A 90,486-nucleotide genomic window follows, 5' to 3' on the forward strand; every position below is an offset into this window, starting at 1 on the left:
AGATGATGGAACTCGCCCGGCAGATGCTGCGGCTCGACGTGGTGCTCGTCGACGTTGCGGTCATCGGGCTGATCGGCTTCGCGCTCGACCGTTCGATCGCACTCGTGCAGCGCTACGCGTTGCGCTGGCAAACGCCCGCGCGCTGACCCCGACCGGAATCGCTTCGGAATGACCTTCGTGACTCGTACTTTCCCGTTCGCCCCGCTGCGCCGCCGCGCGCGCGGCCTCGTCGTGCCGGCGCTGCTGCTGGCCGCGTGGCAAGCCGCGTCGTCCGGCGACGCGGCCCATCAATATGCGTTCGTGCCGCTGCAGCAGGTCGGCGCCGCGTTGCTCGAACTCGCGCGCAGCGGCGAACTCGCGACCGATCTCGGCGCGAGCCTGCGCCGCACGACGCTCGGGCTCGGGTTCGGCGTCGTATCCGGGCTCGTATTCGGCGCGGCGATGGCGCGCTCGCCGCTCGCGCGCAAGCTCGGCGAGCCGGCGTTCCAGGCGCTGCGCTACGTGCCGCTGCTCGGGCTGATTCCGCTGCTGAGCCTGTGGGCCGGCACCGGCGAATTCGCGAAGGTGTTCATCATCGCGCTCGCCGCGTTCTATCCGATGACCACCGCCAGCTTCGACGGGCTGCGCCGCGTCGATCCGCGCTATGTGGAGCTCGCGCAGTCGTATCGCCTGACCCGCATCGGCCTGTGGCGCGACGTGCTGATCCCCGGCGCGTTGCCCGACCTGTTCGCGGGCGTGCTGCAGGCCGTGCCGTTCGCGTGGATCACCGCGACCAGCAGCGAGTTGCTGTTCAACACGGGCGCCGGCGTCGGTAGTCTGATGCAGAACGCGCAGGCCGGCGCGCGCGCCGACGTGCTGCTGGTGTGCGTGCTGGGCGTGACGGCGCTGGCCGTCGGCATGAGCGCGTCATGCGAGCGGATCGCGCGGCGCGCGCTGCGCTGGCGCGATCACGCCTGACGGCGCAGCCGCGCGTCGGCGGCGTCGCCGTCGCCTGCGTCGCGCGGCTTCAGGATGCCGAGCTGCGCGAGCCGGGCACGCACGATGTTGCGCGACTGGTCGAGCAGGCGCGACATCCGCAACTGGTTGTGCTCGCTGTAATCGAACACGCTGCGGTACACGGTGTCCTCGATGTGCTGCCACAACGCCGGCGTGCCGAGATCCAGCAACTCGATCACCGCACGGCGCAGCGCGTCGGTCGCCTCGGCCACGTCGCGCGCGCGGCGCGGCGGCGCGGCGGCCGGGCCCGGTGCGTCTGCCGGGTCGGGGGCGAGCGACAGCGCGGAGAACTGCAGGTCGCCGACGTCGATCGCGCCGCCTGCACAGATCAGCACCGCGTGATGAATCACGTTCTCCAGTTCGCGGATGTTGCCGGGCCACGCGTGCGCATGCAGCCTGCTGCGCGCGGCGTCGGTCAGCGTCGGCGCGGCGACGCGCAGCCGCTTCGCATAGGTATCGATGAAGTGTTCGATCAGCGGCGCGATGTCGCCGGGCCGCTCGCGCAGCGGCAGCAGGCTCAGCTTCACGACGTTGAGCCGGTAGTACAGATCCTCGCGGAAATTGCCCGCGCGCACCGCGGCTTCGAGATTCACGTTGGTCGCCGCGACGAGCCGCACGTCGATCTTCACGGTCTTGCGCGACCCGACCGGCGTCACCTCGCGCTCCTGCAGCACGCGCAGCAGCTTGACCTGCGCGGACAGCGGCAGGTCGCCCACTTCGTCGAGAAACAGCGTGCCGCGATTCGCGGATTCGAACCAGCCGGGCTGGCTGTTGATTGCGCCGGTGAACGCGCCGCGCTCGTGGCCGAACAGTTCGCTTTCGATCAGCGTTTCCGAAAACGCGCCGCAATTCACCGCGACGAACGGCCCGTCGTGACGCTCGCTCAGCGAATGCACGAGGCGCGCGATCAGCTCCTTGCCGGTGCCGCTCTCGCCGGTGACGAGCACCGTCGCGTCGCTCGGCGCGACCAGCTGGATGCGTTCGAGCAGCACCCGCGATTTGGGATCGTCGAACGTCAGTGCCTTCGCACGGATCGTGATCGCGTGCGAAGTCGGGTCCGGCAAGCTGAAGATGGCCATGGCACGACCGGCGTGTTGAACGGGGAAGGTTCGACGATAGCAAGGCGCACGCCGGCCACGAACCAATTCATCGAGCTATCGGTATGACGGCGGCCGGATTGCGCCGGCCGCCGCGCGGCGTCATGCGAGGCCGGTCATCTTCCATTGCTGTTCGAGCGCGCCCGGCCCGAATTCGAGCGAGCCGCCGAGCGGTTCCGCGAGCGCCTGGAAATACGCGGCTTCCTCGAGGATCAGGATGTACTTCGACACGTCGAGGATCGACTTGCCCCAGAACGTCGCGCCGCCGTTCGCCTCGATGATCGCCGGCACGTCGGGATCGCGCCGGATCGTGTCGACGATGAAGCGCGGCTCGCCGGGGCGGCGATCGACATAGACGGGAATTTCACGCGCCCGCGTGTAGCGCGCGGCGGGCGCATAACGGATCGGCAGCGGACGATGCGCGCTCGCCCACGCGCCGAGATACGGGCCGTGTACGTGAATCACCACGTCGACTTCCGGCGCCTCGCGAAATACGCCTGCGTAGCGCGGGCCGTTGCCGCCGGCGCGTGCGTCACCGTGCAGCACGTCGCCGTCGAGCGTCACGACGACCGGCTGGATCTCCTGCGACGCGGCCCACGGGCTGGGCGCGGATAGCGCGACGACGAGCTCCGTGCCCGGCACGCGCTGGAATGCCTGGAACGTGTTGGTGGCGCTGAGCGTGCGCGTTTCCTTCAGCACGCGCGCGGCTTGCGCGAATTCGCGCGTGGCGCGCTCGACGAAGGCCACGAGTTCGCCGCTGTCGATGGCTTGGGTGACGGACATGAGGGCGTTTCCTTGATCGGTTGAACGGTTGAACGGAAGGGCTCGCGTCGCCACGCCGCGACGCACGGTCGACGGATCAGCAGCAATCGTGCCAGCGCTGCGATTTGCGTATCGAGGGCCGGCTGGCGTGGCGCAGGCACGCGATGCCAGCGTTGCGCCGTGCAGCCCGCGCGTGCGCGTTTTGTTGCGGAAGCAACACCGTGCCGGCCGGGATTGCTGCGCGACACGCAGCCCGGTGCATGCGTGCGATACGCGCGGCATCGACCGATCGTCCGTCGTGCCGCGCGTTGCGTACGCAACGACCCTTCTGGTTCGAAACTTGCATCGCACTCGGCCCGCGCCCGCATTGCCCGGCGCATCCGATCTCATCGACCTCCATCCGACCATGACGCTTCTTTCCCTGCGCGGCGTCGCCGCGCGCACGCTGCTCGTATCGGCGCTCGCCGCTTCTTCCGTCGTTTCGCTCGCGGCTTCGCCCGGCCGCGTCCCGGCTCCCGACCCGTTGCAGGGCGACGGCCGTGTATCCGCGTTCTACACGTGGGACCGCGACATTCCGGCCAGGCCCGGTGTGCTGCTGCGCACCGAGCCGCTGCCCGCGACGGTCGGGCTCGCGAGCGCCGCGCGACAATTGCGCATCCTGTACGCGTCGACCGACGGCGTCGGCGGCCATGCGCCGATCGCCGTGTCGGGCGCGCTGTTCGTGCCGCGCGGCACGCCGCCGGCCGGCGGCTGGCCGATCGTCGCGTGGGCGCACGGCACGTTCGGGATGGCTGACATCTGCGCGCCGTCGTGGTTCGGCCGCTCGTATCGCGACGTGCGCTACCTGAACGCCTGGCTTCAGCAAGGGTTCGCGGTGGTCGCCACCGACTATCAGGGGCTCGGCACACCGGGCCCGAATCCGCAGCTCAACAACCGTTCGAACAGCTACACACTGCTCGACAGCGTGCGCGCGGTGCTCGGCGGCGTGCCGGGCCTCGCGAACGAGGTCGTGCTGGTCGGCCAGTCGCAAGGCGGCTCGGCCGTGATCGCGGCAGCCGGCTACGCGCCGGCCTATGCGCCCGAACTGGCGATCCGCGCGACCGTCGCGACCGGCACGATCTACAACGCGTCGCACGCCACGCTCTCGGCGCTGCCGAAGTTCGAAACGGCGTACCGGCGCGATCCCGACCGCGTCGATCCGACGCTCGCGTACCAGTTCTACTCGGTGCTGTCCGCGCAGCAGATCGATCCGTCGCTGCGGGCCGACGAGGTACTGACCGACACCGCGCTGCCGATTCTCGACCAGGCGCGCATCGGTTGCCTCGCATCGCTCGAGGACGATGCGGCGCTCGCGCATCTCACGCACGCGACCACCGTGAAGCCGGGCGGCGATGCGCGGCTGAAGGCGTGGTGGGACGACTACCTGAAATACCCGACGCTGAAGATCGCGACGCCCGTCTTCATCGGCGCGGGCGCGGACGACGGTCTGGCGCCGCTCGAACTCGCGCTCGCCAGGGACGCGTGCGCGGCGGGCACGACGGTCGAGGCGCACCTGTATGCGGGCCGCGAGCACAACGGCACCGTGAACGCGTCGCTCGCCGATTCGATTCCGTTCGTGAAACGCGTGCTGGCCGGCGAGACGATCCGCCCGGTCTGCTCGCCTGCCGCGCAGCCGGCCGTGTCGCAATAGCCGGCTCGCGGCGCTTTGCACGACGGCGCGAATGCTTGTGCAAATCCGTTATTGGATCGCGTCGCCGCCCGTTTTTATACTCGTCAGCACTCTCTGCCAAAGAGTGCCAGCCAACTTCGACAGAACCGTACAGGACGAAAAAATGAGCCTACGCCCCTTGCACGATCGCGTGATCGTGAAGCGACTCGATCAGGAAACCACCACCGCGTCGGGCATCGTGATCCCCGACAGCGCCGCCGAAAAACCCGACCAGGGCGAAGTGATCGCCGTGGGCCCCGGCCGCAAGGACACGGACGGCCAGCGCATCGTGCCCGACCTGCAGGTCGGCGAGCGCGTGCTGTTCGGCAAGTACGCGGGGCAAGCCGTCAAGGTGGACGGCAACGAGTTTCTCGTGCTGCGCGAAGAAGACATCGTCGCGGTCGTCAATCAATAACGGAGCGCAATCATGGCAGCCAAGGAAATCATTTTCAGCGACATCGCACGGTCGAAGCTGACCGAAGGCGTGAACATCCTCGCGAACGCGGTGAAGGTCACGCTCGGGCCGAAAGGCCGCAACGTCGTGCTCGAACGCAGCTTCGGCGCACCCGTCGTCACGAAGGACGGCGTGTCGGTCGCGAAGGAAATCGAGCTCGCGGACAAGCTGCAGAACATCGGCGCGCAGCTCGTGAAGGAAGTCGCGTCGCGCACCAGCGACGCGGCCGGCGACGGCACGACGACGGCCACCGTGCTCGCGCAGGCGATCGTCCGCGAAGGCCAGAAATACGTGGCGGCCGGGCTCAATCCGCTCGACCTGAAGCGCGGCATCGACAAGGCCGTTGCGTCGGCCGTCGACGAATTGAAGAAGATCAGCAAGCCGACCACCACGAGCAAGGAAATCGCGCAGGTCGCGACGATCTCCGCGAACGGCGAGGAATCGATCGGCCAGCGCATCGCGGAAGCAATCGACCGGGTCGGCAAGGAAGGCGTGATCACCGTCGAGGACGGCAAGTCGCTCGCGGACGAGCTCGACGTCGTCGAAGGGCTGCAGTTCGATCGCGGCTACCTGTCGCCGTATTTCATCAACAATCCGGACAAGCAGATCGCCGAGATCGAAAGCCCGTACATCCTGCTGCACGACAAGAAGATCTCGAACATCCGCGACCTGCTGCCGGTGCTCGAACAGGTCGCCAAGTCGGGCCGGCCGCTGCTGATCATCGCGGAAGACGTCGAAGGCGAAGCGCTCGCGACGCTGGTCGTCAACAACATCCGCGGCATCCTGAAGACGGTCGCGGTCAAGGCGCCGGGCTTCGGCGATCGCCGCAAGGCGCTGCTCGAGGACATCGCGATCCTCACCGGCGGCCAGGTGATCGCCGAGGAAACGGGCCTGACGCTCGAGAAGGCCACGCTCGCCGAACTGGGGCAGGCGAAGCGCATCGAGGTCGGCAAGGAAAACACCACGGTGATCGACGGCGCGGGCGATGCGAAGAACATCGAGGCGCGCGTGAAGCAGATCCGCGTGCAGATCGACGAAGCGACGTCCGACTACGACCGCGAGAAGCTGCAGGAACGCGTCGCGAAGCTCGCGGGCGGCGTGGCGGTGATCAAGGTCGGCGGTGCGACCGAAATCGAGGTGAAGGAGAAGAAGGATCGCGTCGACGACGCGCTGCACGCCACGCGCGCGGCCGTCGAGGAAGGCATCGTGCCGGGCGGCGGCGTCGCGCTGATCCGCGTGCGGCAGGCGATCCGCGAACTGAAAGGCGCGAACGCCGACCAGGACGCGGGCATCAAGATCGTGCTGCGCGCGCTGGAGGAACCGCTGCGCCAGATCGTCACGAATGCGGGCGAGGAAGCGAGCGTCGTCGTCGCGAAGGTCGCGGAAGGCACCGGCAACTTCGGGTACAACGCGCAGACGGGCGAGTACGGCGACCTCGTCGAATCGGGCGTGCTCGATCCGACCAAGGTCACGCGCACCGCGCTGCAGAACGCGGCGTCGGTGGCCGGGCTGCTGCTGACGACCGATGCGACCGTGTTCGAAGCGCCGAAGGATGCGGCGCCCGCTGCCGCGCCGGGCGGCCCGGGCGCGGGCGGGCCGGGGTTCGATTTCTGACGACGCAGCGTGCGCGCCGGTTCGCCGGCGTGCGCGCGGCCGGGCAGGACCCTGCAACGCGTGGCGACGAAAGTCGTCACGCGTTGTGCGCTTTGGCGCGACGCAATACGATTGCCGGCGGGCCGATTGCCGCGCTCGGGTAAGATGAAGACCCGTCCCGTCACGCCACTGCCACGCCATGTCGCCCATCGCCAACATCCTGCTGCCGCTCGCCGGCGTCCTGCTGCTGAGCGTCGCCAGTCCCGGCCCGAATTTCGTGATCGTCACGTCCACCGCCGTCGTGTCGCGCCGCGCGGGCATGATGACGGGGCTCGGCCTCGCCGCCGCGTCGGGTACTTGGGCCGCGATCGCGATCGCCGGCCTGAGCCTGCTCGTGACCCACGTCGCCTGGGTACACACCGCGCTGCGGCTGGCGGGCGCCGCCTACCTGATCTGGCTCGGCCTGAAAATGATCGTGACCGCGCGCAAGCCGTTGCCCGTTTCCGCACCGGCCGCGACGTCCGACTGGCGCGCGGCGAGAAAAGGCTACGTCGTCAGCATGACGAACCCGAAGTCCGTCGCGTTCTACGGCAGTATCTTCGCGCTGATGGTGCCGGCCCATGCGCCGGCGTGGCTCGATCTGTCGGTCGTCGTGCTGTCGGTCGCGATCTCGGCTGCGTGGTATTGCACGATGGCGCTGCTCGCGTCGCATCCGTCGGTGCGCCGGCTGCTGATCCGGCGCAAGGCCGTGCTCGATACGGCCGCCGGGCTGTTGCTGATGGGCGTGGGTGGGCGGATGCTGGCCGGACGTTGATCCGCGGCGCCCCGATCGCTTCCGTCGCTCATCATCATGCCGACCGCACACACCCTTCTGGACGACTACGAACGCCTCGGCTGGACCGGTAACGATCCGATGTCGCAGATGCTGGCACTGCGGCGCGACGAACCAGCGGCACTCGTCGATCTCGTGATCGCGTCGTTCGATCGCACGTTCGCGCATGCGACGTTCATCGACGCCGCGATCGACCTGATGGACGACATCGCGTTCGCGAACGTTGCAGCCGAAGCGTGGCGACGGGTCGTCGAAGGCGCATGGAACGCGCGACTCGCGAACGTGCTGTCCAGCGTCGCGCTACGATCGCCGCAGGTGTTTTCCGATCACTGGGACGTACTGCTCGACGTGGTCGTCCCCCGGCATTCGCCGCGCATGCATTGTGCGGAATACGCGTGGCGGGCACTCGATGCGGCCACGATCGACGCGTGGCGCCGGCGGCTTGCGCAAGCACCCGCCGTTGACGACGCGGCGCGCGCACGCGCTGTCGCACTGCTCCATTCACGACAACCTGCAGCCGTACTCGATGCGGTGGCCCGGCTGTTTCCGGACGATCCAGAGCAAACCGCGAACTGGCTCATGTCAGCGGGCTACACGCTGGAGCACGGCACGTTGCGCGCATTGCACGGCGATTCTCCGCTGCACATCGACTTCGGACGCGCGCTGCGTGCGCCGGCACTTCGCGACATGCCGAAGTGGAAACGCGAGATTCAGGCGAATCATCCGACCTGGCAAGCGGGCGAATCCCGTCGGTCGAACGCGCACTTCGGCGGCGTGTCGCCGCATCGATGCGGCCTGTGCCATCAGCCGTTGCATCGGCTGCTGACGCTGCCGCAACCGATCGAAGCGGGTATCGACAGCACGACGCCCGTGTCGTTCGCCACCTGCCTGGCGTGCCTCGGTTGGGAAAGCGACGGCCCGCTGTTCTACCGGCACGACGAGTCGGGTCATGCGGTCGCCCATCCCTCGCAGCGGCACGATGCCGCGATCGAGCCCGACTATCCGGCCAGCCCCTTCGTCGAATCCGACGTCGACGTTTTCGCCGCGCCCGCGCGCTGGGCCTGGCAGGAATGGGGCGAGTCGAACGGCAGGCAGAACCTCAGCCGCGTCGGCGGTCCGCCGTCGTGGGTGCAGTCCGCGTGGTATCCCGATTGCCCCGATTGCGGCCGCAAGATGCGCTTCGCCATGCAGCTCGACTCCGAGCTTCCGCAAGTCGACGGCGGCGAATGGCTGTGGGGCAGCGGCGGCGCGAACTATACGTTCTGGTGCGCGCCATGCCGGACCAGCGCGCATCTGTGGCAGTGCACGTAACGCGCGATTCACGCACCTTTACGACCTTTTTACTTGCGCCCGCGCATCCGTTCACTAGAATGGATTCGCCATCCACCACCGAGCACGCGCCATGCGCATCCGAAGTCCTCGTCCTCCGAGTTGCTTCCCCGCCTGACAGGCCGGACGCCTGCGTCTCCTTCCCGAGCCACCGTCCCGCCGACACGCGGACGATGCGCGCCGTAGTCCTTCCCGTGCATGCTTGAACACGACGTCGATGCGGTCGTCCCGCATCGCACATCGCAATGCGTGCGACACGTTCCGCGTAACGGCACGTCATCGATCCGCCGATCCAATCCATTTATTTTGCATCACTGATTTTATTCACGGGGATTCCCGCTTCCGAAGCCGCGCATGCCCCGTCTCGATCGTCTTTCATACAGGAGCAATGGAATGATGCTGGGCTTGACGTTCTGGAAACACGTGATAGGCGCGCGAACCCCTGCTCTTTGCGAGGACCGGACGACGGCGCACGGCCGACACCGCCGGGTATCGAGAACGCTCGTGCTGGCGAGCGCCATCGTGGCGTTCGCGGCAATCGCATTCGGCGCGCCGGTCGTCGGCATTTCAGTGTTTCTGCTGACGACGCTGCCGTTCGTGCTGTCGGGTACCTGACGTTGTCCGTATCGCGCGCGGCGGCATCGGCGCTCGATACGAGATTTTAATGCCCGGCCCCCGCGTATCTGACACCGTCTTTACGCGGGTTTGTCTAGGATTTCCCTGTCATCCCGACACGGAGAGATCCGCATGCAAACGCATCAGGCCGCCGTCGGCGGCCAATCCGGCCGCCCTCAGCAACGCGGTGGCACACCGTTCGCGACCGCGCTCGCCGACGCCTGTCCGCCGGACAATATCCTGCTCGACGTACCGGTGGAAAGCGCGATCCAGTTGTTCGATCTCGTCGCTCACCATGTCGCACGCGACAGCGGCGTATCCGCGGAACGGATCCGGGCCGAACTGATCAAACGCGAACAACTCGGCTCGACCGGCCTCGGCCAGGGCGTCGCGATTCCGCATGCGCGCGTCGACGGGATCGGCTCGGCCGTCGCGCTGTTCGTCCGCGCGCGATACCCGTTCACGTTCAACGCGCCCGACCGCAAGCCCGTGCGCGAATTCGTCGTGCTGGTTCTGCCGCACGCGGACGACCGTGCACACCTCGAACTGCTCGCCGACGCCGCGCGATGGTTCAGCGAACGCGCGGTCCGGCAAGCGTCACGCGACGCACAAACGCCCGACGAGATCCGCCGACTCATGCAACGCACTGTTTGATCGAGCGTCGCGCAACGACAGGTATCCCCTTCATCCTCTCGAACGCCCATGTTCCCAGACCCTGACACTCCCACTCGACGCGTGGCCGGCTTGGCCCGCTCACTGCCGTTCATGCAGGCGCTGCACGGACAGACCGTCGTCATCGTCGACGGTGGTGCCGCCAGCGACGCCCACACGCGCTCGGCCTTCGCGCAGGATGTCGCGCTGCTCGCGCTCACCGGCATCCATCCGATCGTGATCCAAAGCATTCCGACTGCGTCCGGCGCGCAATCGGTCCACGCGACACACGCCGCCATGGCCGGCGTCAACCATGAACTCGTGCGCCTGATCGGCAGCCACGGCGCGCGGGCAATCGGCGTCGACGGTCACGACGGCGGCCTGCTCGTCGCCCGCGCCGAATCCGGCCACGCGAACACGAGCGAGGTCGCGCGGTTCGACGTCACCGCATTGAATGCGTTTCTCGACAATGGACTGGTGCCCGTCGTGATGCCCATCGCACCAGACGACGCGGGCCGCGACTGCCTGCTGCGCCCTGAACGGCTCGGCAGCGTGCTCGCGCAACACACGTGCGCCGTCTCGTTGGTGATGATGGTCGACAAAGGGTTGCTGCGCGAACTCGGCGATCTGGCCGGGCTGTACGGCATCACGGAGCTCGAGCAATGGCTCGCCGAGCATCCGGCCGCCCATGCGGCGCCGTGCGTGCGGGACGCGCTCGATGCGCTCGCGCACGGCGTGCAGAACGTCCATCTCGCCGATATCGGGCAACCCGAATCATTGATCGACGAACTGTTGACGGACGAAGGATCGGGCGTGGTGTTCTGCCGGCGCGGCAACACCGATCTGCTGTCGGAAATCCGTCGTTACTTCGCCGATTCGGCGTGCGTGCTGCGTGACGGGTTCAGTGTCGAGCAGAAGCCGGTTGTACGGTTTTGAGCCGAAGGCAAGAAGCGATCGTGGCGACCCACAACAGCCGCCACTGGTATGCAACCGAATATCAACATCGGCGAAGCTTCTTACCGCGGGCCCCGAAGTCAAAAATAGCAGCTTGCCACCGGCGAAATTGAATCATGACATGCCCCGGACATTTCCCTATTAAACTGTTGCAACAACTAATAGGAAATCTCCCGAGGGGACCATGGCCGTCCAAAGACCATTATTCAACAAAAGCATTACCGAACTGGAAGCGTTGTTCACTTCAGCCACGGCTGACGAATCACTTCGCAAACGCCTACGTGACGAACTCCATTTTCGCAATACGACGCGCGCTGCATTATTGTTGAAGCGCATCGAAGAGTCGCTGCACACACCTCGTACATCAAAGATCGGTGGCGAATTCCAAGACCAAAGCAAACCGGCTGCGTCCGCAACGCAGTCTCACCGCCAGGTCCCACCGGAGGCATACCACCCCGGCACGGGAAACAAACCTGCTGCAGTGGAAGAGTCCACACTGCGCCCCGACCGCTCAAACGACCCGTCGGCGATCCTCGAGAGCTGGATCGCAACGGAAGCACTCTCTCCTCAAACCTATCGTCAGCCTGCCGATCTCGCCAATGGAGATCCTCGCTGTGTCGCGTGGATCAATCGCGACGAGTTGCCGTGGGTAAAAGGCGAACGCTCGCGCCCGAAGTATCAACTGTTCTATCAGATCGCCTTGGGTAGTATCGCAATGGATCGTGCGACACGGAGGCTCGTTGAGACCTTCGGCGACACCGAGGAGCGCAGTAGCCGTGAGCGGGAAAAGGCAGCCATTGCTGCCGTCCTAGTCGACAGAAATGGTTGTCTTGTCGACGACAAAGGCGTGGCAATCTCCAGTTTTTCGTGGGCGTTGCCTGTCGCGTTGAACGGTAATCTTTCGCGCTTGGGAGAATGGGCCAATATCGAAACGGCTCTCGTCGAAAAGCTGACTGCAAAGCTACAGCGATTTGACCCGGAAGGGCAACCACGGCCTCTTACAAGATCGATCCTGTTGGAAGCATATCAATGGCTGGTCGAACTGCTTCAGTTACCCGCAGATCTGATCGAAATGCCAACTTTCGCCATCAGGGTCTATCACTACTTCAAGGCCGGCTCTGCACCGGAAGTTGCATTACTGAACTCCTTCTTTCTTGCCGACCTTGGCCGTGCATCAAATCTGGTTTCGACCGGGGAGGCAGGCGAAGCGCTTTCACGATTTCTTGGTGTGAAGAAGGTTACCTCGAGCCGCGATCTACTTAAAGATCACGGCGCGCTAGAGGCATTGCTCGCACCGAAACTCTTCCCGGCTGCAAGGTGGCCATCTCCCGGTGGGCACTCACTCGTCACTCTGCAGCAGGCGGCAGTAAATGGCATCAGGGATGCTCTGACGGGCGAAGCGGGAGGGATTGTTGCCGTTAACGGGCCACCAGGCACAGGTAAAACTACGTTGCTCCGGGATATCGTTGCGGGTTGCGTACTGGATCGCGCAGTGGCAATGACAGCGTTCGATGATCCGCGTACCGCGTTCGAAGCATCGGGGCAGAGAGTAGCCGCCGGCGATCGCGCATTCTTTCACCTCTATCGGCTCCCCGAATCTTTACGCGGACATGAAATTCTGGTTGCATCGAGCAACAACAAGGCCGTTGAAAATGTCAGCAAAGAGCTTCCATCGAAGAAATCGATAGGTCGGGACGTACAGTACCTGAAAACGGTGGCCGACCGTCTTCAGGCGCGACGATCCGAATCGGGCGAATGGATCGACGGCGAACCGGCATGGGGGCTGATTGCAGCTGTACTCGGGAACGCGAAGAATCGAGGCGAATTTCAACAGGCCGTATGGTGGGACGACGACAGGAGTTTGCGTCTCTATTTGAAGGCGGCCAAAGGTGACTCGGTGACCCGGGATATTCGCGATGAAGACGGCCGTATCGTTGATCGAGAAATACCCACTGTCGTAACAGCGGAAAACCCACCGACACCGGAGCTTGCCATCAGACAATGGCACAGCGCACGTCGTTCGTTTTCGGCCTTACATTCGTCTGTTATTGCCGAATTGATGGCAATCGAGCAGGTCCGTGAAACCTGTCTAGAACTTATCGGCGCGCGCGACGCGGCCACGGCCGCACAAGCAAGCCGCGACACGATAGCCGATCAGGAAAATCTGTGTCGCCAGGATGTCGATCGAAAAGAGTCTGCGGTACGTGCGGCTGAATTCGACCTCGAAAATGCCGAACGGGCTCGTGCGGTACTCTTCCGCCAGCGTCCGAATTTCCTCGCACGCCTGTTCAAGACACGACGGTACAACGACTGGCAGCTAGACTACACCCCGCTAGACGGCGCAGTGACGATCGCACGGCAAGCGTTCGCCGCCTCCGTGCGCGATCACCGGACCGCAGCCGAATCGCTGAAATCTGCGCGGGAGGCACTTTCTACAGCGGACGATCGACTCTCCAAAGCAGCAGCAACAGTCGCGTTTCTCGAAGAAAAGGTCGCTCTCTTCCAACGAGAGTTCAACGTCGCGATTGTGGATCATGCGTTCTTCGAACAGGGACACGAGAAATGGAATCTCGCGGCGCCTTGGATACCCCAGTCGCTTCATCGAAAGCGGGAAGATCTATTCGTCGCTGCGATGAATGTTCACCAAGCATTCGTCAATGTCGCGGCACAAAAGATATCGCATAATCTCGGTGCCCTAATGGGGGCCATGCAAGCTGGCGTCTTCAAGGAAAACGAAAAGAAAGCGCTCCTGCCGGATTTGTGGGCGACACTCTTTCTGGTCGTTCCGGTTGTATCGACCACATTTGCCTCGATAGACAGAATGCTCGGCGATGTCCCGGCCGCAAGCCTTGGATACTTACTGATCGATGAGGCCGGACAGGCAACACCCCAGTCGGCCGTTGGTGCACTGATGCGGGTCAGAAAAGCCATTGTCGTCGGCGATCCTCTTCAGATTCCGCCGGTTATCGCGCTACCCGAACGATTGGTGGTCGGGATAAGCGACTACTATAGAACCTCTCACATGGAATGGGCCGCACCAAACGCGTCCGTACAGACCATCGCGGACTCCGCGTCACCGTTTCAGGCGCAGTTTCGTGGAGATGTCGCCTGTCGGCAAGTCGGATTCCCATTGCTGGTCCATCGGCGCTGCCAGCAACCCATGTTCGAGATTTCAAATCGCATCGCATACGACAACCAAATGGTCTACGCAGCGGGCACGGCAAACGAAGGGCCAATCGCAAAGATCCTCGGTCGCTCGGCATGGTTCGACGTAAATGGAACTGCGTCGACGAAGTGGTGCCCTTCAGAAGGTGATCTCGTCATACGGCTCCTTGAGAAGTTGGCTAACGCTGGCCTTAAACAACCCGACGTCTACATCATCACGCCGTTCAGAATCGTCGCATACGAACTTAGTCGCGCACTCTCCGAGCGCAACGATCTCTTTCAACAGTTTGGCGTCGACGGAGAAAAGTGGATCAAGGAACGGGTTGGAACAATCCACACATTTCAGGGCAAGGAAGCGGACACGGTCATTGCCGTCATGGGTGCTCCCGCAACAACTCATGCTGGCGCACGCAACTGGGCTGGAGCGACACCGAACATTCTCAACGTGATGGTTTCGCGCGCGAAAAACCGTATGTATGTCGTCGGTGCAAGGGCGGCATGGGAGCGGGTCGGACATTGCCAAGAGGTTGCGTCGTTGCTACCCCCGCAACGCACTACTATATAAGCGCCAACGTACCAGCCGTCGCTCCGCCGCTGGTATCGTCCATTACAAACGGACCGGGACACCCCCGATATCTCGTCGAATTTTTGTATCCAGTCAAAATTGTGGGAGCTGGCACGAGCAGTCAACAACGCTCGTGTCAGCTCCCTGTTCCAACGCGAATCAACGCCGCGCCGCCAGTCTCCTGACGACACTCACCAGCGCATCGACTTCATCGCACGTGTTGTAGAACGCGAGCGACGGCCGCACCGTGGCTTCGAGCCCGAAGCGCCGCAGGATCGGTTGCGCGCAGTGGTGCCCCGAGCGCACCGCGATGCCCTCTTCGTTCAGCGCCTGCCCGACTTCCTCGGTTTCATAGCCCTTCAGCACGAACGACAGCACGCTCGCTTTGTCGCGCGCGGTACCGACGAGTCGCACGCCCGGCACCGGCGCGAGCACGCTGGTCGCATACGCGAGCAGATCGTGCTCGTAGCGCGCGATGTTCTCGATGCCGACGCGGTTCACGTAGTCGAGCGCCGCGCCGAGCCCCACCGCATCCGCGATGTTGCCGGTGCCGGCTTCGAAGCGGTTCGGCGGCGGCTGAAACACCGTGCGCTCGAACGTCACGTCCGCGATCATGTTGCCGCCCCCCTGCCACGGCGGCATGTCGTCGAGGATCGCGCGTTTGCCGTACACGACGCCGATCCCGGTCGGCCCGTAGATCTTGTGCCCGGAGAACACGAAGAAATCCGCATCGAGCGCCTGCACGTCCACGCGCATGTGCGAGATCGACTGCGCACCGTCGACCAGCGCCTTCGCGCCCGCGCGATGCGCGAGCTCGACGATCTCCTTCACCGGCACGACCGTGCCGAGCGCGTTCGACACCTGCGTGACCGACACGATCTTCGTGCGATCGTTGAGCAGCTTCCGGTATTCGTCGAGCAGCACCTGCCCCGAATCGTCGACCGGAATCACGCGCAGCTTCGCACCCTTGAGCGCGGCAAGCTGCTGCCACGGCACGATGTTCGCGTGATGCTCGAGATGCGACACGACGATCTCGTCGCCTTCGCCGACGTTCTGCACGCCCCACGTCTTCGCGATCAGGTTGATCGCCTCGGTCGTGCCGCGCACGAACACGATCTCGTCGGGCGACGATGCGCCGATGAAGCGCTGCACCGTCTCCCGCGCATGCTCGTACGCATCCGTCGCGCGTCCCGCCAGTGCATGCGCCGCGCGGTGGATGTTCGAGTTCTCGTGAGCGTAGAAGTACGCGAGTCGGTCGATCACGGCTTGCGGCTTGTGCGTCGTCGCCGCGTTGTCGAACCAGACGAGCTGCTTGCCGTTCACGCGTTCCTGCAGGATCGGGAAGTCGCGGCGGATCGCGTTCACGTCGAACGGCGGATGGGCGCCGCGATGCAGCTGACCGTGCGGCTCGGCTGCCTGCGCATCGTCGATGAAGTAGCGCGGCACGTCGGCGCCCGACGCGCGCGACGCCGGCACGTCGCGATGCACGGCCAGCAGCGCGCGCAGCGCGTCGTCGCCCGGCAACCCGAACGCTTCCGGCGACGCGAGGCCGTTCGACGGCACGACGATGTCCTGCGGCGTCGCCTGCCAGCCCTGCAGCGAACCGTCGGTGAAGTAGTACGGCGACGCCTTCGCCGCGCCCTCCGGTGCGGCCGCGTTCACCTGCGGCACACCGAGCGCCGCGCCGCCGACGCGCGGCTCCAGCGCGGGCGCGATCGATACGACGTTGTCGGGCAGCCCGTTCTGCGCGGCCGCATGCGGCGCGAGCGCGGGTGCGCGGTTGCCGAGCGACAGCACGTGCGTCGGCGCGGACGGCGCGAGGTTCGCGCCCGGTACCTTGCCTTGCGGCAGCGCGAGCCCCGGCACGCCGGTGCCCGCCCCGCCCGGGCCCGCGAGCGGCGAGCCACCCGGCACCGGGTTGCTCACCGACGCGAGAATCGGCGCCGCCGCAGGCAAGGCCGACGGCACGCCGCCGACCGCGCCGCTGCCCGCCGACAGCCCGGGCGCGGTGGCCTGCCCGGGCGGCGTCGCGAAGAACTCGGACGCGAGCCGCGCGAGCGTCGCCGGGTCGGGCAACCCGGCCGGCAGCGGCGCGTGCGGCAACGCGTGCGCGTCGCCGCCGGCCAGGCCGGGATTAACGGTAGGTGTCGGGATAGTCATGGAACTTGGCGATTTCGACGTCATCGAGGACAGCCAGCGCATCCGGCGAATGGACCGCGAGCGAGCAATACAGCGAGATCAGGTACGACGCGATCGCCTGGTTGTTGATCCCCATGAAGCGCACCGACAGGCCCGGCCCCTGCTCGCCGGCGACGCCCGGCTGATACAGGCCGACGACGCCCTGGCGCTTGTCGCCGACGCGCAGCAGCAGGATCTTGGTCTTGCCGTCCGCGACCGGCACCTTGTCCGACGGAATCAGCGGAATGCCGCGCCACGTGAGGAACTGCGAGCCGAACAGGCTGACCGTCGGCGGCGGCACGCCGCGCCGCGTGCATTCGCGGCCAAACGCGGCGATCGCGAGCGGGTGCGTGAGGAAGAATGCCGGCTCCTTCCACACCTTCGTCAGCAGCTCGTCGAGATCGTCCGGCGTCGGCGCGCCCGTCAGCGGGAAGATCCGCTGTTCGTCGGTCACGTTCGCGAGCAGCCCGTAGTCGGGGTTGTTGATCAGCTGGCTTTCCTGCAGCTCCTTGATCGTCTCGATCGTCAGGCGCAGCTGCTCCTTGATCTGGTCATGAGGACTGCTGTAAAGATCGGAGATCCGCGTATGCACGTCGAGCACCGTGCTCACCGCGTTCAGGAAGTATTCGCGCGGCTGTTCCTCGTACGGCACGAAGGTCTGCGGCAGCACGCTTTCGTCCTCGAGCTGCGTGCATGCGGCGCGCACGGCTTCCGGGTTCTTCACCTGGTTCAGGCGGTAGATGCCGGCCTCGACCGGCACCCATTGCAGCAGATGGGTCAGCCAGCGCGGCGTGATCGTGGAAAGCTGGGGGACGGTCTTGGTAGCGTTCGCTAGTTGGCGGGCGGCGTGATCGCTCAGCGCGGCCGTGCCGCTTGCAACGGTCGACATGTGTGGCTCCGGGTTCTTAAGATGAAAAACGGGATTGCTTATGACGCTGGGTGATTATCGGAAGCACGCCCCTGCCGGCTCAACATGCTATAGCCGTCAGGTCGTGCAACCGAAGGGGAAACGGGGCGAAGCGACCTCAGGTGACGTACGCACCCGGCAGCAGCGTCGAGATCGACACGTCGAACGCGCGCGCGATCTTGTCGGCCGTGACGATCGACGCGATCGCCTCGCCGCGCTCGATCTCGCCGACGTACGAGCGGTTCAGCCCCGCATGCTCGGCCAGCTGCTCCTGCGACCACGTGCGCGCTTCGCGCAGCTTGCGCACGGTGGCGCCGAAGTGATGGATGAGGTCGCTCATCGCGCCTCCTAGGCGACGCGCGCCGCCGTGCGCGGCGCGGCGTTTGCTTCGCTGCGCAGCACGGCCTGCGTGACGTTTTCGCCGGCCGGCACGTCCTGCGTGAGCCACACGTTGCCGCCGATCACCGCGCCGCGTCCGATCGTCACGCGGCCGAGGATCGTTGCGCCCGCATAGATCACCACGTCGTCCTCGACGATCGGATGGCGCGCGAGCCCTTTCTCCAGATGGCCGGCCGCATCGCGCGGAAAGCGCTTCGCGCCGAGCGTGACGGCCTGGTACACGCGCACGCGCTCGCCGATGATCGCGGTTTCGCCGATCACGACGCCCGTGCCGTGGTCGATGAAGAAGCCCGCGCCGATGCGCGCGCCCGGATGAATGTCGATGCCGGTTTCCGCATGTGCCTGCTCGGCGATGATCCGCGCGAGCAGCGGCAGGCCGAGCCCGTACAGCTCGTGCGCGAGCCGATGGTGGATCATCGCGAGGATGCCGGGATAGCACAGCAGCACCTCGTCGACGCTGCCGGCCGCCGGATCGCCGTGGAACGCCGCCAGCACGTCGCTGTCGAGCAGCCGGCGAATCTCCGGCAAGCGCGCGGCGAATGCCTGCACGGCCTTCGACGCGACTTCGTCGAGGTTGTCTGCCGGCCCGTCGGCATGGCGGTGACGCGCCGCATAGCGCAATTCGAGCGTCACCTGCGCGAGCAGCGCATTCAGCGCCGCGTCGAGCGCGTGGGCCACGTGGAAGTTCTCGCTCTCCTGCCGCAGGTCGGGCGGCCCGAGCCGCATCGGGAACAGCACGCCCTTCAGCGCGCCGACGATCTGCGCGAGCGCCTCGCGCGCCGGCAAATCGCGCCCGCCCGGTTCGAGCGAGCGCCGCTGCTTTTCGCGCCATGCACGGCGCACCGTCTGCAGCGATTGAACGATGTCGTCGATCTCGAATGCGGCCATGCTGCTTTCTCCCCGTAACGGCCGTGAATCAATCCTGCGCCCAAGGCAGGCCGCGGAAGCGCCAGCCGTTTTGGCCGCCGCGATGCTGCCGCTCGTCGAGGTCGCCCTCGAAGCCTTCGAGCACATTGAAAACCTGCGTGAAGCCCGCCTTCGCCGCGGCCTCGGCCGCCTGCGCCGAGCGGTTGCCGCTGCGGCACAACAACAGCACGACCGCGTCCTTGCCGGTCTTCGCTTCCAGTTCGCGCACGAAGCGCGGGTTGCGCGTCAGGCTCGTGCCGGTCGCCCACGGCACGTGCAGCGATTCAGGCACGTAACCGACGAATTTCCGTTCCTCGGCCGTGCGCACGTCCACCAGCAACGCATCGCCCGCCGAGAACAGCGCCCACGCGGCTTCCGGCGCGACGCCGCCCGCATAGGGCGTGCCGGCCGCCACGGCTGCCGCGCGCGCGTCTTCGAGCGCCTGCTGCGCGGCGGTTCGTTCTTCCAGTTCAACCGTCATGACACTTCCTTGTTTTCGCAGATTCGTATGAACAAAAACACCGGGAATGCGGCTGTTGCAGCTTGCGTGCTGTCTATAGCCGTCAGCGTCACTATGCGAGTGCGGTCGGGGAAGCAGAACCAATAAAAATTCATTTCCTAATCAGCGCCGCGGGGAATGCAATAACGGACGCGCGCTATCGATGCGCGGTTGATGGCGGGCGGGAAATGAAAGGCGACGACCGTTCGATGTCGTGCATCGAAGGAGTTTGAAAGGAAGGGGAAGAACAAGCAGCGCGGCATTCCGCACGTCGTCATGGAATCCGAAATGCGCCGGCGAAGCCCCCGAGCCTCGCCGACGCATGGGTTCTTCAGGATGTCATACCACTGGATCGACCGGCACAATCGGCACCCCACGCGCCTCGATATCGCGTCCCGCAAGCAGACACAGATCCTCGCGATGATGCGTGGCCACCACCTGCACGCCCACCGGCACGCCGTTCACGATCGATGTCGTAACGGCCAGCCCCGGCAGCCCCATCGCGGGCAGCGCGCGCAACGTGAGCTGCGCTTCCCACACGCGTTCGAAGCCGTCCGGCCCTTGCCGGTCGAGATCGTCGGGGAACGGCAGTTCCGCCGAAACGGGCAACAGCAGCACCGCATAGTCGTCGAGAAACAGCCGCCACGCTCGCGTCAGCGTGGTACGCCGGACCAGCGCGCGGCTGATCACGTCGGCCGGCAGGTCGCGCACCTTGCCGCGCACGGCGGCGATCACCGCGGCCGCGCCCGGATCGCCGTCTTGCGCCACGGCGTTCGCCAGCGCGTCGAATCCGTCGCCGAGCCACAGCTGTTCCTGCAGCAGCGCGGCCTCGCGCATCGGCGGCGTATCGTCGATCTCGTCGACGGTCCAGCCGGCATCGACCAGCCGGCGCGCGGCATCGCGCAACGCGGCCTCGACTTCGGGCACGACCTCCAGGCCGCGCGGACGCACGCACAGCGCCGCGCGCTTCGGCACATCGCGCCCGTCGAACGGCACCGCGACGTGCCACGGATCGCGCGGGTCCGGCGCGGAGAAGGCGCGTAGCGCGAGCGAGAGATCGTCGATCGTGCGCGCGATCGGCCCGGCCGTCGACATCAGTTGCGCGCCGATCGCCCGCTCGGGCGACGATGCATTGAATGCCGGCACGCGGCCGAGCGACGGCCGGATCCCGTGTACGCCGCATGCATAGGCCGGGTAGCGCACCGAGCCGCCGATGTCGGTGCCGACCGCGAGCGGGCCGATCCCGGCAGCCACGGCCGCCGCCGCGCCGCCGCTCGATCCGCCCGGCGTCAGCGACGCATTGCGCGGATTGCGCGTGTGGCCGTGCACGAGATTCGCCGTGAACCAGCGCAATGCGAACGTCGGGGAATTGGTGCGGCCGAGCAGCACCCCGCCGGCCTTCCGGATGTTCGCGACCACCGGGCTGTCGGCGGGCGCGACCAGATTGCGCTGCAAACGCGTGCCGTTGGTCGTCGCAAAGCCGGCCTGATCGACGTTGATCTTCACGGTGACGGGGACGCCCGCGAGCGGCCCCGGATCGTCGCCGCGCGCGATCGCGCGATCGACTTCGTCGGCCTGCTGCCGCACGTCGTCGGGACGGTGTTCGACCACCGCGTTGATCGCCGGATTCACGGCATCGAGACGATCGAGCACCGCGTCCGCCACTTCGCGCGCGGATACGTCGCGCTGCTGCACGCGTTTCGCGAGTTCGGTCGCGGACAGTTGCCAGAGTTCGGTCATGACTTCTCCTGGTGAAAAGACATCACGATCACGCGCGGAACCGCGCCCCTCACGAAAGCGCGGCGCCGCACGCGCTCACTGCGTATCCTGCTTCGCGCGCTCGGCCGCGGCGATGATCGCGTCGGCCACGGCCTTCGGCTGGCTCAGCATCGCGACATGGCTCGCGTTCACGCGCGTGACCGTCGCGCCGATCCGCTTCGCCATCGCTTCCTGCAGCATCGGATCGATCATCCGGTCCTGCGTCGCGACGACGAACGTCGACGGCTTCGCATGCCACGCGGCCTGCGTGACCTTCTCCGAGATGCACCCGCCATACCACGGCCCCTGGGTCGCCGCGACGAGGCGCTGCTGCGCGGGCGGCAGATCCGGCGCGAAGTCCTGCGCGATCGCCTTGTCCGACAGCCGTGCGAAACCGCCCGCGTCCTTGCGCAACTCGCCGGCCCATGCCGGCGCCGGCAGCCCCTGCGTGACGTCCGCGATCGACTGGCCGTTGTCGGGGGCGAACGCCGCGACGTACACGAGCGACTTCACCTTGTCGTCGTTGCCCGCGTCGCTGATCACGACGCCCGCCCACGAATGGCCGACCAGCACGACCGGCCCCTTCTGTTCGTCGATCGTACGCTTCGCCGCGGCCGCATCGTCGGCGAGCGAGCTCAGCGGATTCTGCACCGACACCACGTGCAGCCCGCGCGCCTCCAGCAGCGGAATCACGCGGTTCCAGCTCGATCCGTCGGCGAACGCGCCGTGCACGAGCACGACGTTGGTGCCCTTCAGGTCTTCCTTCGGCGCGGCCTGCGCCGCGACCGCACCGAACAGTCCGCCGATCATCGCGGCGGATACCAGAACGCGTTTCGTCAAACCGGCCATCGTCATGCTCCTTTGCTTGTCGTGTTGTTCAAATGAAGGACTGCAGTGAAGGCCGCGCCTGCATGCGGCAGGCGCGGCGCGGAATCACGAATGCGCGTACAGGTCGTCGGCGGCGGTGCGTGCGGCACGCGACTGCGCTGCGTCGCGATGGCCGGCCGGCGCCGACGCATCGGCCACGTTGTCGTCTTGCGACTTCGACGGGCCGTTCTGGTCGGAACGCGCGACCTGCTCGGCAGCCGCGACGGCATGCTCTGCGGCGGCGATGTCGTCCGGGTAATGCGCTTCGCTGCCGGCCGGGTTGTAGCCGGCCTTCTCGAGACGGACGAGGTCGGCGCGCACTTCGGCACGCGTGAGGCCGTGGCCGGTATCGGCGAACGACAGTGCGGGTGCGACGGCGAGAATGGCAACGGCGAGGATTCGAGCGGCTTTCATGAGATTTCTCCTTGAACGAAGTTGGGTGGTCGATCATTTGGCATCCGGTGCGAACGCCTGGCACCGAACGTTTGCTGCATGTCGACAGTAGAACCCGCGCACGTATCCGGCATGTTTCCGAAACCGGGGCTTTCTGCATGCCAGTTTTTCAGGAGCGACCGCAGATACAGTGCGATACAAACCGGCTTGCCGACGCGCTGCGCCGTTCCCCGCGCACCACGAAAAAAGGCGTGCCTCGCAGGGCACGCCTTTCCGTCACCTTCACCTCGCCGTGTCACGTCACGGCGCGAGCCGCGTGAACACGTAATCGTGGTTTTTCACCCGCGCCTGATGGCATGCAAAGCATGTCTGATGCTGGCCGAGGTCGGCTGGCACGCCGTTGATGAAGCGCCCGAATCCCCAGCCGCCCGTCGCCGCATAGCGGCGCGAATCCTTCACCATCACCTGCACGGTCGTCGCCTGGCCCGGCACCGTCGCGGGCGCGAACTCGTCGGACTGCTTGCGCTTGTATGCGAGCTTCACGAGGATCGTGCCGTCCGGAAACGGCAGCGTCGCCTGTTCGAGCGCGCGGATCGCGACCGGGTTGCCGAGCACCACCCGCAGTTCGTCGAGCGGTGCGGCCTCTTCGGCCGGCGCGACCATCTCCCACTTCCGGTAGCCGGGCGGAATCGTCACGCCGTAGATCGGCGACGCGGCCGCGGCCGGTTTCGGCTGCTCCGCGAACGCGGCCGGACCGCTCGCCGACCACGCACCGGCCAGCAGCACGCCCGCGACGAGCACATGGCGCGCGCCGCGCCGCCCCATTCCCACGCGGGCCCGCATCACAGATGCTCCACTTGCAGGATCGCATCGGCGAATGCCTGCGGCGCTTCCTGCGGCAGGTTGTGGCCGATGCCGCCGGTGATGGTCCGGTGCTGGTACTTGCCGGTGAACTTCTTCGCGTACGCGGCCGGCTCCGGATGCGGCGCGCCGTTCGCGTCGCCTTCCATCGTGATCGTCGGCACGGTGATCGCGGGCCCGGCCGCGAGACGCCGCTCGATGTCGTCGTATTGCGCTTCGCCCTTCGCGAGCCCGAGCCGCCAGCGATAGTTGTGGATCACGACGGCCACGTGATCGGGATTCCGGAACGACGCGGCCGAGCGCGCATACGTCTCGTCGGAGAACTGCCACTTCGGCGACGCGAGTTGCCAGATCAGCTTGTTGAACGCATCGCGGTTCTGCGCGTAGCCGAGTTCGCCGCGCTCGGTCGTGAAGTAGAACTGATACCACCACTGTAATTCGGCCTGCGGCGGCAGCGGCTTGGCGTTCGCCGCCTGGCTGCCGATCAGGTAGCCGCTCACCGACACCAGCGCCTTCACGCGCTGCGGCCACAGCGCCGCGATGATGTCGGCCGTGCGCGCACCCCAGTCGTAGCCGCCGAACACCGCGCGGTCGATCTTCAGCGCATCCATCAGCGCGACGATGTCGACGGCCGTCACCGCCTGCTGGCCGTTGCGCACCGTGTCGGCCGAGCGGAACGTCGTCGAGCCGTAGCCGCGCAGGTACGGCACGATCACGCGATAGCCGGCCGCGACGAGCAGCGGCGCGACGTCCGCGTAGCTGTAGATGTCGTACGGCCAGCCGTGCAGCAGGAACACGACCGGGCCCTGCTTCGGTCCGAGATCCGCATAACCGACGTTGAGCACGCCCGCGTCGATCTGGTGGATCGGGCCCAGCGACGCAGCGCCGGCCGGGCGCTTCGCCGCCGATGCATCGGGCGCCGACTGCGCATGCGCGAGCGCGCTGAAGCCGAGGTCGGCCAGGCTCAGGCTCGCCAGCGTCGAGCCCAGGATCAGGCGGCGGCGGGTGTTCACGGTATCAGGCATGACTCGTTCTCCATTGTCGATCGCTCAGGAAAGGGCCCGCGGCACGTGCGGGCAATCGGGTGTCGCCGTTCGCAGCGGCGGCGCATGGCACCGCGCCGCCGTGCGAATCGCTTCACCGGTTTTATATCCGAACCATCCGGACGCTTTGTATCCCAACGTATCCGTGTGCGAACACGACACACAGCGATTCAAAAATCGCGAGAAAACGACGCTTCGGCGCGGCCGCGCGGCACTCGCGGCCCGGTACGCCGGCGTGTCAGAACAGCCTGGCGATCGCGGGCACGCTGAGCACCGCGACGTAATAGCCCATGAACTGCACGCCGGTGTTGAACGCGAACAGGCGCGACAGCATCCCGCCGAAGAGGCCGATCGTCACGATCACGGCAAGCCCGAGCAGTTGCCCTTCCCACACGCCGATCACGACGATCAGCCCCGCGAAGGTCGCGATGATCGCTTCGTGGCTCAGCTTGCGCGCGACGAACGCCGCCGCGCGGTGCGCGTGGTGCATCGCGAGCGGATACGCGATCAGCGCGGCCAGCACGATCGCCAGCAGCCCGTAGCCGAGGAACGCGGGCCAGCTCATCAGCGTATGCAGGTTGTGGATCTGCCCGCTCGCCGCGTCGACCGTGAAGCGCGGCGGCGCATTGAACAGCGGCGCGGCCGGGCCGGCCGCCACCGGGCTCAGCGGCAGCCCGAACGCGATCAGCGGAATCAGCGCTTCGGCGATATAGGTGGCCTCGGTCACGCCGTTGCGCGCGGCGATCACGGTCGTCAGGCGCTGGTACGCATGACGCACGCGCGCGCCGACGATCTCGCCCATCAGCACCGTCATCGCGACCGGGCTGAACACGAACGTCGCGCTCGACACGGCGGCCGTGCCGACCGTCCACGCGACCTGCTCGCGGTCGAGCACCTTCAGCGGATTCGGGAAATAGCCGCGCCAGCTTTTCACGTCGGGCGCGAGCACGAACGTCGACGGCCCGTCGCGGCGCATGCGCCGCCGCTCGGCCGGCGACAGGATCGAGAACAGGTCGGCCACCAGCGGGCCGATCGCGATCCCGAGGAAGTAGCTGACGCTCAGCTTCACGCCGTAATGACCGGTGAGCGCCTGCAGCCCGACCACCAGCATCACGAACGGCACCAGCAGCAGCACCGATGCCCAGCGCCCCGCCGAGCAGTACGCGATGCCGACGGCCGCCGCGAGGAACACCCACGGCGCGGCCTTCGCGATCGCCGCGCCGAACGGCGCGAGCAGCGACGCGAACAGCACCGCGAGCGGCAGCGCGACGAACGCGGCGACGATCGCGCCAGAGATCATCTTGCGCAGCGCGATGTGCGGCACGCCGAGCGCGCGCAGCAGCGTCGCCTGTTGCAGCAGCGGCGCGGCCATCGTGTCGCCGGGAATGCCGAGCAGCGCGGTCGGGATCGCATGCGTGATGTGCTTGGCCACCGCGCCCGCGAGGAAGAACGTGAACACGCCGGCCGGCGGCACGCCGAGCAGCGCGACGAGCAACGTGAGCGGCGCGATCGTCGTCGTTTCGTCGGTGCCGGAGATCAGCCCGATGCCGGAGAACACGATCGCGCCGAGCAGCCCCATCGCGAACGCGGCCGGCAACGCCTGCAGCAGTGCGTCCATCAGCGGCCTCCCGCGCGTGCGCGCCCGGTCGACGCGTCGTACGACGCGAACAGGTCGAGCAGCCCGAGTTCCTCCATCTCGGCGCGCGCGCTGGCCGACAGGTCGCTCGTCGCGCCCAGTCCGCCCGATGCTTCGGCGAGTTGCCGCAAGGCGTCGTCGCGCTCGGCGCTGCCCGCCGCATGCTCGATCACCGTGCGCTTCGGCTTGAACAGCACCGCGCAGATCGTGCCGGCCAGCAGGCAGCCGCCGAGGCCGATCAGCATCGCATAAGCGCGTGCGATCGCCGCATCGTGCACGAACGATGCGAGCGCGATGCGGCCGATCTCGAACGCGCCGAGGCTGATCGCGATGCCGAGCAGCACCGACCACGCGAGATGCTTCGTCGCCACCGTGTCGCCCCACACCTCGACGAGCGTCGCGGCCGCCGCATCGGCGCCGGCCAACGGCCGGGTGCGATGCGGCGCGGGTGCGACGGCGCTTGAACCGGTCTGTTCCATGTGTCTCCTCCTGGTTTGATATGTCGCCGGCCATGCCGGCGCGGCGCGGACTGCACACCGCGTCGATCACGCGGCGCGCAGCCGCGCGTCAGCCGTCGCTGCGGCCCGCGAGCAGCTCGACGGCGAAATCGGTACGCACGTCCTTCGCCGCGACCATCCGCTGCGCGATCCGGTCGATGTCGGCGCCCGTCGCGCCGGCCGCGACGGCGATGTTGCGCGCATGCAGCGCCATGTGGCCGCGCTGGATTCCTTCGGTCGCGAGCGCACGCAGCGCCCCGAGATTCTGCGCAAGCCCGACCGCGACCGCAATTTCGCCGAGTTCCTGCGCGGACGTCACGTTCATGATCTTCAATGCGAGGCGCGCGAGCGGATGCGTCTTCGTCGCGCCGCCGACGAGCCCGACCGGCATCGGCATCTCGATCGTGCCGACGAGGTCGCCGTTCGCGGCCTTCTCCCACGTCGTCAGCGACGTATAGCGGCCGCTGCGGCTCGCGTACGCATGCGCGCCGGCTTCGACCGCGCGCCAGTCGTTGCCGGTCGCGACCACCACCGGATCGATGCCGTTCATGATGCCCTTGTTGTGGGTCGCCGCGCGGTACGGATCGGTCGCCGCGAACACGTATGCGTCGATCACGCGATCGATCACCGCTTCGCCGGCGTAATCGTCGGTCGCGAGCGTCGCGGCCGAGTACCGTACCTCCGCGCGCGCCAACCGCAGGTCGGCGAGGTTGGACAGTATCCGCAACCGTACCTGGCCGCCGGTAATCGCCTCGATGCGCGTCGCGACGGTCTCGGCCATCGTGTTGACCGTGTTCGCGCCCATCGCGTCGCGCACGTCGACGATCAGGTGCGCGACGATCATCGCGCCGCGCGGCGTGTCGGGAAACACGTGAACCTCGATGTCGCGGCAGCCGCCGCCGAGCCCGACCAGCACCTTGTCGCGGCTGTTCGCGAGCGCGATCAGTTCGGCCGCATGACGCAGGATCGCGAGCCGCGCGCCGTACGGATCGTCGACGCCGACCACCTGGACCTGCGCACGCATCAGCGGGCCGCTGCTCGACGTGTGGAAGCCGCCCGCCGCGCGCGACAGCTTCGCCATGTACGATGCGGCCGCCACGATCGACGGCTCCTCGACGGCCATCGGCACGATCACGTCCCGGTCGTTGATCCGGAAGTAGCCGGCCACCGCCATCGGCAGCTCGAACGTGCCGATCACGTTCTCGATCATTCCGTTCGCGGTATCGAGCGGCAGCGCGCCCGGTCGGGCGAGCAGCGCGTGCTCGGCATCGTCGAGCCCGACGACGCGGGCCAGGTGGGACAGGCGTTGCTCGGGCGTCAGCGAGCGGAAGTTCGGCAAGGCGGAATCGATCGGCATGATGGGTTGACTGTTGCGGGGTGGCGGTATTGCCCGTCGGTGCTTGCGGCGGGCAGTGGATAGCCGAATAATAGTCACGCTGTACCCATTGAAAAGGTACAGACGGCGCAGACAGTCCCTCAACCGCACCCATGACAGTGAGCCGGCCCGACGGAAGATTCCGATGAAACAGCGTGCAAAAGCCAGCCTGTCTGGCGCGATGGCGGACAATCTCGCCAGACAGATCGAGGAAGGCGTGTTGCCGGCCGGCGCGAAACTGCCGTCGATCAGGGAATACGCTGAGGCGTCCGGCTGCTCGAAGAACACCGTGATCAGCGCGTTCGAGATGCTCGCGGCCGACGGCCTGATCGAGCCGCGCCGCGGCTCCGGCTTCTTCGTCACGCGACGCGCGGCGGCCACGCCCGACCTCGACGAGCCGAGCTCGCTCGACCGCGCGATGGACATCGTGTGGCTGATGCGCGAGCAACTGCACGTGAAGCCCGACGTGCTCAATCTCGGCGAAGGCTTCCCGCCGATCGAGTGGCTCGAGGAAACGCGGCTGAACCAGTACCAGCAGCGCATCATGCGCACGAGCGCCGCATCGCTGTTCCGCTACGGCAGCCGCTTCGGCTACCTGCCGCTGCGCCAGTCGCTGCAACAGAAGCTCGCCGGTTACGAGATCGAGGCGCCGCCCGCGCAGATCGTGCTCACGCACGGCGCGAACCAGGCGATGGACCTCGTGCTGCGCTATTTCGTGCGCCCCGGCGACACCGTGCTCGTCGACGATCCCGGCTACTACCCGTTGTTCGGCAAGCTGAAGCTGAGCGGCGCGAACATCGTCGGCGTGCCGCGCGAGATCGACGGCCCCGACGTCGCGAAGCTGGCCGAGCATATCGCCGCGTACCGGCCGAAGCTGTTCTTCACGCAATCGGTCGGCCACAACCCGACCGCGACCGATACGAGCGCGGCCAAGGCGCACCGCATCCTGCAGCTCGCCGACGCGCACGACCTGATCATCGTCGAGGACGATGCGCTGGCCGACCTGCGGCCGCGCTCGCTCACGCGCATCGCGACGCTCGACCAGTTGCGCCGCACGATCTATATCGGCAGTTTTTCGAAATCGGTGTCGGCCGCGCTGCGTGTCGGGTTTCTCGCGTGCAATGCGGCGCTTGCCAGCGATCTCGCCGACGTGAAGATGCTGACGCACGTCAGCAGCTCGGAATACTGCGAACGCACGCTCGATGCGATCGTCAGCGATGGCCACTTTCTCAGGCATACGAATCATCTGCAGGAGAAACTGCGGCGCGCGACCGGCACCGCACTCGATGCGCTCGGCCGTCTCGGCGCGGAGGTCTATCGGCCGTGCGAGCAGAACCTGTATCTGTGGGCCGCGCTGCCCGGCTGGCCGGATTCGATGTCGCTCGCACAGGCGCTGCTGGAGCGCGGCGTGATCCTCGCGCCGGGGGCGGTGTTCTCGCCGCAGGCCGATCGTCCGTCGAAGTATTGCCGGTTCAACGTTGCGTATCTGGCGGACAAGCGGTTTGCGCAGGCGTTGCAGGCGATTGCGTAGGCGCGGCATGTCGTTGGAAAAGGGAAGCAACCGTAGCCGCGCGCCGATTCGCCATCGACGTTGCGCGGTATTCATCCATTCAATTCGAGGTGATCGATTTGGCCGATATCGATGAACAAGGCATGCATTCGTTGAAACGAGCCGCGAGTGGACCGCCGTTCTGGCTCGCGATGATCTGGATCGTGCTCGGGCTTCCGGCTCTCGCGTTTGCGGGCTTCTTCGGCTATTCCACGGCCTCCTGCAGTTCCTTCGGCGACGCGCTGAACTGGGCGCTGTTTCTCTCGGCCTTCGCCGTGATGGCCGGCGTCATCCATCATGCGCCCAGCATGTTGATCGGACTCGTTGTCTGCGCCGCAGCTGCGTCGATTGTCCGACGTTTTCAACGAATCGAGGTGACATGGATAGGGTTCCTGGTCACGCTAACCGGCATCTACTTTGCCGCGGCGATTGTCGGGAAGCTGATGGATTCACACTGGTCGTGCAGCCTCTTTTGACAGGCACCCCATCGCCACTCTAATGCTCACGCGAGGATTCAATCCGTATCGAAACCCGGTGTTTGAAAAACGCGGGCCGCGCAACAGGCCGGCCCGCATTCATCGCACCGACCCCGCCTACACGCGCCGCAACGGCCGGAACCCGGCACGCACTTCACGCGCGAACAATTCCGGTTCCTCCCATGCCGCGAAGTGCCCGCCCTTGTCGACTTGGTTGAAGTAGATCAGGTTGTGATAACTGCGCTCGGCCCAACTGCGCGGCGCCTGATAGATCTCGCCCGGAAACACCGTGATCGCCGCCGGCAACGAGATATCCACTGCGTTGAAGTTGTTCGAGTGATCCTCCCAGTAGATCTGCGCGGCCGACGTCGCGGTGTTCGTCAGCCAGTACAGCGAGATGTCGTCGAGAATCTCGTCGCGCGGAATCGAGCGTTCGGGCACGCCGCCGCTGTACGTCCACTGCGAGATCTTGTCGTACATCCACGCGGCCTGCCCGGACGGCGAATCCGCCAGCGCATAACCGACCGTCTGCGGCCGCGTGACCATCATCGCCGAGTAGCCGCAGTTGTCGCGATAGAACGTCGCGAGCTTCTCGTACGCGGCCTTCTCCTTCGGCGACAGCGACGCCGGCGCGGGCGCATCGGTCGCGAGCAGCGTGGCGATGTCCGGCGGTACCGTCGCCGGCATGTTCACGTGAATCCCGGCCAGGCCCTGCACGCGCTGCATCGCCATCCGGTGCGAGATCACCGAGCCGCAGTCGCCGCCCTGCGACACGAAGCGCGTATAGCCGAGCCGCGCCATCAGCTCGCCCCACGCGCGCGCGATGTGATCCGAACCCCAGCCGGTCTTCGTCGGCCGGCCCGAGAAACCGAAACCCGGCAGCGACGGCACGACGACATGGAACGCATCGTCCGCGCTCGCGCCGTGCGCGGTCGGGTCGGTCAGCGGGCCGATCGCCTTCAGCAACTCGAAGATCGAGCCGGGCCAGCCGTGCGTCATGATCATCGGCATCGCGTTCTCGTGCCGCGAGCGGACGTGAATGAAATGAATGTCGAGCCCGTCGATTTCCGTGATGAACATCGGGAAACCGTTCAGGCGCGCCTCGCCCTTGCGCCAGTCGTAGTCGGTGCCCCAGTAGCGCAGCAGCGCCTGCATGCGCGCGAGCCGCACGCCCTGCGATTCGTCGGCGACGGTCTCGCGGCCCGGCCAGCGCGTCGCGGCGATGCGACGGCGCAGGTCGGCCACGGCTTCATCGGGAATGTGTGCGGTGAACGGGCGTATGCCGCTCGCGCCGGTGGCCGCATGCAGCGCGGTGGGCAGCATCGCCGACACCCCGGCGGCCACGGAAGTGGCCAGCAGGTGGCGACGCATCGGGGAAAACGGTGTGGAAGACATCGTTCGGCATCTCCTTTCGTGAAGTGGAAAGTGAACATGCCGCGCGCGAGATCGCACCCAGGCTTTCAATCAGGCGCGCCCTCGTCACGCGGCGTCGCCTATTCGAAAGGTCTGATGTATCCCGGATTTGTCTGATTTGTACGCGTTTGTAGCTGTTGCGCGGCGAGCGGCCACGCCTGTATGGCTGCTCGCCAATGCGGCGCTCAGAGCGCCTTGACGATCGCGCCGTCGACGCGAATGTTCTGCCCGGTGATGTAGCCCGCGCCGTCCGACAGCAGGAACGCGACCGTCTTCGCGATCTCGCCGGTCTTGCCGAAGCGGCCGGCCGGAATGCGCGCGACGATCTCCGGCGTTTCCGGCCAGCTGTCGATGAAGCCCGGCAGCACCGCGTTCATCCGGATGTTCTCGGCCGCATAGCGTTCCGCGTAGAGGCGCGTCCATGCGCTCAGCGCAGCGCGCAGCGCCGACGACACGGGCATCGGCTGCTCGGGCGCGTCCGCCGCGAAGCTCGAGATGTTGACCACCGCGCCGCCGCCCTGCTTCTGGAAGATCGGCGTCACGCGGCGCATCACGCGCACCACGTTTAGCAGGATCAAGTCGAGGCCCGCATGCCAGTTGTCGTCGGTGATCGACAGCAGTTCGCCCTTCGGCGGATGGCCGGTGTTGTTCACGACCGCGTCGATCCGCCCGTAGCGCGCGACCGTTTCCTGCACGAGCCGGTCGATATCGGCTTCCTCCGTCACCGAGCCCTGGATGCCGAAGCCGCCCAGTTCCTCGCCGAGCGCCACCGCGCTGCCCGACGGCGACATCAGCGCGACGCGGTAGCCGGTCGCCGCCAGTTCGCGCGCGATCGCCGCGCCCATGCCCTTGCCCGCCGCCGTGATCAGCGCCACTTTTTCTACAGTCACGATCCGCTCCTCGTTTCGATTCTGCCGCCGCGCAGCCGCCATTCGGCGCGCCATGATGGTAATGTAGGCCCATCGATTCCGGCTGTCGAACCAGTATTTCTGCCGCCAGCCGATAGTTTTTCTACAGCCTGACGATGCCGCCACGCCCTTCCCGCCTGCCGCCGCTGAATGCGCTCCGCGCGTTCGAAGTGTCCGCGCGGCACCTCAATTTCCGCGCCGCCGCCGACGAGATCGGCGTCACGCAGGGCGCCGTCGCGCAGCAGGTGCGCCACCTCGAGGACGTGCTCGGCCTGAAGCTGTTCGAGCGCCTGCCGCGCGGCCTCGCGCTCACGCACGACGGCGCCGCGTACTTCTCCGACGTGCAGCGCGCGCTGCATGCGATCGCCGACGCGACCGACAAGCTCGTCAAGCGCCGCGCCGCGCTGACGATCAGCACGACGCCGTCGTTCGCGTCGAAGTGGCTGATCCCGCGGCTCGCGCAGTTCACCGACGCGCATCCCGACTACGACGTGCGCGTGATCGCCGATCCGCAGATCGCGACGTTCCGCCACGACGGCGTCGACCTCGCGATCCGCTACGGCAAGCCGCCGTTCGGCAAGCATCTCGCCACCCATGCGCTGTTCCCGCTCGACGTGTACGCGGTGTGCAGCCCGTCGGTGCTGATCGCGCCGGCTTCGCCGCGCGCGCTCGCTGGTCAGGTGCTGCTGCACGACGCGCACGATCTGTGGCCCGAATTCCTCGCGGCGATGCCCGAACCGGTCGACGTCGATCCGCACAAGGGGCTGCGCTTCAACCAGACGTCGCTCGCGATCGACGCGGCCGTCGCCGGCCAGGGCATCGCGCTCGCGACCGAGCCGCTCGTCGAGCGCGACATCGCCGCCGGACGGCTGTGCAAGCCGTTCGACTTCGCGTTTCCGCTGTCGATGGGGTTCTATCTCGTGTATCCGGCCGAGCGCCGCGACGACGACGCGATCGCGGTAATGCGCGCGTGGATGATCCAGGCCGCGTCGGACGGGCGGCCTTGAGCCGCGTGAGCTCGCCTGGCTGGCGTCAGGGGGCGATCCAGCGGGCTTCGTCGCCGCTGTCGTTCAGGTCGAATACCGCTCGACGATGGCCGGCGCGCGCGAGTTCGAGCCAGTCGATGCGCGTGACCGTCACGTGGATCAGGCAGAAGTTTTCGTAGCCGTCGCCGGTCGGCGCGGTACTGTCGGGATGCGCGGCTTCCGGCGACGCGATCGGCGTACCGGGCGGCAACGGTGCGCGATACAGCAGCAGCGTATGCGGACGGCTCGATTGCCAGATCGCGCGCCGCTGCACTTCGTCGTCGCAGATCGACGCAACGCCTTCCGCGCGAATCTGCACAAGTGCATCGAGGTCATTGGCGACGATCGAGATGCGCGGATCGCGACGCAACTCCGCGACCTTCTCCGAACGTGCATCGGTATGAAACGACAGCACGCGCTCCGTGCGATTCACCTGACGCAACACGATCGTCCGAACCTTCGGCGCACCGTCGAGGCCGAGCGTCGCCGCCTGCAACATCGTGAACGGCGAGCGCTGCACGCTGACGCCGGACTCGAGGCAGGACCAGAGGCGATCGTAGGTTTGCGCGAGCGATGCGGAGGTCGAGTCGGACATGGAGCGGCGGCGATCGTCGGTGTTTCGATCGCGCAAGCTTAACCTTTTGTTGCGGCGACGGCGCGCCGGCGATGCGCCGCGGTCCGTGCGCCCGTCAGTTGTAGCCGAGCACGACCGGCGCCGCATCGGCAGCGTCGACCGCCGGCTCCGCGCCGAAACGGCCGAGCACGTCGGCCACATACTGCGGCCCGGCGCTGATCTGCGACGACCGATGCTTCGCCGGCCGCTTGTCGCCGGCGCCCGATGCAGCGCCCGCCGATACCGTTTCGTCGACGGTGATGGTCATCTCGATGTCTCCTTACGCGGCCAGCGCCGCACCATACGCGCGCACGAGGCGCGCGACGCCTTCCCGGATCGCATCGACGTCCGGCGCGGCGAACGACAGGCGCAGCGATGCCGCGTCGACGTTGTCCGCGAAGAACGCCTTGCCGGGCACGAACACGATCTTGTTGGCGATCGCCTGTTGCAGCAGCACGTCCGACGGCACCGCGCCAAGCCGCGCCCACACGAACATCCCGCCTTCGGGACGATGGAATTCGATCGCATCGCCGAACCCGTCGCGCAGCGCGTCGCACATCGCGTCGCACTTGCGCCGGTACGCGGCCGTGATGCGCGGCAGATGGCGTTCGAGCGCACCGTCGGCCAGATATTCGGCGGCAGTAGCCTGCGTCCACGGCGTGCTGCACAGATCGACCGTCTGCTTCGCGATCACGCAGCGCCGCGTGATCTCGGCCGGCGCGATCGTCCAGCCCACCCGCAGCCCCGGCGCGACGATCTTCGACAGGCTCGCGAAATGCACGAGCCAGTCGCGCGCGCCGTCCACTTCACCGGCCAGCGCGAGCATCGACGGCACGGCTTCGCCCGCGAAACGCAGGTCGCCATACGGATCGTCCTCGACGATCAGGAAACGGTATTGCACCGCGAGACGCAGCAGCTTCAGCCTGCGTTCGCGCGTGAGCGTCGCGCCCGTCGGGTTCGCGAAGGTCGGGACCGTGTAGAGCAGCTTCGGCTGCGCGATCGCGCCGGACGCGAGCTGTTCGCCGAGGCGATCGACGTCGAGGCCTTCGCCGTCGACGGGAATCGTCACGATGCGCGCCTGTTGCAAACGCATGGCCTGCAGCGTGGCCGGGTATGCCGGCTGTTCGGTCAGCACGACGTCGCCGGGCGACACCATCACGCGCAGCAGCAGGTCGAGGCCCTGCTGCGAACCGGTCGTGACGAGCAGTTCGGCCGGCATGCACGCGACGCCGCGACGCGCCATCAGCGCGATCAGTTGCTGCTTCAACTCGGCGAGGCCGTCGGTCGGGCCGTATTGCAGGCAGCGGACGGGCTGTGCGTACGCGCGTTCGGCGGCCGCGTTCAGGCCGTCGACGTCGAACAGGTCGCTGGCCGGATAGCCGCCCGCGAAGGAAATCATGCCCGGTTCGGACAGGTACTTGAACAACTCGCGGATCGGCGAGCCGGCAGGGTCTTGGAATGAGGGCGTGAACGCGTACATGTCGTCGTGAGCTGGTGGGCGCGGACGGCCGGGATAGCCGTCGAGCGCCGGCCGCCAAGGCGCTTCTGGCGCCGCGGCGGTGAATTCGAGCCACGATTGTCGATAGTCATTAAGGGCTCGGCAAACGATATCTATGCACTAGGTCTTGCGGTTTGGTCATTAATGGTCATTTTCACTTTCTGACCGGTCCCGACAAACGAAGGGCGGCCTCGGCCGCCCCTCACAAAACCAATCAATCAGCCCGCCACACCCCGATTAGCCTCGATCACCGTCAGCGCGGCCATATTCACGATCCGCCGCACGGTAGCGCTCGAAGTCAGGATGTTCACCGGCGCATTCACACCCAACAAGAACGGCCCCACCGCCACATTACTCCCCGCCTCGGTCTTGAGCAGGTTGTACGCGATATTCCCCGCATCCACGTTCGGACAAACCAGCAAATTCGCGGCCCCCTTCAACGGCGACATCGGCAGCAACTTCGCCCGCAGCCCTTCATCGAGCGCACAGTCGCCATGCATCTCGCCATCCGCCTCGATATCCGGCGCCTGCTCCCGCACGATCTCCAGCGCCCGGCGCATCTTCACACCCGAAGCCGCGCTCCCCGACCCGAAATTCGACCGCGACAGCAGCGCGACCTTCGGTGTCAGGTTCAGCCATTCCATCTGGCGCGCCGCCGCGATCGTGAATTCCGCGATCTGCTCCGCATCGGGGTTGTCGTTCACGTGCGTATCCACCAGCGCGACCGTGCGCTGATCGAGCAACAGGATGTTCATCGCCGCATAGGTCGACGCACCCGGCTTCTTGCCGATCACTTCGTCCACGAACCGCAAGTGATTGTGATACTCGCCCACCGTCCCGCAGATCATCCCGTCCGCATCGCCGAGCTGCACCATCATCGCGCCGATCAGCGTCAGGCGGCGGCGCATTTCCACGCGCGCCATTTCCTTCGAAATACCGTCGCGGCAGCGCAGTTCCCAATACTTCGTCCAGTACTGCGGGAAACGCTCGTCGTATTCCGGATTGGTCACTTCGACGTCCTGACCGAGTCGCAGACGCAGGCCGAATCGCTCGATGCGCGCGAGCAGCACCTCCGGACGCCCGACCAGAATCGGCCGCGCAAGCTTCTCGTCGACGATCACCTGCACCGCGCGCAGCACCCGCTCGTCTTCGCCTTCGGTGAACACGATCCGCGCCTTGCCGCCGTCACGCACGAGCTGACGCGCGGTCGCGAACAGCGGCTTCATGAATGCGCCCGAGTGGTAGACGAATTGCTGCAACTGCTCGACGTACGCATCGAGATTGGCGAGCGGACGCGTCGCCACGCCGCCTTCCATCGCCGCCTTCGCCACCGCCGGCGCGATCCGCACGATCAGGCGCGGGTCGAACGGCTTCGGAATCAGGTATTGCGGGCCAAACGACACGTCGTAGGCACCGTAGGCCGCCGCGACGACTTCGTTCTGCTCTTCCTCGGCCAGCCCCGCGATCGCGTGCACCGCGGCGATTTCCATCTCGCGCGTGATCGTCGTCGCGCCCACATCGAGCGCGCCGCGGAAAATGTACGGGAAGCACAGCACGTTGTTGACCTGGTTCGGGTAGTCCGAGCGGCCCGTCGCGATGACGACGTCATCGCGCGTCTCGTGCGCCAGTTCCGGGAAGATTTCCGGCGTCGGATTGGCCAGCGCAAGAATCAGCGGGCGCGCCGCCATTTCCTTCAGCATGTCCGCCGTGAGGATGCCGCCGACCGACAGGCCGAGGAACACGTCCGCGCCGCCGATCACTTCGGCGAGCTTGCGCGCGTCGGTTTCCTGCGCGAAGCGCGACTTGGCCGGGTCCATCAGCGTGGTGCGGCCGCGATAGACGACGCCCTCGATGTCGGTCACCCAGACGTTTTCCACCGGCAGCCCGAGGTCGACCAGCAGGTCCAGGCACGCCAGCGCGGCCGCGCCGGCGCCCGACGTCACGACCTTCACTTCCTTGATCGACTTACCGACGACCTTCAGCCCGTTGATGAACGCGGCGGAAACGGTGATGGCCGTGCCGTGCTGATCGTCGTGGAAAACGGGAATCTTCATGCGCTCGCGCAACTTCTGCTCGACGGTGAAGCATTCCGGCGCCTTGATGTCCTCGAGGTTGATGCCGCCGAACGTGGGTTCGAGGCCGGCGATGATGTCGACCAGCTTGTCCGGATCGGTCTCGTTGATCTCGATGTCGAACACGTCGATCCCGGCGAACTTCTTGAACAGGACGGCCTTGCCTTCCATCACCGGCTTCGACGCGAGCGGGCCGATGTTGCCGAGGCCGAGCACCGCGGTGCCGTTCGTGATCACGCCGACCAGGTTGCCGCGGCTCGTGAAGCGGTGCGCCTGCAGCGGATCGGCGGCGATCGACTCGCACACGCTCGCCACGCCGGGCGTATAGGCCAGCGCCAGATCGCGCTGGGTCACCAGCGGCTTGCTCGCGACGACCGAGATCTTCCCGGGGGTCGGAAACTCGTGGTAGTCGAACGCGGCCTGCTGCTGTGTCTCTGTCTGTTTCATGTTGTGGGTCCCGGCGTGGGCGCCAGGCCAATCCCGGCGCGATCCATGAAGGGGATTCTAGGGATCCGCCATAACGTGATGATTCTGTTTTAATATCGGCCCATCACTTTTTCCTGATGAATACATGACCAGTCAATGAATTTTGACTCAAACGACGTGGTCAGGCGGCTCGGCGCGCGTCTGAAGATCCGGCATCTGGTGCTGTTGCTGCAGATCCAGCAGCACGGATCGCTGACGCGGGTCGCCGAACACATGGCCAGCAGCCAGCCGGCCGTGACGAACGCGCTGTCCGAACTGGAAAGCATGTTCGGCACGCCGCTGTTCGAGCGCTCGTCGCGCGGCATGCGGCCCACCGCGCTCGGCGCGGTCGTGCTCGAGCGCGCGAAGGCGATGATCAAGGATCTCGACCACCTCGCCCGCGAGATGGAGGCCGTCGCCGCCGGGCATGCGGCCCATCTGCACATCGGCGTGATTCCGTTCATCTCCGGCCAGATGCTGTCGGCCGCGCTGAAGCGGCTGCAAGCGCGCATGGAGCGGCGCCTGACCGTGACGATTCACGAAGGCACCAGCGATCAGCTGCTGCTGCAACTCAAGGATCACAGTGTCGACATCGTGATCGGGCGCGCGTCGTCGGCGATCGATCTCGGGCAGGTTTCGTTCGAAGTGCTGTACCAGCAGCAGCCGCGCATGATCGCGAGCCGGCGCCTGGCGGCCAAGCTCGCTCGCACGCCGCTGGACTGGCACAAGCTGCACGCGCTCGACTGGATTCTCGGCGCGCCGCACACGCCAATGCGCGAACAGGTGACCGACCTGTTCCTGTCGGCCGGCATCGCGCCGCCCGTGCCGATCGTCGAAAGCTATTCGTCGAAGCTGATCGGCGAAATGATCGCGTCGAGCGACGAAGCCGTGTCGATCGTGCCGGCCGATATCGCGGAAGAGCTGGTGCGGATCGCCGGCGTGGCGATCGTGCCGTATTCGCTGGTGTGGACGCTGCCGCCCATCGCGCTGTTCACGCGCTCCGCCGATTCGCGGTCGCCCGCGCGCGATCTGCTCGTCGACGCGCTACGCGCGGTGTGCAAGGAGACTTACGGGGACGCACAGCGGTAACACGCTATTGGGCGGCGGCGAGGCGCCGCAGGATTTCCGGACGCTCGGCACTCAGCACGCGATCCGCGCCTTCGGCTCTGTCATAGCGTTTGCTCGTCCGGTAGGAAAAGCGCTTCGCGTATCGATTCGCGGCGGGATCGAACGTCCATGCGTCGACGTCGAAGACGTGCTTGCCGAAATGATCCTCGCCCTTGCCCCACACGTAGTCGGCCCGAACGAACAGCGGATACGGCGACACCTGCGGCACGCTCCACATCGCACGATCGGCCATCTCGGTTTCGGTGACGATCGGCATCAGGTTCTCGATCTTGCCATTCGCGCCGACACGCAGGACAGCCACGCGCTCCAGCATTCCGCTGCCGCCACCCGAGAACATTCCCGAGAAAAACACCCACGAGCCGCCCGACGCAATCGGCAGCCGTTCGGAGCGTGGATTCAGACCGAACTGGTACAGCTCCTTGGCGGAACCGGGGACAAGCTTCGGCGGCATCTCGAAGCACGGCGCACGGTCGGGCAGCACGCAGAGCTTCACGCCCGACAGCGGAAGCCCGTCGGCATCGAGCTTGCCTTCGGATTGCGTGAAACGCGGGAATGCCGTTTCGCCGGGGGCTGCTTGAACGTGGGCGATGCCGACGATCGCCACGCTCGAGATCACCGCGAGCGTTTTACCGATCCGGCGCATCACCCCTCCGCCCGATGACACACCACCTCGATATTGTGTCCATCCGGACCGGTGACGAACGCCGCGTAATAGTTCGCGTGATAATGCGGTCGCAGCCCGGGCGCGCCATTGTCTTTCGCACCGGCCTCCAGCGCCGCGCGGTAAAACGCATCGACTTGCCGCCGCGTGTCGGCCACGAATGCGATGTGGAGATGCACCGGCTTCTCGTCGGTCTGGAACAAACACAGCGAAGGCTTGCCGGGCGCACTGATCTCTATCCCGTACGACGGCTCGCCCTCCCCGACGATCACGGCGCCCAGCGGTTCAAGCGCCTTGAGGAAAAACGCCTTGCTGGCGGCGTAGTCGCTGACGCCGAATTTGACGTGGTCGAACATGGGGCTCCCCCGGATGAATGAGCTTGGGATGGTCAGTGATACGGTCCTGGCGAACCGGACAGATGATACGGGAATAGCGGTGACCGAAGCCGCTCTCCGATCGTGCAGTGCACGGGCTTCCCCATGCGCCCTCACACACGTCGACGCGCATCCGCGGCGGCTCAGGTCAAGGCAGCGAACACCGGCTGGCTCCTGACGCTCTCGCGCTGAAACATGCGCGCGTACCATGCGCGAAGCGCTTCGCACTCCTCAGGCACCGGCAGCTTCACGAGCATCGCAAAGATCAGACCGCCGATGACGGTGATGTCGGCCATCGAGAACGTCGCACCCGCGACATACGGCCGGCTTTGCAGAACGGCATCGAAGTAGCGCATGCCCCTCAGCGCCTTGTCGCGCTGGCGGAACCCCCACTCCGGGTTTTGATACGTCTCGACGTCGGGGCCGAGCCCCGGCGTGCCGTGATGGAAATAGACGCTGACGGCGTCGAGCAGCTCCAGCTCGGCGCGTTTGCTCATCATGTGAATGATGCCCTTTTCGCGAGGCGTGCTGCCGGTGAGCGTGGGCGCGCCATCGAGTGCGTCGAGGTATTCGGTAATGGCCGTGCACTCGGCGATACAGGTTCCGTCGTCGAGCTCCAGCACCGGCAACGTACCCGAATAATTCTTGCCGGCGATGAACTCGGGCTTTTTATGCTCGCCCTTGTAAAGATCGACCATCACGAACTCGACGCGCGATTGCAGCCCCTTTTCGGCCAGCGCGATGCGCACGCGGGTCGGATAGGGCCCGGTCGGGAAATCGTAGACCTTCATCACGGGCAGTCGGGCTACGTCGAAATTGGCGGTACGGGAAGTCATTGCAGGCGCGCTCCATGGTCGTTTGCACTGGATCGGACGACATGAACACACGTCGCCCGCGAATCTACCTAACGTTTGTTAGGTTAACCATATAAGGTACAATCCGGAGTGTCAACACCATTTCCCGTGCGCGGAGACTGACGCAGTGACGAACGACGCGAGCTCGAACTCGAGAGAAAGAATTCTGGCAGCCGCCACGCGGCTCGCGCAGACGCACGGTTACGGCGGCTTGAACTATCGGGATCTCGCCAACGAGGTGGGGATCAAGGCCGCGAGCATCTACCACCATTTTGAAAGCAAGGCCGATCTCGGCGCGGCGGTAGCGAGGCGTTATCGGGAAGATTCAGCGGCGGCGCTGGACGACATGCTGGCCCGATCGCGCGATCCGCTGGATTGCCTGCGTCGCTATCCGGGTACCTTTCGCAAGGCGCTCGAGACCGGCAACCGCCTGTGCCTGTGCAGCTTCATGGCCGCCGAAACCGACGACCTGCCGGAAGTCGTGATGAAGGAAGTGCTGGCCTTCGCCGACGTGAACGTGGCGTGGTTGAGCAAGGTGCTGTCCGCGGCGGCAGTGGTCGGCGCTCGGGAGAGCAAACAGCGGGCGCGGGGCATCTTCGCCGCCATCGCCGGCGCTCAGCTCATCGCGCGCAGCCGTGCCGATCTCTCGCTCTACGACGCGCTGATCGACAGTTATCGTAAGGCAGGCCTTTTGCCCGCGTAGCCGTGCAGCGGCGACGCGGCTTCGGGCGACGTCGAACGTTCGCGAACGGGCGATGATCAATCGGGCGCTCCACGCCGTCAGAAGCCCGCACTCTACGGATGAAAAGTCTCGCCCCGCTTCAGCATGTCGATGAATTCCGCGATTTTGCGCGCCCGCGTTTCCGGCTTCTTGGCGTTCTGTATCCGGAACAGGATCGCATAGCGATTACGGCTGTTCAGCGTTGCAAAAAACTTCGCGGCTTTCGGATTGGCGTCCAGCGCCGCCTGCAAGTCGTCCGGCACAATCGAGTTGCTGGCCGACGTATAGGCCGCCTCCCAGCGGCCGTCCTTCCTGGCCTTCTCGATTTCGCGCATACCTGCCGCGCACATTCTGCCGGCGGCGATCAGCGCTTCAGCCCTGTCCTTGTTGAGTTTGGACCAGATGCTGTTCGCCGAGCGCGGGGTGAAGCGTTGTAACCAGTATTGCTCGCTCTCGGCCTTCTTTTGACCATCGATCCAGCCATGACAAAGGGCACTTTCCAACGCCTGTTCGTAGGTAACGGTTTGCTGCCCGGTACCTTTTTTCGCGAGCCGCAGCCATACTCCGGTCGACGTGCTGCCGTTTTGCCCCAACCAGTTTTCCCATTCGAGCTGACTGTTTAAGGTTAGAGCGCATTCGGCCATGTCACCATCCTGAAGGATTGAGTACAACATTACACTGCAAGGCGCGTCGATGAATGCACGTCAAAACCCGGTTCGGCTGCTTCTCGCCGGCTGCTGCCTGCTCGCGGCGTGCAGCCATACATCCACAGCCGATGAGCAAACCCGCACGTTCGTCTTTGTCCAAATCCCTGAATCGATCATGCCGATCGAACGTGGGCACAAATACGAGGATCCACTGGACGACGCGTTGAAGCAAGCACGTCTCGGCGAAGTAACGGGCGGTGGCACTAATCTATCGAAAGATCACGCTATCGAGTGGGTCGGCATCGACGTCCAGTTGACGGACCTCGATAAAGGGTTGCCGTTTCTTAAACAAAAGCTTCTCGAGCTCGGCGCGCCAGAGAGCAGCATGCTGGAATATCGCGTGCGTAATCGAAGCTACGCCATGCCGATTCGAAACCGTTAGGCCGAAGGAACACGTCGCCATATACGGGACAAAGGCCACCGCGCGACAAACGAGCAGCGGCCACACAACCCGAATGACGCACACACCGTCTCGAAAACGATCGGGTGCGCACTCACGCCGAAAACCGCGTCAAACAATCCGGTTCAACGCATCGGCAAACCGCTTCACCGCCCCATCGATGTCATGCAGCTTGTCGAGACCGAACAACCCGAGCCGGAACGTCTTGAAGTCCGCCGGCTCGTCGCATTGCAACGGCACGCCCGCCGCGATCTGCAAACCGACATCGGCGAATTTCTGCCCGGTGCGAATACCGTCGTCGTCCGTGTAGCTGACCACGACACCCGGCGCCTCGAACCCCTTCGCGGCCACGCTTCTGAATCCCTTCTCGGTCAGCACGGCACGAACGCGCTCGCCGAGTTCGAGCTGTTCCGCCTTCACCTTGTCGAAGCCATATGCCTCGGTTTCCTTCATCACGTCGCGCAGCGTCGTGAGGCTGTCCGTGGGCATCGTCGCGTGGTACGCGAACCCGCCGCCCTCGTACGCTTCCATGATCTGCAGCCACTTGCGCAGATCGCACGCGAAGCTGGTGCTCGTCGTCGAATCGATGCGTTCCCGCGCGAGCGGGCTCAACATGACCATCGCGCAACACGGCGACGCGCTCCAGCCCTTTTGCGGCGCGCTGATCAGGATATCGACGCCGCTCGCCTGCATGTCGACCCACACGGTGCCCGACGCGATGCAATCCAGCACGAACATGCCGCCGACCGCATGCACGGCATCGGCCACCGTGCGCAGGTACGCATCGGGCAGCATCATGCCGGACGCGGTTTCGACGTGCGGCGCGAACACGAGATCGGGCTTGTGCTCGTTGATCGCGGCGATCACTTCGTCGATCGGCGCCGGCGCATAGGCGGCCTGCCTGCCCGCTTCGACCGGACGCGCCTTCAGCACCGTCGTCTCGGACGGAATGCCGCCCATGTCGAAAATCTGCGACCAGCGGAAGCTGAACCAGCCGTTGCGGATGACGAGGCACTTCCTGTTCGTCGCGAACTGCCGCGCCACGGCTTCCATGCCGAACGTCCCGCTGCCCGGGACGATCGCGACCGACTTCGCGTTGTAGACGTTCTTCAGCGTGGCGGAGATGTCGCGCATGACGCCCTGGAAGCGCTGCGACATATGGTTGACGGAGCGATCGGTGTACACCACCGAATATTCGAGGAGCCCCTCGCGGTCAACATCGGGAAGTAAACCTGGCATGCTCGCCTCCGGTGAAAGATGAACGATGGAATCAGGACAAGCAGCGTCTTCGATTCGATACTGCTCTGCACCCATGCAAATGCGTCATTTCCTCGACGAAAGCAGATTCTAACGAACGGCGCCGGTCGATTGGGGCATATTTTGTCTGCTGCGGGGCCCGGTATTCGTCGACGCCGGCCCCTGCCGCGCACATCGCCCCGTTCCATGTAAGGGTTAACGACGCGTGCGGCGCGCGTCCCATAACATGTCGACCAGGCCCTTCACGACGGAATTTTCGATGACCTCCTCTCCCGCATCGTCACTGCAGTCGTCAACCGATCGCGCGCTCGCCGGGCGCATCGACGCGGTCCTGTCCCGCCAGCTCGACACGCAGCGCCTCGTCGGCGCGGTCGTCCTCGTCGCCCGCGACGGCGAACTCGTCTATCGCCGCGCGGCCGGCTTCGCGGACCGCGAATCGCGTACGCCGATGCGCGAGGACACGCTGTTCCGGCTCGCGTCGGTGACGAAGCCGATCGTCTCGGCGGCCGCGATGGCGCTCGTCGCGCAACGCAAGCTGTCGCTCGACGACGACGTCACGCGCTGGCTGCCCGAATTCCGTCCGGCGCTGCCCGACGGCCGCGTGCCGACGATCACGGTGCGCCAGCTGCTCGTGCATACCGCCGGCCTCGACTATCGCTTCAACGAAACCGATGCGAACGGCCCGTATGCGCGTGCGGGTGTCTCCGACGGGCTCGATCGCGCATCGATCACGCTCGCCGACAACCTGCGCCGGATCGCGAGCGTGCCGCTGCTGTTCGCGCCCGGCACCAGCTGGAACTACTCGCTGTCGATCGACGTCGTCGGCGCGCTGATCGAGGCCGTCTGCGGCGTGCCGCTCCCCGATGCGATCGATGCGCTCGTGCTGCGCCCGCTCGGCGTGCACGACACGGCGTTCGTCGCACGCGATCCCGCGCGGCTCGCGACGCCGTACGTCAACGACACGCCGCAGCCGCACCGGCTCGCCGAGAACGAGACGGTACCCATCGTCGAAGGGTTCGTCGGCGTCACGTACTCGCCGTCGCGTGCGCTGGATGCACACGCGTTCCCGTCGGGCGGCGCCGGGATGGTCGGCACCGCCGGCGACGTGCTGACGGTGCTGGACACGTTGCGCGCGGGCGGCGGCGCGATCCTGCCCGCCGAGCTGGTCGACGAGATGGGCCGCGTACAGACCGGCGATCTGGAATTGCCGGACCTGCCCGGCGCGGGCTTCGGAATCGGCTTCTCGGTGCTGCACGACCCGCAGGCGGCCGCGTCGCCGGAATCCGTCGGCACGTGGCGCTGGGGCGGCGTCTACGGTCATTCGTGGTTCGTCGACCGCGCACGCGGGCTCACCGCCGTGTCGCTGTCGAACACGCTCTACGAAGGGATGAACGGGCAGTACACGCTCGATCTGCGCGATGCGATTTATGGCGTGCGGTAGCGCGGAATGGAAAAGGCCCGGCAAAGCCGGGCCAGTCTCGTTCCATGCGGCTCGGCCACTTCCTCGCGCCCGGCATGGCGAATAACGTGCGGCGAGCGCCCTGAATCGACGCAACGCCAATTCCGGCTGACCGCATCGTTATCGCACGCCGTCACGGACGTTTCCCCTACCTGGCAAGGATCACGTACAAGCCCAAGCCGGTATAAGCGATGAACAAGACCGCAGCGACGATACAGGCAATACGCCCGATCCCGCGCAGACGCGTCATACCGAAATACATCAACCCGGCACCGACAAGCAGCCACAACGGCCAATAGCTGATGCCCAAAATCAGCATCATGACCGGCCACGGTATATCGATGGCGATGTCGCTCATTCCAGCGGGCCCCCGTTGCTCAAGTAGACAGTCAGTGTGTAAAAACCTCCGCGATGTTGCCACATTCCGACATCGACGACATCGGGTACGGATCAGCCTGCCGACGACAAAAAAAGGCCCGACGAAAGTCGGGCCAACGGGTTTGAGACACTAGGAGAATCCCGCCCACCCCATACCGGGCGGTCACGCCGCGCTACACGACGTTCTTTTCGACGATCGGCCGGTTTTCGAGCACGCGCGCCCAGCCGAGCGACGACAGGTCGAGCGTGTCGTAACGCCCGCCCAGAATGAGTTCGCTGACGCCGCGCCCCGTCGCGGGCCCCTGCTGCAGCCCGTGGCCGCTGTAGCCGTTCGCGAACACGACGTTGTCGAGTTCCGGGTGGTAGCCGATGATCGCGTTGTGATCGAACACGTTGTACTCGTAGTAACCGGACCAGCAATTCTCGACGCGCAGCGCCTCGAATTCCGGTACGCGATGCGCGAGCGTCGGCCAGATCACGTCGTCGAACAGGTCGTGGTCGACTTCGTCGAGCGGCAGGTCGTCCGGGTCGCGATCGGGGCTCGGCGACGTGCCGCAGATGTACGTGCGCCCTTCCGGCCGGAAATACACGCCGGTCGGATCGATCAGCAGCGGGCAATCGGCAAGCTTCGCCGGCGACGATACGTTGAAGATGCTGCGACGCCGTGCAAACACCGGAATGTCGATGCCCATCATCGACGACAGCGTGCGCGTCCATGCGCCGGCCGCGTTGACGAGCGTGTCGCACGCGTAGCGCTCGCCGTCGTCCGTCACGACATGCGTAATCTTGCGGCCGTCGCGCACCACGTCCTTCACGTCGGCCGGCACGTAGCGCGCGCCGAGCGCCTGCGCCTTCTTGCGCAGCGCCTGCACGAGCCCGTAGCCGTCGAACCAGCCTTCGCCGCTCACGCCGTACGCACCCGACACGAGATCGTCGACGTTCAGCCACGGAAACTTCGCGCGCAGCGCGTCGCCGTCCATCAGCCGGATATCGGCGCCGAGGCTGGTCTGCAGCGCATGGTTCTCGCGCAGCGTCGCGTCGCCGGCCGGCGTCGCGAGGAACAGGTAGCCGCCTTCGTGCAGATCGATCGACGGCCGGTTGCCGTCCACTTCGAGCCGCTCGCCGATCGTGCGCAGGAACTCGATGCCGAACAGCGACATCTCGATCGACAGCGGCGTGGAAAACTGCTGGCGAATCGACGCGGCCGACAACGCCGACGACGATCTTGCATAGGTAGGATCGCGTTCGATGACGGTCACGGCGACCGTGGGATCGGTGGCGCGCAGGAAATACGCGATCGAGCTGCCGATCACACCACCGCCGACGATGACGACTTGAGAACTCACGACTGACTCCGGTTACACGTAAAAGGCGCAGCCAGCCGGCCGCGCCCGTTGGGTGGTTCGTGCCGCGACTCGCGCGGCGTCGCGCGGGCAGCCTTCGTGGGCGATCGCTCCGGCTATTTCAGCACGTCCGGCATCGCCGCGAAAGCCCGCTCACGCGGGTTGCATTCAGTCCGCCGACTTGGTCGTGACGGGCTGCCACGCGGCGTTCTTCACTTCATACAGCGTCGAGCTCGGGTTCTTCAGGTCGCCCGTGTTCGTGAACGCGATCGTGCCCGTGATGCCGTCGTAGCGCGTGCCCTTCAGCGCACCGTTGAAATCGGCCGGCTTGGTCGAGTTCGCCTTCTGCATCGCGTTGATCGCGATCCACGTCGCGTCGTACGCGAACGGCGCATACGCGAGCATGTCGACGCCGTACTTCTGCTTGAATTTCGTTTCGAACAGCTTGCCCTTCGCAAGACGCGACAGCGGCTGCCCGTATTCCCACACCGACGCGCCCTCGGCCGCATTGCCGGCCAGCCGGATGAAGTTCGCGTTCATCACGCCGCCGCCCGCGAGGAACTGCGCGCGGATGCCGAGCTGGCGCATGCGCTTCACGAGCATCGCGGCCTGTGCGTCGAGGCCGCCGAAGAACACGAGATCGGCATTGGTGCTCTTGATCTTCGTGAGCTGCGCGCTGAAGTCGACGGCCTTGTCGTTCGTGAATTCGCGCGCGACGATCGTGCCGCCGTTCGCCTTCACCGACTTCTCGAATTCGTCGGCTTCGCCCTGGCCGAACGCGGTGCGATCGTCGATGATCGCGATGCGCTTCGCCTTCGTCACGCTCGCCGCATACGCACCGGCGTTGCCGGCGTTCTGCGTGTCGGTTGCGATCACGCGATACACGGTGTCGAGCCCGGCGCGCGTGATGTCGGGATTGGTCGCCGACGGCGTGATCATCGGAATGCCGGCCTTCGCGTAGATCTTCGACGCGGGCAGCGTCGTGCCCGAATTGAAGTGGCCGATCACGACGGCGACCTGTGCGTCGGCGAGCTGCTGCGCGGCCTGTACGCCGGTGCGCGGATCGCTCTGGTCGTCCTGCGACGCGATCACGAATTTCACCGGCTTGCCGCCGACCGTCATGCGCGCGGCATTCGCTTCGTCGACCGCCATGCGCACGCCGTTCTCGATGTCCTTGCCGTAGGCGGCGCCGCCGCCCGTCAGCGGGCCGGCCACGCCGACCTTGACGATCGTCTCCTGCGCATGGGCCGCGCCCGTCTGGAACGCGAGAAGCGCGGCGGTCAGTGCAGCGCCGGAAAGCGAACGAATGCGGAACGTCATGGCAGTCCTTCTTCTGAGGGTCGGGATGCAACGCGCGAATGACGCGCGTCGGCAACCTCCTGCGCGCCGGTGACTGCTTGCACTGCCCGGGGCGCATTGCATGCGTCCGACCGGCCGGCCGATCACCGCGGTTCCGTCTCCGAAGAACCTTTCATCGCGAAAGAGGTGAATGGATTGTGGGTAGCCAATACCCGTGCAGCAAACGAAATATCGGAACTACGTTGTGAGGATTTGTCATCAAGTTCCGGGTTCATGGCCGATCCGCGGCCCGTACGATGGGGGCCGTGGATGGAGTGCTCGTGCAGGAAATGGCGGCCGCGCCCGTGGAGAAAGGCTGGCCGTGGTCATGCCGGCCACGCATCATCGCTGCGACGCCGGCCCGGCCGGCCTTCGCGACGCCCGTGGCGGGCGCCGCGTCATCGTTCAGTGGCGATCGGTGCCCGTATGCTTGCGCACCGCATCGGCCGCCTCGCCGGCCTTCTCCTGAAGCTTGCCGGCCTGCTGTTCGGCCAGGCCTTCCGCTTCGGTCTCGCGGTCGCCCGTCACCTTGCCGAGTGCTTCCTTGACCGAACCCTTGACCTGTTTGAGCTTGCCTTCGATGCGATTCCTGTCCATGGTCATCTCCTGCGATGGTTTGGGGGAGAGCCGGCGACGCCGCGCCCCTGCGCCGCACCGCCGAGTGGACAGGATCGCAAGCGGACGCCGCGGGCGGCAGATGCGGATGCACCAATCGGCATGGTGCATTCGTACCGCCGCGGTCAGTCCTTGCCCTTCGCGCCGCCCTTGTCCCCGCGCGCGCCGTTCGGTTCGGCCGTGCCGACGATCCCGCGCTCGCGCGCCCACACGATCGCCTCGCCGCGGCTGTGCACGTCGAGCTTCGCGTAGATCGTCGCGACGTGATTGCGCACGGTGTTCGGCGCGAGCCCGAGGCGGCCCGCGATCTCCTTGTCGGCCAGGCCGTGGCACAGCAGGTCGAACACGTCGCGCTCGCGCGTGGTCAGGTCGGACAGCTGCGCGCCCGCATCCGGCGCATTCGCGCGCCGCACGTTCGCGAGCTTCTCGATCAGCGTACGGCTGAACCACGACGCATCCTGCATCGCGGTCTCGATCGCATAGACGAGCTCCATCTCCGTGCGCTTGCGGTCGCTGATGTCGAGCAGCGCGACGAGCAGGCAGTCGCGTCCGTGAATCGCGACGGGGTCGGCCGACACGACGCAATCGCGCACGTCGCCGTCGCGCGTGCGGATCTGCACGTCCACGTTGCGCACGTGGCCGTCGCCGGCGAGCCGGCCTTCGATGCGCGACCACGCACCGCGTTCGGCCCATAGCCCGATCTCGTCCGCGGATTTACCAAGGAGGTCGGCCTGCGCATGGCCCGTCATCGCGGCAAACCCATCGTTCACGTCGAGCAGCTCGAAACGGTCGGCCGTGACGATCGCCATCGCGACCGGCGCCATCCGGAAGGCCGTCGCGAAGCGTTCCTCGCTTTGCATCAGCGCGCGCTCGGCCTGCTTGCGCGGCTCGAGATCCATGAACGTGAACAGCATGCACGCCTCGCCGTTCATGTCGATCGGCTGTCCGGCGACGACCACCGCCTTGGTGCTGCCGTCGGCAAGCTTGAGCACGGCCTCCATCTGCGGAATCGTCGCGCCTTCGCCGAGCCGCTCGATCGCGAGCTCGCGCCGTTCGGCCTGTTCGAGCACATCGATCTCGTACACCGAGCGGCCGAGCACGTCGTCGCGCGCGTGACCCGTCATGTCGAGAAAGCCCTGGTTGACCTTCACGTAGCGCAAGTCGTCGAGCCGGCAGATCACGGCCGGCGCCGGGTTCGCGTTGAAGGTGCGCTCGAAGCGCTCCTCGGCGCTCGCCCATTCGGTCGCGTCGTGCAGCACGAGCGCGAGGCAGTCGGGTTCGCCGGCCGCGTTCGTCAGCACCAGGCTGCGGATGCGGTGCACCCAGCTCACCGACGCGTCGGCGGCCGATTCGACTTCGACCGTCACGTCGCTGAATTCCTCGCCCGCGATCACGCGATCCATCGGATAGTGGCCGTCGCGCACCGGATGGTTGTTGCGGTAGCGCAGCCGGAATCGCTCGCGGTATTCGGTGACGTCCGCGCCGAGCGCCTTCAGCTCGGTCACGCCATGCATCGCGAGCGCGGCCTCGTTCGCCCAGACGATCCGCTGGTCCGGCTCGATCAGGATCACGCCCTCGGTGAGTCCCGCGATGATCTGGTGCAGCTGACGCCGGTCGGTATGCGACTTGAGCGCCTGTTCGTCTACTTGTTCGTTCATCGAATCGTTGTCCCTGTCGTCAACATGAGCGGTCAACCCGAGCGCCGGCCGGGCGCCCGTTGCAACGGCATGCCCCGGCCCGCGCGTGCGGCGATGATCGCGTGCCGCGCCACCGCGCGACAGGCGCGAATGCACTATCTCGAATAGTACATTCGCATGCCTCCCGTGATCGTGCGGTGCCCCGCCGAATGGTGCGGTGCGGCCCGCTCGCCTGTCGCGCCGCGTTGCCCGGGTCGTGGTGCATGTCCCCGCCCCACCGTCTGTTCCGTCCCCCAGTGCAAACGCACTAACCGATCCGGTGAATTTGCGCGATGTCCGCTCGCGTTCGCGTCGGTACGCTGGTACTGCATCGGCGCTCATGCGCTGCCCTTTCATACCGCAGAGGGAGGACACCCGGATGAAATTGCATCAGACACCCGATCCGACGCGGCCCGAACCGGCCCCGGACAATCCGCCCGAGCCGGCGCCCGGCACCGACCCGCCGGTACCGCTGCCGCCCGACGTGCCGCGCCCGGACATGCCGCCGCGCGAGCCCGGTTACGACACGCCGATCGCCCGCTGAGGCACACGAACGCACGGGAACGCGCCGTGCTCACCGACTGATTGATTAAACCCGCCAATCGAAGGAGAACATCAATGAACAAGACCTCGCACCTTTCGACCCTGCTCGCCGTCAGCGCGGCCTTCCTGCTATCCGCCGCCCCGCTCACGAACGCGCACGCCCAGGCCTCGTCGACCGACAGCGGCATGGCGAGCGAATCGAATCAGCCGGTCACCGACACGTGGATCACGACCAAGGTGAAAGGTGAGCTCGCAACCACCGACGGCGTGAAGAGCACCGACATCAGCGTAAAGACGGTCGACGGCGTCGTCACGCTCACGGGCGTGCTGCCGACGAAGGTCGCCGTGAAGAAGGCCATCGCCGTGACGCGCGCGATCAAGGGCGTGAAGCACGTCGATGCATCCGGCCTGAAGGCGAAGGCCTGAGCTACCATGCGGCCGCGTGCCGCACTTTTCTCCCCTTACGAAAGGAGCACACCATGAACGAAGACAAGATCAAGGGCCAGTGGAAGCAGCTCACCGGCAAGCTGAAGGCCAAGTGGGGCAAGCTGACCGACGACGACCTCCAGGTCGCGGAAGGCAATCGCGATTATCTGGCCGGCAAGATCCAGGAGCGTTACGGGATCGCCCGCGACGAAGCCGAGAAGCAGTTGAAGGAATTCGACCGCGAGCTGTAACGCGCCAGTCGTCTCACCCCGCCGCGACGCGCACCGCGTCGCGGCCACGCGGAGGACAACGACATGGGCAAATATCTGATCGCATGGCTGCTCGGCGTACCGATCGGGCTGCTGGTGCTGTTTTTTCTGGTCACGCACCTCTTCTGACGCACGCGACGCCCCGTCAATGAAAACGGGCCGACGGCTGAAACCAGCCGCCGGCCCTTCTGCTTGTGCACGCGATACGTGACGCGCCGTGCTTACTTCGCCGCGTTCGCCGTCATCTTGAAGATGCCCTGCGCATTGCCCGCGTCGAAGCGCAGGTCGGTCACCCAGCGGCGCGCCGCCTGGTCGAACGTGCGCTTGCGCGTGATGAATTCGTAGAACGACCCCGGCACGTTGCGCTTGACCGTGCCGCCGTCGCGGGTGCGGAATTCGCGCTCGACGGTATCCGCGCGATAGGCCGTCTGGAACACGCGGCCCGAGCGCGAGCGCTCGACCTCCGGCTTCATCGGCCGGCCCTTCGCCTTCTCGTCGTCGGACAGCTTGAACACGTCGGCGACGCGGTCGGTCGCATGGTTGAACGCATTGCCTTCGGTCGCGATCCACGCCATCTCCGCCGATTCCATCAGCAGCGTTTCGTAGTCGAGCTCGTTCGGCACATCGTGCTGGCGCGCGAACGCGCCGACGATTTCCGGCAGCAGCGCGTGCGCGGCTTCGAGCGACAGCCAGCCTTCGCGCTCGACTTCCCACAGCAGCGCGACGGCCGCCGGCGACAGCGGGTCGCGCGACGAACTGACGACGTTCGTCACCGCCTGCTGGAATTCCCTCGAGAAGCGCTCCGGATGCAGTTCGCTGACGAAAAACTGCGCGATTTCGTCCGGCGCGTCTTCATGCGCATACGCGCGGCCCGTCATGCCGAGCTTGTCGAGCGGATAACGGCCGTTCAGGCGGAAGCCGAGCGGACGCAGGATGCGCGTGAACGCCGCTTCGCCCGGCGGCAGCGCGCCCGTGTGCGGCCAGCGCACCGTGCGCAGCGCGCCGTGGTCGAAATAGACCGAGCCGCCATTTTCGATCGCCTCGGCCGTGTACGCGCGGCCGTTCGCCGAACGCTCGAGCAGCCCTTCGAACAGCGCCATGTTCATCGCCTGCGCGATTTCCGCGCGCGTCACGACGCCGTCTTCCCATTCTTCGAGGATGGCCGGCATGTTCAGGGTCGAGAACAGGGCGTCGGTCTTCGCCTGTCCCAGCAGCTTCGTCAGCAAGCTGTCGATATTCGGATTGCGCATCAGGATTCTCGTCTCGGGGGACCCGCCGGCAAACGTGCCGGCAACTCGTCGGCCGGCCGCCCGGCGGGCGCCTGACCTTGCACGGGAAGCATTATTCAAAGGGTTGCAGCGGGGCGTAAAGCGAGATTAAATTGATATGTGATGAGTTTTTGGAATTATCGGCGGCCCTTCGCTCCCCTTCACCCCCGTGCGGCGCGGCCCTTTTTGTCGGATAAATAGAGCATCATGCGCAAATTCAAGATCCCCAACATGGGCGCGCTCGTGGCTTTCGAAGCCGCCGCCCGCCACGAGAGCTTCACGCACGCGGCCAAGGAGCTGTTCCTGACCGAAAGCGCGGTGTCGCGGCAGATCGCGACGCTGGAGGCGAGCCTCGGCGTGCGGCTGTTCGCGCGCGTGAAGCAGCGCGTCGTGCTGACGCGCGCCGGCAAGCTGTACGGCACGCAGGTGCGGCGCGCGCTGGAAGCGCTCGACCGCGACACGCTGTCGATCATCGCGCACGGCAGCGGCGGCGGCTACCTGGAACTCGCGGTGCTGCCGACCTTCGCGTCGCACTGGCTGATCCCGCGCATCAAGAGCTTCTACGACCGCACGCCCGACGTGCGCGTGAACATGGGCAGCCGCACCGACCTGTTCTCGTTCGAGGACACGCACTTCGAAGCCGCGATCCACTACGGCAAGCCGACCTGGCCCGGCACGTCGTCCGACTATCTGTTCGGCGAGGAAGTCGTGCCGATCTGCTCGCCCGCGCTGCTGAACGGGCCGGTCGAGCGCGTCGAGGATCTGCTCGCGTACCCGCTGCTGCACTCGACGACGCGCCCCGGCGCGTGGGCCCAGTGGTTCGAGACGCACGGCGTCGAGGACATCCGCACGATGCAGGGCGTGCGCTACGAGCTGCATACGATGCTGATCAACGCGGCCGCGGCCGGGCTCGGCGTCGCGCTCGTGCCGAAGTTTTTCGTCGAGGAACAGTTGCAGCAACTCGGGCTCGTCGTGCCGTGCGATGCGGCAACCGTCGGCGATTCGGCGTACTACCTCGTGTATCCGACGGAGTTCAGCCACAGCAAGCCGCTGGAATCGTTCCGCGGCTGGCTGCTCGAACAGGCGAGCGCGTATGCGGCGCCGGAACGCGACGCGCGAGACGCCGATGAAGAAGATGACGAAGACGTCGAGTAACGGCGCTGCCGCGCCGGCGTCACCGCGCGGTGGCGCTGCATGCGTGCCGCGCCGGCGCGTCGGCTGACACGACCTTCACCAGCCGCGCACGATCGGGCGTTTCCAGCCCCGGGCACGCGGTCTCCAGATCGCGGATCACGAGCGTCGCGCGCCCGTCGAACCGGCACACGCCGCGCGGCTGCGCGGCGGGCAGCCGCAGCCGGCGCCGCGCGTCGGGCTGGTTCGTGAAAACGATCACGCCTGCGCGCTGCGAGCGATCAGGCAAGTGCCGCGCCGACGCGTCGTCCTCTTCGAACCCCACGTCCGGCCCGATCGATTCGTCGCCGTAGTCGAGCGCGTAACGCCCCGACAGCGTGATCGTCCGGTCGACATGCACGGCATGGCAACCCGGCTCGGCATCCGCGGGAATCGTCTGCGCACCGGCCGCGACCGGGCCGCACGCCAGCAACGATAAAAGCAGCGCGCGGGCGCGGGCGGTCATGCTGGACGCATCAAGCGCGTGGCGGCTCATGGGCAGTCGGGTGCGGGTCGTCGTGACGAAGACCCGCATTGTCGCGCACCGCGTGCGTTACATGTGCCACTTCACCGTGGCGGTCAGCGTACGCGGATCGCCCGGCATGTTGTACAGGTCCGCGTTGCCGTGCGCGGCGATGAAGTAGCGTCGATCGAACAGGTTGTCGAGCGTGAGCGTCACGTCGACCTTCTTGCTGCGATAGCCGGCGCCCAGGTTGAACACCGTGAACGACGGCAGCGTGACGAGATCGCTCGCCGACGTATAGCGCGCGGACTGGAACTGCATGCCGGCCGCCGCATAGAAGCCGTACGGCAGCTCGCGCTTGAGCCACAGGTTCGCGCTGTGGCGCGGCATCAGCCCCGGCGTGTTGCTCGACACCGCGAGGCCGGCCGCCGTCGATTGCGCGGACCCGTCCACCGTGCCGTTCAGGTACGCGTAACCCGCATACACCGACCACTTCGGCGCGATCTCGCCGGTGAAGCCGAGTTCCATCCCGCGCACGTGCTGCGTGCCGATCGGCAGCGCATAGCCGGGATTCGCCGGGTCGCCGATCTGCTGGTTGGTCTGGCGCATGTCGAACAGCGCGACGCTGGCCGTCGCCTTGCCGCCGAGGTCGAAGCGCGAGCCCACTTCATACGCGGTGGTCTTCTGCGGCGCGAGCGCGGCGCCGTTCGAGAACGCGCCGGAACTGATCAGCGTGTCGGCCAGCGGCGAGAACGACTGGCTGAACGACCCGTACAGCGTGAGCCAGTCGAGCGGTTCGTAGATCAGGCCGACGCGCGGGCTCCATGCATGATCGGTACGGTCGAGGTTGACGTTCGACGACGTGTAGTCGTGGCGGATCTGGTTCAGGTAATCGAAGCGCAGGCCGGCGAGCACCTTCCAGTGTTCGGTCAGCGAGATCAGGTCCTGCGCATAGACGCCCGCGAGCCCGACGACGGTCGACGCGTTCGTCTTCGCACGCGTGCCGCCCGGCACGCCGGGCAGGACGACCGGCTGCGGATTGAACAGATCGTAGGTCGCGACCTTCGTCACGCTGTAGATCGTGTCGAACTTCTGCTGCTGCGACAGCTCCAGCCCGTACAGCAGCTCGTGACGCATGCCGAACAGCGAGGTCTTCTGCGTGAGTTCGAACAGCCCGTCGATGCCGTGATCGGTGCGCTGGCGCGTCGACTGATCGAGCGTGACGACCGGGCGCGCGGCGGTCTTGATCGGCTCGTACGTCACGTAGTTCTTCCGCTCGAGCGAGAAGTCGTACGCGCGGATCGCGCCGTGGAACGACAGCGAATCGTTGAAGCGGTGATCGAGCGACACCGTCGCGCTTTTCGCGGAGATGTCGTTGTACGAACTGTTCCCGCCGTCGGCCGACCCGTAGTACGTGTTGATCGGCACGTCGACCGGCCGGCCGCGATACGCGGGCAACCCCTGATCGGACGTGCGACGGTCGTGCAGGTAGTCGAATTCGACGTTCAGCACCGTGTCGCAGTCGAGCTTGAACTGCGCGGACGGCGCGATGGCCTGCCGGTTGAGCTGGAACCGGTCGCGGAAGCTGTTCGAATTCTCGGCCGCGCCGGTCATGCGAAAGCGCGCCGCGTCGTTCGGGTTCCAGCCGAGATCGAATTCGCCGCGCCGCTCGCCGCGCGTGCCGAGCGTCACGCCCACGTCGTTCACCGGGTTCGCCTGCGGCCGCTTCAGCACGCGATTCACGATGCCGCCCGCCGAGCCGCGCCCGTACAGCACGGCCGCCGGCCCCTTCAGCACCTCGACGCGATCGACGTTCGACAGGTCGCGGTAGTACAGCGCGTCGTCGCGAATGCCGTCGACGTACTGGTCCGTGATGCTGTTGAAGCCGCGGATCGTGATCTGGTCGCGCTGGCCGTCGCCGACCGAGAAGCCGACGCCCGGCACGTTGCGCAGCGCGTCCTGCAGCGACGTCGCGTTCTGATCCTCGATCACCGCGTGCGGCACGACGTTCACGGTCTGCGGCACGTCCATCAGCGACATGTCCGTCTTGGTCGCCGCGCGCGAATGGCCGCCGTCGTACGACGCATGCTCGGCGGCCGCGTTGACGGAAATCGCGGGCAGGGTCGCCGCGGCATCGCTCGCCTGCGCAAACGAAGTGCGGGCGCCGGCCAGCGACGTGGCGATCAGAAGCGCATGGCACGCGCTCGTGTGGAGTTTCATCGTAAACGTAGAGGTGGTGAAGAAAACGGCGAACGGCCAGCGCAAGCGGCACGAAAAAAGCCGTGACATCCCGTCACGGCTCGTAATGCGGCGAAATAATAAACGAGAATGATTCGTGTTTTTAATTAATTTTCAACGTGTCGCCTGGCCACAACGTGAATGCGCGATGCGCTCTGCATTCCTGACGAATGCCTTTCTGTTTCAAGCGATTGGGCGGCTCGAATCGTAATAAAAACGAAAGCATTGGATCGATCGCGTCATGCGGCGACGATCGGTAAAAGGCGGGATTCGGGATACGACGGCGGAGAGCTGAAGAGGATCACGAAGGATCGGCCAAGCTGGCGGGACTGGCGGGACTGGCGGGACTGGCGGGACGGATTCAACGGTCCGGTGCGCGCCGGACCGGGCAACCCCGACCCGGCGCTCCGGGCAGCCGACCTCGTATCGGCAGCGCGGCGGACCGACTTCTATTCTTCACTACGTCTGCTCTCAGGTTCACTGCATTTTTTTCCTCACCGCGCTGCGCCATTATCCGCTCAATTCGGCCGAAGTAAAACGTTTGCGGTTGCACCCAGGCCGTTATACCGGCGATTCGGAAACAGTCTTTCGAAATACTTACGATGCCGCTGCCGCGATTCGGTCATTGTTGCATTCGTGACGGCGTTCCTTTTTAATGGAACTGGTTCCATTCGCTGAATCGGCCACATTCCCGCGTGACGCGCCGTCGCGTGCAGGTCATGATGCCGATTCAGGATCGAGGATCATTCAGCTCAGGATTCGCATCGCCCGTCCTTCCCGGACACCCCCGTCAAACGAGACCGTCATGCCCGATTCCGCCTCCCTGCAGCACCTCTTTCCCGCCTTACAGGACATCCCCGCCGAATTCCGGCTGGCTTCGCCGATTCACCAGCGCGTGTCGCTCGTCGACGGCGAATTGCGACCGTGGGACGGCGCGACCAAGACCGTGCTGTCGCCCGTGTGCGTGCGGCAGCCGGACGGCGGCGTCGAGCAGGTCGAGATCGGCAGCTATCCGGTGATGGGCGAAACGGAAAGCGACGCGGCGCTCGACGCCGCGGTACGCGCGTACGACGCCGGCCGCGGCGAATGGCCGACGATGAAGGTCGAGCAGCGCATCGCGTGCATGCAGGATTTCATCAAGCGGATGGTCGCGCAGCGCGAACGCGTCGTGAACCTGATCATGTGGGAGATCGGCAAGAGCCTTGCCGATTCGCAGAAGGAATTCGACCGCACCGTCACGTACATGACGCAGACGATCGACGCGCTGAAGGAGCTGGACAACGCGAACTCGCGCTTCGTGATCGCGGAAGGCACGATCGGCCAGATCCGTCGCACGCCGCTCGGCGTCGTGCTGTGCATGGGCCCGTACAACTATCCGCTGAACGAAACGTTCGCGACGCTGATCCCCGCGCTGCTGATGGGCAACACCGTGGTGTTCAAGCCGCCGCAGTACGGCACGCTGCTGTTCGAGCCCCTGCTGGAAGCGTTCCGCGACGCGTTCCCGAAGGGCGTGATCAACACGATCTATGCGCCGGGCGCGGTGGTCGTGCCGCACATGCTCGCGTCGGGCAAGATCAACGTGCTTGCGCTGATCGGCTCGAGCAAGGTCGCCGATCACCTGAAGAAGCAGCACCCGAAGTCGCACCGGCTGCGCGCGATCCTCGGTCTCGATGCGAAGAACGCGGCGATCGTGCTGCCCGACGCCGATCTCGACCTCACCGTGAAGGAGTGCCTGCTCGGCGCGCTGTCGTTCAACGGCCAGCGCTGTACCGCGCTGAAGATGCTGCTCGTGCATCGCTCGATCGTCGACGAATTCCTGAAGCGCTTCACCGCCGCGCTCGAACAGCTGAAGATTGGCATGCCGTGGGAAAAAGGCGTCAGCATCACGCCGCTGCCGGGCATGCATCGCACCGCGTACATGACGGACGCGATCGACGACGCGAGGGCGAAGGGCGCGCAGGTCGTCAACCATCAGGGCGGCGAATTCAGCAAGACGCTGTTCTACCCGGCCGTCGTGTATCCGGTGTCCGAAGGGATGAAACTGTACCGCGAGGAGCAGTTCGGGCCGATCATTCCGGTCGCGCCGTTCGACGACGTGGAAACCGCGCTCGACTACGTGACGACGTCGGAGCACGGCCAGCAGGTCAGCATCTTCGGTTCCGATCCGGCGCAGATCGGCGCGCTCGTCGATCCGCTCGTGAACCAGGTGTGCCGCGTGAACATCAACTGTCAGTGCCAGCGCGGGCCCGACGTGTTCCCGTTCGCCGGGCGCAAGGATTCGGCCGAGGGCACGCTGTCGGTGAGCGACGCGCTGCGCGCGTTCTCGATCCGCTCGATGGTCGCGGCGAAGCAGACCGACGGCAGCAAGCAGCTGCTCGACTCGATCGTGTCGGATCACCACTCGAAGTTCATCAATACGGGCTTCATTTTCTGAAGCCGCTTCGATGCGGGGCCCCCGCCGTGCATGGCGCGGCGGGGCGTCCGGTCGAACGCATCGCCCGCGTCGCCCGCATCACCGCCGCCGGTCAGATCGCGCCCGGTCGCGCGTGCAGGCCGTTCAGCAGCGTGTCCCATGCCTGCAGCGCGCGCGCCTCATCGACCGGTGAGGTGGCCTGCGCCGGCGGCAAGTCGCTCTGCCCGGCCACGCCCAGCAGCATCTCGATCGCGGTATGCGGTTGCGCAAGCGTGGCGGCATTGCCCGGCGCGAGCAGGTAGAAGCGATAAGCCGTGACGGCGCCGTCCCGAAGCTCGAACAGCACTTCCTCGGCATCCATGCCGGCAATCGACCGTTTCCCCTCGCGCAGGAGGCGATAGCTTCCGGGCAGGCGATCGAATTTCGCGCGCAACGCGGGCAGCGTACGGCTGAGCGGCTGCTCGCGATCGTCGCCGACGGCATTGCGCGACTGGATCACGAGCAGCGCCGGTCGACCCGGCATCAACGCGAAAGATTGCCTGACTTCTTCGGGGTAGGTGGACGATCCGGTCACGATCCCGCCGTCGAAGCAGAAGCCCGGTTCGGTCGGTACAACCCAGTTATCGCGCATCCGGATGCGCCGGAACGTGTCGTCATAGATGCCCTCGACACGATCCAGCGCATCGGCGCCGATGCTGCCCGTCGTGCGGACGAGCGTGCGGTTCGCGTACAGATAGCCTTCGGTATCGAACGGCAATGTGACGGATTTCGCCGCCGCTTCGTTGAAGACGAAAACACGCGAATCCGGTACGGGGGAAAAGGCCTTTTCCAGCCACGCGTGACGGGTCTTCCGATCCATCTCGACCGGATTCGCGCGCAGCCGGGTACGCATCACCTGCTCGCGAGCGGCGATGGCGGCCTGGTAGGCATCCGGCGGCACCTCGTGCGTCGTGAGCAGTTGCTCCCCGCGGTACGCGTAACGCTGACTCGAGATCTCGCTCGAAACCGGCCGATCGAACACCAGGCGGCCGATACACCACGGACGTACTTTGGACAGCAGCGGATTGCTTGTCGCCGGATCGGCGGAAAACACCGAAGTGCACGCACACAGTCCCGCCAGCACACCGAACCAGCGCAAAAGACGAACCATCAGCATCTTCCGGTACCTCGTGCATCCTTCATGGGTTGCCCGACACTGTACCCGGAAAGACGCGGCCCTCGCCGTTGCACGGGTCGCGCAGCAGCGGGCGGTGCGAGGCCCGATGCAGGCACGTCAACCGGCACGTCGGCCACGCCGGTATCGACGGCACGCACGACACCGTCACCGGCGCGACGATTGCGCCGGCTGACCGCCTCTCGCGGCCCGCGCAGCCGGCGCGCGACACCTCACACGTTCGTCACCAGCAGCCGCACCCCCGCCACGCCGAACACGACGGCCAGACACGCCTCCATCGCACGCCGGCCGCGCACGTACAGCCGGCGCGCACCGTCCATCGAGAACACCAATGCATAACCGCCGAACACCGCGCAGCCGATCGCGAGGCAGCCCGGCACGACGGCGCCGTGCGCGCCGCCCGCGCCGTTCGACGACAGCGCGACGATCGACACCCACACGAGAATCGCCTTCGGATTGGTCAGGTGCAGCATCGCGCCGCGCACGTAGAAGCGCGACAGCCGCTGCTCGCGCGCCGCGTTCGCCGATGCCGCCGGCGGCCCCGCCAGCGCCGTGCGCGCCGACTTGAACGCGAGCCACAGCAGGTACAGCCCGCCGAAGACCTTGATCGCGATCAGCAGCTTCGACCATGCGAGCAACGCGGCCGATACGCCGAGCGCCGCCACCGTCGCCCAGAACATCGACCCTGAAATCACGCCGAGCGCGAACGCCAGCGCCGCCTTGCGACCCTGGTTCGCGGCGACCGACATGATCGCGAGATTGCTCGGCCCGGGGCTGGCCGTGCCGATGAAATAGGCCGTGTAGGCGAGCAGCAGATTGGCCGAGAAGAAGGTGTGGACGCTCATGTCGAATCTCGCGGGGATGGTTCGGAGATTGTTGGCAAACCCGCGCCGTCTGCCCATGGACAATTGTGCGGCCGATCGCTGGGCCAGTTGCGTGGTCATGCAACCGATCGCCGCACGCCGGACCGTCTCTGTTTTGAAACAACCGGCGCGTCCGCCGCCGGTTCGCGCGACGCAGCGGCACGCGTTCCCCGCGGCCGTGTCCCGTCGGCGGACGCACGGCGGGCGTGGCCGAACCGCGCGACACGCGCCGTGCCGGCCGTCCGCCGGCGGAAACGCGCGACGTGCCGGATACCTGCGTTACGTTACATCCGTGAAGCATTTCACCTCGTCGCGCCGCTGCAGGCGCCCGACGCCGCCCGCCGTGCGCGCGTAGACGCCCTCCTCGATCGCCAGCCCGATCCAGTCCCGGCGGGACTCGCCGACCGATGCGGGAGCGCGGCTCAACATTGCTCAACAATCGTCCGGCGGCGCTGGTACGGAATCTGCATTCCGTTCGGGCAGAAGCCGCGCTGGCGCGCGGACATGAATTCACCCGCGGGCGCCTCAACGGCTACGCCCGTACGATGTGCACACGCAACGAGGCCCTTCATGGATGCGCAGCCCAATTCGTCCGATACGTCGTTCCAGCTCTTCCTCGCGAAGGTGCTCGAACAGCCGCTGCCCGACTGGACCGAGAAACAGCAGATGGAACTCGAGATGGCGCGCACGCTGTCGACGCAAATGGTCACGCTCGCCGAAGACATGCGCGGCCGCACGCCCGATCTCGCGCGCTGCCTCGTGCTGCTGCGCTACGCGAAGGTGCTCGATTTCATGCTGACGTCGCTCGCCGCGCACCGCGACATTCATCCGCAGACGCTGCGCACGCTGTTCCGGCTCGCGAACCTCAAGGTCGACGATGCGTATCCGGTGTGAGCCGGCGCAACGGAGCGCGTGCCGCACACGGCCGTCGTGCCGGCGCCGGCCGTCCGCGATGCGCTCGCATGCCGGATAACCTCGCCGCATGCGCATCGGAAACCGGACATCCCGGCTGGCCGGCGAGCCCGGCCTCTTCGTGAAGCAATACGGGCGCAACGCACGGAAACACCTCGACCCGAACGACACCGAACGCGCGATGAGGCGACTGTCGACGGCCGACCTCCCCGGTCTGCCAGCCGACGACGCAACCGAAGAAGACGAATCGGGTGTGGATTCCGGTCCCGCCTGACGCAACCCGACCCACCTCGACCCACCCCGCACACGCACGGCCCGCCTGCCCCTCCACGCAAACGGAGGTACAATCGCGCGCCATGAACGCACTTCGCCGCTTCCTGCTCCGGCCAGGCGTCGCACGACAGTGGCTGTGGGGGTTCCTCCTCGTGACGCTGCTGTCCCGCGCGCTGATGTCGGGCGCCGTGATGCTCGATCCGGACGGTCCGGATGCGGGCTCGGTGGTGCTGTGTTCGGGCCAGGGCCCGCTGATCGTCACCGCCGCCGCGCTGGCCGCCCGCTTCGATGCGAGCGCACCGATCACGCCGGCCAACGATGCGCTGGCGCTCGTCGATGCACTGAAGCATGACGCGCACGCCGACAAGGCGGCGTCTTCCGGTAACGGCGACAGCCTGTGCGCATTCGGCGCCGCGCTGTTCACCGCGCTCGCATCGTTCGTGCTGCTGGTGCTGCTGTTTCCCGCGGCGGTTCCCCGACGCTTCCGCGTTCACTTCGACAGTCTTCCTTTCGTGCGATCGCTATTCGACGATCGCCCGCCCTCCCGCGCCCCTCCTCGGTTCTGCTGAACGTTCCGCCCCGTGGCGCATGCACGTCGACGTGCACGCGCGTTCACGCCGTTCGTTTCACCCGACCTGATTCACGCGTTCACCCGCCAGCCCGCATCGCGCGGGCGACGCCGCCCTGCGCATCGTCCGCGCAACGTGCCGCGCCGCCTGCCGCGGTGCGGCCTGCACGCGGGTGCGACGCACGTTGACGGCCGCCGGCCCGCGCCGGTCCCGCCGCTCGACGCATACGAGGAGTTCACACCATGTCGACCACCGTCGATCGGGCCGTCGCGCCCGCCCGTTCCGCCAGCGCCGGTTACCGGACGCTCTGGCGCTGGCACTTCTACGCCGGCCTGTTCGTGATGCCGTTCCTCGTGATTCTCGCGATCACGGGCACGCTGTACTGCTTCCAGCCGCAGATCGAGCCGCTGCTGTATCCGCACCGGCTGGTCGTCGAACCGCGCGCGACGCCGCGGCTCGATGCCGACACGCTGCTCGCCCGCGCCCGCACCGCGATGCCGGCCGACGCGACGCCGGTATCCGTGCAGGTCGCCACCGCGCCGGACCGCAGCGCCGAGTATGTTTTTCGGCTGCGCGACGGCAGCCGCGAGAGCGTGTACGTGAACCCGTACGACGGCCGCGTGCTCGGCACGCTGAGCGTCGAGAACCGCTTCATGCAGGTCGACCGGATGCTGCATCGCAAGCTGCTGCTCGGCAAGACCGGCGAGTGGCTGATGGAGCTCGCCGCTTGCTGGACCTTCGTGATGATCGGCACCGGCATCGCGCTGTGGTGGCCGCGCGGCGCGGCACGCGTCGGGCGCGCGCTGCGGCCCGACCTGTCGCTGCGCGGCCGGCCGCTGTGGAAGAGCCTTCATGCGACGGCCGGCATCTGGCTCGCGGCCGGCACGGTCGCGTTCATCCTGACCGGGCTGCCGTGGTCGGGCTCGTGGGGCAAGAACTTCAAGGCGCTCGCCGCGACCGTGAACCTCGGCGCGCCGGAAGGCGCATGGGGCGGCGCGTCGGTACGCTCGACGCGCCCCGGTGCCGCCGCGACGGCCGGGCAGGCGCCTGCGCAGGCCACCGCGCCGTCCGGCCATCACCACGATTCCGGCGAATCGATGCCGGGGATGGTGATGGACGACCTGCCGTTGCCGCAAACGCCGTGGGCGGTCGGCAACGTGCCCGTGCCGCATTCGCCGTCCGCGCCGACACCCACGCCGCTGCCGCTGGCCCGCGCGATCGCGATCGTCGCCGGGCTCGGCGTGACGAGCGGCTACACGCTCGCGCTGCCGTCCGGCGCGGACGGCGTGTTCACCGCGTCGTACTTCCCGGCCGACCCGAAGGCCGAACGCACGATCTACATCGACCAGTACAGCGGCGCGGTCCTGAAGGACATCCGCTATGGCGACTACGGCGCGGTATCGAAAGCGGTGTCGTACGGCACGTCGCTGCACATGGGCCGCTATTTCGGCCTCGCGAACCAGATCATTTGCGCGGTGCTGTCGCTCGGGCTGGCCGCGATGGCCGTCACGGGCACCGTGATGTGGTGGAAGCGCCGCCCGGCCGGGACGCTGGGCGCACCGTCGCGCGAACGCGGCACGCCGCCGATGCGCGGCTGGATCGCCGGGCTCGTGCTGCTCGGCATCGTGTTCCCGCTGATGGGACTGACGATCGTCGCGGTCTGGTTGCTCGACCGGCTGCTGTTCGGCCGCGCCGCGCGCGCCGCGGCGTGATCGACGCAAGCGCTTCCCCCATTCGAAGGAAACCGAAACAATGAAGTTCAAATCGATGCTGCCTGCCGCCGTGCTCGCGGCGCTCTCGCCGGGCGGGCAGGCCCACGCACAGGAACGCGGCGTCGACGGTGCCGGCGCCACGCTCGCGCCGATTCTCGTCGACGCGCAGAAGGCGCCCGCCCTGACGCAACCGCTCGACACCGGCAGCCATCTCGGGCTGTCGCCGCTCGAAACGCCCGCGAGCGTCGAGCAGATCAACCGCGCGACGCTGGACACGCGCGGCGACAACTCGATCATCGACGCCGTGAGCCGCGCCGCCGGCATCAGCGCGTCGCCGCATCCCGGCAACGGCAACTCGGAGCTCGCCGCGCGCGGCTTCGTCGGCGCGTCGTCGGTCACGCAGCTCTACGACGGCGTGCGCCCGTACGGCGCGATCGGCGTCACGTTCCCGTTCGACACGTGGTCGGTCGACCACATCGACGTGTTGCGCGGCCCCGCTTCGGTGATCTACGGCGAAGGCGCGATCGGCGGCGTGGTCAACATCGTCCCGAAGAAGCCGACGCGCACGCCGATCCGCAACGAGCTGCAGGTCGGCGGCGGCACCGAAGGCACGGCGCGCGCCGCGTTCGGCAGCGGCGGCGCGATCAACGACAAGCTGTCGTACCGCTTCGACGTCAGCGGCAACCGCTCGTCGAACTGGGTCGATCGCGGCGACTCGCGCAACCTGTCGGTGTCCGGCGCGCTGCGCTACGACGTGACGCCCGACCTGTACGTGACGGCGTCGTACGCGCAGGGCTTCATGCATCCGATGCAGTATTTCGGCGCGCCGCTCGTCGACGGTGCGCGCGATCGCGCGCTCGACAAGAAGAACTACAACGTCGGCGACGCCGACATCGCGTTCCGCGACAGCTGGGCCACCGTCTCGGCGAACTGGCAGCCGAGCGACGCGCTGAACGTGACGAGCACGCTGTACCGGATGAAGAGCAACCGTCACTGGAAGGACGCCGAGTACTACACGTACCTGCCGTCGAGCGCGCAGGTGCGGCGCAGCAGCTACACGGAGATCTTTCACGACCAGGAACAATACGGCAACGTGACGACGGCCACCGTCGGCAGCGCGCTGTTCGGGATGCGCAACACGTTTTCGGCGGGCGTCGAGTTCAACCACACGACGTTCCAGCACGACAACAATTCGCCGTATGCGGGCACGTCGACGGTCGATCCGTTCAACGTCGATCCGGGCAGTTTCATCAACACGGCCGGCACGTTTCCGAAGTACCGCAGCCAGTCGAACCAGTACGCGCTATTCGCGGAGAACCGGCTCGAGATCACGCCGCGCTGGTCGGTGATCGGCGGGCTGCGCTACGACCATGCGAGCGTGAACCGCGACGATCTCGTGAACGGCGGCGCGTTCACGAAGGTATTCGCGAACACGGGCTGGCGCATCGGCACCGTGTACGACGTGCGGCCCGGCCTCGCCGTGTACGGCCAGTATTCGGTCGCGGCCGATCCGGTCAGCTCGCTGCTGTCGCTGAATGCGTCGAAGGCCAACTTCACGCTCGCGACCGGCCGGCAGATCGAGATCGGCGTGAAGCAGTCGTTCCTCGGCGGCAAGGCCGAATGGACGCTCGCCGCGTACCGGATCGTGAAGCGTAACCTCCTGACGGCCGACCCGGTGAATCCGAACCAGTCGATCCAGGTCGGCCAGCAGTCGTCGCGCGGGCTGGAGGCGACGGTCGGCGCGGAGATCGCGAAGGACTGGCGCGTCGATGCGAACGTGTCGATCCTGCGCGCGAAATACGACGATTTCCAGCAGTCGTCCGGCGGCACGACCGTGTCGCGCGCGGGCAACGTGCCGGTGTCGGTGCCGCAGCGGCTCGCGAACCTGTGGATAAGCTGGCGCTTCGCGCCGGACTGGACCGGCATCGCGGGCGTCAAGTACGTCGGTAAGCGGTTCGCCGATACCGCGAACCAGCTCGTGATGCCGTCGTACACGACCGTCGACCTCGGCCTCGCGTGGAAACCGCGCAAGGACACGACGATCACCGCCCGCGCGTACAACGTGTTCAATCGCCGCTACGTGCAGTCCGCGTACTACAACGAGACGCAGTATCTGCTCGGCAACGACCGGCGGTTCGAGCTGCTGGCGAACTACCGGTTCTGATGCGGCGCGCCGCCGCGCAACGCGTCCGCCGATGCGTGCGCGGCGGCGGGTCGGTCAGCTTCCGGTCTCGCCGCTGCCCGCCCGAAACGGCCCGTCACGCGCGCGGGCCGGCCATCCACTTCCGGTAGCGCCGCGTCTGGCACTGCGCGGCCAGTTGCTGGCGCACCAGCGCGCGCAGCGGCGACACCCGAGGGTGCGTGCGACGCCCTTCGCTGAGCCGCGTGAGCTGGAACTTGACGACGGCCATGTTCGCCAGCGCGCCCAGCGCCTTGTTCTTCCAGCGGATCGGCTGCAGCACCGGCGCGCTGTCCTTGCCCGCGCGCCAGTCGCGCGGCAGGTTCGGGTCGATCGACAGCGCGGTCGCGATGCCGACCATCGCGACACCGCTGTTCACCACCTGCTCGGCCACCGCACGGCGCCGGATGCCGCCCGTGACCATCAGCGGCATCCGCGCGACGGCCGTGATGTCGCGCGCGAATTCGAGGAAGTACGCTTCGCGCGCGAGCGTGCGCCCGTCGCGCGCCTCGCCCTGCATCGCCGGCACTTCATAGCTGCCGCCCGACAGTTCGACGAGATCGACGCCGAGCGGATTCAGCAGTTCGACCACCCGCTTCGCGTCGTCCGCGCTGAAGCCGCCGCGCTGGAAATCGGCCGAGTTCAGCTTCACCGCGACGACGAAGGCCGGCGACACCGTCGCGCGCACCGCCTTCACGATATCGAGCAGCAGGCGCGCGCGATTCTCGATGCTGCCGCCCCACTGATCCTGGCGGCGATTGGTCAGCGGCGACAGGAACTGGCTCAGCAGATAGCCGTGCGCCGCGTGCACCTGCACGCCGGTGAAGCCGCTTTGCTCCGCGAGCTGCGCGGCGCGCACGAAGCGCTGCTGCACGTCGGCGATGTCGGCCGCCGTCATCTCCTTCGGCACCGGAAACTGCTTCGACAGCGCGCCGAGCGCGAGCGGCACGGCCGACGGCGCGAGCGTCGTCTGGCCCAGCGCCGCCTGCATCTGGCGCCCCGGGTGATTGATCTGCATCCACACGTGCGCGCCGCCCGAGCGCGCGATCTGCGCCCAGCGGCGGAACCGGTCGAGATGCGCGTCGCTTTCGAGCACGACGCCGTTCGGCCCCGTCATCGCGCGGCCGTCCACCATCACGTTGCCGGTCAGGATCAGGCCGACCTGACCGTCGGCCCACGCCTGGTACAGGCGCAGCAACGCGTCGGACGGCGCGTGGTCCGCATCGGCCATGTTTTCTTCCATCGCGGCCTTGGCCAGACGGTTCGGAATCACCGCCCCGTTGGGCAGTGTGAGCGGCGCAAACAGATTCATGGTGGACACCCTCGATTGACGATGCCCAACGATAACTTTAAAGTCAACTTTAAGGTCAAGCCCTTTTGGAGCCCATCATGAAAATCGGCGAACTGGCGAAGGCGAGCGGCCTCGCGGCGTCGCGCATCCGCTTCTACGAAGCGAGCGGCCTGCTCGAACCGGCCCGCCGCCAGGCCAACGGCTATCGGGAATACGGGCCGGAAGCGTTGACGCGGCTCGCGATCATCGATCGCGCGCAGCGCGCGGGCTTCTCGCTCGACGAGATCCGCGCGGTGCTGCCGCCCGATCTCGGCGCATGGCCGCACGACGAACTGCTGGTCGCGCTGCGGCACAAGGTCGACGAAATCGCGCTGCTCGAACGGCGTCTCGCGCAGAACCGGCAGCACCTCGAGACGCTGATCGACGAAATCGAGAACAAGCCCGAAGGCGAGGATTGCGCGGGCGCCGCGCAGCGGATGCTCGACCGGCTCTGCGAGCAGGCCAGCCAGCCGCTGGAGTCCGCCCCTGTGGTGCGGCCGGCGCGCAAGCGCGCGTGACCGGCTACACTGCGTCACCCATCGATCAACCGGCGCTGCGGCGACACGCGTCGCCGCATGCGCACCGTCTTCCGCCGAGCACCCTCACGACCGTATCCGCATGACGATCCCCCGTATCAAAGGATTTTTCATCGCCGTACTGCTGACGTTCGGCATCGGCAGTGCCTTCGCGTCGACGTGCGACGACACGCATTCGTCGATCCGTTGCCCGGACACCTCCGATCTGCCGGCCGACATCGTCGCGCAACTGCCCGCCGGTTACGAAGCGCTGGATGCCGCATCGGGGCGCCTGACCGACGGCACGCACAACGGTTACGTCGTCGTCGCGCATCAGCCCGGCGATTCGATGCAGACGCCGTCGCTGCGTCCGCTGCTGATCTTCCTGCAGGGTGCGAACGGACGCTACCGGCTGGCGGCCCGCAACGACACCGTGATCATGAAAGCCGACGAAGGCGGCATGGGCGACCCGTATCTCGATGGCGTCGCCGAGAACGCGCTCACGATCGAGCCTCGCATGTTCACCGTCGAACAGGGCGTATTCGCAGGCCATAACCACTGGCGCGACCGCGTGACGTTTCGCTATGACGTCGCGCATCGCACGTGGCTGTTCCATCGCGAAGTGTTCCGGAACTGGCGATTCAACTACGAACAGGACGGCGATGCGCTGAAGGCCGACCCCGTACGCGTCACGCGTGCGAATGCGGCAAAGGCCGTTTCGTTCGAAGCGTGGCGGCCGAGTTACTGGTGCGATTCCGCCGAGCGGCGCAACAACGATCCGGCTTGCCGCAAGCATTGACGGCGGCCGGCCGGCGGCGAGGCGGGCGCGGCTGCGAGGATTTGCTTACGTCGCAGGTAATCGACGCGCGCCGTCCGCGCCGCGATCATGGCTCCATCGACTCTCGAACCGCATCACGCCAAGGAGCCCGCCATGACCGCCTACGCCATCGCCCACCTGCATGACGTCGACATGTGCGACGACATCGTCGAATCCCTCGAACGGATCGACGGCACGCTCGCGCCGTACGACGGCCATTTCGTGATTCACGGCGCACGCCCGGAAGTGCGCGAAGGCGAATGGCGCGGCGACCTGATCGCGATCGCGTTTCCCGATCTCGACACGGCGCGCGCATGGTACGAATCGGATGCGTACCGGCAGATCCAGCCGCTGCGCGCGCGACACGCGAGCGGCCCGCTGATCCTGATCGACGGTGTCGGCGAACGGCACAAGGCGACCGACATCCTGCGCTGAATCATGACGCCGGCGATGCCGACACCGCTTACGACGCCTTCCGCTCCATCGGCTCGCCGACGACGAATCCACCGCCCTGGAACCGCTGTGCGGGATCGTCGTACTCGGCGGTCGGCGCCGTCACCGGGAACAACCCGGCGAACTGTTCGGAGCTGTCGCGCGGACGGAAGCCGAGGAAACCGACCTTCGTGTTGTCCCACCACTTCACCGGGTTGTCCGACGCGCCATAGACGATCGCGTGCCCGACGCGGTTCGTCAGCAGCGAGCAGCGCACGAGCTCGATGAAATCGCGATAGCTGAGGAACGTGACGAGCATCCGCGGATTCTTCGGCACCTCGAACGACGAGCCGATCCGCAGACATACGGTTTCGATCCCGAAGCGGTCGAAGTAATACCGCGACAGCGATTCGCCGAAGCACTTCGTCACGCCGTACAGGCTGTCGGGGCGCAGCGGCGCATCGGCGTCGAGCACTTCCGTGACCGGATGGAAACCGATCGCATGGTTCGAGCTCGCGAACACAACGCGTTTCACGCCGTGCTTGCGCGCGGCTTCGTACAGGTTGTACGTGCCGGTGATGTTCGCGCCGACCAGATCGTCGAACGGCGCGTCGACCGAAATGCCGCCGAGGTGGACGATCGCGTCCACGCCGTCGACGAGCTGCATCACGGCCGGCCGGTCGGCCAGGTCGACCACGCGGATTTCTTCATGCGCGGCCGCGTCGTCCAGCGCCGCGATGTCGCTGACGCGCACGACGTCGGCCCAGTCGGCGAGCGCGCCGCGCAACTGTCGGCCGAGGTTGCCGGCCGCGCCCGTCAGCAGCAGGCGGCCGAACGGTTTGCGCGCGGCGGTGGATGAGGCGTTCATCGAATCTCCTTGGATCTGGCCTGAAGCGGAAAACGTTTTCCAACTATACGCGGACGCGCCGTCGAACGTCAATGGTCGAACCCGTTCGCAGCCATCCGCACTTTCCCGATATCGACGGCTGGCCGCGCGCCGGCTTTTTCTGCCACAATCCGGCGTTATCGAACGAAAACGTTACCCTTCCGATGAAAAAAGTTTCCCCGACGATCCGCGACGTGGCCGCGGAAGCCGGCGTGTCGGTCGCGACGGTATCGAAGTACGTGAACGGCACGCAGCGCTTCTCGCCGACCGTCGAGGCCCGGCTCAAGGAAGCCATCGAGCGGCTCGGCTACCGTTCGAACCCGCTCGCGCGTTCGATGATCACCGGCCGCACGCGCACGATCGGCCTCGTGATCCTCGACATCAGCAACCCGCACTTCACGAACGTGGTGAAAGGCGCGAACCGCGTCGCGCTGCAGCACGACTACACGCTTCTGCTCGTCGATACCGAGGAGAGCCAGGCGCGCGAACGCTCGCTGATCGAGGCGCTCGCGCAGCGCGTCGACGGGCTGATCGTCAGCACGCGGATGCCCGACGAGGAAGCCGGCTGGATGCTCGACCTCAACAAGCCGCTCGTGCTGCTGCGTCGCAGCCCGGGCCTGCCGATTCCGAGCGTCGGCATCGACAACCGGCTGTCAACGTACATGCTCGCGCGCCATCTGCTCAACCTCGGCCACACGCGCATCGCGTATCTCGGCTTCGGCACCGCACGCGTGAACGACGAACGGATCCAGGGCGCGCGCGACTGCCTCGCCGAAGCGGGGCTCACGCTGGACGTGCACGACGCGCATGCGCCGACCGCCGAAGCCGGCGAGCGCGCGTGCTCGCGCGTGATGCTCGGGCCGCAGCGCCCGCAGGCCGTGATCTGCTACAACGACCTGATCGCGCTCGGCTTCATGAAGGAAGCCGCGTCGCTCGGCTTCCGGCTGCCGCAGGACGTGTCCGTCGCCGGCGTCGACAACGTGCCGTACGGCGAATACGCGGCGCCCGCGCTGACGACCGTCGACATCCAGAGCGAGAACATGGGCGAGCTCGCGATGCAGAAGCTGATCGACGCGCTCGCGGGGCGCACCGACGCGAGCTACTCGACGTTCGAGCCGCGGCTGATCATGCGCGCGTCGACGGCCCCGGCCGGCTGACGCGTTCGCGGCACCCGGCTTCCCCGCCCACAAAAAACGCCGCCCGAGGGCGGCGTTTTCGCTTGCGGATACGCGATCACGCGTCGAGTTTCGCGGGCTTCATCTTCGGCGTGAGCCCGTGCATCACGGCCAGCGCGATCAGGTAGGCCGATGCGCCGATCGCGAACAGCACCCAGTAGTGGCCGGTGCGCTGCAGCACCTGGCCGATCACTTCCGAGAACAGCACGCCGCCGATGGAGCCGGCCATCCCGCCGATGCCGACCACCGACGCGACCGCGCGGCGCGGGAACAGGTCGGACGCCGTCGTGAACAGGTTCGCCGACCAGCCCTGGTGCGCGGCGGCGGCAAGGCCGACGATCAGCACCGCGACCCACAGGCTCTGCACCTGCGACACGAACGCGATCGGCAGCACGCAGCATGCGCAGATCAGCATCGCCGTCTTGCGCGCACGATTCACGCTCCAGCCGGCGCGCAGCAGCATCGACGACAGCCAGCCGCCGCCGATGCTGCCGACCGTCGTCAGCGCATAGATGCAGACGAGCGGCAAGCCGATGTGCTGCATGTCCATCCCGCGCGACTCGTTGAGCCACTTCGGCAGCCAGAACAGGTAGAACCACCACACCGGATCGGTCAGGAACTTGCCGACCAGGAACGCCCACGTCTCGCGCTTGCGGATCAGCTCGCCCCAGCGCGGCGCGCCGGCGTCCGCGTTCGCCGCGTCGAGCGCTTCGGCTTCGTCGCGCGGCTCGTCGTATTCCGCGGCGAGCGCGCGCGTGTCGGCGGTGCGATACATCACCAGCCATACGGCGAGCCATACGATACCGATCGCGCCGATGATCACGAACGCCGCGCGCCAGCCGTAGGCCACCGCGATCGCCGGGATGATCGCCGGCGCGAACACCGCGCCGATGTTCGCGCCCGAGTTGAAGATGCCCGTGGCGAGCGCGCGTTCGCGGCGCGGAAACCATTCGGCCGTGGTCTTGATCGCGGCCGGGAAGTTGCCGCCCTCGCCGATGCCGAGCAGCGCGCGCACGAACGCGAAGCCCGTCACCGAGCCGACCGCCGCATGCAGCATCGCGGCGATGCTCCATACCAGCATCGCCACCGCGTACGACACGCGCGTGCCGAGCCAGTCGACGATCCGCCCAAAGCCGAGCAGGCCCAGCGCATAGAACGCCGAAAACGCCATCACGATACGGCCGTACTGCACCTGGCTCCAGCCGATGTCGTGCTGGAGCATCGGCGCGAGCAGGCCGAGGATCTGCCGATCCATATAGTTGATCACGGTCGCGAAAAACAGCAGCGCACAGACGGTCCAGCGATAACGGCTGGCGGCCGCGCGCACGGCGCCGACGACGGCAGAGGGCATGAATGTCTCCGATGCACGGTCGCGCCCGTCGCGCCGCACGAAGTTCGTTGACCGGCGACCGGCGCCGGGGCGAACGGCGGTGCGCTGCGGCGCACGGCCCGTTTCGCCGCTCCATCTGGAAAACGTTTTTCAAAGGATAGGACGGGTGCCGGCGCCGTGTCAGTCAGGGATTTCGATGAGTCATCTCAAATTCGGCACGGCAAAAGAGACGACTGTTTCGCAGATTGGTATTAACCGTTTTTCCCCTGATTTTCCCGCTGCGGACCAACGGGCGCGCGGCCGCCAGGACACATGTCCGATTCCAGCCAGAATCGACCGCGAGGATGGTTTACAGTCGCCCCATGCGCCTCGATCCCGACACCTGCTACGACGCCCTGCTTTCGCGGAACCGCCGCTTCGACGGCTGGTTCTTCGTCGGCGTCGCGACGACCGGCGTGTACTGCCGCCCGGTCTGCCCGGTGAAGCCGCCGAAAGCGCAAAACTGCAGCTACTACCCGACCGCCGCGGCCGCCGAGAAAGCCGGCTTCCGGCCCTGCATGCGCTGCCGCCCCGAGCTCGCGCCCGGCCACGGGCTGCTCGACCTGTCCGGCAATCTCGCCGACGCGGCCGCGACGCTGATCGACGACGGTTTCCTGAACGCGCATTCCGTCGCGGCGCTCGCACGGCGCGTCGGCGTGACCGAACGCCATCTGCGGCGAATCTTCGGCGCGCAATTCGGCGTGTCGCCGGTCGAGTTCGCGCAGACGCAGCGGCTGCTGATGGCCAAGCGGCTGCTGACCGATACCGCGCTGCCGGTGGCCGTCGTCGCGTCGACGGCCGGGTTCGGCAGCGTACGGCGCTTCAACGACCTGTTCCGCCAGCGCTACGGCCTCAATCCGCTGCGGCTGCGCAAAGGAGCCGGCGCGTCGGCCGACGGCGACATGACGTTCCCGCTGCCGTACCGGCCGCCGTTCGCGTGGGCCGACCTGATGCGCTTTCTCGCACAGCGGCAGATCGACGGCGTCGAGCGGATCGACGCGCGCGGTTATGCACGCATCGTCGAACTGCCGAACCGGAACGACGGCGGGCGCGTGGCCGGCTGGCTGTCCGTCGCGCACGTGCCGCAGCGCTTCGCGCTCGCCGTCACCGTGTCGCCCGCGCTGACGCCGGTCGTGCCGGCCGTGCTCGCGCGCGTGCGCCGGCTGTTCGATCTCGACAGCCGCCCCGACGTGATCGATGCGCATCTCGGCGATCTCGCGAACGGTTCGCCGGGCCTGCGCGTGCCCGGCGCGTTCGACGGCCTCGAGATGGCGATCCGTGCCATCGCGGGCGAGCAGCTTGCGGCGGCGCAGGCCGATACGCCGCTGCTCGCACGGATCGCGGCACGCTTCGGCAATCCGGTCGATGGCGCGCCGCCGGGCCTCGCGCATGCGCTGCCCTGCGCCGCGACGCTGGCGGCGCTACCGCCTTCGGTCCTCGAAACGATCGGCATCGAGCGCGACACGGCGCACGCGATCGTGTCGCTCGCCCGCGCGGTCGGCGACGGCACGCTCGCGCTCGAACCGATGGCGCCGCTCGACGCAACGCTCGCCGCGCTGCGCGCGCTGCCCGGCTTCGACGAACGCGCGGTGCAGTACGTCGCGATGCGCGCGATGGCGTGGCCGAATGCGTTCCCCGCCGACGACGCGTGGCTGCCCGGCCGCACCGAGCGCACGCGCGTATCGTCATCGGCGCCGCATGCGGCACGCTGGGCGCCGTGGCGCGCGTATGCCGCGCTGCACGTGTGGCGCCTTCATGGAGAGAGGTTGCGATGACTGCCGCTCATCTGATTCCGAGCCCGCTGGGCGACATCGCCGTGCGCATCGAGGACGATGCGCTGACCGGCCTGTACTTCGTCGGCCAGAAATACTTCCCGTCGCTGGCGATCGTGCGCGAAGCGGATGCGCTCGCCACATCGCCCATCGCACGTCGGGTCGCGGAAGAAATCGCCGAATACTTCACCGGCGCGCGCGACACGTTCTCGGTGCCGATCCACCTGCGCGGCACCGCGTTTCAGCGGCGGGTATGGCAGGAACTGCTGGCGATTCCGTTCGGCGAACTCGTGTCGTACGGCGACATCACCGAGCGCGTCGGGCTGCCGATGAGCGGCGCGCGCGCCGTGGGCGGTGCGGTCGGCCGCAATCCGGTGTCGATCATCGTGCCGTGTCACCGCGTGGTCGGCGCATCGGGCAGCCTGACCGGCTATGCGGGCGGCATCGACCGCAAACGTGCGCTGCTGTCGCTCGAAGGCGCAGAACTTTCACGCGATGTGCATCATCCGATGCAGCACGCGCTCGCGTTCTGATCGGCGGACCGCATCACGCGCTCAACACCGGCCGGCGCGCTTCACGCTTCGCATACGCGCCGGGCGTCACGCGGAATTTCGCGTGGAACAGCGCGATGAACGACGACGTCGAGTCGTAACCCAGTTGCGCGGCCACCGTGCCGATCGGCGCGCCCGCATCGAGCAGCGGCAGCGATGCGAGCAGCCGCACGGCCTGCCGCCATTCGGTAAACGACAGCCCCGTGTCCTGCCGGAACAGCCGCGACAGCGTGCGCCGCGTCGCGCCGACCTGATGCCCCCATTCGTCGAGACTGCGCGTGTCGCCCGGCGCCGCGTGCAACGCGCGCGCGATTTTCAGCAGGCGCGGATCGCGCGGCAGCGGCACCGTGAGCGGCGCCGGCTGCATGCGCGCGATCCGGTCCGCGATCAGGCACACGAGCGCACCGTCCGGCCCCGCCTCGTCGTAATTCACCGGCAACTCGCCGGTCGCGATCATCAGTTCGCGCAGCAGCGGCGTCATGCAGAGGATCGTGCAATCGTCGTTCACGTCGCGGCGCGCGATGGCTTCGTCGAGATACAGGCTGTGAAACGCGACGCAATCGCGCGTCGACACCGCGTGCGGCACGTGCGGCGGAATCCACATCGCGTAGTGCGGCGGCAGCAGTTGCCGGCCCGACGGCGTCGTCACCTCGAGCACGCCGCTCGTCGCATACATCAGCTGGGCCCACGGATGACTGTGCGCATCGACGCTCGCGTTGCCGGGAATGCCGAACGCCCGCACGTACAGCGGCCGCGGCAGGCGCGCCATCGGCGGCACCGCGTAAGGGTCGCCGGGTTGTCCCGCCAGCAACATAAGACGTCCTCCGAAGGTCATTGCACGAACGAGCGCGATGCTACCGTGGCGGCTCCTTTTTCACACGGCTTCCGCTCATGAGCGCTCATACCCGCATCACCCGCAAGACCGTCACCGCGATCCGCTCGACCAAAGGCATCGGCAGCCTCGTGTCGCTGACCGCGTATTCCGCGCCGATGGCGAAACTCGTCGACGACGTGGCCGACGTGATCATCGTCGGCGACTCCGTCGGCATGGTGCTGTACGGGATGCCCGATACGCTGCGCGTCACGCTCGACATGATGATTGCACACGGGGCCGCCGTCGTGCGCGGCGCCGCGCAGGCGTGCGTCGTCGTCGACCTGCCGTTCTCCACGTTCCAGGAATCGCCCGCGCAGGCGTATCGCTCCGCCGCGCGGCTGCTCGCCGAAACCGGCGCGCAGGCCGTGAAGCTCGAAGGCGGCTGCGAGATGACCGACACGATCCGCTTCCTGACCGATCGCGGCATTCCGGTGATGGCGCATGTCGGCCTCATGCCGCAGCAGGCCAACGCGACGGGCGGCTTCCGTGCGCAGGGCATGGACCCGCGTTCGGCCGCGCAGGTGTTCGACGCCGCGTGCGCGGCCGAGCGGGCCGGCGCGTTCGGCGTCGTCATCGAAGGCACCGCCGAAGCGCTCGCGCGCCACCTGACCGAAACGCTGACGATCCCGACGATCGGCATCGGCGCATCGCCAGCGTGCGACGGGCAGGTGCTCGTGACCGAGGACATGATCGGCGCGTTCGATGCGTACACGCCGCGCTTCGTGAAGCGTTACGCGGATGCGAACGCGGTGATGCGCGACGCGATCCGCCAGTACGCGCACGACGTGCGGCAGCGCGTGTTTCCCGAGCCCGCGCATTGCTTCGGATACGGCAAGCCGCTGCAACTGGCGGACGCGGCCCCGGCTGCGTGAGGCGGGACGAACGACGCGGTTACCGCACGCTAGGTGCGCTTGCGCATCGCATGCGCGACCCGCGCGTTCGCTTCGAATTTCGCGCGATGCGTCGAGAAAAACGTCCGCACGTTGCGGACGTTCGATGCGCCGGTGAACAGCCGCCGCGCGAATTCGTCGTATTCGGCGACGTCGGCCAGATCGGCGATCACGACGAAATCGGGCCCCGGCGACACGCGATAGCACTGCGTGACGGCCGGCTCCGCGCACACGTACGCTTCGAACGCGTCGTAGTCTTCGGCCGTCTGCCGGTCGAGGCTGATCTCGATCAGCGCGGTGACGGCCGTGCCGATCGCGACCGGGTCGAGCACCGCGACCTGCCGGCGGATCACGCCGGCCTCCGTCAGCCGCCGCACGCGACGCATGCAGGTGGGCGGCGACGACAGCGCGCGCTCGGCGAGTTGCAGGTTCGATACCGATGCATCGTCCTGCAGGATCGCGAGGATGCGCAGGTCGAGATCGTCGAGGGTGATGCCGGCCATCGGCCACTCCTTCCGGTTAGCAAGTGAAATTTAATTTCAACATGATAGACGATCATCCGTTTGTTTCATATTTGTTTGTTTTTTGCAATTTAATTCCATCTCACCGGCTCTACCATCGCTCTCACTGATCCAGACGGGACATTTACGGAGCGCGATATGTGTGGAATTGTCGGGGCGGTTGCCCAGCGGGACATCCTGCCGAACCTCGTCGACGGCCTGAAGCGGCTCGAATACCGCGGCTACGATTCGTGCGGCGTCGTGGTCTACCGCGACCGGGCGCTGGCGCGCGCCCGCAGCGTCGATCGCGTCGCGAACCTGCAGCGCGAAATCGCCGAGCTGGCGTTGTCCGGTTACACGGGCATCGCGCATACGCGCTGGGCCACGCATGGCGCGCCCGTCACGCTCAACGCGCATCCGCACTTCTCGCCGAGCGACGCGAATGCGCGCATCGCGCTGTCGCACAACGGGATCATCGAAAACTGCGATCAACTGCGCGCGGAATTGCAGGCGCACGGCTATGTGTTCGCGAGCCAGACCGACAGCGAGGCGATCGCGCACCTGATCGACCACCTGTACGACGGCGACCTGTTCGACGCGGTACGGCGCGCGGTCGCGCGACTGCGCGGCAGCTATGCGATCGCGGTGATGTGCCGCGACGAGCCGCACCGGATCGTCGGCGCGCGCGACGGGATGCCGCTCGTCGTCGGGGTCGGCGAAGGCGAGAATTTCCTGGCGTCCGACGCGATTGCGCTGTCGGGCATCACCGATCGCATTGCCTACCTGGAGAACGGCGACGTCGCCGACATTCAGTTGCATCGCTACTGGATCGTCGACGCGGCCGGCCAGCGCGTCGAGCGCACGGTGCAACGCGTCGCCGCGCATAGCGGCGCGGCCGATCTCGGATCGTATCGCTACTACATGCAGAAGGAGATCTTCGAGCAGCCGCAGGCCGTGGCCGATACGCTGCTCGACGTTTCGTCGATCATGCCCGAGCTGTTCGGCGACGGCGCGTGGCGTGTGTTCAACGACGTCGATTCGGTACTGCTGCTCGCGTGCGGCGGCAGCTATCACGCGGCGCTGACCGCGAAGTACTGGATCGAAAGCATCGCGAAGCTGCCGGCGAGCGTCGAGATCGCCAGCGAGTTTCGTTATCGCGACAGTGTGCCGAATCCGCGCACGCTGGTGGTTGCGGTATCGCAGAGCGGCGAGACGGCCGATGTGCTCGGCGCCATGCATGTCGCGAAACGCAGCGGGATGATGCATACGCTCGCGATCTGCAACGTGGCGACGAGTGCGCTGATGCGCGAATGCGCGCTGCAGTTCGTGACGCGTGCGGGGATCGAGATCGGCGTGGCGTCGACGAAGGCGTTTACGACGCAGCTCGTTGCGCTGTTCCTGCTGACGTTGTCACTGGCGCAGGTGCGCGGGCGGTTGAGCGACGATGCGGAAAAGGAGCATCTGCGGGCGCTGCGGCATCTGCCCGATGCGATGTCGAAGGTGCTCGCGCTGGAGCCGCAGATCATGGCGTGGTCGGAGTTGCTCGCGCGGCGCGACAACATGCTGTTTCTCGGGCGCGGGATGCATTATCCGATCGCGCTGGAAGGCGCGCTGAAGATGAAGGAGATTTCCTATATTCATGCGGAGGCTTATCCGGCCGGGGAGTTGAAGCATGGGCCGCTGGCGCTCGTGAGTAATGAAATGCCGGTGATCGCCGTTGCGCCGAATGACGTGCTGCTCGAGAAGCTCAGGTCGAACATGCATGAGGTCAGTGCGCGGAATGGGCGGCTTTTTGTGTTTGCGGATGTGGACTGTGGGTTGGTGCCAAGTGAAGGGATCGAGGTGATTCGGCTGAACGAGTACTACGGGCCGTTGTCGCCGATCTTGCATACGGTGCCGATGCAACTGCTCGCGTATCACGCTGCGCTGGCGCGGGGGACGGATATTGATAAGCCGAGGAATTTGGCGAAGTCGGTGACGGTGGAGTGAGGGGGCGAGTTCTCCCCCTCGTCGGCTGATACAGCGACGATGCGCATGCGTCGCCTAGTGGCTGCTCTCCGGCGTGCTTCCGGCCGCCGCCGCCCTCACGAAATGGTGCTCCACCCGAGTCCGGAGCACCCCCTCCAGCGCGGCAAGCCGCTCACGCAGCCGGACCGCTTGCCCTTCCGTCATTTCGCCGAGCACGATCTTCTGTTCGAGAACGTCACCACAGCGGGTGATGGCCCACCGATCGACCGTAGCCGTTTCCCCTTCGAGCACGGCCGCCGCGGTCGAGACGATGCCCGGGTTCCGTCTCGAAACGAGATGAACCGTATGCGTCAACGTGAAACCGGGAAGGAAGTGCGACCAGTCTTCACAGACGGTCGGGCGGGAAGCGGAGGAAACTTGGCTCATGGTAGCTCCGGATGAATGGTTATCGAACCGGTGCCAGCCATGCTGCTCCCGTTTCGTTGCCGTCAATCGGCCGCATCGCCTCGAGGGCGTCCACCTTGCCCGGGAGGGCAGGTTGGCGTCGGGAAACCCGACTCTGGATGCTTGAACTCTCACGTTCGACATTCCGAACGTTGATTCATTATATCGAAAATCCGGAAGCTGACAAGCTGTCCAGTAAAAGCCACATTCCGGCTGGAGTGCCTGCATCGATCCGGCCCTCATACAAGAGGGAGCGTACGTCGACGTTCAAGTTCGCGGACGATCAGCCGAGGCTGCCGGACCGGGAGAGCGACAGGGGAATACGCCGGATGGCTCGGCGCGACGCGAGGCGAGGCGAGGCGAAGCGACGCAGCGCGAACCCATCCTCCTCCCGTTCTCACGCGATGTCCTTGTTCTTGATCCGAATATCGCGCCCCTGAAACGGCCCCGTATCGTGAGAATCGTTGCGGCCGTAGACAAACGGCGCCACGGAGCATCCGAGGCGCGGCACCGCCGCCCCGTCAAAACACCGTATGCACCCCCACCCGCGCCACCGCCTGACTCGCGGAACTCGACGCCCCGTTCGGATCCAGCACGCCGTTCACCTGCGCATTCGCGCCGCTATTCGCGCGCTGATAATCCGCCGACACATACACCATCGTCCGCTTCGACAACAGGTATTGAAGCGCGACGCTGACCTGATGCGCATGGTCGTCGTTCAACGCTTCATTGCCCTTCATGTACATGTATTTCGCGCCCAGCACGACGTCCGGCCTGATTCGCCACAAGCCGCCGGCCTCGGCCATCCACACGCCCGCATCGTTGAACGAATTGCGCACGGTGGTCATCAGCGCCTTCGCGGTCACGACACCGAAGTCGTAGTGCATCCCGACACCCCAGTTGCGCACGCTGGTCGATGGCACACCCGGCGCCGGACCGTATTTCTCGTTCGTATAGGCCGCGCCCACGCCGAAGGCCCCGAGCTCGTAGTTCACGCCGGCGCTGACGGTGTTGTCCGCGCCGATCGAACCCGCGACGCCGCCGAACGCATACATCACGCCGCCGGACAAACCCGCGACGGTCGGCGAGCTGTACTTGACCGAATTCGCGATCGGCTTGCTGCCTGCGGTGCGGTCCCAGTCGAATGCGCCGGTCGGATTGCCCGGCAGCGCGAGACGCTGGAACGGGCCGTTCCGAAAGCCGTACAGCCCGGAAATGTCCCGCGAAATCGCGTTGCCCTTTGAAAACAATGCATCGACCATGAAGTCGTACTGATTGCCCAGCGTGATGCTGCCGAAGCGGTCTCTCTCGATCCCCACGTAGGCATTGCGCCCGAAAATCCCGGTCCCGATGATGCTGCCGTTCGCCATCGAGAACTGGTTCACGAGCGCGAAGGTCGCGCGATACCCGCCGCCGAGATCCTCGGTGCCGCGCAGGCCGAACAGGTTGGGCGCGAATATGCCGTCGTCGAACTTGACGTTCTTTCCGCCGCCCTCGTTGCTGACATACGTGATGCCGGAATCGATCAACCCGAACATCGTCACGCTGCTTTGCGCCCATGCGCCCTGCGCCACGGCAAGCACCGCCAATACACCAAACCTGAGTTTCATGTCGTCTCCGTCTTTTTTATGAAAATGCGAGTCCGTCACCCGCTGCGAGGCGGGTGTTCGCTCATTGCTTCGTGGAAAATCGCGTTGATTCAGGCAGTCACATCAACACCGGAAATGGGTTTTACCGATCGATCAATTCAGAACAATTCCCGGTGAACCCGCATCGACGCGCACGCATTCAACATGCGCCAAGTCAAGCGCCCCGAAAGACGATCCATGCGGATGCGTCCACCTCGACGGCCACGGTTTCCAGCCCGGCCCCCGTGCAGGGTCCGTCGATACACACGCCATCATCGAACCGGAACAACGCACTGTGATGCGCGCACATCAACACCTGCGACCGGTAGCACGACACATTGCCCGGCACGAAATCGAGCGGCACCGAAAAGTGCGGGCAACGATTCACGTACGCCCACACCTGCTCGCCACGCCGCACGACGATGACGGGACGCCCGATGCAGGCTTCGTCGACGACCCGCGCGCCGCCGTCGGGCACATCGGCCACGCGACACAGCTGTTTCGCTTCCATCGCTCACACCCTGTGCTCGGGGTTGCCGAGGCTCCAGTCCCACGGGCGCACCTCGACGCGCGAGAACAGGCCCTCCTTCACATATGGATCGTTGCCGATGAACTGCATCACCGCATGGATGTCGTCCGCCTCGACGACGAGCAGCGTGCCGTTCATCGCATCGTCCTGCGGGTCCAGCGTCGGGCCGCCGAGCCGCACATACACGCCATGCTCGGCCGCCGAGCGCAGATACGTCCGGTGAATCGGCCGCATGCGGTCGCGCACGTCACGCATGCCCGGCTGGTCGGTGGCAAACACCGCAAAAAAACGCGCCATGGCGATCAGCTCCGATCGAGGACGAAGCCGAACATCGCTTCGCGGTGCAAGCCGTGCAGGCCGGTCTGGTCATTCATCACGTCGTTCTCCGTTCGCCCATCCGGCCGCTCAATGCGGCGCGCGTCCTTCCCATGCGTGCTGAAGCAACGCGCGAATCGCCGCGCGTTCGATCGGCCGCGGGTTCGCATACGGGTTCCTGCATGCGAGTTCCGCCGCTTCGTCGAGCCCCTGCTGCGGCATCCCGATATCGGCTAGCGCCGGCGCGATGCCGAGTTGCGCGTTCAGCCTGAACAGCAGCGGCCCGGCGTCAGCCGCGTCGCTCCCGCCCAGCGCCCGCGCGACGCGACGCAGTGCGTCGGGCGCGGCGGCGTGGTTGTAATGCGCGGTATGCGGCAACATCGCCGCGTGCGTCTGCGCGTGCGGCAGGTTGAACGTGCCGCCGAGCGTGTGACAAAGCTTGTGATGCAACGCCATGCCGACCGCGCCGAGGCAGGTGCCGGCGAGCCACGCGCCATACAGCGCGCGGCTGCGCATTGCGCGATCTTGCGGATCGCGCACCACGACGGGCAATGCTTCGCCGAGCGCACGAATCGATTCCTCGGCCATCAAGCTGATGACCGGGTTCGCGTCTTCCGCGTAGAGCGCCTCGACCGCATGCGCCATCGCATTGACACCGGACGCCGCCGAAATACCCGGCGGCAGCGACACCGTCAGCGACGGGTCGTAAATCACGGTCCGCGGCAGCACGCGTGCGTCGCGCCCGGTGCGCTTCAACCGGCCTTCGGTGAGCCCGTAGATCGGCGTCATCTCCGAGCCGGCGTAGGTCGTCGGCACGGCGAGGATCGGCAGCGACGATTCAAGCGCGATGGCCTTGCCGAGCCCGATCGTCGAACCGCCGCCGATCGCGATGCAGCAATCCGCGCCCAGTTCGGCGGCCGTCTCGCGCGCCGCGCGGGCGACCTCGACCGGCACGTGCATGACGGCCTCGGCGCACACGCCGGCCGCACGTTCGCCCAGCACGTCCTTCACGCGATCGGCGAGCGGCTGCTGTTCGGGCGTGGAGAGGATGAGCGCGCGGCGGGCGCCGAGCGCCGACAGCTCGTCCGGCAGCCTGTCGAGCGCGCCCCATTCGAAGACCACGCGCGACGGGGTGCCCTGATAGACGAAGCGCTCCATACGAGCCTCAGCGCTTGAAATGCGGCGGCACGTTGCCGTCGACGTTGACCCACACCGAGCGTGCTTCCGTGTAGTCGTGCATCGCCTCGAAGCCCATCTCGCGGCCGTAGCCCGACTTGCCGACGCCGCCGAACGGGCTGCCCGGATTCACGCGCTTGTAGCAGTTGATCCAGCACATGCCCGCGTCGATCCGCGCCGCCATCCGGTGGGCGCGCGACAGGTCGTTGGTCCACAGGCCGCTGCCGAGCCCGTATTCCGTCGCGTTGGCGATGGCCAGCGCTTCGTCGTCGCTGCCGAAGCGCAGCACGGTGACGAACGGGCCGAACACTTCTTCCTGCGCGACGCGGTCGGTCGCATGCTTCGCCTCGACGATCGTCGGGCGCACGTAATAGCCATTGGCGAGCGCCGGGTCCTGCGGCGCGCTGCCGCCCGTCAGCACGCGGCCGCCCTGCTCGCGCGCGACGTCGACATACGACAGCACGCGATCGAGGTGCTGCTTCGACGTGAGCGGCCCCATTTCGGTATTCGGATCGAGCGGATTGCCGATCCGGATCGACGACGCGAGCGCGACGAAGCGTTCGAGAAACGCGTCCGCGATGCGTTCGTGCAGCACCAGACGCGACCCCGCGATACACGCCTGTCCCTGGTTGTGGAAGATCGCCCACGCGGCGCCGTTGATGGCCGCGTCGAGGTTGGCATCGTCGAACACGATGTTGGCGCCCTTGCCGCCCAGTTCCAGTTGCACGCGCTTCAGGTTGCCCTGCGATGCTTCGACGATTCGCCGGCCGGTCGCCGTCGAGCCGGTGAACGCGATCTTGCCGACGCCCGGATGTTCGGCGAGCCGCTGGCCGGCCGTATGGCCGTAGCCGGGCACGATGTTGACGACGCCGGCAGGAAATCCGACCTCGGCCATCAGCTCGACGATGCGCAACGTCGACAGCGGCGTGATTTCCGACGGCTTGAGCACCACCGTGTTGCCGGCCGCCAGCGCCGGGCCCATCTTCCAGCTCGTGAACATCAGCGGAAAATTCCACGGCACGATCTGGCCGACCACGCCGATCGGCGCGCGCTGCACGTAGTTCAGGAAGCCGGTGTCGACCGGTATCACCGAGCCTTGCAGCTTGTCGGCCATGCCGCCGAAATAGCGGAAGCAGGCCGCCGTGCGCGGCACGTCGAGCGCACGCGAATCGCGAATCGGGTGGCCGGTGTCCAGCGATTCGAGCTGCGCCAGCGCTTCCGTGTTCGCTTCGATCGCATCGGCCAGGCGCAGCAGCAGGCGGCCGCGCTCGGCGGCCGGCATCGCCGACCAGGCCGGGAAGGCGCGCGTCGCGGCGTCGACGGCCAGATCGACGTCCGCCGCGGTGGCTGCCGCGATCTTCGTGATGACGGAGCCGTCGTGCGGGTTCAGCACGTCGATCGTGCCGCGATCGACGGCGTCAACGAAGCGCCCGTCGATGAAGAGTTGGGTTTGCATGAATCGTCCTCGGTGTAATGCGGAAGCGGAAGCAGACACTGACGCGCGGCCTAGAACGCGATCGGGTACGGCGCGAGCTCGCCGCTCTCGTAGCGTTGCGGCAGATCCGGCGTCGCGTTTTCCCAGACCAGCAGCATCGAGCGCTTCGTCGAATATCCCTGGTGCCGGATATCGGCCGGCATCGCGCAGATGTCACCGGCCCGCATCGTGATGCGGGCGCGCGGCGCGCCGGTGTTCTTGTCGCCGATATCCCACACGATTTCGTCGGACAGTTGCAGGAACCATTCGACGCGGTCGTTGCCGTGGAAGACCGGCAGGATGAATTCCTCGGTGGTCGGGCAGAACAGGCTGCGCCCGCACACCGACGTGACCGACGGATTCCACGTCACGTCCGAGCGCGACAGGTACTTGAACAGGTTGAACGCGTGCAGCTCGCCCTCGAAGCCCGGCTCGACGTGCACTTCCGGCTCGTCCTGCGCGACGTCGAGAAACGCGCGGTTGACCGGCAGTTCGTCGCGCAGCGGCGAGTCGCCTTCGAGCCCCGGCATGCGGCGCGTCGCGATCCGCGTGCGCTCGATCGCCGCGCCGTTGTCGCCGTGCTTGCGGCCGAACGCCGTGCCCGTTTCCTCGGGCGCCGCGAACGGGTCGAAGCCTTCGTTGGTCCAGTCGTGCAGCATCGCCTTGAAGGTCGCCATGATCGTCGGCGTGTCGAAGGTCTCGGTGTAGTCGACGCCGGCGTCCTTCAGAATGCCGTTGAAGGTGCCCGCATACATGTCGACCTTGCCGTAGTGATTGCGCGTGCCGAATACGTGGTCGAAGTTCACCCAGCCGTAGAAGAAGCCCCACGCGACGTCGCGCATCATCGCGCGCAGGAATGCGTCGGCCGGCATCGCATGCGTGCGGGTCTGGCCTTTCGCGGGCCAGCTGATCTTCACGAAATATTCGTCGCGCTGGAATGCGAATTCGCCGAGCTGAAAGCGGCGGTAGCCGGTGACGGCATCGGCTTCGGTCGATCGCACCAGATCGGCGGCGAAGCCCGTGGAAAGGTCGAGGGTCTCGAGGGTGGCCATAACGTGTCTCCTGGAATAGTCGAATGCGGTCGGACGGTCAGTGCAGGCAGATCTCGGCCCACTTCTCGACGGACAGTTCGCCGAGCACGGTCTGGACGAGCGCGACGCCCGGCCGGCTCGCGGTGAAGCGATACGCACAGCCGGCCGGCAACAGCGCCTGATGCCCGTTGCGCAACACGACGTACCCCATGTTTCGGCCGGCCGGATGCGCGCCTGCGCTCACGGTGCCGCGGCCCGCTTGCGGCGGGTGGTCGAGCTTGATGAAGTCGATCCGGACTTCGCCGTCCATCTGGATCGTGAACTCGTCGTGCGCGCACGCGAACCACGGCGACTGGCCGTCGGTCCGCAGCACTTCGATCACGTATTCGAGGTTCTTGCCGGCGACGACCTTTTCGTAAGGGGCCGACTTCGACGCCACCTCGAAGACGTTCGAGAAGGCGTAGTGCTGCGCGCTGCCGCTGGTGATTTCGATCTCGCCCTTCCGGTAACCGTCGAGCGAACCGAAGACGGTGTGGAATGCCGTGCTGGTCATGTCTGTCTCCTGAGTTGAACCGCTTGTTGGATTCCACTCTAGGGGCAACGCACACCAGCAACAAGGCAACGGATGGCGATTACGGCATTTGCGTTTCGCGAATAATCCGCGCGGGTCAGCGTACCCAGCCGCGCGCCAGCAGCGGCCGGTCCCACGGCGATTCGTCGCCGATGTATTCCGCGAGGAACTCGACCAAGGCCTTCACCTTCAACGCCTGTCGCTGCGTGGCGGGATAGACGGCGGCGAAGCTCAGCGGCGCGAGCTGGTAGTCGGTCAGGATCGGCACCAGGCGGCCCGCGACGAGCGCGTCGCTGGCCACGAGCGTGGGCAGGCAAACGACCCCGCCGCCGGTCAGCGCGTATTCGCGCAACAGATGAACGGAGTTCGAGCGAATCATGCCCGGCAACTCCATCTCGACGACCTCGTCGCCGCGCGTCATCGTCCAGCGGTTGCGCGACGGGTAGCCCGAATACAGCGCCGTCGTGTGTTGCAGCAGATCGCGCGGATGTTGTGGTGCACCATGCGCGTCGACATACGCGGGCGCGGCACAGAAGAGGCGCCGGACCGTGAACAGCCGTCGCTCGATCAGCGACTCGGAAATCGGCGGGAAGATCTGGAACGCGATGTCGAACCCTTCTTCGACGGGGTCGACGACGCGATCGTTGACGATGATGTCGAGCTGGATGCCCGGATAGCGCTGGTTGAACGCGGCGAGCGGCTTGCCGAAGTGATCGAGCGCGAAGCCGGGCAGCATCTGGATGCGCAGCCGCCCGGTCGGTGTCGCGCGCAGCTCGCGCATCTGGTCGGTCAGCTCGTTGACGCGGCCCACCACCTCGGCGCACTCGCGGTAAAACGTTTCGCCGACTTCGGACAGCCGCACGTGGCGCGTGCTGCGGTGAAACAACGGCGCGTTGACGAACTTCTCCAGCTGCTGGATGCGGTTCGTCACGACCGAACTCGTCACACCCAGCTGCCGCGCCGCCTCGGCGAAGCTGCTCGCCTCCGCGACCCTCACGAATGCCTCGATGCTCAGAAACCGGTCCATACCGCGCCCTTTTTCGACAGCGAAACCGGCAGTCTACCTGTGCGGATACAGGGCGGTGTCATGCGAAAGGCGTCACTGTGTCGCCAAATCGATGTCAATCGCCCGACCCATCGACACCGGCATTACCGCGCTTGCTCTCCGGCGGCCAGCTCCGGCTGCACGATCGCGCGGCGCTGCAGCACGGCCGGCGCGGTTTCCTTCAGCAGCAGGCTGACCACGATGCCGAGCAGCACCGAGGCCATCGGCAGCCACAGGATGTTCTGGATGCCAAAGTGTGCGGCCACGTAGCCGCCCATCGCCGGCGCGATGCCGCCGCCGAAGATCTCGCCGACGCCGACCACCACGCCGATGGACGTGGACACGAGGCCGACTGGCGCGGCCTCGGTCGCGACCGGGCCGGACAGCAGCGACACCAGCCCGAGCGTGAAGAACGACGCGACGAACAGCACGCCGAACAGCGCGAGCGGCTGCGGGCCGAGGCCGCGGAACACGTAGAGCATCACGGCCGTGCCCGCGAAGCCGACGATGCTGGCGATGCGGCGGCCGACCAGATCGGACAGGCCGGGCAGGCCGAACTGGCCGAGAAAGCCGCCGAAGCCGATCGCGGATACGACGAGGCCCATCTTCTGCGTGCCGAGCGACAGGTAATCGGTCAGGTATAGCGGCAGCAGCGCGCCGAGCACGAAGACGCCGGTCATCGCGCAGCACAGCGCGGCCATCGCCACGAGGATGTTGCGGCGCTTGAGCACGTGGCCGAGCGACGCGGGCGCATGCTCCGACGCGACGTCCTGCGCGACCTTCGGCTCGCGAATCACGAACACCATGATCGCGCCGAGGACCAGGCCGGGCACGGCCACGAGCGCGAAGACCCAGCGCCACGACACGAAACCGAGCAACTGCGTGGCGATGATCGGCGACAGCGCGAGCCCGAACAGCGCGAAGCCGCTTTGCTGCAGGCCGAGGTTCAGGCCGCGCCGCCGCGGATGCGACGCATCGGCCGTCGCGGCAAAACTCGTCGGACAGAACGAGCCTTCCGCGACGCCCATCAGCCCGCGAATCGCCATCAGGCCGAGCAACCCGCCCGCGAGCCCCGAGAAGCCCGACAGCAGCGAGAACGCGATGATGGCCGGAATCAGCACCTTCCGGCGACCGATCTTGTCCGAGATGCCGCCCATCAGCGCGGCGAAGATGCCCCACGACAGGCCGAGCACGCCGATGCAGTTGCCGACGTCCTGCGCGTTCAGGTTCAGGTCCTTCATGATCGAAGGAAACAGCGGCGCGATGAGCCAGCGGTCGAGGCCAACCAGCCCGAAACCGAGCGCCAGCAGCGTGACCGCCTTCCACTCGTATGAGGTATCCCACTCGTTTGCTTTCATGTCCGTCTCCGTGGACGCCGGTTCGCCCGCGCGCGCCGCAGCGCCTGCGCATGGTTCGTGTCCGATGGTTTTTGTGTGCGACGCGAATCGCGAGGAAGTGCCGGCCGGCGTCCCGATTCGACGCATCGAACGGGCTCGGCCGACGCCACCACGATAGGTGCGCGGACGCCGATCGGGTATGGAACAACCGGCGAACGCGCCATTCGCGAAACGCAAACAATCGGGCGCGGCGGACCGGGAGGCGCTACCGGAACGCGCGGAGCGAACGGATACCGCGTTGAACGGGCGCGTGGCCACGTGTTACGGGGGAATCCCTCATGGACATCGGGATATCGGTGGACAGCCCCCGAGCAGCTGTCGATTCAACCGCCACCGCCCGGCCCCCGCGCACTGC

Annotated in this window: 88 protein-coding genes and 1 riboswitch (1 of these 89 cut by a window edge); of the genes, 36 read left to right on the plus strand and 52 right to left on the minus strand. The window is 66.5% G+C overall.

What is annotated here, in order from left to right:
• Both H0X90_RS20945 and H0X90_RS20950 read left to right on the plus strand, forming a co-directional pair.
• On the plus strand, positions 1-146 hold the final stretch of the coding sequence (locus H0X90_RS20945) for an ABC transporter permease (RefSeq protein WP_077191007.1). It extends 670 nt beyond the left edge of the window; only the last 146 of its 816 coding nucleotides appear in the window; its start codon lies beyond the left edge, outside the window; the stop codon is at positions 144-146.
• Positions 147-168: 22 nt separating this feature from the next.
• Positions 169-957, plus strand: a complete 789-nt coding sequence (locus tag H0X90_RS20950) for an ABC transporter permease (protein ID WP_077191006.1) — start codon at positions 169-171, stop codon at positions 955-957.
• On the opposite strand, the gene H0X90_RS20955 is transcribed toward H0X90_RS20950, so the two are convergent.
• Entirely contained in the window at positions 948-2,075 is a 1,128-nt protein-coding gene (locus tag H0X90_RS20955; RefSeq protein WP_012493122.1) for a sigma-54-dependent Fis family transcriptional regulator, read from the minus strand. The genes H0X90_RS20950 and H0X90_RS20955 overlap by 10 nt on opposite strands.
• 120 nt (positions 2,076-2,195) lie before the next feature.
• Positions 2,196-2,876: a class II aldolase/adducin family protein gene (locus H0X90_RS20960; RefSeq protein WP_006491011.1), complete on the minus strand. Its 681-nt coding sequence runs from the start codon at positions 2,874-2,876 to the stop codon at positions 2,196-2,198.
• A gap of 385 nt (positions 2,877-3,261) precedes the next feature.
• Between H0X90_RS20960 and H0X90_RS20965 the strand changes: the two genes are divergently transcribed.
• The 9 genes from H0X90_RS20965 to H0X90_RS21005 all read left to right on the plus strand — a co-directional run bounded on the left by H0X90_RS20965 (position 3,262) and on the right by H0X90_RS21005 (position 14,721).
• Entirely contained in the window at positions 3,262-4,545 is a 1,284-nt protein-coding gene (locus H0X90_RS20965) for a lipase family protein (protein ID WP_077191004.1), read from the plus strand.
• Positions 4,546-4,687: 142 nt separating this feature from the next.
• Complete coding sequence (locus tag H0X90_RS20970; RefSeq protein WP_011694564.1) at positions 4,688-4,978, plus strand: co-chaperone GroES; 291 nt, start codon at positions 4,688-4,690, stop codon at positions 4,976-4,978.
• A gap of 12 nt (positions 4,979-4,990) precedes the next feature.
• The gene (groL, locus tag H0X90_RS20975; protein WP_006491016.1) at positions 4,991-6,631 is read left to right on the plus strand and encodes a chaperonin GroEL; all 1,641 of its coding nucleotides are present in this window, start codon (positions 4,991-4,993) and stop codon (positions 6,629-6,631) included.
• 178 nt (positions 6,632-6,809) lie between these two features.
• The gene (locus H0X90_RS20980; RefSeq protein WP_006495723.1) at positions 6,810-7,424 is read left to right on the plus strand and encodes a LysE family translocator; all 615 of its coding nucleotides are present in this window, start codon (positions 6,810-6,812) and stop codon (positions 7,422-7,424) included.
• Between the two features lie 36 nt (positions 7,425-7,460).
• Positions 7,461-8,753 carry a hypothetical protein gene (locus H0X90_RS20985; RefSeq protein ID WP_048984341.1) on the plus strand — a complete coding sequence of 431 codons (1,293 nt, stop codon included), beginning with the start codon at positions 7,461-7,463 and terminating at the stop codon, positions 8,751-8,753.
• Positions 8,754-9,164: 411 nt separating this feature from the next.
• The gene (locus H0X90_RS20990; protein ID WP_006491013.1) at positions 9,165-9,386 is read left to right on the plus strand and encodes a hypothetical protein; all 222 of its coding nucleotides are present in this window, start codon (positions 9,165-9,167) and stop codon (positions 9,384-9,386) included.
• Between the two features lie 132 nt (positions 9,387-9,518).
• The gene (locus tag H0X90_RS20995) at positions 9,519-10,040 is read left to right on the plus strand and encodes a PTS sugar transporter subunit IIA (RefSeq protein ID WP_062885278.1); all 522 of its coding nucleotides are present in this window, start codon (positions 9,519-9,521) and stop codon (positions 10,038-10,040) included.
• A gap of 48 nt (positions 10,041-10,088) precedes the next feature.
• Positions 10,089-10,973 carry an acetylglutamate kinase gene (locus H0X90_RS21000; RefSeq protein ID WP_077191002.1) on the plus strand — a complete coding sequence of 295 codons (885 nt, stop codon included), beginning with the start codon at positions 10,089-10,091 and terminating at the stop codon, positions 10,971-10,973.
• 202 nt (positions 10,974-11,175) lie between these two features.
• Positions 11,176-14,721 (plus strand): DEAD/DEAH box helicase, encoded by a 3,546-nt coding sequence (locus H0X90_RS21005; RefSeq protein ID WP_077191001.1) that lies wholly within the window; start codon positions 11,176-11,178, stop codon positions 14,719-14,721.
• 159 nt (positions 14,722-14,880) lie between these two features.
• Here the strand turns inward: H0X90_RS21005 and H0X90_RS21010 are convergent, their stop codons facing one another.
• From H0X90_RS21010 to H0X90_RS21070, 13 genes are all read right to left on the minus strand, one after another.
• Positions 14,881-16,881: a family 2A encapsulin nanocompartment cargo protein cysteine desulfurase gene (locus tag H0X90_RS21010; RefSeq protein WP_077191000.1), complete on the minus strand. Its 2,001-nt coding sequence runs from the start codon at positions 16,879-16,881 to the stop codon at positions 14,881-14,883.
• Entirely contained in the window at positions 16,856-17,788 is a 933-nt protein-coding gene (locus tag H0X90_RS21015; RefSeq protein ID WP_006479760.1) for a family 2A encapsulin nanocompartment shell protein, read from the minus strand. The genes H0X90_RS21010 and H0X90_RS21015 overlap by 26 nt, the downstream gene beginning before the upstream one ends.
• A 136-nt stretch (positions 17,789-17,924) precedes the next feature.
• Entirely contained in the window at positions 17,925-18,146 is a 222-nt protein-coding gene (locus H0X90_RS21020) for a helix-turn-helix domain-containing protein (RefSeq protein WP_006484517.1), read from the minus strand.
• An 8-nt stretch (positions 18,147-18,154) separates the two neighbouring features.
• Positions 18,155-19,093, minus strand: coding sequence for a serine O-acetyltransferase EpsC (epsC, locus tag H0X90_RS21025; protein WP_006495729.1), 939 nt, complete (start codon positions 19,091-19,093; stop codon positions 18,155-18,157).
• Between the two features lie 28 nt (positions 19,094-19,121).
• Complete coding sequence (locus H0X90_RS21030) at positions 19,122-19,592, minus strand: rhodanese-like domain-containing protein (RefSeq protein ID WP_048984332.1); 471 nt, start codon at positions 19,590-19,592, stop codon at positions 19,122-19,124.
• Between the two features lie 357 nt (positions 19,593-19,949).
• On the minus strand, positions 19,950-21,350 hold the full coding sequence (locus tag H0X90_RS21035) for an amidase family protein (RefSeq protein ID WP_077190999.1): 1,401 nt from the start codon (positions 21,348-21,350) through the stop codon (positions 19,950-19,952).
• 75 nt (positions 21,351-21,425) lie between these two features.
• Complete coding sequence (locus H0X90_RS21040; protein ID WP_077190998.1) at positions 21,426-22,217, minus strand: alpha/beta fold hydrolase; 792 nt, start codon at positions 22,215-22,217, stop codon at positions 21,426-21,428.
• Between the two features lie 84 nt (positions 22,218-22,301).
• Positions 22,302-22,649, minus strand: a complete 348-nt coding sequence (locus H0X90_RS21045; protein WP_077190997.1) for a DUF4148 domain-containing protein — start codon at positions 22,647-22,649, stop codon at positions 22,302-22,304.
• Between the two features lie 279 nt (positions 22,650-22,928).
• Positions 22,929-23,471: a cytochrome P460 family protein gene (locus H0X90_RS21050; protein WP_012493119.1), complete on the minus strand. Its 543-nt coding sequence runs from the start codon at positions 23,469-23,471 to the stop codon at positions 22,929-22,931.
• Positions 23,471-24,514 (minus strand): alpha/beta fold hydrolase, encoded by a 1,044-nt coding sequence (locus H0X90_RS21055; protein WP_077190996.1) that lies wholly within the window; start codon positions 24,512-24,514, stop codon positions 23,471-23,473. Before H0X90_RS21055 ends, H0X90_RS21050 begins: the two co-directional genes overlap by 1 nt.
• Positions 24,515-24,770: 256 nt before the next feature.
• Positions 24,771-26,150, minus strand: a complete 1,380-nt coding sequence (locus tag H0X90_RS21060; protein ID WP_006484537.1) for a tripartite tricarboxylate transporter permease — start codon at positions 26,148-26,150, stop codon at positions 24,771-24,773.
• Entirely contained in the window at positions 26,150-26,647 is a 498-nt protein-coding gene (locus H0X90_RS21065) for a hypothetical protein (RefSeq protein ID WP_006484516.1), read from the minus strand. Before H0X90_RS21065 ends, H0X90_RS21060 begins: the two co-directional genes overlap by 1 nt.
• An 88-nt stretch (positions 26,648-26,735) precedes the next feature.
• The gene (locus H0X90_RS21070) at positions 26,736-28,022 is read right to left on the minus strand and encodes a hydroxymethylglutaryl-CoA reductase, degradative (protein WP_077190995.1); all 1,287 of its coding nucleotides are present in this window, start codon (positions 28,020-28,022) and stop codon (positions 26,736-26,738) included.
• A gap of 163 nt (positions 28,023-28,185) precedes the next feature.
• Here H0X90_RS21070 and H0X90_RS21075 point away from each other — a divergent pair, with 163 nt between their 5' ends.
• Both H0X90_RS21075 and H0X90_RS21080 read left to right on the plus strand, forming a co-directional pair.
• Complete coding sequence (locus H0X90_RS21075; protein WP_006484635.1) at positions 28,186-29,571, plus strand: PLP-dependent aminotransferase family protein; 1,386 nt, start codon at positions 28,186-28,188, stop codon at positions 29,569-29,571.
• Positions 29,572-29,660: 89 nt separating this feature from the next.
• Positions 29,661-30,065: a hypothetical protein gene (locus H0X90_RS21080; RefSeq protein WP_227739715.1), complete on the plus strand. Its 405-nt coding sequence runs from the start codon at positions 29,661-29,663 to the stop codon at positions 30,063-30,065.
• A 117-nt stretch (positions 30,066-30,182) separates the two neighbouring features.
• On the opposite strand, the gene H0X90_RS21085 is transcribed toward H0X90_RS21080, so the two are convergent.
• Positions 30,183-31,460, minus strand: a complete 1,278-nt coding sequence (locus tag H0X90_RS21085; protein ID WP_077190994.1) for an epoxide hydrolase family protein — start codon at positions 31,458-31,460, stop codon at positions 30,183-30,185.
• Positions 31,461-31,663: 203 nt separating this feature from the next.
• Complete coding sequence (locus H0X90_RS21090; protein ID WP_077191050.1) at positions 31,664-32,368, minus strand: SDR family oxidoreductase; 705 nt, start codon at positions 32,366-32,368, stop codon at positions 31,664-31,666.
• 134 nt (positions 32,369-32,502) lie between these two features.
• Between H0X90_RS21090 and gcvA the strand changes: the two genes are divergently transcribed.
• Positions 32,503-33,393, plus strand: coding sequence for a transcriptional regulator GcvA (gcvA, locus tag H0X90_RS21095; protein WP_077190993.1), 891 nt, complete (start codon positions 32,503-32,505; stop codon positions 33,391-33,393).
• Positions 33,394-33,418: 25 nt separating this feature from the next.
• On the opposite strand, the gene H0X90_RS21100 is transcribed toward gcvA, so the two are convergent.
• The 4 genes from H0X90_RS21100 to H0X90_RS21115 form a co-directional block, all read right to left on the minus strand.
• On the minus strand, positions 33,419-34,006 hold the full coding sequence (locus H0X90_RS21100) for a pyridoxamine 5'-phosphate oxidase family protein (protein WP_077190992.1): 588 nt from the start codon (positions 34,004-34,006) through the stop codon (positions 33,419-33,421).
• Between the two features lie 94 nt (positions 34,007-34,100).
• Entirely contained in the window at positions 34,101-34,292 is a 192-nt protein-coding gene (locus H0X90_RS21105) for a hypothetical protein (protein ID WP_077190991.1), read from the minus strand.
• A gap of 12 nt (positions 34,293-34,304) precedes the next feature.
• Entirely contained in the window at positions 34,305-35,504 is a 1,200-nt protein-coding gene (locus H0X90_RS21110) for a PLP-dependent aminotransferase family protein (RefSeq protein WP_077190990.1), read from the minus strand.
• A gap of 236 nt (positions 35,505-35,740) precedes the next feature.
• Positions 35,741-38,041 carry an NADP-dependent malic enzyme gene (locus H0X90_RS21115; protein ID WP_006495745.1) on the minus strand — a complete coding sequence of 767 codons (2,301 nt, stop codon included), beginning with the start codon at positions 38,039-38,041 and terminating at the stop codon, positions 35,741-35,743.
• Between the two features lie 135 nt (positions 38,042-38,176).
• Here H0X90_RS21115 and H0X90_RS21120 point away from each other — a divergent pair, with 135 nt between their 5' ends.
• Positions 38,177-39,148, plus strand: a complete 972-nt coding sequence (locus H0X90_RS21120; protein ID WP_077190989.1) for a LysR substrate-binding domain-containing protein — start codon at positions 38,177-38,179, stop codon at positions 39,146-39,148.
• A 4-nt stretch (positions 39,149-39,152) separates the two neighbouring features.
• On the opposite strand, the gene H0X90_RS21125 is transcribed toward H0X90_RS21120, so the two are convergent.
• The 3 genes from H0X90_RS21125 to H0X90_RS21135 form a co-directional block, all read right to left on the minus strand.
• The gene (locus H0X90_RS21125; protein WP_077190988.1) at positions 39,153-39,830 is read right to left on the minus strand and encodes a hypothetical protein; all 678 of its coding nucleotides are present in this window, start codon (positions 39,828-39,830) and stop codon (positions 39,153-39,155) included.
• Entirely contained in the window at positions 39,830-40,204 is a 375-nt protein-coding gene (locus tag H0X90_RS21130) for a VOC family protein (RefSeq protein ID WP_077190987.1), read from the minus strand. The genes H0X90_RS21125 and H0X90_RS21130 overlap by 1 nt, the downstream gene beginning before the upstream one ends.
• Before the next feature lie 161 nt (positions 40,205-40,365).
• Positions 40,366-41,058 carry a glutathione S-transferase gene (locus tag H0X90_RS21135; protein WP_077190986.1) on the minus strand — a complete coding sequence of 231 codons (693 nt, stop codon included), beginning with the start codon at positions 41,056-41,058 and terminating at the stop codon, positions 40,366-40,368.
• 145 nt (positions 41,059-41,203) lie between these two features.
• On the opposite strand from H0X90_RS21135, the gene H0X90_RS21140 reads away from it, so the two are divergent.
• Positions 41,204-41,779, plus strand: a complete 576-nt coding sequence (locus H0X90_RS21140) for a TetR/AcrR family transcriptional regulator (protein ID WP_077190985.1) — start codon at positions 41,204-41,206, stop codon at positions 41,777-41,779.
• A 92-nt stretch (positions 41,780-41,871) separates the two neighbouring features.
• Here the strand turns inward: H0X90_RS21140 and H0X90_RS21145 are convergent, their stop codons facing one another.
• Positions 41,872-42,441 carry a YdeI family protein gene (locus H0X90_RS21145; RefSeq protein ID WP_077191049.1) on the minus strand — a complete coding sequence of 190 codons (570 nt, stop codon included), beginning with the start codon at positions 42,439-42,441 and terminating at the stop codon, positions 41,872-41,874.
• A 49-nt stretch (positions 42,442-42,490) separates the two neighbouring features.
• Between H0X90_RS21145 and H0X90_RS21150 the strand changes: the two genes are divergently transcribed.
• Positions 42,491-42,886: a hypothetical protein gene (locus H0X90_RS21150; RefSeq protein ID WP_077190984.1), complete on the plus strand. Its 396-nt coding sequence runs from the start codon at positions 42,491-42,493 to the stop codon at positions 42,884-42,886.
• Positions 42,887-43,015: 129 nt separating this feature from the next.
• On the opposite strand, the gene H0X90_RS21155 is transcribed toward H0X90_RS21150, so the two are convergent.
• Positions 43,016-44,143, minus strand: coding sequence for an aminotransferase class V-fold PLP-dependent enzyme (locus H0X90_RS21155; protein WP_077190983.1), 1,128 nt, complete (start codon positions 44,141-44,143; stop codon positions 43,016-43,018).
• 277 nt (positions 44,144-44,420) lie between these two features.
• Here H0X90_RS21155 and H0X90_RS21160 point away from each other — a divergent pair, with 277 nt between their 5' ends.
• The gene (locus H0X90_RS21160) at positions 44,421-45,602 is read left to right on the plus strand and encodes a serine hydrolase (RefSeq protein ID WP_006495755.1); all 1,182 of its coding nucleotides are present in this window, start codon (positions 44,421-44,423) and stop codon (positions 45,600-45,602) included.
• A 166-nt stretch (positions 45,603-45,768) separates the two neighbouring features.
• Here the strand turns inward: H0X90_RS21160 and H0X90_RS21165 are convergent, their stop codons facing one another.
• The 5 genes from H0X90_RS21165 to H0X90_RS21185 all read right to left on the minus strand — a co-directional run bounded on the left by H0X90_RS21165 (position 45,769) and on the right by H0X90_RS21185 (position 50,952).
• On the minus strand, positions 45,769-45,978 hold the full coding sequence (locus tag H0X90_RS21165; protein ID WP_012493113.1) for a hypothetical protein: 210 nt from the start codon (positions 45,976-45,978) through the stop codon (positions 45,769-45,771).
• Between the two features lie 193 nt (positions 45,979-46,171).
• A complete protein-coding gene (locus H0X90_RS21170; RefSeq protein ID WP_006484555.1) occupies positions 46,172-47,344 on the minus strand; it encodes an FAD-binding oxidoreductase in 1,173 nt (390 codons plus the stop codon).
• 165 nt (positions 47,345-47,509) lie between these two features.
• Complete coding sequence (locus H0X90_RS21175) at positions 47,510-48,661, minus strand: branched-chain amino acid ABC transporter substrate-binding protein (RefSeq protein WP_102898629.1); 1,152 nt, start codon at positions 48,659-48,661, stop codon at positions 47,510-47,512.
• A gap of 423 nt (positions 48,662-49,084) precedes the next feature.
• A complete protein-coding gene (locus H0X90_RS21180; RefSeq protein WP_006495758.1) occupies positions 49,085-49,276 on the minus strand; it encodes a CsbD family protein in 192 nt (63 codons plus the stop codon).
• A gap of 143 nt (positions 49,277-49,419) precedes the next feature.
• Positions 49,420-50,952, minus strand: a complete 1,533-nt coding sequence (locus H0X90_RS21185; protein ID WP_077190982.1) for a helix-turn-helix transcriptional regulator — start codon at positions 50,950-50,952, stop codon at positions 49,420-49,422.
• Positions 50,953-51,349: 397 nt separating this feature from the next.
• On the opposite strand from H0X90_RS21185, the gene H0X90_RS21190 reads away from it, so the two are divergent.
• The 3 genes from H0X90_RS21190 to H0X90_RS21200 all read left to right on the plus strand — a co-directional run bounded on the left by H0X90_RS21190 (position 51,350) and on the right by H0X90_RS21200 (position 52,190).
• A complete protein-coding gene (locus tag H0X90_RS21190; RefSeq protein ID WP_006484627.1) occupies positions 51,350-51,514 on the plus strand; it encodes a hypothetical protein in 165 nt (54 codons plus the stop codon).
• Positions 51,515-51,588: 74 nt separating this feature from the next.
• Positions 51,589-51,939 (plus strand): BON domain-containing protein, encoded by a 351-nt coding sequence (locus H0X90_RS21195; RefSeq protein WP_006484592.1) that lies wholly within the window; start codon positions 51,589-51,591, stop codon positions 51,937-51,939.
• Between the two features lie 53 nt (positions 51,940-51,992).
• Positions 51,993-52,190: a CsbD family protein gene (locus tag H0X90_RS21200; RefSeq protein ID WP_006479804.1), complete on the plus strand. Its 198-nt coding sequence runs from the start codon at positions 51,993-51,995 to the stop codon at positions 52,188-52,190.
• A gap of 239 nt (positions 52,191-52,429) precedes the next feature.
• Here H0X90_RS21200 and H0X90_RS21205 read toward each other — a convergent pair whose 3' ends face one another.
• The gene (locus H0X90_RS21205; protein WP_077190981.1) at positions 52,430-53,458 is read right to left on the minus strand and encodes a DUF1338 domain-containing protein; all 1,029 of its coding nucleotides are present in this window, start codon (positions 53,456-53,458) and stop codon (positions 52,430-52,432) included.
• A 225-nt stretch (positions 53,459-53,683) separates the two neighbouring features.
• On the opposite strand from H0X90_RS21205, the gene H0X90_RS21210 reads away from it, so the two are divergent.
• Positions 53,684-54,631 (plus strand): LysR family transcriptional regulator, encoded by a 948-nt coding sequence (locus tag H0X90_RS21210; RefSeq protein ID WP_077190980.1) that lies wholly within the window; start codon positions 53,684-53,686, stop codon positions 54,629-54,631.
• A gap of 19 nt (positions 54,632-54,650) precedes the next feature.
• On the opposite strand, the gene H0X90_RS21215 is transcribed toward H0X90_RS21210, so the two are convergent.
• The gene (locus H0X90_RS21215; protein WP_077190979.1) at positions 54,651-55,112 is read right to left on the minus strand and encodes a hypothetical protein; all 462 of its coding nucleotides are present in this window, start codon (positions 55,110-55,112) and stop codon (positions 54,651-54,653) included.
• Between the two features lie 87 nt (positions 55,113-55,199).
• Entirely contained in the window at positions 55,200-57,329 is a 2,130-nt protein-coding gene (locus tag H0X90_RS21220) for a TonB-dependent siderophore receptor (RefSeq protein ID WP_077191048.1), read from the minus strand.
• Positions 57,330-58,152: 823 nt separating this feature from the next.
• On the opposite strand from H0X90_RS21220, the gene H0X90_RS21225 reads away from it, so the two are divergent.
• Positions 58,153-59,781: an NADP-dependent glyceraldehyde-3-phosphate dehydrogenase gene (locus tag H0X90_RS21225; RefSeq protein ID WP_006484641.1), complete on the plus strand. Its 1,629-nt coding sequence runs from the start codon at positions 58,153-58,155 to the stop codon at positions 59,779-59,781.
• A 91-nt stretch (positions 59,782-59,872) separates the two neighbouring features.
• Here H0X90_RS21225 and H0X90_RS21230 read toward each other — a convergent pair whose 3' ends face one another.
• From H0X90_RS21230 to H0X90_RS21240, 3 genes are all read right to left on the minus strand, one after another.
• The gene (locus tag H0X90_RS21230) at positions 59,873-60,916 is read right to left on the minus strand and encodes a T6SS immunity protein Tli4 family protein (protein WP_077190978.1); all 1,044 of its coding nucleotides are present in this window, start codon (positions 60,914-60,916) and stop codon (positions 59,873-59,875) included.
• 230 nt (positions 60,917-61,146) lie between these two features.
• The gene (locus tag H0X90_RS21235; RefSeq protein ID WP_006484586.1) at positions 61,147-61,779 is read right to left on the minus strand and encodes a LysE family translocator; all 633 of its coding nucleotides are present in this window, start codon (positions 61,777-61,779) and stop codon (positions 61,147-61,149) included.
• A gap of 297 nt (positions 61,780-62,076) precedes the next feature.
• Positions 62,077-62,226 (minus strand): hypothetical protein, encoded by a 150-nt coding sequence (locus tag H0X90_RS21240; RefSeq protein WP_006484525.1) that lies wholly within the window; start codon positions 62,224-62,226, stop codon positions 62,077-62,079.
• Positions 62,227-62,367: 141 nt separating this feature from the next.
• On the opposite strand from H0X90_RS21240, the gene H0X90_RS21245 reads away from it, so the two are divergent.
• The 5 genes from H0X90_RS21245 (at position 62,368) to H0X90_RS21265 (ending at position 67,427) form a co-directional block, all read left to right on the plus strand.
• Positions 62,368-62,691: a hypothetical protein gene (locus H0X90_RS21245; protein WP_006484612.1), complete on the plus strand. Its 324-nt coding sequence runs from the start codon at positions 62,368-62,370 to the stop codon at positions 62,689-62,691.
• An 88-nt stretch (positions 62,692-62,779) separates the two neighbouring features.
• Positions 62,780-62,983 (plus strand): hypothetical protein, encoded by a 204-nt coding sequence (locus tag H0X90_RS21250; protein ID WP_060212861.1) that lies wholly within the window; start codon positions 62,780-62,782, stop codon positions 62,981-62,983.
• A gap of 82 nt (positions 62,984-63,065) precedes the next feature.
• Positions 63,066-63,551, plus strand: a complete 486-nt coding sequence (locus tag H0X90_RS21255; RefSeq protein ID WP_006484540.1) for a hypothetical protein — start codon at positions 63,066-63,068, stop codon at positions 63,549-63,551.
• Between the two features lie 242 nt (positions 63,552-63,793).
• On the plus strand, positions 63,794-65,263 hold the full coding sequence (locus H0X90_RS21260) for a PepSY domain-containing protein (protein ID WP_077190977.1): 1,470 nt from the start codon (positions 63,794-63,796) through the stop codon (positions 65,261-65,263).
• A 40-nt stretch (positions 65,264-65,303) separates the two neighbouring features.
• Entirely contained in the window at positions 65,304-67,427 is a 2,124-nt protein-coding gene (locus H0X90_RS21265) for a TonB-dependent siderophore receptor (RefSeq protein WP_077190976.1), read from the plus strand.
• 94 nt (positions 67,428-67,521) lie between these two features.
• On the opposite strand, the gene H0X90_RS21270 is transcribed toward H0X90_RS21265, so the two are convergent.
• Positions 67,522-68,754 (minus strand): NADH:flavin oxidoreductase/NADH oxidase family protein, encoded by a 1,233-nt coding sequence (locus tag H0X90_RS21270; protein WP_006484563.1) that lies wholly within the window; start codon positions 68,752-68,754, stop codon positions 67,522-67,524.
• Between the two features lie 77 nt (positions 68,755-68,831).
• On the opposite strand from H0X90_RS21270, the gene H0X90_RS21275 reads away from it, so the two are divergent.
• The 3 genes from H0X90_RS21275 to H0X90_RS21285 all read left to right on the plus strand — a co-directional run bounded on the left by H0X90_RS21275 (position 68,832) and on the right by H0X90_RS21285 (position 70,539).
• On the plus strand, positions 68,832-69,290 hold the full coding sequence (locus tag H0X90_RS21275; RefSeq protein ID WP_006484623.1) for a MerR family transcriptional regulator: 459 nt from the start codon (positions 68,832-68,834) through the stop codon (positions 69,288-69,290).
• A 100-nt stretch (positions 69,291-69,390) separates the two neighbouring features.
• Positions 69,391-70,086 carry a hypothetical protein gene (locus tag H0X90_RS21280; RefSeq protein WP_034202817.1) on the plus strand — a complete coding sequence of 232 codons (696 nt, stop codon included), beginning with the start codon at positions 69,391-69,393 and terminating at the stop codon, positions 70,084-70,086.
• 132 nt (positions 70,087-70,218) lie between these two features.
• Positions 70,219-70,539 (plus strand): DUF1330 domain-containing protein, encoded by a 321-nt coding sequence (locus H0X90_RS21285; protein ID WP_077190975.1) that lies wholly within the window; start codon positions 70,219-70,221, stop codon positions 70,537-70,539.
• 28 nt (positions 70,540-70,567) lie between these two features.
• Here H0X90_RS21285 and H0X90_RS21290 read toward each other — a convergent pair whose 3' ends face one another.
• Positions 70,568-71,404, minus strand: a complete 837-nt coding sequence (locus H0X90_RS21290; RefSeq protein ID WP_006484602.1) for an NAD(P)-dependent oxidoreductase — start codon at positions 71,402-71,404, stop codon at positions 70,568-70,570.
• Positions 71,405-71,475: 71 nt separating this feature from the next.
• Here H0X90_RS21290 and H0X90_RS21295 point away from each other — a divergent pair, with 71 nt between their 5' ends.
• A complete protein-coding gene (locus H0X90_RS21295; protein ID WP_006484546.1) occupies positions 71,476-72,579 on the plus strand; it encodes a LacI family DNA-binding transcriptional regulator in 1,104 nt (367 codons plus the stop codon).
• A 76-nt stretch (positions 72,580-72,655) separates the two neighbouring features.
• On the opposite strand, the gene H0X90_RS21300 is transcribed toward H0X90_RS21295, so the two are convergent.
• Entirely contained in the window at positions 72,656-73,948 is a 1,293-nt protein-coding gene (locus tag H0X90_RS21300; protein WP_043205082.1) for an MFS transporter, read from the minus strand.
• A gap of 323 nt (positions 73,949-74,271) precedes the next feature.
• Here H0X90_RS21300 and H0X90_RS21305 point away from each other — a divergent pair, with 323 nt between their 5' ends.
• Both H0X90_RS21305 and H0X90_RS21310 read left to right on the plus strand, forming a co-directional pair.
• Positions 74,272-75,741, plus strand: a complete 1,470-nt coding sequence (locus H0X90_RS21305; RefSeq protein WP_069353892.1) for a DNA-3-methyladenine glycosylase 2 family protein — start codon at positions 74,272-74,274, stop codon at positions 75,739-75,741.
• Positions 75,738-76,271: a methylated-DNA--[protein]-cysteine S-methyltransferase gene (locus H0X90_RS21310; RefSeq protein WP_069353893.1), complete on the plus strand. Its 534-nt coding sequence runs from the start codon at positions 75,738-75,740 to the stop codon at positions 76,269-76,271. The genes H0X90_RS21305 and H0X90_RS21310 overlap by 4 nt, the downstream gene beginning before the upstream one ends.
• Positions 76,272-76,284: 13 nt before the next feature.
• On the opposite strand, the gene H0X90_RS21315 is transcribed toward H0X90_RS21310, so the two are convergent.
• The gene (locus H0X90_RS21315) at positions 76,285-77,103 is read right to left on the minus strand and encodes a helix-turn-helix domain-containing protein (protein ID WP_006495780.1); all 819 of its coding nucleotides are present in this window, start codon (positions 77,101-77,103) and stop codon (positions 76,285-76,287) included.
• A gap of 77 nt (positions 77,104-77,180) precedes the next feature.
• Between H0X90_RS21315 and panB the strand changes: the two genes are divergently transcribed.
• Positions 77,181-78,035: a 3-methyl-2-oxobutanoate hydroxymethyltransferase gene (gene panB / locus H0X90_RS21320; protein ID WP_006484638.1), complete on the plus strand. Its 855-nt coding sequence runs from the start codon at positions 77,181-77,183 to the stop codon at positions 78,033-78,035.
• A 29-nt stretch (positions 78,036-78,064) separates the two neighbouring features.
• On the opposite strand, the gene H0X90_RS21325 is transcribed toward panB, so the two are convergent.
• Positions 78,065-78,556, minus strand: coding sequence for an Lrp/AsnC family transcriptional regulator (locus H0X90_RS21325; RefSeq protein WP_006479823.1), 492 nt, complete (start codon positions 78,554-78,556; stop codon positions 78,065-78,067).
• Positions 78,557-78,712: 156 nt separating this feature from the next.
• Here H0X90_RS21325 and glmS point away from each other — a divergent pair, with 156 nt between their 5' ends.
• Complete coding sequence (gene glmS / locus H0X90_RS21330) at positions 78,713-80,542, plus strand: glutamine--fructose-6-phosphate transaminase (isomerizing) (protein WP_077190974.1); 1,830 nt, start codon at positions 78,713-78,715, stop codon at positions 80,540-80,542.
• A 54-nt stretch (positions 80,543-80,596) separates the two neighbouring features.
• On the opposite strand, the gene H0X90_RS21335 is transcribed toward glmS, so the two are convergent.
• From H0X90_RS21335 to H0X90_RS21380, 10 genes are all read right to left on the minus strand, one after another.
• Complete coding sequence (locus H0X90_RS21335) at positions 80,597-80,947, minus strand: hypothetical protein (RefSeq protein WP_012493106.1); 351 nt, start codon at positions 80,945-80,947, stop codon at positions 80,597-80,599.
• 42 nt (positions 80,948-80,989) lie between these two features.
• A riboswitch (SAM-I-IV-variant riboswitch) is annotated at positions 80,990-81,093 on the minus strand.
• A 393-nt stretch (positions 81,094-81,486) separates the two neighbouring features.
• Complete coding sequence (locus H0X90_RS21340; protein WP_077190973.1) at positions 81,487-82,575, minus strand: porin; 1,089 nt, start codon at positions 82,573-82,575, stop codon at positions 81,487-81,489.
• 193 nt (positions 82,576-82,768) lie between these two features.
• Positions 82,769-83,104, minus strand: coding sequence for a Rieske 2Fe-2S domain-containing protein (locus tag H0X90_RS21345; RefSeq protein ID WP_006484583.1), 336 nt, complete (start codon positions 83,102-83,104; stop codon positions 82,769-82,771).
• Between the two features lie 3 nt (positions 83,105-83,107).
• A complete protein-coding gene (locus H0X90_RS21350) occupies positions 83,108-83,419 on the minus strand; it encodes a YciI family protein (protein WP_006484614.1) in 312 nt (103 codons plus the stop codon).
• A 108-nt stretch (positions 83,420-83,527) separates the two neighbouring features.
• Positions 83,528-84,595 carry a maleylacetate reductase gene (locus tag H0X90_RS21355; RefSeq protein ID WP_069353897.1) on the minus strand — a complete coding sequence of 356 codons (1,068 nt, stop codon included), beginning with the start codon at positions 84,593-84,595 and terminating at the stop codon, positions 83,528-83,530.
• 7 nt (positions 84,596-84,602) lie between these two features.
• Positions 84,603-86,069 carry an aldehyde dehydrogenase family protein gene (locus H0X90_RS21360; RefSeq protein WP_006484608.1) on the minus strand — a complete coding sequence of 489 codons (1,467 nt, stop codon included), beginning with the start codon at positions 86,067-86,069 and terminating at the stop codon, positions 84,603-84,605.
• A 50-nt stretch (positions 86,070-86,119) separates the two neighbouring features.
• The gene (locus tag H0X90_RS21365; RefSeq protein ID WP_006495785.1) at positions 86,120-87,139 is read right to left on the minus strand and encodes a hypothetical protein; all 1,020 of its coding nucleotides are present in this window, start codon (positions 87,137-87,139) and stop codon (positions 86,120-86,122) included.
• A gap of 37 nt (positions 87,140-87,176) precedes the next feature.
• Positions 87,177-87,671, minus strand: a complete 495-nt coding sequence (locus H0X90_RS21370) for a hypothetical protein (protein ID WP_006484626.1) — start codon at positions 87,669-87,671, stop codon at positions 87,177-87,179.
• 115 nt (positions 87,672-87,786) lie between these two features.
• The gene (locus H0X90_RS21375; protein WP_006484594.1) at positions 87,787-88,716 is read right to left on the minus strand and encodes a LysR family transcriptional regulator; all 930 of its coding nucleotides are present in this window, start codon (positions 88,714-88,716) and stop codon (positions 87,787-87,789) included.
• A 122-nt stretch (positions 88,717-88,838) separates the two neighbouring features.
• The gene (locus tag H0X90_RS21380; RefSeq protein ID WP_006484557.1) at positions 88,839-90,092 is read right to left on the minus strand and encodes an MFS transporter; all 1,254 of its coding nucleotides are present in this window, start codon (positions 90,090-90,092) and stop codon (positions 88,839-88,841) included.
• Positions 90,093-90,486: the final 394 nt, after the last annotated feature.

This window comes from Burkholderia sp. 9775_39 (genome assembly GCF_015712225.1).
GTDB classification, from domain to species: domain Bacteria; phylum Pseudomonadota; class Gammaproteobacteria; order Burkholderiales; family Burkholderiaceae; genus Burkholderia; species Burkholderia cenocepacia.

What these genes read in the sequence shown, in the direction of transcription:
- H0X90_RS21150 (WP_077190984.1), top strand. Translation starts at nt 42,491, where the DNA reads ATGAATGCACGTCAAAACCCGGTTCGGCTGCTTCTCGCCGGCTGCTGC.
- H0X90_RS21050 (WP_012493119.1), bottom strand. Translation starts at nt 23,471, where the DNA reads ATGCGGGCCCGCGTGGGAATGGGGCGGCGCGGCGCGCGCCATGTGCTC.
- H0X90_RS20980 (WP_006495723.1), top strand. Translation starts at nt 6,810, where the DNA reads ATGTCGCCCATCGCCAACATCCTGCTGCCGCTCGCCGGCGTCCTGCTG.
- H0X90_RS21040 (WP_077190998.1), bottom strand. Translation starts at nt 22,217, where the DNA reads ATGGCCGGTTTGACGAAACGCGTTCTGGTATCCGCCGCGATGATCGGC.
- H0X90_RS21340 (WP_077190973.1), bottom strand. Translation starts at nt 82,575, where the DNA reads ATGAAACTCAGGTTTGGTGTATTGGCGGTGCTTGCCGTGGCGCAGGGC.
- H0X90_RS21045 (WP_077190997.1), bottom strand. Translation starts at nt 22,649, where the DNA reads ATGAAAGCCGCTCGAATCCTCGCCGTTGCCATTCTCGCCGTCGCACCC.
- H0X90_RS21000 (WP_077191002.1), top strand. Translation starts at nt 10,089, where the DNA reads ATGTTCCCAGACCCTGACACTCCCACTCGACGCGTGGCCGGCTTGGCC.
- H0X90_RS21055 (WP_077190996.1), bottom strand. Translation starts at nt 24,514, where the DNA reads ATGCCTGATACCGTGAACACCCGCCGCCGCCTGATCCTGGGCTCGACG.
- H0X90_RS21210 (WP_077190980.1), top strand. Translation starts at nt 53,684, where the DNA reads ATGCGCAAATTCAAGATCCCCAACATGGGCGCGCTCGTGGCTTTCGAA.
- H0X90_RS20955 (WP_012493122.1), bottom strand. Translation starts at nt 2,075, where the DNA reads ATGGCCATCTTCAGCTTGCCGGACCCGACTTCGCACGCGATCACGATC.
- glmS (WP_077190974.1), top strand. Translation starts at nt 78,713, where the DNA reads ATGTGTGGAATTGTCGGGGCGGTTGCCCAGCGGGACATCCTGCCGAAC.
- H0X90_RS20985 (WP_048984341.1), top strand. Translation starts at nt 7,461, where the DNA reads ATGCCGACCGCACACACCCTTCTGGACGACTACGAACGCCTCGGCTGG.
- H0X90_RS21110 (WP_077190990.1), bottom strand. Translation starts at nt 35,504, where the DNA reads ATGTACGCGTTCACGCCCTCATTCCAAGACCCTGCCGGCTCGCCGATC.
- H0X90_RS21315 (WP_006495780.1), bottom strand. Translation starts at nt 77,103, where the DNA reads ATGTTGCTGGCGGGACAACCCGGCGACCCTTACGCGGTGCCGCCGATG.
- H0X90_RS21250 (WP_060212861.1), top strand. Translation starts at nt 62,780, where the DNA reads ATGCGCATCGGAAACCGGACATCCCGGCTGGCCGGCGAGCCCGGCCTC.
- H0X90_RS21175 (WP_102898629.1), bottom strand. Translation starts at nt 48,661, where the DNA reads ATGACGTTCCGCATTCGTTCGCTTTCCGGCGCTGCACTGACCGCCGCG.
- H0X90_RS21075 (WP_006484635.1), top strand. Translation starts at nt 28,186, where the DNA reads ATGAAACAGCGTGCAAAAGCCAGCCTGTCTGGCGCGATGGCGGACAAT.
- H0X90_RS21290 (WP_006484602.1), bottom strand. Translation starts at nt 71,404, where the DNA reads ATGAACGCCTCATCCACCGCCGCGCGCAAACCGTTCGGCCGCCTGCTG.
- gcvA (WP_077190993.1), top strand. Translation starts at nt 32,503, where the DNA reads ATGCCGCCACGCCCTTCCCGCCTGCCGCCGCTGAATGCGCTCCGCGCG.
- H0X90_RS21375 (WP_006484594.1), bottom strand. Translation starts at nt 88,716, where the DNA reads ATGGACCGGTTTCTGAGCATCGAGGCATTCGTGAGGGTCGCGGAGGCG.
- H0X90_RS21230 (WP_077190978.1), bottom strand. Translation starts at nt 60,916, where the DNA reads ATGCTGATGGTTCGTCTTTTGCGCTGGTTCGGTGTGCTGGCGGGACTG.
- H0X90_RS21355 (WP_069353897.1), bottom strand. Translation starts at nt 84,595, where the DNA reads ATGGAGCGCTTCGTCTATCAGGGCACCCCGTCGCGCGTGGTCTTCGAA.
- H0X90_RS21215 (WP_077190979.1), bottom strand. Translation starts at nt 55,112, where the DNA reads ATGACCGCCCGCGCCCGCGCGCTGCTTTTATCGTTGCTGGCGTGCGGC.
- H0X90_RS21155 (WP_077190983.1), bottom strand. Translation starts at nt 44,143, where the DNA reads ATGCCAGGTTTACTTCCCGATGTTGACCGCGAGGGGCTCCTCGAATAT.
- H0X90_RS21200 (WP_006479804.1), top strand. Translation starts at nt 51,993, where the DNA reads ATGAACGAAGACAAGATCAAGGGCCAGTGGAAGCAGCTCACCGGCAAG.
- H0X90_RS21105 (WP_077190991.1), bottom strand. Translation starts at nt 34,292, where the DNA reads ATGACCATCACCGTCGACGAAACGGTATCGGCGGGCGCTGCATCGGGC.
- H0X90_RS21260 (WP_077190977.1), top strand. Translation starts at nt 63,794, where the DNA reads ATGTCGACCACCGTCGATCGGGCCGTCGCGCCCGCCCGTTCCGCCAGC.
- H0X90_RS21305 (WP_069353892.1), top strand. Translation starts at nt 74,272, where the DNA reads ATGGTTTACAGTCGCCCCATGCGCCTCGATCCCGACACCTGCTACGAC.
- H0X90_RS21015 (WP_006479760.1), bottom strand. Translation starts at nt 17,788, where the DNA reads ATGTCGACCGTTGCAAGCGGCACGGCCGCGCTGAGCGATCACGCCGCC.
- H0X90_RS21310 (WP_069353893.1), top strand. Translation starts at nt 75,738, where the DNA reads ATGACTGCCGCTCATCTGATTCCGAGCCCGCTGGGCGACATCGCCGTG.
- H0X90_RS21145 (WP_077191049.1), bottom strand. Translation starts at nt 42,441, where the DNA reads ATGGCCGAATGCGCTCTAACCTTAAACAGTCAGCTCGAATGGGAAAAC.
- H0X90_RS21335 (WP_012493106.1), bottom strand. Translation starts at nt 80,947, where the DNA reads ATGAGCCAAGTTTCCTCCGCTTCCCGCCCGACCGTCTGTGAAGACTGG.
- H0X90_RS21035 (WP_077190999.1), bottom strand. Translation starts at nt 21,350, where the DNA reads ATGACCGAACTCTGGCAACTGTCCGCGACCGAACTCGCGAAACGCGTG.
- H0X90_RS21030 (WP_048984332.1), bottom strand. Translation starts at nt 19,592, where the DNA reads ATGACGGTTGAACTGGAAGAACGAACCGCCGCGCAGCAGGCGCTCGAA.
- H0X90_RS21010 (WP_077191000.1), bottom strand. Translation starts at nt 16,881, where the DNA reads ATGACTATCCCGACACCTACCGTTAATCCCGGCCTGGCCGGCGGCGAC.
- H0X90_RS20970 (WP_011694564.1), top strand. Translation starts at nt 4,688, where the DNA reads ATGAGCCTACGCCCCTTGCACGATCGCGTGATCGTGAAGCGACTCGAT.
- H0X90_RS21180 (WP_006495758.1), bottom strand. Translation starts at nt 49,276, where the DNA reads ATGGACAGGAATCGCATCGAAGGCAAGCTCAAACAGGTCAAGGGTTCG.
- panB (WP_006484638.1), top strand. Translation starts at nt 77,181, where the DNA reads ATGAGCGCTCATACCCGCATCACCCGCAAGACCGTCACCGCGATCCGC.
- H0X90_RS20990 (WP_006491013.1), top strand. Translation starts at nt 9,165, where the DNA reads ATGATGCTGGGCTTGACGTTCTGGAAACACGTGATAGGCGCGCGAACC.
- H0X90_RS21165 (WP_012493113.1), bottom strand. Translation starts at nt 45,978, where the DNA reads ATGAGCGACATCGCCATCGATATACCGTGGCCGGTCATGATGCTGATT.
- H0X90_RS21125 (WP_077190988.1), bottom strand. Translation starts at nt 39,830, where the DNA reads ATGCGCCGGATCGGTAAAACGCTCGCGGTGATCTCGAGCGTGGCGATC.
- H0X90_RS20965 (WP_077191004.1), top strand. Translation starts at nt 3,262, where the DNA reads ATGACGCTTCTTTCCCTGCGCGGCGTCGCCGCGCGCACGCTGCTCGTA.
- H0X90_RS21370 (WP_006484626.1), bottom strand. Translation starts at nt 87,671, where the DNA reads ATGACCAGCACGGCATTCCACACCGTCTTCGGTTCGCTCGACGGTTAC.
- epsC (WP_006495729.1), bottom strand. Translation starts at nt 19,093, where the DNA reads ATGGCCGCATTCGAGATCGACGACATCGTTCAATCGCTGCAGACGGTG.
- H0X90_RS21120 (WP_077190989.1), top strand. Translation starts at nt 38,177, where the DNA reads ATGAATTTTGACTCAAACGACGTGGTCAGGCGGCTCGGCGCGCGTCTG.
- H0X90_RS21100 (WP_077190992.1), bottom strand. Translation starts at nt 34,006, where the DNA reads ATGTCCGACTCGACCTCCGCATCGCTCGCGCAAACCTACGATCGCCTC.
- H0X90_RS21285 (WP_077190975.1), top strand. Translation starts at nt 70,219, where the DNA reads ATGACCGCCTACGCCATCGCCCACCTGCATGACGTCGACATGTGCGAC.
- H0X90_RS21380 (WP_006484557.1), bottom strand. Translation starts at nt 90,092, where the DNA reads ATGAAAGCAAACGAGTGGGATACCTCATACGAGTGGAAGGCGGTCACG.
- H0X90_RS21240 (WP_006484525.1), bottom strand. Translation starts at nt 62,226, where the DNA reads ATGTTGAGCCGCGCTCCCGCATCGGTCGGCGAGTCCCGCCGGGACTGG.
- H0X90_RS20960 (WP_006491011.1), bottom strand. Translation starts at nt 2,876, where the DNA reads ATGTCCGTCACCCAAGCCATCGACAGCGGCGAACTCGTGGCCTTCGTC.
- H0X90_RS21085 (WP_077190994.1), bottom strand. Translation starts at nt 31,460, where the DNA reads ATGTCTTCCACACCGTTTTCCCCGATGCGTCGCCACCTGCTGGCCACT.
- H0X90_RS21160 (WP_006495755.1), top strand. Translation starts at nt 44,421, where the DNA reads ATGACCTCCTCTCCCGCATCGTCACTGCAGTCGTCAACCGATCGCGCG.
- H0X90_RS21360 (WP_006484608.1), bottom strand. Translation starts at nt 86,069, where the DNA reads ATGCAAACCCAACTCTTCATCGACGGGCGCTTCGTTGACGCCGTCGAT.
- H0X90_RS21070 (WP_077190995.1), bottom strand. Translation starts at nt 28,022, where the DNA reads ATGCCGATCGATTCCGCCTTGCCGAACTTCCGCTCGCTGACGCCCGAG.
- H0X90_RS21295 (WP_006484546.1), top strand. Translation starts at nt 71,476, where the DNA reads ATGGTCGAACCCGTTCGCAGCCATCCGCACTTTCCCGATATCGACGGC.
- H0X90_RS21135 (WP_077190986.1), bottom strand. Translation starts at nt 41,058, where the DNA reads ATGACTTCCCGTACCGCCAATTTCGACGTAGCCCGACTGCCCGTGATG.
- H0X90_RS21065 (WP_006484516.1), bottom strand. Translation starts at nt 26,647, where the DNA reads ATGGAACAGACCGGTTCAAGCGCCGTCGCACCCGCGCCGCATCGCACC.
- H0X90_RS21005 (WP_077191001.1), top strand. Translation starts at nt 11,176, where the DNA reads ATGGCCGTCCAAAGACCATTATTCAACAAAAGCATTACCGAACTGGAA.
- H0X90_RS21300 (WP_043205082.1), bottom strand. Translation starts at nt 73,948, where the DNA reads ATGCCCTCTGCCGTCGTCGGCGCCGTGCGCGCGGCCGCCAGCCGTTAT.
- H0X90_RS21205 (WP_077190981.1), bottom strand. Translation starts at nt 53,458, where the DNA reads ATGCGCAATCCGAATATCGACAGCTTGCTGACGAAGCTGCTGGGACAG.
- H0X90_RS21020 (WP_006484517.1), bottom strand. Translation starts at nt 18,146, where the DNA reads ATGAGCGACCTCATCCATCACTTCGGCGCCACCGTGCGCAAGCTGCGC.
- H0X90_RS21265 (WP_077190976.1), top strand. Translation starts at nt 65,304, where the DNA reads ATGAAGTTCAAATCGATGCTGCCTGCCGCCGTGCTCGCGGCGCTCTCG.
- H0X90_RS21325 (WP_006479823.1), bottom strand. Translation starts at nt 78,556, where the DNA reads ATGGCCGGCATCACCCTCGACGATCTCGACCTGCGCATCCTCGCGATC.
- H0X90_RS21060 (WP_006484537.1), bottom strand. Translation starts at nt 26,150, where the DNA reads ATGGACGCACTGCTGCAGGCGTTGCCGGCCGCGTTCGCGATGGGGCTG.
- H0X90_RS21225 (WP_006484641.1), top strand. Translation starts at nt 58,153, where the DNA reads ATGCCCGATTCCGCCTCCCTGCAGCACCTCTTTCCCGCCTTACAGGAC.
- groL (WP_006491016.1), top strand. Translation starts at nt 4,991, where the DNA reads ATGGCAGCCAAGGAAATCATTTTCAGCGACATCGCACGGTCGAAGCTG.
- H0X90_RS21185 (WP_077190982.1), bottom strand. Translation starts at nt 50,952, where the DNA reads ATGAACGAACAAGTAGACGAACAGGCGCTCAAGTCGCATACCGACCGG.
- H0X90_RS20950 (WP_077191006.1), top strand. Translation starts at nt 169, where the DNA reads ATGACCTTCGTGACTCGTACTTTCCCGTTCGCCCCGCTGCGCCGCCGC.
- H0X90_RS21245 (WP_006484612.1), top strand. Translation starts at nt 62,368, where the DNA reads ATGGATGCGCAGCCCAATTCGTCCGATACGTCGTTCCAGCTCTTCCTC.
- H0X90_RS21190 (WP_006484627.1), top strand. Translation starts at nt 51,350, where the DNA reads ATGAAATTGCATCAGACACCCGATCCGACGCGGCCCGAACCGGCCCCG.
- H0X90_RS21365 (WP_006495785.1), bottom strand. Translation starts at nt 87,139, where the DNA reads ATGGCCACCCTCGAGACCCTCGACCTTTCCACGGGCTTCGCCGCCGAT.
- H0X90_RS21195 (WP_006484592.1), top strand. Translation starts at nt 51,589, where the DNA reads ATGAACAAGACCTCGCACCTTTCGACCCTGCTCGCCGTCAGCGCGGCC.
- H0X90_RS21235 (WP_006484586.1), bottom strand. Translation starts at nt 61,779, where the DNA reads ATGAGCGTCCACACCTTCTTCTCGGCCAATCTGCTGCTCGCCTACACG.
- H0X90_RS21220 (WP_077191048.1), bottom strand. Translation starts at nt 57,329, where the DNA reads ATGAAACTCCACACGAGCGCGTGCCATGCGCTTCTGATCGCCACGTCG.
- H0X90_RS21270 (WP_006484563.1), bottom strand. Translation starts at nt 68,754, where the DNA reads ATGAATCTGTTTGCGCCGCTCACACTGCCCAACGGGGCGGTGATTCCG.
- H0X90_RS21350 (WP_006484614.1), bottom strand. Translation starts at nt 83,419, where the DNA reads ATGGCGCGTTTTTTTGCGGTGTTTGCCACCGACCAGCCGGGCATGCGT.
- H0X90_RS21275 (WP_006484623.1), top strand. Translation starts at nt 68,832, where the DNA reads ATGAAAATCGGCGAACTGGCGAAGGCGAGCGGCCTCGCGGCGTCGCGC.
- H0X90_RS21255 (WP_006484540.1), top strand. Translation starts at nt 63,066, where the DNA reads ATGAACGCACTTCGCCGCTTCCTGCTCCGGCCAGGCGTCGCACGACAG.
- H0X90_RS21115 (WP_006495745.1), bottom strand. Translation starts at nt 38,041, where the DNA reads ATGAAACAGACAGAGACACAGCAGCAGGCCGCGTTCGACTACCACGAG.
- H0X90_RS21130 (WP_077190987.1), bottom strand. Translation starts at nt 40,204, where the DNA reads ATGTTCGACCACGTCAAATTCGGCGTCAGCGACTACGCCGCCAGCAAG.
- H0X90_RS20995 (WP_062885278.1), top strand. Translation starts at nt 9,519, where the DNA reads ATGCAAACGCATCAGGCCGCCGTCGGCGGCCAATCCGGCCGCCCTCAG.
- H0X90_RS21345 (WP_006484583.1), bottom strand. Translation starts at nt 83,104, where the DNA reads ATGGAAGCGAAACAGCTGTGTCGCGTGGCCGATGTGCCCGACGGCGGC.
- H0X90_RS21280 (WP_034202817.1), top strand. Translation starts at nt 69,391, where the DNA reads ATGACGATCCCCCGTATCAAAGGATTTTTCATCGCCGTACTGCTGACG.